Genomic DNA, 115,343 nt, shown 5'->3' on the forward strand with positions numbered 1-115,343 from the left:
ACCAATTGTTGATAATAATATTATTACAGGCATTATTCATATTCATGATTTGCTTCGTATCGGAGTTAACTAAAATCTATGTCCTCTTCTTATAAACGGCGAAAAGAATTTTGGAAATCTGTCTATCTTTTAATAATACTTGGAATTTTGTATATAGGATATATACTAATTAAAAGCGGTTATATTAATGCAGAAAACAATATTAATATTACAAAAAAAAGTGTAAAAGATAATAAGAATTTTGATTTAAAATATAATATTATATTGCAAGATTCAACTTTTAAGGGAGTAAATAAAAATTTAAATGCGTATACGATTAAAACTGAGCGAGCTATAAAAGAGTTGGATAAAAAATATAAATTAGATATAATAAATGCTATTTATAATGTAAATAAAGACCAACATCTTATTATACATGCGCAAGAAGGCGTTTTAGACGAAGAATCAAACATATTAGATTTAAAAAACAATGTACAACTTTTTTTTGATAAGATTATATTTAACACTAACAATGCAAGGATTGATTTAGTAAATAAGAATATAACCAGTAATGCCCCTGCTAAGCTATTTTACAAAAACTCTTCAATTACTTCAGATAGTTTTAATACGAGCGATGAAAATAATATTATAGTTTTTAAAGGAAATGTCTCTACAATCATCGATTTATCAGATTATTAAACTTGTAGTATTTATATTTATTACTGTTAATATATCTTATGCTAGTGATAAAGATATTTCAAATTTACATATTACATCTGATACTTTAATTATTGATAGAACCAGACAAATGGCAGAATATCTTGGAAATGTCATTGTTTACTACGATAATGTAATACTTAGAACGGAAGAATTATATATTTTTTATAAAACAATAGATAAAAGGCAAACTATTGATCATATAGTTGTTCCTACTAAATTAACCGTAGAAAGAAAAATGAATAATGAATTATTACTTGCAAATTCAGCTAAATATTTTTTTGATAATAAACAATTAATTCTCATTGGTAATGTAATATTACAGCGTGATGATAATGTTTTAAAAACTAATACACTAATCTATTATATAGACATTGTTAATAAATAGCATTGGCCTTGTTTATACCGTGACCACTCCCATGGTATCCAGAAAAACAACTTAAAATACTAATAATTTAAATTATAAATTAGACCTAGTGATCAAATCATGTGATGACATTAGTGGAATTGATAGATGCAACGAAACGCAAATAAAAAAGATGTACAACTTAAAAGTTAACAATATATCAAAGTCCTATATAAAAAGGAATATATTAAGTGATGTGTCTCTTAATATAAAACAAGGGGAAATAGTCGGGTTATTCGGTCCTAACGGAGCCGGCAAAACAACTTGCTTTAATATTATTATCGGCTTAATGAAGACGGATTCCGGACAATTACTTTTAAATGATATAAATATTACTAACTTGCCTATTTATTTACGAGCAAGGCTTGGAATTGGTTATCTTCTTCAAGAACCCTCAATATTTCGTGGATTATCGGTTGAAGATAATATTAAAGCTATAATTGAAATATCTGAAAATAATCAGGAAGTAATTGAACAAAAAACCCATAATTTATTAGAGAAATTTTCTATAGTGCACTTAAAAGATCTGCCTGCAGCCAGCTTATCGGGTGGTGAAAGGCGTAGACTTGAGATTGCACGCTCACTTGCAATAGAACCTAAATTTATTATGCTCGATGAGCCACTTGCCGGTATTGATCCGCTTGCTATTGCCGATATCAAAAACCTAATTACTTATTTAAGTGAACTCAATATAGGTATTTTAATTACTGATCATAACGTACGTGACACTTTAGATATTATTGACCGTGCTTATGTTATTTTTGAAGGCAAAGTATTATTAGAAGGAAACGCTAAGGAAATAGCAAATAGCAAGAAAGTTAAGGAGGTGTATTTAGGTGAGAGTTTTAGCTTTTAGGCTGTGTATAATCGATGAATGTCAAAAATTGACTACGCTGTTCTCACGTATTAAGTACGCTTCGTTCCTCATCTTGTGAACTCCTTGCTTTTTATTGAAGTTGATATTCGTATTATAACTATTCTTTATTGTTTAATTACTAGCTTCCTGCTTTTGTAGGAATTGATATAAAAGGTTTTCTATGCAAATTAACAAAGAAATTTTTAGGGCTTATGATATAAGAGGCAATAGCCTTAAGGATTTAACTGAAGCAGTAGCTTATAAGATAGGATATTGTTTTACCAAAATGAGTATAAGCAATAATAATAACAAAATTTGTGTTGGTGTAGATGGTCGGCTTAGCTCTCCTACCCTGTGTAAAGCCTTAGAACTAGGATTAACTGATGCAGGAGCTAAGGTCATAAATATTGGTGTAGTTCCAACTCCTGTATTATATTTTGCTGACAAAGAATTCAAGCCTAGCGGTAGTATTATGATTACGGGATCGCATAACCCTCGTGACGATAACGGCTTTAAAATGCTGCAAAATGGCAAATCTTTTTTTGGAACTCAAATACAGGATTTATTAGCAAAGATTTTGGATAGTAATGTCATTCTCGACTCCAATCATGCTATGCCTGCGAATGCGGGAATCCAGGAAATAATAAAAAGTAATGTGGATCCCAGTTTACACAGGCATGAAATAGAGTACAGAAGTACCATAGCATCTAAATATCTAAAAAATATTTTAGAGGGAATAAATATTAATCCAAAATTAAAAGTAGCTTGGGATTGTGGTAATGGAGCAACAGGTAATATCATTAAAGAGTTAAAAAGCCATTTAGCTATAGTTAATTCAGTTGGATTCGGGTATAAAGAGTTAGGAGCAAAGCCTATAACTAATAGGAAAACGATGAGTGATATAGCAGGGGAATCCAAATCAATTGACTATAATGAAAACATAATCCTAAATAGTATAATTGATGGGAATTTTCCAAGCCATCATCCTGACCCTACTAACCCTGCTAATTTACAAGAATTAATTAAAACGGTTAAAGAACAAAATTGCGATCTAGGTATCGCTTTTGACGGTGACGGTGATAGAATCGGTATTGTAAGCTCAAGCGGTAAAATATTATTTGGTGACCAAATTTTATGCATATTTGCTGAGGATATTTTAAAGGCAAATCCAAATGCTACTATAATAGTTGATGTAAAAACTAGTCAGTTAATAGTTGATAAAATAAAATCATACGGCGGAAATCCTATAATATGGCGCACCGGTCATCCCTTTATTAAAAGTAAAATGCTTGAGACCAAGGCGTTACTTGCTGGTGAAATGAGCGGTCATATATTCTTTGCCGATAAATATTTAGGCTTCGATGATGCAATTTATGCAGCTCTCAGATTTTTAGATTTACTTAGCAGATCAAGTAAAACTCTCGATGAGATAATAGATAAATTACCAAAAAGCTATAGTACACCGGAAATTAAAATATTTGTTCCTTCAGAATTAAAGCTAGAAATTATAGAAGAAGTAAAACAAAAACTACTTGATGCTAAAATAGCATTTAACGATATAGACGGTATACGAGTAAATACTGAACATGGATGGTGGCTGCTGCGTAGTTCTAATACCGAATCTATTATAGTTGTAAGGGCTGAATCTACAAGTAATGAAGGATTGATAAAATTAAAAGTTATAATCAATGATTTATTAAGTAAATACGGACTAACAATAGATAGGTGAAAAAAAAGGAAATAATTATATTATGCGGCCCTACTGCTAGTGGAAAGTCTTATTTAGGTCATAAATTTGCCAAAGCTTATAACGGCGAAATCATTAATATCGATTCAATGCAGGTTTATAAGGAGACTCCTATTATTACTGCTTCTCCGTCTCAAATTTATAAAACTGAAATCCCGTATCATTTATATAATTTTCTATCAATTACGGAAGATTTCTCGGTAATAAAATATATAAAACTTGCTGCCGAAAAAATAAAAGAAATAACGAGTAGAGATAAACTACCTATATTGATAGGAGGAACAGGATTATATATTAATTCTTTAGTTTTTGGTTATAATAATATTCCTGATATAACAGAGGATTTACAAAAACAAGCTAGAGAGCTTCATAGTAAAATAGGTAATATAGAGTTATGGAATAAATTAGAGAAACTTGACCCACTTGCTGCGTCTAAAATAAACCAAAATGATACTCAGCGTTTAATTAGAGCTTATGAAGTTTTTAAGCAAGCCGGTAAATCGATTTTTTTCTTTCAAACTTTACCAAAAGAACAAATCTTATCTGAATTCAATTTTCAAATTATATTCTTAAATCCTGAGCGAAAATTTTTATATAAAACATGTGAGCAACGTTTACAAAAAATATTTAAAGAAGGTAGTATAGATGAGATTGCTTTAATAAAAAAACAATTCACACCGCAAGATTGTTTAAATTTAAAAGCAGTAGGAGTAAAAGAAATTTTAGCTTATTTAGATGGCAATCTAACTTTAGACGACGCTTTAAGTGCAGCTCAAATAAGAACACGCCGGTATGCTAAAAGACAAGTTACTTGGTTTAAAAATCAGATACAAGATAAAATCACATTAGAATATTCTAACCAAGAAGAATTTATTCAAATATTAGACATCTTTCTACACTCGCACTCGCTTATAGAGAGGAATTTAAAAGGAGACACGAAATGCAGCACTGTAGCGTAGCGTAACACCGTGAGGACGCGAGTATCAGAAAATCACTTAATAGAAGTACAGTTTTGAAATGTGTCTTTAAGAAATTTTTTTACTAATTAATACATTTATCCTATATATTTCTTCTTTCTTTTTATTATTGGAAATATGAGTAATGGAAAGTAAATTGATCATAAATTTGCGATGATATCTTGTGCTTCTTTTATATACAGAAGGTAGAACTGTACTTTTTAATTCTATGGTTTTATTAAAATTCTTTAATGTATTATCTTTAATAGAATTTGTTATTTATTGCCATAAAAATAATGAGATATATTTAATTATATAAACATAAAATTATCTCATAATTGATTCAAAGAAATAAATTAAGCATTACTTAAATTATGATGATTAATAAATTAATTTAATCTAAGGTTTATAGAGTTATTTGTGTGTGTTTTTTACTTTTTATTGGTAATGATTTATAAGTGTACGATTTATTGTGATTATCTTTACTATCTAAATTTGAAGCTATACGTTTTACTTGTTTAAAAATATTTGATACATTAATTTTTTTAAACTCATTTTTAAAGTTATCTCTTAACTGCTCATTGAAGATTTCTTTTGGTAGGTAAATTCCACCGGTAATAGTGCCTGCCCAAGTATATTTGGATTTAGAATTTAAAGTAGATGCAATATTACTTGCTAACTTTTTTAGATTTTTCGGCTCTAAAAAATTATTTATACTACCAGGATTTTCTTTAGAATATTCAGAAACGATAGGTTTGAGCATCTTATTAATCATATAAAAATCTTCCCCTCTATTATCACCCTTATCAAAAAGTTTTTGTGATATTTGTTCACTTAAAATATTTGTCAATAAATTACTTTTAATATCTTGTTTATTTGCAATATTTTCATACAAAGGGTTCAATACTTGTAATGGAGAATTTATATGATTTGTAATATGTTGATATTGATTTGTTTTAGGAGTAGCTAGATCAGTAACCATATTCATAGGTAATGAATTTAACTTTTCTATAAAATAGTCTTTAACTGTTTGATTTTCTTCATATAATATTTTTACCTGTTGAACAAATTCTTTTTTACTAAGTAAATTTCCTTTGCCATCGGCTTGTATTTGTAAAAATACTTTATCAATTGCCTTATTAATTAACTGAGCTTGTTGTTCTTTAATTAGTTCAGGTGCTAAAGCAGGGATAGTCTTATCAAGATTATAAGTGTCAGTAAATAGCATTAAATTATCAGGTAATTTAGCACCTGCTAAATTAGTATTTTTAAAATTACAATCTTTCAAAGAGGTTACTTTAGTTAAATCTGCATTTTTTAATGACACGCCTGAGAAATCAATGTTAGATAAATTACCTACTAATATAGCTCCCTCTAAGTTGAATTTTCCATTTTGGATTTTATTTAAATTCTTTTTAAGAGTAATCGCATCTATAGTTTTATCTTGAAAATCTTGCGATGCACTAAATGCATCTTTTACTTTTTCAGTAGCATAGCTAAAACCTGCTTTTATAATATTCAGTAATTGCCCTTCAAAATAATTTGTTTTTTGAGCTAGATTATATATTGCACTAGCAGCCCCGTGATAATTACTTTTTTCAACTTCTTCTATAACGCTCACTAATTCATCAGGATGGTTTAACATTGATGGAAGTATATTATATAATTCTTTCTTATCAAAGTTATTTATACCTGGTATATCTACTAAAGTTTTATCTAGAATACTCGCAAATATTTCTCTATTATTGTTTAAATATTTTTTGATTTCAGGATTGTCTTTAGTTAACGTTATTAACTCTTTTGCCATGCCCGTATAATTACCTTTAACAAAATCTTGAAAAACCTTTTTTAATGCTTCAGGTTTATCAAGTAATATAGGCATTACACTAGTTAGTTTTGTAATATCTCTCGCTTCTAGATTATAATTTATAAGTTGTTGTTTTATATTTTGGTTGCCTTTTTCATCGTGTTCTAAAATCCCTGTAATTAAATTATTAAATAAGCCTTTTTTACTTTGTTCTACTAATATATCTTTTAATTTAAATGAAGGATTATTAAGGGCAGAGATTATATTACTGGTTACACTCATATAATCGCCTTTATTTAAGTCTGTAATAATAGCATAAGCAATTTCTGGTTTTGACATCACTTCGCCTACTATACTAAGCATTTGTTTATCAAAATAATATTCTTTTGTTATGCTTTGTACGCTAGGAGTATTTTCAATAATACCTAAAGCAATATTTGGTAAGATTTTTTTATTGTTAGCAAAAAAACTTTTTAATTTATCATCACCCGCTAACCTTTCTAAGGATTTCTCAAGAGCTACCATTACACCTTGATTTGGAGCATTAAGAGTATCAAAAATCTCTTTTGTTTCAGGAATTTTATTTAATAAGGTAGGAATAATATCTAAAATTTTAAGATCAATTTTGTAGCTTTCAAAATATTCTGTTAAAAAAGGTTTAGCTTGTTCTTGTGCTTCTGCTAAGAAATTTTCAATAATTATTTGTGTTTCAGGAGATAACTTGTTAAATCTTTTTAGAGAATTAATATTATTTATATTTTCAGCTAGTTCTTGCTTAAAATCAGGATGTTCATTAAATATTCTTATAACTTGCCGATATATATCATCACTTTGAGGTTTTTGTAATATATCATCAAAAGTTTTGACATAATCACTTGGAAGTATTTCAGTTGCTCCGATACGTATGTAATGTGTAATATCTTCACTCTTTTCATTAAAAAATTTTTTGAAATTTTTATCGGTAACCAGCATATCCAAACTGCTTGAAGTCACTTTATGCCAGTCCGGTCGTTCTTGCTTTATTTCAATTGCAATTTCTCGAAGTTTTCTAAGTACTTTGTCATTTTTAAAACATTCTTTTAGTATTTCTAGTCCCTTTTGATCTAGAACACTCTTATCTTGAAATTCTCTAAAGCCTGCTTTTGCTAAGATTTGACCTATTTTAGGCAAATCATCTGAATGTTTTTTTAGAAATTCCCATATGGAAGATTTTTCTAGAAGTGATTTTTGAAATTCCGGATCAAGATATATATTAGAAGATTTAGCAAGCTTAATAAGATGATAAGTGTTTACAGGATTAGTTAAAACAAACCTTGCTCCGAGTAACATCGTTTTTAAACTTATATTTTTTGAAGATGATAAATCCTTAATTGCACTCTTGAGCACTTTATTAGTGCTAGAAGAAGATAAAATGTTTTCTACAACTTTTTGATAATTTTTCTTGTTTATAACAGTCATAAAATTACTCGAAATTTCTAAGTCTATTTTAAAAAATTTTTAAGAAAATAGATCAAGTATAATATATTATTTATTATCCATTTCAGCAAATACTTCTTCCCATGAACCAGTAGTCGCCGCTTTAGAATATTCAGTTGCTCTATTTTCAAAAAAATTCGTATGTTCAACCCCGTTTAGCATTTCATCAAGCCAAGGAAGTGGGTTATGATTTACCAAATATACATCTTTGAGTCCTAGCTGCATTAAACGACGATCGGCAATATAACGAATATATTGTCTTACTTCATATGCCGTTAATCCCTCAATACCGCCTACTTCAAAAGCAAGTTCAATAAAGGCATCTTCAAAATGCACTATAGTCGTACAAGCTTCATAAATACGTTTACGTAACGTTTCTGTCCAAACTTCAGGGTTTTCTCTTACAAAAGTCTTAAATAGAGTAATAATTGAGTTAGTATGGAGTGTTTCATCACGCACTGACCAAGTAATAATCTGTCCCATACCTTTCATTTTATTAAAACGAGGGAAATTAAGCATAATCGCAAAAGAAGCAAATAGCTGTAATCCTTCCGTAAAAGCTCCAAATACTGCTAAAGTAGTTGCTATATCTTCTTTAGAATCTACCACAAATTGCTGCATATAATCATACTTGTCTTTCATTTCTTTATATTTAAGAAATGCTGAATATTCGACTTCCGGCATACCTACTGTATCAAGTAAATGCGAATATGCTGCAATATGTATTGTTTCCATATTAGAAAATGCCGATAGCATCATCAATATTTCAGTCGGTTTAAATACGCGTGAATAATGCTTCATATAGCAATTATTCACTTCTATATCTGCCTGAGTAAAAAAGCGAAATATTTGTGTTAGTAAATGCTTTTCACCTGGAGTTAAGTTATATTTCCAATCTTTCACATCATCGGCAAGCGGTACTTCTTCCGGTAGCCAATGAATTTTTTGTTGAGTATGCCAAGCTTCATATGCCCATGGATATGAAAACGGTTTATAAATTGGGGTTGCATCAAGTAGTGACATAACTTTTTCTTATTTATTTTTTAATTTCTTATTAATAACGCATCTTATCATCTATCTCACTTGTAGGCATTGTTGCATGACTACTAGTATTTTTCCGTCATTGCGCAGAAAAGCATAAGTTTTGACACAGCGCAATCCAGAAATCTTTAATGTAATACTGGTATCTTAGGACACAATTCGTTATACAAAATAACATATAATTTACTGACAAGCTAAGCATTCTTCATAGTCACCAGTTTCTACTATCTTATCATTTTGTTTCTCTAAGTCTTTAAAATCTGCCTTTAGTACATCATGCGAGACCTTATCGGCTCGCTGTATTGATGTCGATCTACAGTAATATAAACTTTTTACACCTTTTTTCCATGCTTTAAAATGAATATTATTTAAATATTTCTTACTAACATTACCTGGTAAAAAGATATTTAATGATTGTGCTTGAGTAATATAAGGAGTACGATCACTTGCTAGTTCAATTAACCAATTCTGATCAATTTCATAGGCAGTTTTAAAAACCTGCTTTTCTTCTTCGGATAAAAATGTTAAATGTTGCACCGATCCTTCATGTGTTGCAATTGAAGACCAAACTTGATCATTATTAAATCCTTTCTCTTGTAATAACTTTTCTAAATGTTTGTTACGTACGTTAAAAGAACCTGTTAAAGTTTTCTGTACAAAGCTATTAGCGGCAAACGGTTCTATTCCTGGCGAGGCATTACCTGCTATTACCGAAATTGAAGCGGTAGGTGCTATTGCAGTTTTATTACTAAACCGCTCATTACTTCCAGCATCTAGAGAGTCAGGACATGCTCCTTTTTCTTTACCAATTTCTATTGATGCTTTATCGGCTTCAGCAGATATATATTCAAATATCTTTTTATTCCAAACTTTTGCCATAACCGATTCTATCGGTACTTTTTTCATTTGCAAAAATGAGTGAAATCCCATTACACCAAGCCCAACGCTTCGCTCACGCAAAGCTGCATATTTAGCTCTTGCCATGGTATCTGGTGCTTTATTAATGAAGTCTTCTAAAACGTTATCAAGGAACAACATAATAGAATGGATAAATTCTTTATCGTCTTTCCACTCTTCAAAATACTCTAAATTCAAAGAAGAAAGGCAGCAAACTGCAGTTCTTGATTTTCCTAAATGATCAGTTCCAGTAGGCAATGTAATTTCGCTACAAAGATTGGACATTTTAACTTGAAGTCCTAGTTTTTTATGATGCTCCGGGATAGATTTATTAACGCTATCGATAAATAACAGATACGGCTCACCTGTTTCTATTCTAGTAGTTAATAATTTGACCCATAAGTCTCTTGCTCTGACTTTGTTTGTAACTTTTTTGGTAGCAGGACTCACAAGGTCAAAATCTGTATTATTTTCAACAGCGTGCATAAACTCATCGGTAATAGCTATACCGTGATGAATATTAAGAGATTTTCTATTGACATCCCCCCCTATTGGACGTCTTATATCGATAAATTCTTCAATTTCAGGGTGGTTAATAGGCAAATATACAGCTGATGAACCTCGTCTAATAGAACCTTGCGAAATAGCAAGAGTCATAGAATCCATTACTTTAATAAACGGTATAATACCGGATGAATGGCCTTTATTATGAATTTCTTCGTTAATAGACCGTACATTTCCCCAATAGCTACCAATACCCCCTCCTCTTGAAGCTAGCCAAACATTTTCCGTCCATAAATTTACTATATCGTCTAAGCTATCATTTGTCTCATTCAAGAAGCATGATATAGGTAACCCTCTATCAGTTCCGCCGTTACTTAAAATCGGCGTTGCCGGCATAAACCACATTTTACTCATATATTCATATAGCTTTTGAGCATGCTGTTTATTTTCAGCATAATAACTAGAAACTCTTGCAAATAAATCTTGAAAATCCTCACCTTTTATAAGATATCGATCCTGCAGAATAGCTTTACCAAAAGGAGTAAGTAAATTGTTGTTATGGTTATTTATATTTATTTGAAATTTGTTTTTTTTAAGCGTGTTCATTATAGATAATATAGGGTTATAGGCGTTATTTATAATGCTTATTTTGAAAAAATAATACTATATTCAGTGTGTAGAATCTTCACCTAAGTAGACACGAGAATAATAATTTATTCAATATAAATATTTATTTTTTTTTAGATTTTTGACTTGACAATAAAACATTGGTAATCAAATAGTTGAGTAAATTGAATACCAGCAAATCTAGTTGAATTAGACCAAGAAGATGCTTTTACTATTCCTACTCGCCAATTTTAGTCATTGTATTTACATACTCATATGTCCCGTTTTCAGTGCAATAATTGAGTTCCTCTAGTAGTGCTAAACAATTAGCATTTGGGCTGAGAGTTAGTTCATTAGGACAATGGACCTAATCTCTAATCCTCATGTACGTTTTTTGTGTACGCTATGGTTTGCAGGAAGTGTCTCCAAGAGATTCAGAAATAGCTCCATCTACAAAGCTTAGCGGATAAATAAAATTATCCCTATAAAACCTACTATTATTCTATTTAAAAACTACATAGCTTATTTATTTACAGTTAATTTGTTATTGATGTTACTTTGATATTTGTTATAGAGGTATAATATATTAAACGACAAGATTTACTGTAGAACTAAAAAGATTCTGTAGCTTTTAGCTTTACTTCACAGCAATTCATTCACCAAGATTTTATAGTCTTTTTCTCTAGTAGAAAAATTCTGTGTATTTTTTAAAGTTATTCGTATAAATTGCATTTTACTGCCTTGTAAACAATTGGAAATTAAGGAAGTTGCAACTAAATCTTTAGTTTCTTTAAATTCCTTCTATACCATCTTCGTATATACCTTTAATAAAGACTAATTGAAACTTTTAAGGTGTATAATCATTATTTTGCATTGTCATAGTTGCTATTTTATTACTTTTGTGTATCTCTCTATGTTGACAGGTACAGATAGTAGCACTAGCAAACAAATTAAAAATAAATAATATAAATAGCATAGATAGAAATCTTGAAAAATTTTTTCATAATATTAATTAGTTAAGTTATAAGTCGCAGAATGCATATTTGTCCCTGAAGGTATCTTGCCTATACTGTGAGTATTTGAGGTAATCCTGTATCTGTTCCTACTACCAAGTCACTTGATTTGCTCTCGCAATTTTAAGTTCTTGCCACATTTGCATAAAAGATTATAGGGTAAACCACTAGTAGTATTAGTAAGACCGATCATTTTTCGAGTAGTTGTAGTAATGGTCAGAACTTGATCAGCATTTAATGAAACAGTATAAGGAGTACGTACCTATAATGAAGTTATAGTGAGGGTATTTGTTTGTAAGGAATAGGCAGTTGGAATATAAGTGTCGAAAGCTAAAGGAGTAACAAGAAAAAAGCATTGATAGGTAAAGACAAATTGAGGAAATAAGATCAAGGAATATTCTAATAAAATTAGAACTAAATTTTATGATTTGTTATCTACATAGGCGAGGAATTGACTTAATAATAAAATAAATTAATTTTTTCAATTAATCTTGAATATATCATTAACGCTACTATTTCATAGCATCTTATTCATAATTTTAATAAAAATAACAATTAAGTCTCATTGTCTTGAAATAATAGAAAAATTACAAACACCGGTAGGAATCTATAATTACTAAAAGTCAAATATTACCTATAAATACTATGACATCTCATTATTTTGTACGCTAAAAAATAAGGCTGAGATAAAAACTGATCTGATATAAATAGAATGTAGAACAATCTTGAAATTCATCTTGTCTAGATCCATCGCAATTATATTCTACTGTTTTATTTCTATAAATAGACTCATAATAATAATAATTGATTATTTTCTCAAAATCCAATAAAATCCTTTTTAAAATTTAAATATTTAAAGTAATGTATAATACTGATGTTGTAATAATAGGTGCTGGTCCAGTTGGATTGTTTGCAGTTTTTCAGGCAGGAATGTTTGGTATGAAATGTCATGTTATTGACGCACAAAAGGCTGTTGGTGGTCAGTGTATTACACTATACCCTGAGAAGCCTATTTATGATATACCAGCATATCCTAAGATTACAGCAGAAGAGCTCATAAAACAGTTAGAGCGTCAAGCAGCTCCTTTTAAGCCTGTATATCATTTAAATCAACAAGCTATAGAGTTAAATAAGCAAGATGATTTTTTTGAAATTAAAACGTCAAAAAATATTCTTATTAAAAGCAAAATTATTATTATTGCAGCAGGAGGAGGTTCATTCGGTCCCAACAAACCTCCTCTTGTAAATATTGAAGATTTTGAAGGTAAATCAGTTTTCTATTTTATTAATGATAAAAATAAATTCACAGGTAAAAATATAGTTATAGCTGGCGGTGGAGATTCAGCTGTTGACTGGGCTATTTCTCTTTCGGAGATTGCAAATAAAATATATTTAGTTCATAGACGTGATAAATTTACGGCTAGTCCTGAAAGTGTAAGGCAGTTAAGAAATCTTGCAGAAACCGGTAAGATTGAATTAGTAATCGGTTATCAGTTAAATGCTTTAGATGGTAACAATGGTGAACTGCAATCAGTTATAGTGAGAGATCTACAAAATAATACCCATAAATTAGAGGCCAATATATTACTACCGTTTTTTGGTTTAAAACAAGATTTAGGTAGCTTAGCAAATTGGGGTTTAAATGTTAAGCTTCATCATATTGAAGTAGACAGTTCCTACTATCAAACTAATATGGAAGGTATATATGCCATTGGTGATATTGCTCATTACGCTGGTAAACTTAAACTTATTCTTACAGGTTTTGCCGAAGCAGCAAGTAGCATTCATCACGCTTATAGTAGAGTATTTGATGGCAAAGCCTTACATTTTGAGTATTCTACCACAAAATATGAGGAAAAGAAGTAAGGTAAAATCCATAGTACCATACGATTTTTCTTTATGTTATTCCAACAAAAACATTATTGCATGGCTTTATATAGCAATTTTTATGTCATTCCGGCCTACGCGGGAGTGGTATAGGTAATCTTTATAAAAATCGTAAGATATTATGGGTAAAAATATATTAAATAATATAATTGACTGTAAAGCATTAGCAAATGAGATATTGACAGATTTAAAGCTAGAAATTCAAGAGCTTAAAAATAAAACTAAAGCTTCACCAAAGCTTGCTATAGTATTAGTATGTGACAATCCGGCAAGTATTATTTATGTAACAAATAAAATAAAAAATGCTCACAAAATAGGAATCGATACTGTATTATTAAACCTATCGACATCTATTCGTACAGATGATTTGATATCGAAAATCAATGAGTTAAACCTCAATAATGAGATTTCTGGAATTATAGTTCAACTGCCTTTACCAACATCCATAGATAAAAATAAAATTTTATCGACTGTATTACCCTCTAAAGATATTGACGGTTTTCATCCTTTAAATGTCGGTTATTTACATAGTGGTATTAGTCAAGGCTTTATACCATGCACTGCCCTTGGTTGTCTTGCAGTTATAAAAAAATATGAACCGAATTTAAGTGGTAAAAATGTTGTAATTATTGGACGCTCAAATATAGTAGGTAAACCTTTAAGTGCTTTACTATTAAAAGAAGATTGTAGTGTTAATATCTGCCATTCTAAATCACAAAATTTAAGTCAGATTACCTCTAAAGCAGATATCGTTATTGCTGCAATAGGGATTCCTTTAAAATTAACTGCAGAATATTTTAATCCTGAATCTATAGTAATTGATGTAGGTATTAATAGAATTAACGATAATAAAATTATCGGTGATGTTGATTTTGAAAATGTGAAGTCTAAAGTAAAATATATTACACCCGTTCCTGGTGGTATCGGACCTATGACTATTGCATTTTTACTTAACAATACAGTAAAAGCCTTTAAAGATTCTTATAGTACTATAATGTCATTCCCGCAAAAGCACGTATGACATCAAGGTTATATGATAACACCTATACTGCAACTGTTATAAATATTAGAAAGTTCTATATAAGTTTTTATATTATCTTGCATATATTCTAACTCTTGATCAGTTAAATATCTAACAAATTTTGCAGGGCAGCCCATCCATAATTCCTTAGATTTAATTATTTTCTTTGTAGGGATAAGACTTCCTGCAACAATAAAAGCATATTCTTCTATTACTGCATAATCCATTATCGTACGCATACCGATAATGCATTATTATGTATTGTGCAAGCATGAATAAGATACAGATGACCGATAGTTATTATCTCCTATTTCTACCGATCCATTAAATCTTGAAGTATGAATTACACTACTGTCTTGTACGTTATTATTATTGCCTATCTTTATTGATGCAACATCACCTAGTAGAACCGTATAAAACCAAATGCTTGAATTACTCCCTATTTTAACGTCTCCTATTAAAGAGCTATTTTCGGCAATATATGCACTTTTATCAATTTGTGGTGTAATTCCTTTATAAGGGATAATATACATATTATTTAATTATAATCTACCCAAGAAATATTACCGTCTTTACGGTAATAAACTATATTCATACGATCATTATTGATATTTTTAAATACTACCGCAGGTAAATCTTCTAAATCCATTTTCATTACTGCCTCTTTTACTGATAATTTTAATATTTCCACAGGCTTCTCAGCAATAATTGTTGGATTATCATTATCTTCGGATTTAGATGGTTCACTATCAGGCTGCGAACTAATAATATATTTAGTACCTTCGTGAGAAATTTCAGATATTTTTACTTTACCTGTATGATGATTTTTGAATTTTGATTTATATTTTCTAAGCTGTTTTTCTAGTTTTGACATAGCTTTATCAAAAGCTACATATATATCGCTACAACTATCATTACTTTTGACTATATTATGTTTGCCTGAACCATATTTTACTATAATGTCACATTTAAAGTTAATGCCCTCTTTTGAAAAATGTATATCTATATTTATTATATTGTTAAAATATTTTTTAACGACTTGCGTAGCTCTCTCTTTTGAATATTCTTGTAAGCTATTACCGATCGAAATATGTTGAGCTGAAACTGAAATAATCATAAATAACCTTTATAATTTTAAATAAATTAATTGTATAGGTGTTACTTAGTAACACCTATACAATTAATTTATATTTAGAGTCATTTCAAGTTTTATTACAAATTAATTTAGTTTTAATTTTAGTCCTAGAGCTTAGGAGGGTTATCTTTAATACCTAATTTATTTTGTTGTAATTTCATGAGTGTTTTAGCATTATTTTTTACACAACTAGGCTCAATACTGATTTTTCAACAAGTTGAATTATAATCTGCTTTTGTTATTACTCTCTTTGTAGAAGTATTAGTTGCATCTATTATCGCTGCATAATAATAGCACTTTTAATAACAATAAAAGTTTAATACGCTCAAAGAAGTAGTTAATTTAATGACATATGGTTTTAAAATCTTTAATAACTACTTAACGTAATAAGATTTTGTGAATATAGGTGCAAATAATCGGTTTTTAACAAAAATTTAAAAAGTAAAATGATTTATTACTAATAGTAATTAATTATGGATTATAGAGATATCTATTAATTATAATATTTGTCGTTCAGAGGTTTAGGTTCTATGTATTTTTTGATAAAATAAGAAATTTTACTCTTGCAGAAATGGAAGAATTGTTATATGTATTGTTGTTATCTCTTATGTAATAAGGGGGTGTAGCTCAGTTGGTTAGAGCGTCTGCCTGTCACGCAGAAGGTCGCGGGTTCAAGTCCCGTCACTCTCGCCAATCTTCCAGGGTTTTAGGATTTTCATCCGTTTTCTAAAAAGTCCATATGCTCCAAATTATCCAATATTTGATCTATGTTTTGCTTTAAAAATATGCTGTACCTTATCCCCATTAATGAGTTGTGTAAAATAATTAACTTTATAAGACTACAAGTCATTTTTATTATAGAGAAAAATTTTAACTCAATTAAATACAATGGAGCACTAAGAATGATTGAACGCAATCATTCTAAAAGTGACTTTTATCAATTATAAGTATAATTTTGACAAGGCCATGTGTATAAAAATAAAACACTAATTAGTTGTATATTAGGCATATGAATTGTTAATACTTCTTCTTAGCTAAAAAATAAATTCTACAGTTAACGTTCTACCTATCCCGTTTGGATAAACTGTGTTTAATAAAGCTCGATCTTTAATGAGAATATATAAATATGATTCTTGCTGCTATAGTTTTTTTTGTACATAACATTTACAATTGAATTTAAATAATTCAAATTTGACTACCAAGAATCCTAGTGAAAACAATGACTATTGGGAGTTAGAAACACCATCAATAAGAATAGCTAGATAGTTTTTAGGTGTACTATAAGCTAAAACACACTTCGTCTTTAAATATATGTTAGTATCTAACATTGGGATAATATGTTTACAGAGAGTTTTAACCATACATTAGACATGGTAGTTCTACATTTATTTGGTGGATTCTTTGCACAAGGCTTTACTGTTCACCCAAATAAATCCTATATTGTCAGTGACGACAGTGAGCATAAGTTATTTATACCAAATTCTATAGGAAGTATTACACCTTTTAAAAATACAATTAGCCGATAGCGGTAATATTGTTGTTAACATGCATATCCAAACTCTCGATGTATAGCTTTCCTTAACCAAAGCAATTACTGAGATGATATGGCAAGACAAATATCAAGAAGTAATGTTAATATGAATTATCGAATACAGTTATAACAATATAGGCTAATATAAGTAGTATTATTACAGGAAATGTTGGAGAACATTTTTCAGAAAAAATAAATTGTGGCAGCTAGTAAAGAAAGAATAGTATTGTCGAGCGGTAAAGACCTGTATAATACCTATGGAAAAATTAAAGTGAATAAAAATGATTGAAAATAAATTAGATCTATAAGAAGCTAACAGGTATTATTATACTTTATACCACCACCATGTATATAGTAAGTATAAATTAATTCTTCTTTTACTATTTTACCATATATTAATAATAATTAAATTTACATTATACATTATTTTTAGTCAGTAGCTTTATTAAAAAACTAACAAATCTTTTCTAAGATGATGATGTTAAAAACCACCAATAAAAGCGGATAGTTCAGTTAAAATCTATAAATGTATTAACAAAGAATAGCTTATAAAGCCCCATATTTGCTGATAGGCGTAAAGGAACAAAGACTATAAATAAGAGAAAGTTCAAATCAATTGACTATAAATCAGAATAGTAAGAAAATAGCATTTTTGATTGAAAAGAAAAAGAATTATATAGTTTGCATTAACTTAATATATGTATTTTGACTATTTTCTGATCCACATAATAGAGTCAAGGAATGTGTACAATAATAAATCTCTATTCATTTATAGGCATTTCTACCAAAGCATGCTTCAATACTTGATCAATATTTGATACGGATATAATTTCTAGGCGTTCTTTTATATTGGGCGGTATATCTTTTAAATCTTTGACATTCTCCTCTGGAATCAACACAGTTTTAATCCCTCCCCTACTTGCAGCTAATAACTTCTCTTTAAGACCACCGATAGGCAAGACATTTCCTCTCAAAGTAATTTCGCCTGTCATTGCTACAGTGCGGTGTACGGGTATTTTAGTCATTAACGAAACAATAGTTGTAAACAAAGCACAACCGGCAGAAGGACCATCCTTTGGGATAGCACCTGCCGGTACGTGAATGTGAATATCAAAATCTTTATAATTTTCATATTTTAATCCAAAATTTGTTGCTCTACTTCTAAAGCAGCTATAGGCAGCCATTGCCGATTCTTTCATAACATCACCAAGTTTTCCAGTAGTCTTGATTTCACCTTTTCCTGGGAATGCTAAAGCCTCTATAGTTAAAAGATCTCCGTCTACTTCAGTATACGCAAGTCCTGTAGTACTCCCTATTTGATCTTCTTTCTCAGCAAGTCCGAAGTTATATTTTTTAACCCCTAAAAATTCTTCAAGATTATTACTATCTATGGCAATATGCTTAACTGTTTTATTTGCTAAAATTTGCTTTAGTGCTTTTCTAGTTAACGCACCTATTTCACGCTCTAAAGCTCTTACGCCTGATTCCTTGGTGTAATATCTAATTAAATCTAAAATTGCTGTCTCAGATATAGTAATTTCATCTTTTTTAATTTTATGCATTTTAAATTGTTTCGGAACTAAATAACTTTTGGCAATTTGAAGCTTTTCTTCCTCTACATAACCGGAAATATATATTTTTTCCATTCTATCACTTAAAGCTCTAGGTAAATTATGAGAGTTAGCAGTAGCAATAAATATTACATTTGATAGATCATATTCTACTTCTAGATAATGATCCACAAAATGACTGTTCTGCTCCGGGTCTAATACCTCAAGCAAAGCAGATGCCGGATCACCTCTAAAATCAGAACTCATTTTATCGATTTCATCAAGTAGCATTACAGGGTTACTAGTCTTCACTTTCTTAAGTTGACCTAGAATTTTACCGGGCATTGATCCAAGGTAAGTTTTTCTGTGCCCTCTGATTTCTGCTTCATCTCTAACACCTCCGAGAGCAAATTTAGTGTATTTTCTACCCATTCCTTCGGCAATGGATTTTACAAGTGAAGTCTTACCAACTCCGGGAGGACCAATTAAACATAATATAGGTCCTCTAATTTTACTTGAACGCTGTAATACTGCTAAATATTCTATAATTCGTTCTTTAGCTTTTTCAAGGCCAAAATGATCACGATTTAAAATTTTTTCAGCTTGGTTAATATCTACTTTGCTATAATCATATTTACCCCAAGGCAGGCTAAGTAATGTCTCAAGATAGTTACGCGTTACTCCCGACTCCGCCGACATTTGGTTCATGGTACGGAGTTTTTTAAGTTCAGCTTCAGCCTTCTCTTTTGCTTCTTTTGATAATTTTAAACATTTAATTTTTTTCTCGATATCAACAAGTTCTGATTTATCTTCATCAAGTTCCTTTTGAATAGCTTTCATCTGTTCGTGCAGATAATAATCACGCTGTGTTTTTTCGATTTGCTTTCTTACTCTTTGCTGCAACACTTGCTCGGTCTCTGAATTTACTATATTGGAAGTAAGCGTACTAATCACTGTAGTGATACGCCTAAAAGGACTAGTTTCTTCTAATAAATACTGCTTTGCCTCAAGTGAAGTTATCAAATGTACAGCTAATATATTTATTATATTTATAAAATTAGTTCTATTACTTATTTCTTTATTAATAGTTTCAATAATTTCTGCATTAACTTTTTTATCATTAATAGCATATTTACTAAATAGTTGTACTGCATGATCCACTAATGAACGCATGTTATTAATATCAAATATTTCTTCATCTGGAATAATTTCGTAATTCGCTTCAAAAGCTTCTTCACCTTTAATGTTACTCAACTTTACTCTTGCTACTGCTTCTATTAAGATTTTTGCTGTATTATTAGGTAGCTTCACTATTTGGATAATCTTGGCAAGTATACCTGTGTTATAAAGCTCATGTTTATTAGGGTTTTCTTGATCAAATTTTTTCTGTAAAGTTACTAAGATATATTTACTATTATCTTCCTTGGAGATAGTAGTATGAGAGAGTGCTTGCAGTGATTGTTGCCTACCTACAAAAATAGGCGCAATTACCCCGGGGAATACTACCATATCTCGTAACACCATAAGCGGTAGGGATTTTTTATTCATCCATTAAAACCTTTTAAAATTTCTAATTGTTAACTATATAATATAGTATAAATACGATTTCAAGCCATCTTTATTAATTATATTTATGAATTTATTACTACAATCTCCTCAAAAGGTAGCGGTCGCACATAATAGAATAAAACAATATCTACATTTAACTCCAATCATTCACTCTGAAAGCTTAAATGAGATGTTTGGTCACGAGATTTTTTTTAAAGTTGAATCATTACAAAAAACCGGAGCCTTTAAAGTTAGGGGAGTATTAAATCATTTATTAGAATTAAAAGAACAAGGAAAGTTACCTGATAAAATAGTCGGTTATAGTACAGGTAACCATGGAATCGGTCTTGCTTATGCAAGTAAATTATTCAGTATTAAAACAAGAATCTATTTGCCGTTAAATACTTCAAAAGTAAAGCAACAAGCAGCTCTTTATTACGGTGGTGAAGTTATATATACAAATACGCGGCAAGAAGCAGAAGAAAGAGCAAAAGATGATATAGAGCAGGGATTTTACTACATGCATCCTTCTAATAGTGATGCTACGATAGCAGGTGCCGGCACATTATGCTATGAAGCATTAAAGCAGCTAGGCTTTAGTCCTGATGCTATTTTTGCCTCTTGCGGCGGCGGCGGTTTGATTTCCGGATCATATCTTGCTAAGGAATTAATATCACCGACAAGCTTATTAATAGGTTCAGAACCTCTCATGGCTAATGATGCTTATTTATCAATTAAAAATAATAAGATATATAGATTTGATAATGCACCTACTACCATAGCAGACGGTCTTAAAACCTTAAGTGTATCAGCTCGTACATTTGAATACCTGAAAAAGCTTGATCATTTTTATTTAGCAGAAGAACATGAAATATATTACTGGACAGCGTGGCTTACTCATTTACTAAAAGTAATATGTGAACCATCAAGTAGCATAAATATGGTTTCGGTAATAAATTTTTTGAAAATGCAACACCAACCTCAAAAGTTACTAGTACTAATCTCAGGAGGTAATATCGATCCTATTCTTTATAATGAGCTATGGAAAGAAGAGTATTTAACCGTTCCACCTAATATTAAAACTTAACCTTTACTTCTTACTACTCCTTGTCTTTTAGTAAGAGAATTAGGAGTATTATGTGGTGGTTTTATATTAGTGCTTCTCAGTTTTATTAAATCTTCAAACATAGTTTTATCAAATGCTATTGGATTGATTTTTCTTAATTCTGCTAAATTAAAATTATTAACTTGTTGCGGTTGAACTACAATAGGCCCACTCGTAGTAGGAATTAAATTTTTAAATTCAGGATTAGTTGCTACTTTAGCCTTATTTATATTCAAAAATTTTGCTAAACCTTCAGCAATTTCAGGATTTGTTAAAGCATTTGAAAAGATTTGATCATTAATTGTTTTCGCTACATATTTATCATTTAGAGTAATATATTTATCTACAACTTTTTCTAATCTTTCTTCCAAATAATTTTTACCTGTAAATATCTGTTTAAATTTTTCCCATAAAGAAGTACCTCTATCATGAATACCCTTTAATTCAGTGGCTATTTTAGTACTATTTTCAGCTAGATAAGTAGAATCTAACTTGTTTAATTTCTGTATTATTACTTTAGGATTCTTTATGCCGGATGATTTAGTAAGTATAATAGTTTGTTCTAATTGTTTACTAATTATATTATTTTTTTCTAATCTATTATTAATCTGCTGTACCGTATTAGTGGCTGCCTTTTGTAATTCCTTAAATTCTACTGGAGATAATTGATTTACTCTTGGAATAAACTGCTTACTATCTTTATCAAATTTCTGATTTTTATCCCCTTGAATAATAAATTGTTCATATTTTTCAAGTTTTTCCGAAGAATTTTTAGGATCTTGTTTTAAAATTTCTATAGCTTTATCTTTTATAGCTTGTGCATATTGTTCTTTAGGTATAGCTTTGCCACTTACAGCTATTAATGCTTCTTTAGTTGCTCTTATAGGATTGGCAAAGACCTCTTCTTTATCTTCTATACCCATTAATGATAATGCATCAAAAGGCCCTCCTTTATTTAGAGGAAGTACAAAACCCTTAAGTGCTGCCTCAGCCCTCGCAACATCAAACTTTAGCTTATCTGCTGCACTAGGTATTAATTTTATATCTTGTTCTAAATTAATATGCAGGTTATCTACTAATTTTTGTAGATCTTTATTTTCTACAACTTCACTAATAATGCTACTAGCAAGAACTTCAAGCGTACTAATAATATATTCTTCAGATTGTAAATGTTGTTGAATAGGGTCTAGAGTAACAATATTTTTATTTAAAGTCTCTAATCTACTATCCACGTTTTTTATATCAGCTATTTTTCCTTTTACTGTAGCCGATATCTCAGGTACTTTATCATTTTTTTTAATTGAATCATCTCTATTAATTACAACTTCTGCCATATATTTGCATTATTAATAATAATTTAGTATAAAAAGTATATTATACCGCAATTTTGTAATTTGCAAGCTATAATTGTGTAAAACCCTGTTTTTTCTGAGTGAGCTTTAGAAGTGATATATGTTTTAAAGCCTTACACTTTTTGTTGAACTTATCCTCTGCTCTTTTCTTTATGACTAGGTACGTTTTTTGCCGATTCTATCACTATTGTTGCTTTGAGGACAGTAACAAGTACAGGATGACTACTATCAAGTAAGGTAGCAAAATCCTTAACAATTTTGCTACCTTACTCTGTCATTTTTTTAAACGATAGTTTACTTATTGTTGGTAGTACTAATGGTGTGATTATTTAAGGCTTTTTTATTTCTTGCTTATAAATATATGATAAAGCTTTTGCCTCTTTTGCATTTGTTAAACAGTAAATAGGAGTAGTCTTTTTAGTAAGAAATTCTCTATCAATTATTTAATGTTGTTTATAAAACATTTTCTTGAAGGTTATCTAATGTTGTATACTATTATCTCTATATTATTCTTTAGATATCTTTTGGTTAGCTAATTCTAACATAGCCTTTTTTAATATCCATCACTTCATCTTGGCGCAAGCCATTACATTTTTGGTCATCCATCTGCTCTACTTGAACCTCACTTAAATCTATGGCAAAACCTTTTAACTTAGCTTCATTTTTAGCATTTAAAAATATATTTTCTTTTTTCTTCTCCTAGCGAAATTAATTTAATTACTTCATTATAAATGAAAATTAATTAAAGCTTATAAAAAGAATTATATTTTTTCATAGAAGAGGTCCTAATTGTAACTTCGTCAGGAATTTCGGTTATGAATCTTGAGGGATAAGAGCGGACTATTTCATAAAATATTTTACGGCTTTCTGCATGGGTAATGTATAGGTCTTGTTTAGCTCTAGTAATGCCAACATAAGCAATACGACGTTCTTCTTCTAAACCTTTTTCGCCATCTTCATCTAGGGATTTCTGAGACGGGAATACCCCCTCTTCCCAACCAGGTAAAAACACTACGTCAAACTCAAGACCTTTAGCAGCGTGCAGGGTCATTATAGTTACGGAACCGCCGTAATGAGTTTCTAAACTCTCATTTTCCATAACTAAGCTTGCATGTTCAATAAAATCATGAATATCATTAAACTCGGCAATAGCTCTAAGCATTTCATTAATATTCTCGATTCTACCGAATGCCTCTTCAGTTTTCTCCTCCTTAAGCATTTCAAGATAACCGGAATCATCAAGTATTGTTTTAGCCACATTTATCGGGATATCGTTATTAAATCTTTTATGCCAATTATCGATTTTAGTAACAAAATCTTTTAGAGTTTCATATGCTTTTGCTTTGATTTTATCTTTTTCTAGCATTTCCTTAATAGCTACAAAATTAGGAATACTCTGCTCAATAGCATATGCTTTAATTTTACTCAAAGTAGTTGCACCTATTGCCCTTTTGGGTACATTTATAATACGTTCAAGTGCTAAATTATCATTTTGATTTAAAGATATACGGATATAAGCAAGAACATCTCTAATTTCCATTCGTTCATAGAATCGTAAGCCCCCTATAATTTTATAAGGCATAGCACTATTGATAAAAGCTTCCTCAAAACTTCTAGTTTGAAAACCTGCCCGTACTAATATAGCGATATTACCTGCATTATATTGGTTTGCCCTTACTAACCTATCTATTTCGCCGGCTATATATCTTGCCTCTTCTTTATCACTCCAACAAGAGATGATTTTTATCTTTTCACCGTTTTCCCTATCTGTCCATAATGTTTTACTGTGACGATTTTTATTATTATTGATCACATTGGAAGCGGCAGTAAGTATTGGTAGAGTTGATCTATAATTTTGCTCTAATTTAATAATTGTTGCACCTAAAAAATCTTTTTCAAAACGTAATATATTACCAACTTCTGCTCCCCGCCAGCCGTAAATAGACTGATCATCATCTCCTACACAACAGATATTTTTATATAAACTTGCGAGCATTCTTGCCCATAAATACTGCACAATATTTGTATCTTGATACTCATCTATCAAAATATACTGATATTTATCTTGATAATATTTTAATATATCACGATTTTGAATAAACAACTCATTATTATAAAGTAACAAATCTCCAAAATCCAATGCATTAGAGATCAGAAGATTCTGTTGATATTCTTGATAAACAAGTTTTGCTACTCGTTGCACTGGTAGATTAGTATCTGAGGCCGATAATTTACTTGGTAATAATCCTTGATCTTTCCATCTAGAAATTATTATATGTATTAATTTAGGAGCATATTTTTTAGTATCAATATCTTTTAGCTTTATTATATCTTTAACTAGTTTTAATTGATCATCTTGACTAATAATAGTAAATCTATTATTTAATCCAAGATTTAAATGCTCTATATGTTCCCGTAATATCCTCGCTGCCATTGAGTGGAAAGTACCGATATTAAGATCGTAGCAATTAATTAAACTATGTACCCTTTCAGCCATCTCTTTAGCTGCTTTATTAGTAAAAGTAACAGCTAAAATATTTTGAGGCGAGGCTAAATTTTGATGAATAATATTAGCTATTCTTGAGGTAAGTACCTTTGTTTTACCTGTCCCTGCACCTGCAAGCAATAAAAGTGGTCCTTCAGTGTGAAGAACTGCTTTTTGCTGTTGTGGATTTAATATATTTAGAAAATCTTGGTTTTGCATTATACCTGTTTATACCCTGCACGAAATCCACGAACAAAACTTAAAAAGAATGGATGCCGTGAATCGAGTCACGGCATGACACTGTCCTAAAATAATATTCTTATTTTTGCTTATATCAATAAAAAAGATTACCTAATTCTTTTGAGGTTTTTAATAATATAAGAAAGAGTAATTATAGGGTTACAAATAATTATTTTAAATAACCTAAAATAAGAGTTTAAATTTCTATCTTCAATAAACCAATTATATAAATCATTTATAGGCTTAATCTCAGCAGGAATACTATACTTATCTTTAAATAATGCTTTTAAAGCTCTTTTTGCCCGTTTTGCTTCTACTGCATGCTCTATTGTTAAGCTTTGATCATGAACTCTATACAAATATAAAGATTCTGGTATATGAGCAAATTTTGTAACAAGCCCAAGACGAAGCCAATATTCATAATCGTCAATTAATTGCATATTTTCATTATATTCACCTACTTGCCTTGCTAAATCAGCTCTATACAAGAAACATGCACCTACACAATCTCTAATCGGTAAAAATTTAGGGGCTTCTTGATAGAGTCGTGCACCTATCCTACCCTGCTCATCGATTAAAGTATAATCAGTATATACAAGCCCTATATCAGGCGCATTATCAAGTTTCCTAACCATTTTCTCTAAAGCATTTTTATGAAAAAGATTATCATCGGAAGTCCAAGTAAAATACCTCCCCTTAGCATCTTTAAAAGCAATATTAAGACTCGCTGGCAATTTTTTATTAGTATCATTTACTATTACTTTAATACGTGAATCTTGCTCTGCATATTTCTTAGCCACAACAACACTATTATCTTTCGAGCAATCATCAATAATAATAAGCTCAAAATCTTTAAAACTTTGATTAAGGCAGCTTTCAATAGCAAAAGGCAATAGTTTCTCTCTATTGTAGACCGGAAGAACTATTGAGATTTTTGGAAGATTAATATGCATGTATTTCTAGAATATCAAGAGTATTTAAACTATAAGTTATATTTTCTATTAATTCTGGTTCTTCAGATTTGTACTGATCCTTAAAGATTAATAATATATTACTTAAAGCATTATTAAGCCTTTGGAGTATTATAATATTTTTCTCTTCAAACCTTTTAATTAGTTGAATTAAAGGGTAAGCATATTTATATTTAATTGATAACAACTCTTTATGCTGATCTAATAACCCGACAAGAAAATCAGATATTGCCCATAACCAAGAATAAATCCATTTTTATTATCTATTAAAGAAAACACCTCATTTTTATAGGAACCAGCATAATTTATTATATCTTGTAAGTTTATATATTATTTGAATATACATATCCTTGCAAGTCATATTCAGTATTATTAACACCCTCTATTACTTCATCTAAATTTTTAAATCTATAGCACGCAATCACGGGACCAAATAAATATTGCCGTTTTAACGATATCCATATTATCTAAACAATCAGTAATAATAGTCGGTTCAATAAAATTATGAACAGTTTTACCGCTGCGAATTAATTTACCTCCTTTATTTTGTGCATCTGCTAAAAGCTTTTATATTTTTTCTATAGCTGCTCCATTAATTATGAACCTATATCCGATATTTTATCGGATATATCACCGGCTTTTATTTTAGCAAATTTATAGAATTTCTATAAATTTTTTATGTATAGATTCTTCTATAAATATTCTGTTAGGAGAAGTACAAGACTGACTACTATTTCTAGTTTTAGCGATTATTAAATATATCCGAATTACCTGTAATGACGTTAAATACTCAGCAGGCCAACCAGCATCACTGACAAATTTCGTAAGTACTAAAGCTGATAGAGACGTAAGGATTGACAGTTTTAATATAATACTGTAACCAGCTACTATATTAATAAATGCTTATACAATTGTTTCTTTTTTTAGAAAATCTTATAGGATAGGTCTAGAAAAGGACTGGTTACACGACTTGAAAAAACACTGAATGAAATATAGAAAACTAATTATTTATTTAGAAACTTTTCAGCCTCAAGAGCTGCCATACAACCACTACCTGCAGCAGTTACTGCTTGTCTATAAATTTTATCCTGAACATCACCAGCAGCGAAAACACCTTCTACGCTAGTTTTAGTCGTGCCTGGCTTTGTTATGATATAATTATCGTAATCCATTGCAATTTGACCGGTAAATAAGCTTGTATTTGGTGCATGCCCAATAGCTACAAATACACCGCTACAATTTACTAAACTAATCTCTTTAGTGTGAACATTTCGAATTTTAATTCCGGTAACGGATTTTGGTTTATTATTACCGACAATCTCATCTACTACATGATCCCAAATTACCGATATTTTAGGATTTGTAAATAATCGATCCTGTAATATTTTCTCCGCTCTAAAACTATCTCTTCTATGCACTATAGTAACTTTGTGAGCATGATTGGTTAAATATAAAGCTTCTTCTACTGCACTATTCCCTCCCCCTACTACAACTATTTCTTGATTCTTAAAAAAGAAACCGTCACAAGTAGCACATGCTGAAACACCAAAACCCCGAAATTCTTGCTCTGAAGCTATACCAAGCCATTTTGCTTCTGCACCGGTACAAATGATTACACTTTCTGCTTCATATTCATTACCGGCTCCAGTAAATACTTTAAAAGGTCTTTTTGATAAATCGACTTTTTCTACGTAATCACTAACAATTTCTGTACCGACATTTTTAGCCTGCATATACATCTGATTCATAAGCCAAGGTCCTTGCACTGTCTTCGCAAACCCAGGGTAATTTTCAACATCGGTGGTAATTGTAAGTTGCCCACCAGGCTGCATACCATTGATCAATATTGGTTTTAAAGCAGCTCTAGCCGTATAAATAGCGGCACTTAAACCTGCGGGACCTGAACCTATTATTAGCACTTTAGCAGTAATTTTCATAATTATATTTATCTATTAATTTTCTGTTTTGTTTTCTAATTTCTCTAACCAAGATTTAACATAGTGAATTTCTTCAGGGTTCATTAAAGACGGTGTATGCCCTGCATATTTTATTTCATAAAGATCAAAGGTTTTTGTTTCTTTCATTTTGTTAACGGTAGATTCTGTTAAAATTTGAGATTTCATCCCATGAATTACTAATGTTTTACATTTTATTTTATTCCATACTGACCATAACTTAACATCTTCTTGGTTACCAGCATTTTGTATTCCTTTTGTTATGGCAGGATCATAATTCATTTTATATTTTCCACCAAATGTAGAAATAACACTATATTTTGTTAAATAATCCCAATCTTCTTCGTCTTTAATACCTGATTGCGCATAAATAAGCTTTAGATATTCTTTGGCGCCAGCTAAATCATCTAAGATAATCATTTTTTTAGCATAACCTCCAATTTTAATTAAAGGAGCAGCATCGATAAATGCCCCTATATCATTTAATATTAAGGCTTTAAAAATATTTTTATATTTACTGGCCAGTATCATACCTATAATACCGCCCATTGAAGTACCAAGCCAAATAGGCTTTTTAATATTTAGTCTTTTAAAAAAGAATAATGTATCTTTAATATAGGTAGTATAATTATAATGATTAGCCTTTTTAAAATTTTCGCTGTCACTACGACCAGGATAATTTATTGAAATTACTCTATAATTTTTACTCAATTCTTTAGCTATTTTATCAAAATCATGAGCATTTCTAGTTAAGCCGTGAGCACATATTATTATATTTATATTTTTAGGATCACCGAATTCCACATAAGAAATTTTATGTTTCGGGATATATTGAAGAGGTAAGAAATTAACATAAGGACCAATTGTTATTGAATTAATTTTCATATGAACCTATTAATACCAATTTAGAATAAGTTTAAAAAATCATTTTCATCATGTTATTAATTTAAGTCATTTAAAAAAATACTGACCATCGTCGGCGTATATATAACTACAAAAAGCAAAGATAAAAACACAGTAGCAGCAACTTTCTCAGGATAAAATTTCTGTAAATGTGCTATAACTATAGTATTTGCAGCAAGCGGTGCTGTGGAAAGTAACTTTAAGGCATTATAGTAATCATTATTATACCATTTTGTTACAAAATGATCAAATATGATAAATAACCCTACCCCCAGAGGATAGAATAAAAATTTAGCAGCAAAAGTAGCAAGAGTAAATTTTATATCGATTTCAAATTTTTGCAGAGATGAAAGAGCAAGACCTACCATAACCATACCAAGTATTGAAAAAGATCCTTTCATATTATATATAAAATCATATAAGAAATCTGGCAAAGTAAAACCGCAAAAACTAAACAAACATCCCAAGAAGAAAGCATTTAAAATTGGTAGTTTTACTACCTTTAATATACTATCGGTAGTATTAGCAAAGCTCCTCATACAAATATAAAACCCAACAGAACATTCATAAATATTAACTCCTATAACAGCCATCATGTAAATACTTAAAGTATAATCATCAAAAAGTGCTGCAGCTATAGGTAACATAAAATACCCACCATTTGCCGTACCTGCAGATAAAGCTATAATATTACGTGTATGATCCTGCCAAAATTTACCAAAAAAATAATAAGAAAAGAGTGATAAGAGTGTTGCGATTACAAATGTTACAACCGTAACACTTAATGCTGAAAGTGTTAATGTTGTACTAGCAGGTATAGTAAAAAATACTATAGGCGATATAAAATAGAATAGTAACGAAGAGATACTATCTCTTTCAACATTGGAATATTTACCTGCTAAAAATCCTATTACTACACTTAATAATACTGAAATGGTTTTAAAAAAAACTATACTAAAGATTATCATGTAATGAGCTAAAGATATAATTACTTATAATACATAAGATTTTATTTTTTTCACTAGATTTTATAAAGATTTTTATTCTATAAACTGTTTTAATTGACAAAGGAATTATGTTATTTAGAGCTTCTAATTTAATAGTAGAATATACTATTCATTATATTTTTTTATACTTAAATTCCTATTCTAATCCTATGTTGCTTGGTCTCGAATTAAATAAAACTACCACAATATCGATCTAACAGGTAAAGTGCAAAATTATCAATAGAGAACCTAATTATTGGTAAGGATAAAAGCTTTAGTGATATATAATGATTTTAATGTAATAGAAACCGTTATTCTAACTATAGATAAATTTGACGCATTTAATAGTATCTTAAAAAACAAATATAGTTTAGAGTAAGAAACTAATAAAGTTGCTACTGTTCTGAATTATTTTAAAATGGAACTGGTATCTATAACAAACAGTTTCTATAAAGAATTATTAAATAAACTAGAACAAGAACAGATGAAGAGATTATTTGTAATACTTGTCATACCATGGCTTGACCAAAGTATCCAACAATAACTTAAATATACATCGTTTTAACATTTTTAACTAGATCCTACGATCAAGTTGCAGGATGACAATCAAAAAACCGATTCACGCCAACACCTACGTCTACGTAGGAATAACATACGACGCCAATTTGGAAATTATAGGCATTTGTAAATTATATTTTTTTATCAAATCTAAAACTGATTTTAATGCTTCTCTTCCCTCTACTAGTTCTTGATATTCATGTAAAAATTTCTTTTTATTGCTACTAATTCCAAGTTCATAACCAAATTTTGTATTGCGTGAGCCTAAAGAGTAACAGGTAAGTACTAAATCACCTAATACTCCTGCTTCTAATAATATATCTAACCCTGCTTGCATACCGCCTAAAGCTTTAGATAAAATTGTAATTTCTTTTAAGGCAGATAGTATAAGTGTTGCTCTTGCATTTTCGCCCTGCTCTTTTGCTAAATCAATCCCACTTTTAATAGCAAAGATATTTTTCAATGCTCCTGCCACCTGTAATGTCACAATATCGCTTGTTACATTAGTAGTAAAAATTTTTGAACATATATTATTAGCTATTTTATTTGCTACATCTACATCTAAACTTGCAATACTTGCTGAAGCCGGTAAATTTTTAGCAAGTTCCTTTGCAAGATTAGGACCGGATAGAAATGCTATAGAGTTATACGGCAATAGGGTTTTGAGTCTATCGGAAAATAACTCGGTAGGATTACGGACAAAACCTTTTGTTGCAATTAGAAGAGTATTTTCTGTGGAAATGCCGTGAGTTTTTAATAATTTTATCGAATCATTGAAAGCATAAGATGGTACTGCAATAATAATAAGTTCAAAATCCTTAATTATATCTAAGTTTGTAGTAGCCTGTAAATGAGAGGGTAGTTTAATATCACCTAAATATTTTACGTTAGTTCTGTTATGTAAAATTTCTTTCACTATTTTCTCATCACGTAAAAATAAAGTAACATTATTACAGTTTCGAGCTGCTAAAGAGGCTAGACTAGTACCAAAACTCCCTCCTCCATAAACTGCAATATTTTTAAACTTACTCACTGATAACTTTCTCAATATTTACTATTATAGCGGGTGATTTATTTATTTCTTGTTTTAAGATTTTACGGATTGTCCCTTTTATTGCCTCAGTCACTTGCTCATCTGATAATAGTTTTTTAGCTTGTTTATTTTGAATGGTAACAAGCTCTTTAATATTGTTCTTAATTAGATTAACTAACGCAACATCCTCCTTTGGATCAAGTAGTCCAGGCATAGACAGCATTGGGTTTGCAGCAAGCAAACCTTTTTTATTTATTACTATGGATACTATCACAATACCTGACTCACGCATACGTCTTCTAGCTTTAAAAATCGGCGATTCTACAGGAAGTAAATAGTTACCATCTACGGCTAAATAACCGCTTTCAACCTTTGAAATTATTTTTGCATTATTATATTCAAGCAATACTACACTACCATTTTCAACCTCTACTGCCTGTTTTATGCCGTTTTTCTTAGCAAGCTTAACATGTTCATGAATATGCACAGGCTCACCGTGAACAGGAATACAAATATTCGGTCTAATTAAAGAATACATTTTTTTTAGTTCGTCAATAGATGGATGTCCTGACACATGGACAAAATGGTCTCTCTCTGTAATAACTTCTACACCGGCTTTAACAAAAATATTAAATAATCTAAATATTTTCTTTTCATTACCGGGAATAATTTTTGAAGAAAAAATCATTGTATCCTTAGGCGCAAGCTTTATAGATGGGTGAGAATTATTAGCCAGTTTTGCGGTGGACGCCATAGGCTCACCTTGACAACCGGTAGCAATTACTAATAATTCTTCTCTTCTAAATCTACTAACATCATGTTCACTAATTAGACGAGTAATATCTTTAAAATAGCCACTTTCTTGAGCAGTAAGCATCATACGATGCAAGCTTCTACCGGTTAAGACCACTTTTCTACCTACAAGCCCTGCAGCATGAATTATTGTATCAAGTCGTGCTAAATTAGAAGCAAAGGTTGAAACTACTACCATTTGAGGGCAACCAGCTATAATATCTACTAAACTTTTTCTAACATCACCTTCAGAACCTGAGCTGCCTTTATTAAACACGTTAGTTGAATCACAAACAAGTGCAAGAACCCCTTCATCTCCATAAGATTTTAAAAGTTCTTCATCAGCTTTTTTACCAAGTATCGGATCATTATCAAATTTCCAATCTCCCGTATGTAAAATATTACCCACCTCTGTACGGATCATAATTGCTTGCATTTCAGGAGCTGAGTGAGTCAACGGCACCATTTCTAAGGAAAAAGGATCTAGATTTATTTTACTACCCGATTGTACTTCATAAATTTTTATATTTTTAGCAAAATCATATTCATTTAAACGAATCTTTAAAAAGTTTGCCGTAAAAGTAGTAGTATAAATAGGACATTTAAGACTATTCCATAAATATTGTACACCGCCTAAATGATCTTCATGAGCATGAGTTAAAATTAGACCTACTATATCTTTTTTATATTTTTCAATAAAGCTACTATCGGCAATGATCATATCAACACCTGGTAAATAATCATAGGCAAAACCGCTACCGCAATCAATCATGAGCCATTTTCCTTTATAATGATAAAGATTAAGATTCATACCTATTTCATTAGAGCCTCCTAGCGGTACAAATAATAAATCATTTTTATGGTTTTTCATGTTGAATGATGACATAATTTAACTTAATATTTATTTTATTACTTTATTCTTATAACTTATTATTAGTTAAGCGTCTATTATTAAAACAGAAATTCATATAATGAATATAAATAAAATAGCATTGATTTATAATAAAGATTATAAATCTTTAGCAATTATAAAAGAAATAAAAAAACTATATAATTATTGTGAGATAGAGGAAGCAGAAGTAATTATAGTAGTAGGAGGTGATGGAGAATTACTACATAATATTCACTGCTATATGCATCTTAACATACCTTTTTACGGAGTAAATTTAGGAAGCCTCGGCTTTTTAATGAATACTTTAGATACTAAGAACTTATTACAAAATATATATGAAAGTACGGTTACTATACTCAATCCTCTTCTCATGCAAGCCGAAGATACAAGTGGTCAAATATATACGGCACTTGCTATTAACGAAGTATCGATATTTCGCAAAACTAACCAAGCTGCTAAATTTAGAATAGACGTAAACGGAATAGAGAGAATGAGTGAATTAGTAGCAGATGGAGCTTTAGTTGCAACACCTGCTGGAAGCAGTGCTTATAATTTATCTGCCGGCGGTCCTATTTTACCACTTGAATCAAACATGTTATGCCTAACCCCTATCTGCGCGTTTAGACCACGTAGATGGCATGGCGCTTTATTGCTTTCATCTACTACGATTAAATTTGAAATATTTAATACAAACAAAAGACCGGTAAATGCTACTGCCGACTTTCAGGAGTTTAATAATATCATACAGGTTACTGTTAGCTCTACTAAAAACAAACCGATCAAATTGCTCTTTAATAAAAATTATACGTTGGAAGATCGAATTATTAAAGAGCAATTCGGTGGGTAATTATTAAGCAATATACATAATTTTTTGACTAAGAATTAAATTAATGTATAATGCCTTGTTAAAATAACTAGGTATTATATATGATCGCATAAAAGTCCTCTCTACTAACTTTTCTACCATATTTTAGTTAACACTTAAAACTCACAATATTACCTTAAATACAGGCTATTGAATAGTACTCAACAAATATTTAAAGATTTTGAGATAAAAAAAAGATTTTTGAAGAACTATTGAAGAAATAAAAACCTTAAATTAGCTTTAGCATTTGCTAATTTAGTAATTAATAGGATATGGAATGTGTATTAAAAATTACAGTTATGAAGTACTTGAAAATCATGAGTTATTTTAAGATTATGAGATTAGTAAATATAATTCTTTAATTAATAAAAATTCTAAAATAGAAATATTTTTCATTTAGCTGCAGTAGAAACGAATAGTTTATTAATGTAACAAGTAGCTAAAAATATATTTAAATCAGCACCTATAGTTTTAAATTTACTTAAAACTCAAGGACAATGATATCAATATATCTAAATATTATTACAGAAATTTTACTATTGGCAAAACCTAAATTTCAACCGAATATTATTAGAAGATTGTGCTATTCTAAGCTCTTTTTGTGAAATATTGCTTACTGCCAAAAAAAATGCAAAGCTAATAAACAGTGAACAGAAACAGAAAATAAATGTATCTACTTTGGCCACTATAATATATCAATAATATACAGGAAGGTTATCATTAGCTGAAGAACAATTAGTACACCTTATGAAATGATCGACCAAATGATAAAAATTCGATCTATAGTTTATTTACTCAATAAAAGGTTGAGACAGAAGCAAAAAATTTAATAAAGAATGCCCCAAAAGATATAAAAGCTTTGACAGAAATAAGTTTTAATTTAGCTGAAATTTCTGCAGCTAAATTAAATATACTGAATCAAAATAACTTATCTCAGGATACTAGATAACAGTTTTAACGTTTTCAGTACATTACCAAATACATATGCTTCTGAGACAATTTTGAATAAAGAAAACCTAAAGTATGAGTTAATCAAATTAGTTGACTCTATTGTTAGTTGTATATTATTTTCAGGAAATAAAATTTTTATTAAATCTTGAAGAAGATATAACCTAATTTAGGCAATATGAAGATATTAAAAAATTTATAAATATAATCCATCAATAACAATGTACATTTGCTTAATACTATACAACAAATTATTCACAGTTATAGCAATTGAAAAATTAGGTAAAAATTACAAGTAATTAGATAGATATACAAGACTTGAATGTTATAGAAAAATTTAGATAAGATAACATCAGCTTATCCTTGAGTAGGTATCAATAAATGTTTGTGTATATACTTTACCTATACCTTTGAAAGTTTCTGCATAGTAAGTATCTTGAGAACTAAGATAATCTGGGTGTTATATCTCCCATGTATCTCTTTATTATTCTTACGTTTCTCTAAAGTTTGTATCTGTGCTTCAGTTAGAATGATATTGAGCCATTTGAGTTATAAGCCTTAAATTGTTACATTTCTAAGCCATATTGATCTTACTCCTCCTGGTAATACTAATATTCCCTTCTTCTTTAACTCATTTGATACCCTTAATTAACTATAAGTTGAACAATCTATTGTTAGACCATACACTGCTTTCTCTATAGCAAGATCTACTCTATTAGCTATTATTGGTTTCTTGCAATTAATCTCATATGATGTGTCTTCTTCACCTGTTTCATATGGTTCTTTAAATCTATAATAGCTATCTCTAAAATATATCCCATGCTTTGCATGCTGATTATATACTACCAAGGCTCTTGGCCAATTCTAGTAACCCTAATTTTAGTTTTATTATTTTTTAATTTAGATTCATTTCATACTCCATTTTATATTTGTATATTTTTCAAATGCCATATTAAATCTCAATTACTTCAATTAAATTTGATAACTACCTTGCTACTATATTTGCATTAGTTGTAGGAGTATTGCGTTAACTCTTCCCTATTTACATTGAATATTTTTACCATTATAATCTTTTATACGTTCCTCTTTTGTAAGATTATGAGGTATACCGGTAGTTTCTATTAATTTAATTTTGGGTTGTGCTTATTTAATTTATTTTCTTTGCGTTTAAAGCAGAAAAGGCAATTTATTGTACCTAAATTTGTAGATGCGCCTTTACTGCCTATATTTATATCAGCATTCTCAACTTTCAAGCCTTCTTGTCATAGCCTTTCTGCAATACTACTCTAATTCCCAGTGCATTACTGTTGCCACCCATATATTGAGAACTAAGCATTGCTACAAGTAAAATTGTCTCATATAACTCCTCGATTAAATTAAATATTATTTTTGTTCTAATTCACTCAACATCATTTTAGCAGCTTTTATGCCTGCTGCTTTTGAAGTTTTTATATTGGTAGTCTCAGTATGGAAAGTTATTTTACTGCCATCAAGATTACCAAGCATGAAATCAGTTTTTATATTATCTTTATCTAAATATGTAGAGTAAGCAGCAATTGGCGTGCGACAATCGGCATCTAGATATTCTAAAAATGCTCTTTCAGGCTTTATTAATTCAAAGGTAGTAAGATAATTAATTTTGTTGCATATCTCAAGCATAGCATTATCGTCTTTTCTAATCTCAACTGCAATGACTCCCTGCCCTATACACGGCAACATCTGCGAATACTCTATCACATGACAATATTGAGGATTAAATGCATTAAGTCTTTTCAGTCCTGCATATGCTAAAATCGTTGCATCAACTTCACCATTCATTAGCTTTTTTATTCTTGAATCAACATTCCCTCTAAAAACTGTTACATTTAAATCAGATCTTATTTTTTGGATAAATGCTTTTCTTCGTACTGCCGAGCTACCTATTACAGCATTTTGCGGCAACTCTTCTATAGATTTATATTTTAGACAAACAAAAGCATCTCTGGGATCTTCACGCTCTAAAACGGCAGCAATGATTAAAGATTCAGGAATCCTTCCAGGCACATCCTTTAAAGAATGAACAGCTAAGTCAATCTTTTTATCAAGTAAAGCTTGCTCTATTTCCTTTAAAAATAAGGCTTTACCACCAATATCGTATAAGGGTTTATTTTGGATTAAATCACCACTAGTAGTAATTGGTACTATTTCACAATTAATATTAGGAACAAATTGTTTGATTTGCTGAATAACTAAATTAGTTTGCACTAAAGCAAGTGGGCTGTTTCTTGTACCTATTCTGATAGAATGCATCATTCGTTTTCTATTATTTCAAAAGGACTAGTAAAACTTAAAACACTATAACTTATCATTACTTCATGATTTATAATAATTGGATGATTTATCTCACCATAACCCTTTCCTTCATATATTATATAAAAATACGAATTTTACGTACGCCTCCCCTATTATTATTCCGCTACTGGATAAGCTACCCAAAAAATTCTCAAAACAAGGAGCTATAAAGTAACTAATTAATAACCAACTATCTACACACTACTGAATATACTAGATAATAAATAAAACAAGCTGTCTGTATATATTCTTGAATTATCAATTAAAAAAGTACTAGTACCGATCCAAGCAATAATAAGAGTTGCAACTATCGTATCTGTGGAAAAATTTCTTTTCCCTATCGCATATTCATAAATATTGTTTATATTTTTGATATTGAGAAGTCCAACTCGCAAATTAATCACTAATGATATCTATGATTTGATATAGCATTAAGTTATCAGATAGCAATAAAGAATTTTCTATGCAAATGATAATAAAGATAAAAAAAGAAACAAACAATATTTTTGTAAAGTTAAAGAATATAGACTTTATTGCATGGCCCATGTTATGCAATTCCCGCGTAGACCGGGAAGCAAGAAAAACATATAAAAAACTTGTTTTTTATATGTTTATTTTGTCAAATAATGTAATTTTCCAATATTTAATGTTATTTTTCTGGATCCAACCTATGTAGGACATAGAAAGTCATGACTAGTGCACTATAAATAGAATATTTTCTATTAAAAAGATTCAACTCTTCTACCCCGCCTGACCATAATGATGTTACAGTCAAGTTTCATCAAGTATTTATGATAATCATCATAAATACTATAGCTGTTTTTCTTCTAATACATCTGCAGTAGTTTTATTCACCACTTGATACTTCGATCGAACAACAGTTTATTTTCTTTATTAAAAAAACTGTAACGAACAGACATCACTTTAAAGCTCATATACCACTTGTACAGTTAGTTTACCAGCTATAGTAAATGTTATTTTATACTTCTCACTACTTGCAGAATTTACATTAACACCATTTAATACTAAAATTTCTACAACTTTATTGTCATAATAATCACTATCCCCTGCAGTACAGTCCTGCCAGTTTTATCTTTAAGACTTAAATCAATCTTTGTTTACATATTTTTTTATGCATTTTTCCACATCTTCTAATTTACCAAGCCATGCTACTGGATTGGAACCAAAATTAATATCGTCCTTATAATGTTAGGATTAAACTTGTCTTGTTTAACTATTTTGCTATTATAGGCTCAAATACAGTTAATAATTCTTGTGATTGATAGGTAAAATTTTATTCATAAACATATTTTACAATAAAATACCATGAAACATGCTTTTTTGATTTATGCTTTTAAAATATGTAAAAAATTACTAAATATTAATAAATAGATACAGCTAAAAATATTTATAAAGTGTCAAATCTTGTTAAGAGGTCTAGACTTAGCTCTGACTGTTGCATAATTACGCAGTCTATCAAATAACTGCATTAATAATAACTCATCCTTTCTTCTGTGCATATATAATATTTTTTCCACAGATTAATCTTATTATGATCTTTCTTAATTCTTGTTAAATCTTCAACAGAATAAGCTATCTTATTATTAAATGCTTCTGCTATCATTTCTCTAGTCAATATTTTAATACCAAGGTGCTAATGATAGCTCTATGCTAATCCCTTTAACGGTAATACCAGAGTCTTTAAAGGCAAGATATTTTTCTTCTCTAATTAAAGCGATTGCTTTATTGTAGTAACTTGAGCATATTACGCCGATTTCATAGTTATCTGCTAGTATTGCTTCATCTTTAACTAATGAAGATAAATCTTCATCTGCTATAACTGTATATATCCTTCGTCTTATAACCCCTTGATATTTAGTTCTTGAAATGACTTCTTGTCCTACATAACAACCTTTATCGTAGCTAATCCCATTTAATTCTTCACCACCGTATAAAATCGGGATAGATTTATTGAAAGATAAATCTTCTACACCGTCTATTATTGCAAAATTATATTTATCTTCTAGATATATTGAGTTCCCGTCTTCTCGGGAATGACATAAAGGTTCAAGAGTATCTTTTAATGTTCCAGTTACTATTGAACGCAAACCAAGCTTAGTATAACGAGGATCACGAGATGTAACTAGCGTGTCTATATCTAATTTTTGATGTGAGTAGATAACTTTATATTCATCACTACAATCTATTAATTGTATTTTAGAACGCAATTTATAGAAATTTAAATGATCTATTAAAACAGTTTTACTACTTTTATCAATATCAAGGTAAATTTCCTCAAAATTATGAATATACACAAAAAAATCAAATAGGTACCTTCCTTGATTGTTAAGTAAATAAGTATAACAGTATTTACTTTTATTTATATCGTTAGTAATAAGATTTTGTAAAAATTTTACTGAATCTAAACCTATTATTTTAACAACCTCTCTATCATTTAATATTTCATACATAATTATAATATTATTGACTTTATACGTTCCTAGCTACTATACTTTGAACTTATATAAATTTAAACTTAATAATCATGAGATGTTCATCTTACTGTACTGCTACCGAATATAAAATGAGTGATCTAGTGACCAATTTAAAAAAAATTGGTCTTGAACCTCAACATTTTGATGATGTTTTATATATTCGGAAAGAGGTAAATAAAGATTCTGATTTTATAGAGATATTTTTCTTTCCATTTGGTTGCATAACTATCTGGGGCGGTGATGAAATTCAAGAAAAAATAGTTTTAAGCGATACTGATTTAGTAACAGTAAATAAACTTAAAGAACAAGAACCGGTATCAGATTATATTTATTTTGAATATAATACGGAAGTCAAGAAAACCTTTATTGATGAAGAAAAAAATAAAATAATCTTAGCTGATAAATCGGTTTTTGTTAAACTCTCTATTTCTCATGCTCTTGCACAATCAGTAAAACTTAGTGTTCTCGAGCAATCTGTTAGTAACTTGATTGTTCAGACAACTCCTATACAGCAGGAACTAGCTAGAACCGGTAGCGTATCACTTTCTAAAAAGGAAATATTACAGCAAATAGGTATATTATTTAACGAACGTTATTCAATTAGTCTGCATAGCGATATATTCGATACTCCAGAGTTCTTTTGGCGTCGCCCAAGCTATGAGCCACTATATCTCATGACGGCAGAGTTTCAAGACATAGAAATACGGCAAAATATAATGAATCATCGTCTTAATATGATTCATGAACTTTTAGACATTCTTTCAAACGATCTTAATTATAAACATTCTACAAAACTTGAGTGGATTATTATTATTTTAATTGGTCTTGAAGTTGTTTTATCTTTATCTCATACTAATCTTTTCTTAAAAATTATCGGAGCTTTATAGAATCGCTTCTATGCAAATTATCGATAATCAAAAAACATTAGAAGAAGTTTGTAAACAGTTAGCAAGTAAGACATGCTTAAGCATAGATACGGAATTTGAGCGTCGCTATACTTATTATGCTCAGCTTAGTATAATTCAAGTTAAAGCAGAAAATTATTGCGGAATAATTGATGCATTAAGCAATTTGGATCTAAATATCTTTAATAAGCTGCTTGCAGACAATAATATTACCAAGATATTTCATGCTCCTCGTGAAGATTTAGAGATTTTCTATAATTTGTTTAAAACACTACCTTCTAATGTTTTTGATATACAAATTGCAGCAAATATTTGTGGATTCGGTAAACAACTAAGCTATGATGATCTTTGTTACAAACTATTCGGTATTGCTATTGATAAAACTCATCAAAAATCTAACTGGCTAAAACGTCCTATCACTAGTGATATGTTAAATTATGCTATGTTAGACGTGGAGTATTTATATAAGATACATAAAGAGTTAAATAATATAATTATTAGGAATAATTTAGTTACTAAATATCAAACAACTCTTAGTTCTTTATTAGATGTTAGAAATTATAAGGTTGAGCCAAAAGATGCTTGGAAAAAAATAAAGCATAGAAGTAATGATGAGAGCTTTAACCGTAAAATTCAAATACTTGCAGCTTATCGTGAATATAACGCACAAACTATAAATATTCCTCGTAAGCATTTTATTTTAGATGAAGATTTAATAAAGCTTTGTAAATATCTGCCAATAACAAATAAAGATTTTAAGCATCTCAATTTAAAAAGCAAATATTTACATAAACAAAAATATAAAGATGAAATAATAAGTTTGTGTAATAACTTTTTGGTCATGTTATAATTATTATAGGCCTTATCGCAGTACTTCTATGGCACCCCCGCTTTTGCAGGCATGCCATAAATAGCATTTTTTAAGCCATACAAGAATATTATAAATCATACCGAGATCACAAATTTAAGCTTACGATCATGAGATTCAACTGAGAAATTATCGATTAATTGTTCTTTTAAACAAACTCCGGCAGTTAATATATTTTGGTTATTATTTAAATATTGATCAAAATATCCTTTACCGTATCCAAGTCTATAACCATCACTACTAAATGCAAGACCTGGGATAATAACTAAGTCAGGAATAAAAAAATCATTATTTATAGGTTCAAAAGTGTTAAAATCACCTAAAGCTAATGAGTCATTATAATGATACGGACAATATTTTATTTCATTTTTTATAATTTTCGGTAGGAAAAATTTTATTTCAGGATGTAAGTTTGTTATTTCAAGTAAATTAATTTCATATTTTAGAGGGTAATAGAGACCAACGGTTTGAATTCCTAACTCCCTTAATAAATGACTAATTTTAATTATTAAGTAGTGTCTGACTAAGCCGGAAGTAATTTTTTCTTGGTTTTTTATTAAAAGATCCTTGAAATAAAGACGCAGTTCTTGCTTGTTCATTATTACCGTCATTCCCATACGCTGCATTTTATATGTTTATTTTATTAAATATTGAATGTAATTTTTGTACTAATGTTAAGATTATTTTTTGGATTCCAACTTTCGCAGGAATTACATTGCAATATCACATATTGATCGTTCTTTTATCCACACTAAGAGCCGCTTCTTTTATAGCCTCACTTAATGTTGGGTGAGCGTGGCAGGTTCGTGCTATATCTTCTGCTGCTGCTCCAAATTCCATATAGGCGGTAAGCTCAGCAATTAATGTACCTGCATCAGCTCCTATAATATGCGCTCCTAAAACCTTATCGGTTTTACTATCGGCAAGAATTTTAACCATACCTTCTGTACTACCAATCACTCTTGCTCTACTATTTGCTAAAAACGGAAACTTACCTACTTTATAATTAATGCCTTTTTCTTTTAGCTGCTCTTCTGTTTCACCTACACTTGCTATTTCAGGATAAGTATATATCACGCTTGGAATCAAATTATAATTCACATACCCTGCTTGCCCTACCATTATTTCCACGGCAGCTATGGCCTCTTCTTCAGCTTTATGAGCAAGCATCACTCCTTTTACAACATCACCAACTGCGTAAATATTTGAAACGGCTGTTTGGAAATGATCATTAATCTCAATTCTACCTTGCTTATCCGTAATAATACCGACAGACTCAAGCCCCAAATTGTGCGTATAAGCCTTTCTGCCTACTGCCATTAATACCACATCGCTAGTTATTACCGCACTTTTACCACCCTCCTCTATTGTAAGATTTACTTTTCCTGATTTTACTTCTGCAGATACTACTGTAGTATTTAGTTTAAACTCTATACCCTGCTTTTGCTGTAACTTCATAAATTGCGCAGCAATTTCTTTATCAAGCATAGGTACAATACTTGGTGAATACTCAACAACTATTACTTTAGCTCCTAGGCGATGCCAAACTGAACCGAGTTCTAAACCTATATACCCTCCACCGACTACTATTAAATTTTCAGGTACTTTAGAAAGCTTCAAAGCACCGGTAGATGAAACAATAAATTCTTCATCAATTTTGATATTCGGTATTTCTATAACGCTAGAGCCTGTAGTAATTAAGATATTTTTAGCTTTAATTTGCTCATTATTTACTTCAACTATATTGTGAGAGACAATTTTAGCTTCTCCTTTTATCCTAGTAACCTTATTCTTAGCAAATAGGATTTCTATACCTTTTGTAAGATCACGAACTACCTTATCTTTATTAACAAGCATTTTTTGTAAGTCTAATTTTACATCTGTAGTAATACCAATACTTTCAAAACGCTTTAAAGCTTCTTCATATTTTTTAGAGGAATTAAGTAAAACTTTTGATGGTATACATCCTACATTTAAACAAGTACCACCAAGAGTATCGTTTTTCTCAATGCACGCCACTTTCATATCGAGCTGAGCAGCTCTAATACTACCTGTATAACCTGCTGGACCACTACCTATTACTACTAAATCAAATTCTTGCATATTTTTACCTATATATTTATAATGAATTTGTCATACTGTCACAGTATTTCAAAAAACTAGCGCAATCAAGTCGTGAGATGACAATAATGTATTTTCTAAGTCACACAGGAATGACATAAACCATACACCATCTATTATTCCTATAACAACCTTAATTTTATACTATTCTTATTTGGTGAAGCAATAAAGCTAATTAAATCAATATTATCTTTAAAAAAGTTTGTATAATTTTGTAGCAAAGAAAACATTTTTTTAGAAATAGTGTAATTATGACGAAGATTCATTGAATTTGACTCACCGATCTTTTTTATTTCTCTCATTAAAGCTAAAGGATTATCAAACTCAAGGCCAATATTTTCATAATCAACAATTACTTCAGCAAATCCTGCCTGTGAAAATAAAATCGGAACATGATCAAAACGAATAAAAGGAGAAATATGAGGAGAATGTTTAAAATTACTTGTTATTTCTGCCTCTATTAAAACTTTACGTAAGTTTTTTAGACTATTACCACCAACAAAATTACCAATAAAAATGCCTTCAGGTTTTAAAAATGTTCTAATATTAGATAGAAAGCGTTGTACATCATTTATCCAGTGTAATCCTAATGAATAAATAATTAAATCAAAAGAATTCGGAGGAAATTCTAAATCTTCATCATCAATTAATAACTTACGATCATGATTGAACGAATCAAGCAACAAAGGAGACATATCTATTGCGGTAATAGTTGCATTTCGATAAGTATCTTTTAGTAAACCTATAAGATAACCACACTTTGCAGATATTTCTAGAATATCAGAAAAGTCATTATTAATCAGCTTTAACCTATCAATTAGGTCACCCTCCGCATACTTGATAAATAAGCTGCTACTTATCCCCTCTACTGCATTATTTCGGTGATTTTTTAGTTTTGATCTGTTGAATATATAATACTCTCAATTTATCTTATATTTTGTCTCCTAGAGTCTTTGCCTCTTTTATCGACTGGTAACCAAACTGATCATTTTTTAGCAAATAATTTTCTCTGTCTTGCAGTGTGAATATTATCAACCTTTAACTTTATTTAGCTCTTTAAAATTATCCTGAACACCGATAAATACAGGCCTCGTATTTTGGTGATACCACTGATTTTTATCTAGAATATCAAATTGATTATATTCTTTTAATTGTTTTTTCTTAATAAAAATTGAGAGTTTTTCTATATCAGAATTTGTATCACTTAAATTTTCTTGAACATTAACGGAATTACGTTTTCTTTCTTTTTCTACATTGTTGAGTCCCCTAGAGCTTTATAACTACTTTAATACACAACAATACTAATATAAATTGCTTTAACATAACCCTATAATATTATATTTAATATAAATTAAATAATATATAAATCAAGCATTGAAATAAAATTAATTATTTATAAAGATATTATCTTTATATTTCTTTCTATAATGTATTTTATAATTCTCATGCTTCATACCATTAAACCACTGCTCTTGTTGTTTTTTAATATGATAATTTAAGGAATGATATTTGCTATTATGATTTTGGAAATTACCTGCACAAAATTTTAAGAAACCTGAAATTAACGTTTCTACTCTATTAATATCAGATTTTTTCTCAAGAAACTTCATAGAAAAATTAGCAGGATGATTATGTATTAAATAAAATTGTTTATATTTCTCATGAATTTTATTTTCTTTTTTTATTTGTTGTTCTGAAAAAGATAATTTTTTTTCTAATAATTTATGAATTTCAGTACAATCGCTCCAAGGTAATTTTATTATTACCTGCTCTACTTGATATTCAAAATTTTCCTGAATATTGTTGAAATCAGCATGTGCTTTTACCATACTTAATAATATTAAAAAACATGCTATTAACTTCAAAAATTTTAAATAATCTACTCTAACTCTTTTTAGCTGCAAATTATAAGATTTTTTTGAAATAGGAATAATTCCTACAAAAATCTTATTAATTCTCACATAAAAATACCTTAAAATATAAATATTTAAATTTTTGTTCATAAAACCTAATATTCATAAAATTTAATTAATTTTAGCAGGAATCGGTATCATAATACTACTTCTATATCTTTTATTACTATTAAAAAGTGACTTTTTTTGAACTTTGTTATTATTTACCGCAACTTTATCTTCTAAAGCCCTTTCATTATTATTTATATAACCATGTAAGGATGCTTTATAAAGCGCCATGTTACTTGCTATTTTAACTACATCTTGCTTATATTTAAACCCTAAAGCATGGGTAGCTGAGTGGTAATGTGCTATCGCTTTGTGCCAACTCCCTAGTTGATCATATTTTGAACGCAAGAATTTTGCACCGTAACGAATGTTATTATTTGGATCAAATGCCTGTTCAAGAGAATCAAAAGCCTCTAAATGATGTCTTAAATTAATCTGCATGCATCCAATGTCAATACTCTCTCGTCCTTTTATAAGCTCTATTCTAACAAAACCCACGGCTTGTCTTTTACTGTTAAAATAATAGCTTTTCCCTTCAACATTTACGGTCCAAGGCCATACTATTCTAATTTTACGGGTTGTATGTTTTTTACCTGATTCTTTTAAAGCTATTGAATGTAGTGTATTAGAGGGGATATTAAATTTTTGTTCAAAATAAGGAAAAAGCTTAGAACATTTAAAGGATTCAGCTATTTCAGGATCAGCAATAGCCGGCTTAGAAAAGAAAATCAAGGAAAATACCAGGATTAGTATGGTTATTATGACATTCACCCATTTTCCTATGTTTTTCCCACGAAAGCGGAAATCCAAAAAAAAAAAATTTATAATATATTTTGCTTCAATATTTTTGCTGGATCCTATAGCCCCACCACGGGATGACATATTGTTTTTCCACATCATATCGGCAACGCTAAAATAACTTAAGTTACAGTAAAATAAATTAGCGTATCATAACTTATCTTATGAGGCAAGAAAAGTTATGATATTTAAGATGTAAAGACTTAATCTCAATCTGAACTAAAATCTTCAAAAAATTATTCCAGCCTCTACAACCTTGATTTATGGGTTAACTATAACTGGAGCAGGATTTACTTCTAAATAAAAGTTTTCTTTATACCATTATTATATATGGTTGTTACTGCTTTTTATAGATTTAATTGTTCTCCACCAAACAACATAGAGCCCCTAATACTTATTATAATAAATATTGACTTATAACATACAGAAAAGCATAATGACTACCAAATAATTTCATAAGATTTTCTACTATTTATGAGCAGTTCTTGTTTAATAAAATTAGACTTACTTAACGCTTGATCTATTGTCTCTACACTCCGGTTTCTATGACACTATGTTATATATTCTTCACTGATTACTATTTTATAATTTTTTGTTAATTTATTAATTTTATTTAAATGTATATTAAACTCTATTCTACTAAAGTTAGCAGTACTCAAACTAGTGGAAGGTTATTTACCTAATGCTTTATTACTTATATTAAGCCGACATTATTTAGCCATACTTGTAAGTTCTTTGATGTTGAAGTAGCTTTATCAGCAAGGTGCATTGATTAATTAAATAAAACAGCAAGTTGCTCAGGATTATTAAGGTCTACATATTCTCCTTTATTTATTTGCTTCTTATAGATTAAATATTTCTGATTTGAGTTAATGTAATATTTTTTTATTGTCTGTAAATTTTACTCTAGAAGTTTTTAGTATCTAAATCACCTTATGATGCACCTTTATTATTTTCCCAACCTCTCTGTGAAACTAAAAATAACATATAATGACGTCTAATACAACTGTTATAGCTTTACATTAATTATTATTAGCTTTTTCATAGTAGTTTACGTTGCCCTGAACTTATCATTTTATTTGTACCTTGTTACTTATCTTTTAATAGCATTCATACATGTTTATGTGGATAAACTACTTTTGTAAGTATTTCAGATAGATAAAATTTTTGAATTAATTTTAATAATTCAACAAGAAATTCATTATAACTATGACATATCTAAACTCCATTCACTTCCATTTTGTTTGATTTCATTTAGTTTCTTGACTTAAAGTTATATAATATTAATTCATACTTTGACCATTTTGCAATTATTGGTTGAATCTATATTCAAGAACCACGAAATGTGATATTTTTTAAATCCTTAAATTGGTAATTGACTGAATAAATAAAAATGTTTATTATCAGTCCAAATTAAATGTAATAAGTATATTTTATGAAAGTCGTTAGCTCATTAAAGTCATTAAAAACACGTGATAAAGATTGTCAGATTATTAAAAGAAAAGGTAAAATTTTTGTAATAAATAAAAAGAATAAAAGATTTAAAGCAAAACAGGGTTAATATTATGTATATTTTAAGAATTATTGTTTCATTTTATCAGGAGTTCATGTACTCGTTAAGGTGGTGTACGCTCCATGTAATCACCAACCAATATAAAATCTAATTCTTAAAAAAATATACACGATATAATAATAACAAAATGGCCGGACACTCAAAGTTCAAAAATATTCAGCATCGTAAAGGGGCTCAAGATAAAAAAAGAGCAAAAGTTTTCACTAAATTAATTCGCGAAATAGTTACTGCAGCTAAAACCGGTCCTTCTAATAACCCTGAAAATAATCCACGTCTTAGAAATGCTTTAACTGCCGCACGCAGTCAAAATCTCCCAAAAGAAAGAATCGACAAGGCTATTAATAGTGCTAATGATTCTTCTAACACCGAGAATTATACAGAAATTAGATATGAAGGTTACGCACCTGGCGGTATTGCTATAATAGTTGAAGCTTTAACCGATAATAAAAACCGTACTGCTGCTGAGATACGCTCTAGCTTTACTAAATATGGTGGGAGTTTAGGCGAAATTGGTAGTGTTAATTATTTATTTAAACATTGCGGCGTTATTCAATATCTAAGCAACATAGCATCAAGTGAAAATATTCTAGAAGTGGTGATAGAAGCAGATGTAGACGATATTATATCTGATGATACCACCCATACAATCTATACGGATATTGAAAATTTTTCCAAGGCTCTAGAATTTTTAACTGACAAATACGGCATACCTGAAGACTCTTATATAGGCTGGATTCCATTAAATACAATAATTATAGATGATAAGGAAAAAGCTGAAAAATTACTAAAGCTTTTGGAAGTTTTAGAAGATAGCGACGATGTGCAAAGAGTTTTCAGTAATTATAAGCTGTCTGATGATGTTTATAAAATAATACAAGGAGAATAATGACTTATAACGGCGCAAATTATCAAATAATTATTTTAGCAGCTGGTAAAGGAACTAGAATGGAATCCAATTTACCGAAAGTAATGCATAAAGTTGGTGGAGTTCCAATGCTTGAAACGGTATTAAAGAATTCGCTTGAAGTAACAAATGATGTAGTTATAGTTTATTCAGAGAAACTTAAAAGATATTTAATGCCCTATGAGCATATGTGTCGCTTCGTACTACAAAAAGAACCTAAGGGTACAGCTCATGCTACTTATACAGCAATAGATTTAATTGACGAAAATAAAATAATATTAGTTTTATACGGCGATCATCCTCTTATTACTCCAAAACTGATTCATGAATTAATAGATTATTTAAGCCTTACTAATTCTGCATTAGTGACTTTAAGTTTTGAGAGAGAAAATCCTACTTGGTACGGTAGAATAGCTACTGATAAAAACGGTGATCTTTTAGAAATAATCGAGTATAAAAATGCAAGCGAAGAAGAGAAAAAAATAAAGCTTTGTAATTCGGGTATTATGGCGTTCAGTATAGGCATGTTAAATAAATACTTACCTTTATTTGCTACTAATATTACTGGTAATAAGGAAGTTTATTTAACTGAAATAGTAAAAATATGTAAAAATCACGGCGAAAAAGTTTCATATTTATTATCTACTGATCATGATTTAATTATTGGTGTTAATAATAAACATGAGCTAGAGGAAGCCAATAATATTTTTTCTAAGAATAATTATTAAGTCTTAGCATTGTTACATGGCTCTAAAAAAAGTATTCTATATCACTCCTGCAAAAGCAGTAATCTGAAATTTATTTTGTCATCCCGTGGACTACAAAAATCTTGCATCACAGGTGTTTCCTGAGATAACGTAATCAAGTTTGAATTGGATTCTCACAAAAGCGGAAACGGCATATTAAGTCATGCAACAACACCAAAAATCTTGGAGAGATGGCCGAGTGGTTTAAGGCGCACGTCTGGAAAGCGTGTTCACGGCAACGTGTCGGGGGTTCGAATCCCCCTCTCTCCGCCAACTCTAGAAAGCCTGTCATTTCTTACAGTTTATCAAAATGAAAAGCCAAGGAGTAATCAAAATTTCAGCTTCTCTTTTTTCATTAGTTGCCAAACCTTTAAGGGTTTCATACACATTTGTTGTTACATTTATCAAATCTAAAAGCTTCTTAGAAAAGTGGATTTATACCATCATAATATTAATTAATTCACTTAACTCATATTAACTATCTTTTAGCTCTGTTCTGACTTTAGCTTTAACATAAAAGTATCTCCTAATACTTTAGTTAGTTTATTTCCACTTACACATAATAAATATATTTTGTAACAAAATACAAATTTATAGTTACTAAGCTCAAGAGCAGAACTTATAAATATAATAGTGAAACTAGTTTTGATCTATTTTATCCATAATACGCTCATAAAGATAACTTTAGTTACGCATGTGATAATTGCAAGAAAGCTATAAAACTAAAGAAGAAAATAACAGAAATAATGGTCTTGTATTAATTAGTCCTTTAACCCTCTTGATTCCTTTAAGTTTTATGAAAAATAAGAACTACAAATATTCTATAGCAAAAATAGTATGGTAAGCTTTATAGTCCATGAATATTAAGGAAAAGTAACAATATTTAGATGATCGTAAAAAAATCTTATTAAAGGTCAGTGGTCTTTATCATATCATAGAAAACAGTATTGCTTTGATGTAGCAACAAATTACTAACTATAAATGTATAGAATATTTTAAACATTATATATAAAGAGATTTTACTTTGTAATAAGACTATAGGAGAAAAAAACTATGAATACTTTTATAAATTTATTAAAAAATTTTTTGGTAGGACAAATATTTATATTATTATGGCAGGCAGTTAGCAATATGAATGATATTATATTTCTGCAGAAAGAATAAATGACCCGCATGGAAAAATATGTTTATCAGTAACATGTATAGTAATTTGTGTGATTTATAGATATACAACTAGATTGTTTGTTTAATGCGTAACTAATGATACACGATTATATCTTTGTATTTTTAACAATACTTTAAGGGATTATAATTTTTCTCAATTTCTTGTAATAAGGAATGCAAGATTCTAGATCTTTATATTTTGCCCAAGGAGCGTTTCCAACAAGAGAGTCAGCCCCTATTATGATTATAATAATGCTCCCAATTTTATAATTGCTTTTGTAGTGTAAAATTCAACTAAATTAGTCCTTTGTGACCTTTCTACTTTACCATAGATAGGGTGATAATGGTTTGATCGGACAGAATTTAAGTTTGTATTCTTTTTAGATAATATTGTACAATATAAGCAAAAAATTCTTGTCCTATATCAGCTTTCAATGATTATGTAGAAATTTTTTCTTGCCCTAGTATATTTCAAGCCAATATCGGTGGCTCTCCTAATCCTAATAGCATGCTACCTATACTACTATTTCCTAATTGATCTGGCAGAATATGACTCATGTAAGCTAAGATATGATCCATATCACCACTTGCACTAATATTTATATCAACATTATTTGGTAAATTACTTGTATTTAACTCTACTCTTTTTTCTACTATATCTTGTTGTGTGTTTATACCATATTTATGGACTAATAATATTTGTTGTAGTTGTTGTTGCCAAACACTGTTATTAGTTAAGTCCATGATACCTATTATTAGATCAGTGGTATAATTTACTAGTATTGTTATCTCCTCTATTTGGTTTTGAGTTACTGTTTTTTGTTGTTGCAACTTAACAGTGAGTTGATATAATTCATCTTTTGTATCTTGTATACTATCGTGGTAACTCTTTAAAAATTTATATTTTTTTTGCCATCTAGCATCTAACTCTCCTAATTTAGTCTCGATGTCGTTTAATAATCTGCTGTCACCTTCACCTTGTAGTGCACTTTCAACGTAATTTAATAATTTATGCTTTGGTGTAATATTCTCTTTTGCACTAACACATTGGGCCAAGACAGAACTCATCTGAGATTTTATCCATTGTGTCCTCATTTCTATTAATATGCCTTCAAGCTTGTTTAGCAAGTTTGTACATGAGCAGATTTGTCTGCAGAACTGCTCTGCATCATGATCAGGCCTTGTATCTTGATGATAATAATACCAACTGCTTAACTGGTTTTCACATTGTCTAATAAGATGCTTTATTGTTCCCATCACTCCATATTTTTTTATGGTAGGTACTAATTGTGAATGGTGCACAACATATTGTATAAGTGGTAGTTGCTGTTGTACATAATTATATTGAACAGCAATACTGTTATTAGAATTAATGGTAGTATTTTTCCACTCCTTGTTTTCGTTGATATCACAATTTCCTGTAATATACATATTTAGACTTTCATTAATAGGGTCGGCATTAGCTACTGGTAAAATATTGATGTTACTTATCATATTCCAGAATACATATACCTTCTCTTTAAACCAATTTGTAGTACTTATTATCAAATTCTCATAGTCATTGAAGCTAAGATGATGACGTTGATGATCAGTTTCATCACTATTATTGCCTAAAATATTTTGGATTCTATTAATACTTTCTATTATTCTACTATAATTAAATATCTGACTTATATTATTATATATTTGGGATGCTTCTATATAGTTATATCCAAACAATATCAACCTATACCATGCTGCACATGCTAATATATTGTTACTCATATTTGGTGTTGGTAATACTGCATAATTACAACCAACACAATGTTGATACTCAATAGTTGTATTTATAGATACTTTTAATTGTGATAATATATCTTTTGTAAATTTACAATTATCAATAAAAGTAACTTGTTCTTCTGGTAAATTAAATCCTAATGCCTTATAGGATATGATTATACTATTTTTACTACTAATCGCAAGTATACATTTCAAATGGTGGTATAATATATCATAATTAGGTGATAATAGAGCCTGCATACAAACTCTGAGATTATCAGTCATCCATTCAGCCATACTAATCTTATTTTGCATTACAACTAGTGTAGTATTACCTTTGGTCGTATTTATATTCTGATTCCATGCATTAATTCTTATATAATCTAATCCAAAATCAAACTCTATTGTAGAAATTGTATAATCATGGTTAATAAACCAATTTTTTACCCTAATAATATGTTGTTTATCACTATTAGTAATATGAACATTATTAATAACTAAATCATCAATAAATCTCATAACTTTTATCTCCCGCGGCTTAATATCTTTAAATATAATAATACCTATCCTTTGTTCATCTAATGGTATGGGAAATAACTTACCATTGTCCATTCTATGGTTATGTGTTATATTAAATGATTTGCTAAAGTCTATTTCATATTCTTGGATCGCAACATTATATGATTCCTGGACTAACTGTGTATAAGCCTTAGCCCTATTGGCACCTCCAACAAAATCTAAGGGCTGTTCATTATAATTGTTAAGCATCTTGTATCGATGTATGCTTATATACCATTCAGATAGTGGTATATAAAATTGTGGCATAGTTATTTTCTGAATAGAATAATGACTACTTGTATCTTTTGCTAATAACAACAAATCATTTCCATCTATTGCAAAGTTTACAGCATTATTGCAATGCTGAAACATCTTATCTTTATGAATCACAGTAAAACGTAATATAATATGAACTCCTTCATTCATAATACAAATAACTCGCAATGGTTGTATCTTAGATGCAGCTGATAACATAAAATCGTGGAATTTTATAGCAATAGGATTATTACCCAAGTGTTCCTTTAATACAAAAGTACCCTTTTCAATGTGCATATTAAAGTTAGTACTTATACTAGAATTGGCGCTATCACTCTTGAGATAATCATTAAGACTAATGCCTTCAAGTAGCATTATGCTATTATGACTAATATATTGATATATTTTAGTATAATTATACTTAACTTGATTATCAAAAAATTGTTTAGCAATAATTACAGGACTATCACTACTCCTGCTATGCAATATTAGATCTTCTTGTATTCTATAGTATACTATATTATCTAATGTACAATCAATCACAACTGTCGTATTTGCCGTAATTACACTAAAAAAACTACTTATATTACAGCTACAAAAAGACACAAGCCTCAAATTATTATCAACTCCTTGGAATGGTATATAAGCGTCTCCTTTTTCATCAACGAATATAAGATGTTTATAACTAACATCTTTAAAATAATTATATATTATAACATTATCTACCTTCTCCACATCATCTTTTTTTTTGTGAATCAGTACGTTAAGATCATTACCTGCAGTTTCTAACCAAACATTATCTATTGATAATAGCAACAATATATCAAATTTCATATCATGTGAGCTATTATCAATTATTATTGTACCTACATCTATATTATTAGTTACAATATATATATCACTTTCTTCACAACCTTTAGCAAAGGCAATTTGCTTGTCAAAAATAATAATGTCTGCACTCTCAGAGCCAAAATGATAATAGTGTTCTTTATATTTTACAACACCATATAGTTCATAATCTGTATTCTTCGCTGAAACCTTGTCATAATATTTTTTAACTTCTTCAACTAAATAATAGCTATTCTGACTACTATGCTCTTTTGTTATATGCAATTCAAATCTACTAATACTAGTTGTACTTTCTTCTATTTTAGGAATAACATTACCATAATTTTTATCTATTAAATTAAAGTTATGAGTTATATTATCATTGCCTAAATAATTTTTTATACTTAATGTATAAAAAATATTTGCACCCAATTTAATTTGTAATGACAGAGTATTATTTATTTTAGAATAAGTTATGCTCTCACAATCTGTTAATAAATTGGTGCCTAGGAAGACAATGGTTCCTTTCCCTTTGATGTCAATTAATGAATTTGAATTTTTTTTCTTAATATCTCTTGTTCTTATATAAAAATAATAAATACCTTCTGTACCTTTTACTTCTGTATATGGCCAAATTACTACTTTCCTACAACCTTTAATGATATCTGGTTTATCATTGCTATATCCCCCATCACCATCTATCAAATCAACTTTTACAAAGGGATGACGATCATTTAACTTGCAGTCAACATGATCTACATTATTTCTTCTCCCTTGATATGCAATTTTTATTACATCACAGAAATATGTATAAAAAAGATTTATTTTTCTATCATTAATAAATATATTAACTCTACTCCCAGAAATCCAATCTATATGTTCTATGCTTTGAATACTAAATTTTACAATACTATAGTCTAATATTGCTGTATTAAATGTATTAAAAGAATAAGGTGACCGAATATGATTTAGGCTTACTATACCAAGATTGATAGAACCTAAAAATTTATTATTAAGAAAGATAAATTGATTATTACGACTTAAAACGTCTATTTTAATAGAACTTTCACCCAGCATAAAAATACTAGATAGTGTATTATGTGTTATTATTTCTCCAGCACTGATCAATTTAGTATTAAAAATTATATACTTGTTATCATGAACTTGATTCCGTCTCACATTGTGTTCGACAATAAAACTATTAGCACATGGATATATTACATTCGGATCTGACCTTGCAGTACCACTTACCTCATAGATTGCGCTAGCCTGCTGAGGCAAACAAGTCATTGTAGCACCCTGAATATAATTAGGTACAACACGTGATAAATAATGATAATTATTATGTAACATATCAATCTTAGCATAACTTGGTTTAACAGTACTGCTAATATACTTTTTACATTCTGTTACATATATTTGTCCTCCACCACCATATGGCGTTCGTATGAATTTTAATTTGCTTGTACATTCTTCCCAGTGTCTTATTACTACCTTACCAAATCCACCAGCATAAGCCACTACATCATTAGGCATAGATTGTAAATAATCCCATGTTGTACTCAATATATTATTTACAGATTCTATTCTTGCTGCTAAATGTTGTACATCCTCTGGTGGGTATTTGTTAGTAACAGTATGCCAGAATATTCGCCAATTCTCATTATGGGTGGTATCATATCTTGCTTCATACTCTACAATATCACTAATACCACTATATATTGCATAAGCAGCAATCGATAATAACCCTGCCCCTACACCAAGTCCAGCATTAGTACTAGCAACTACCAAAGCAACACCAGACACAAATGAAACTCCAGAAAAAACTATAGATGCTGTATAATCCCTTATTTCCTTATCACTACATGCATTATCAGTATCTGCCATATCATTACATTTCTTAAGTGCTTGGGCTACCAACCCTATATCCACAATATCAAATACCCCAGATACACCACCTGCCGTACCTTTTAAAAAATTAACCCCATATTTTGCTGATAGAATCTTGAAAATAAATTTTGTATTATGACCTAGTATTTTTGGTGTTACTTGACTAACACTGTTTAATAATCTTATCCCCCACTTAGATTTTTGCCTTACTATAATATTTTCAATTGGTTCTGATGCAAAAGAGTAAGTTACCCCCCCAACATTTATTAAACAATCTCGCCCCCCTGTATCATTATCTTTACTTTCTTGACATTGTACAATAGCTCCATATATACCTCTTATTAACTGAAGCTTACCTACAGCACTAATTAGTTTACTTTTTAATTTACTATTTATTTTTATAGAATTATCCTGAGCAACATTATATATAATTCTTTCAAGACGTTCATTTTGACGGTAATTATTATAACCTCCATCTTCTATTACCCGGTCTAATAGATATTTATAATGGCCTATGATGTTATTACTATCCTCAATTTGTCTGATTTTTGCTAATTCCAACAATTGACTATTTTTTCCTTGATCATTACTATGTATTAAATATTCTAAGAACTTTTTACTATCGATTTGTAATTCATCTATATTGCTCATTTTCTTTCTTATGCTAAACTCAGCTAAGTCCTCTTCACTAAACTTACAAAAACTAATTTCTCTCTTCTTTTTACCACCTAAACAAGAAGAAAAATGTAATTTTAATTTTTTTTGTCTAGGATTAAGCGTAGAACCACTATCTGAATTATATCCATGCTTCTCTTGTTGTAGTCCTGATGAACCTGGTTGTGGGTTATTTAAATCTTGCAGATTAGGTCTAGATCGTAATGGAGATTGCTTAACAGGACTGTCATCTGAACTGATATGATAAACCTTATCAATAACACCTTTCGCTACTATTATCGAATCTGCAATAGTTGTATCTTTATTAAAACATAATACAACCCCTTTAATTTGCACTGCATCAGTAATAACCTTAAGGTATCTTATATAGTCCTTTAATTGTGTCTCCTTAGCTCGTATTTGCGTTAAAGTGCCAAGTCCTAATTCTAAGGCAAGTGGCACTCTATCTTGGAACACTAACACTAAATCTGCTCTGCCATGCCCTAAACTTACCTCTGTAAGTACCGTTATATCGTTCCCATTAAATTTTTTATGTAAAAACAAACCATGTATTATAGATTTAAAATCTTTTTCTAGGACAATAAACTTCTTCAACTTTAATAATTCTTCTTTAAGTTTAGTTAATTCTCTAGACTGAGCCTCGATATTTTCATTATCACCATGTGGTGGACTTGACATATTATCTAAATCCAAATTCTGTAATGCTGGTATTAGATTATTTAGATCAATATTTGATACAACATTATATTCTGTGATAAATTGTGATATATAGGATTGTTGTACTTGTGGAGCAGTCGATTCTAAATCGTTTACTCGTATGTTTAAACAGTAAAAATCCACATTTCTTATACTCTCAAAGACTTTCCCTTTAGGATTAATGGTTATATCAATTCTTTTACCAGCATTGATATTTAGCTCTTTTTGAGTATATAAAATTGCAGCTTGTACCTCCTCTTCTATAGTGACTTGTTTACTATCTATATTACTTCTTATAGTTGGTTTAGATTTATCTTTTATAAACGTTCTCTCGTATCCAAATGAATTTAAATGTTCTTGCTCGATGATAGTTAATATTATTGTACTTTTATATTGATTACTAAATACAAATATACTAACCCGTTGATTACTAGGAAGATCCTTAATAACAAATATCTTTTTCTCTACATTAGTTGACAACAACTCTCCTAGTATTACCACACCTAATGATTCATCACTACGTGTTGAGTAGTATATTGTTTTTAATGCCTTCGTTATTGTATCGTGATCTAATATTATTTGTCTTCTATTAATCAGCGTTGATATAAAACCTTCTTTTTGAGTAATAAATGCTTTCTGTGCGTATACTTTTTGTATTATAGCACCAAAATCAACCCCTACTATTATAACTTCTTTATTGTATGTAGTTCTGCCTACTAACTGATATGCATAAGCCATATCTTCTATTTGCTTTACTGCATCTACAACAGATATAATACTGTTGCCAACATCTTGCTGCCCCCCCTTAAATTCAACAATTATTTTAACAGCATCTGATATATGATTATCTTTTCCATCTTTACGTAATAAAAAATATAAGTCTAAAAATCCCCTCCCAGCACTTTGCTCAACATAGGTATCTATCCCATACTTATTTTTATAGTTTAATACTAGTGCTCCATAAGTAAACCCATGGTAAGCTACTTCCGACTTTATAAGCACTCCTCCCTTATTATTATTGTATAGTTCTATTAACTTATTAAAAAAACTTTCTACATTATCTTTTATAACATTTTTTGAATTAGCAATTAAATCTAAAACATCATCTAATTTTACCCCTTGTAAAGGTTTAACTTGAACGATATTAACACTTGATCCATAAATTCCTAGAGCATTATTAAATTGTAGATTAATTGTACTAGTCTTAATATTTAAATGTAATGTTTTAGAATCAATATTTGCTAAATTAATAGTATTGGCATCTGCCCCAAAAAATTGATTATTTATTATTTTTAGCTCATTGTCTGCATATTTTACCCTGTTAGGAATAGTATTATTTTCAGTAATAGATATAGATCGTAGTATAACTTTATCTTGCCCATTATCATTAACTTTAAAAGCTAGTTTTATAATTCGAGCTTTACTAAATGAACCAATACTAAAGCAAATATCTCTAATATGCATAGCATCTTTACTATTTTGAATAGTTATACCAGAGCCAAGAAAAAAGTGGGCCCAAAAATCAATTTTTCCAGGAGCTCGTTCATGAGGAGTTCTATCTAGTACTCTTTGAAATTGTATTTTAAACTTATCAATATTGTATAGAAAATTATATGCTATCTCATTCTTCATTTGTTATTGTCCAATTTTGAGAGAAAAACCCTATTACTTGCAGTGCATTGTTTCAACATAAATTTATATCACTTAATCTATAAAAGATAATACATGATTTAACACTTTAAAAATATATTCTTTTTTTTATTGTGCTATTTTTTGTTATTCTTCATTTATAGTATCAAAATTTAATCTTCTGTAACCACCCCTATCAAACTTGTTGTTAAATTATCATTGTGATTAATAATATTGCTTTCTACCTCTAGCAGCATATTATTTAAATTATTTTCTATATCCCGTAGATTATGGTCCTGTTCTTGAAAAGAGTTATCTAATATGGGAAGAATATCTTTAAACCACCCAGAATTTATAAACTTTTCTTTGAATTGTGTAATTATTTCTATAGATGGCTTAAACCATTTAATAATTTCTATTAATATTTTATTATCATGGTGGTTTTCTTCAAAAAGATAGTCTATATAATCACAAACCATTAATTCACTTTTAAACTTATTGATCTTTATTTGTGATGAATTACAACACCAAGTAGTAAACTCATGAGCTAACTTAAATTTGTCTTTACATAGTAACTCTATGCATACACCTACTGTATTTTTAGCAGGGTGTAATATCCATTCTTTAAATTGCTTTATTTCTTCTTCATTAGTAAAACACCAATGAGTAAACTCCTCTAATGATTGTAATTGGTTATCTTTGATGACTAAATTTATTACTAATTCTACTATTTCAAAATTGTCATGATACTGATAAAAGTGCTGTTTAAATTGATCAATTTGTTGTTGACTATTGGCAAAACTCCAATTTAAAATCTGTTCTAACAATTGATATTTACCTTCCTCGATTAACTTACAAATTATTTCTCTGAAATACAATTTAGGAATTCCTAATTTAAAATTATTTATTATGTTTTGACTATCTGGAACACACCATTTAAAATAATGTTCTAGTGCTACAAAATCTGCTTTATTATTTGTAACAATACTTTCTAGTGCATTTTTACAAATTTTACTATATACTAAACCTTGCTTAAATTCCCTTATTGCATCAGCAGATTTGAAAGCCCATTCCAAGAACTGAACTACTTTGCTCCATTCATTATTTTGTATAAAATGTACAGCTATATCATGTCCTTTTAATTTAACAAACTTCTGCTTAAATGTATTGATATCTTCCTCAGACACAAGAGCACTACTGATGAACATCTCTAGTACCTCTAATTGCTCACTTATAACAAGCTGGTGACATTTATTATTAATACTATGAAATGAAAATATCATGCTCTTTTTTTGTATATTATTAATATCTGGCAACATCAACTTAATCAAATCTATATTTCTTGTATGCAGTAACCTAAAGAATATATTGATGCCACAAGAACCATCTTGAAATTCAAACACAAATTCTTTTAAATGTTTAGGAGCAAATTGCCACAATTCCTTACAGAGCATTTTATACTGATTATATTTTTCAATATCTTCATAATGTTGTTCCATACGATACAATACAATATTTTCTAATACACTAAGATAATCTAATTCAGAAATTGAATTCCATATATGATGTATTGTAGGTAAAAAATAATCTTTCCATAACCAATCATCTAAAAGAGATAATAATATATCACGAGAACCAGTCTTAAATACTTCTTGTTGTTGTTCTTCATTCATTTGTGATAGAAAAAAACATTTAAGATCAGTATTACTTATATTTTGTAATGCTGTTATTATGTTTCGTGACTTTTCATCATCACTGAATTTATACCATATGTATTTTATGACTACTTGGTTTTTGTACAATAATTTATTATAACCATAAAGACCTACTAATACTTGAAATAAATACTCATTTACACTGCTATGAACACCAGCTTCTTGTTTTAATTTTGCATCTAGTATTGCAAGGTATTGTGCTATCTCATCAACACTACTATAATTACCGCGATATTTTATATTATAGGTATCAATTGATTTTTTAATTTCTTCTTTTAATTCTACAAAATTTTTTATTATGTAATTAATCCAAAAATATGACATCGGTTGCATTGTGATAGACCCTAAATGTAAGGTTGGCAGGACTTGTGGAACAATAATTTTTATTTTATCTTCAAGACAATAATTACAAGCAAGATTATATTTATAATTATTTGATAATTCTTTCTTAAGAAATAAAATTCTAGCTGTTTCCTGATAATCTATTATTCCTCTTGATGACCAAACCAAGCTACCTATGTAATTTACTGCTATGTGATGCATAGCTTGATACTGATCATTACAAAAGATACTTCTATCTTGGTATTCCATCCAATCAAATATTTCCTGCCCTATAGGATTTACAACATCTGATAAAATTTTCCTTATAGACTTGAACCTAGATAATTCTAATATCCTATCGAAGATTTTACTTTTAACTTCTTGACATAATTTATTCATATCTTCAGAGTAGGTATATCTTTGAGATACATGAGATAATTTTATTATTTCATTCTGAATATCTGCTTGACTCCATAATGTAATAATTATTTTAACAGCTGACATATGTTTAAGAGATGGCATTAAGCAATATCTTATTACATTCTCTTGCAAAGATTCTTCTACATTAACCTTTTGTATTTTAGAAGAATTACTTCCACCTATTTCATTGTCAGCTAATTGTCTTTTCATTTTACTACCCTCGTGATTCTTTTATATTTTACCACGACTTTGTATAAGAAAATCACCGCATAAGTTGTGGCATTAAAGTATTTTAGAATTTTACTACAAAAATATTACTATACTGAATATAGATTATGATAGATTATTTTGTTTTGTCGATGATTTTTGTAAAGGATTTTAGCAATGGTATAAAAAATCTCTAATTACTGCTGGTATGAACAAGCGAAACAGAAAATGTAAATTGAATTTACCTGTAATGACAATATTAATATCTGTTCATTGATCAGGTATATCATGCTTTAAATATTTTTATCTTAAACTTATTAGAAATCATAGGCACTTGTTCAACTACTCAGTACACTAAAAAATAGATCTATTAAAATATCCTCTATCCTTAGATTTTATGCAACAAGAAAACTATAAACAGCTTCATACCACATTGATTTAGCAACTGAAAATATAGTTCTTTAATCTCTTTAAGTGACGAGTAGTGTTATAAAAAGTACCTAATTTGGAGTAATAATGAAATTTGACCAGGTCAAGGAGTTATAGAGCGAAAAATGCCATTGGTGCACAAGAGTAAAAAGCGAAATTCTCAAAGATGGTGAATATCTTGAGGTAAGCTAATAGCCTTAAGAAATCAACCACTTTCATCTTAGAGACGAAAGTTGAGTTATAGCTAAAAGTTGCATATCTGAAGTGATTGAGATTTAATCTGACATTTAAAAAATAAACAAGTATAAAATGAAGTATAAACAGATTTAACAATACCTAAAGTTGTTAAAAAGTTGGAAGAACATTTCTTAAATGTAATCTTCAATTATAAAATCCTACAGAATAGCACTAAACAAAATGCAATGTATTATGTAATTATATAATTAATAAGCTATCAACAAACCTTAAGGTGTAGCGTTTACAATTATTCTGTGTTAAATATGTTATAGTTAGTTAAAGAGCCATAACCAGAACATTAATGGTATAGTGGAAAACATCCCGTATAATAGTAGTTTTGGAGCTGTTGATAACATTGATGGCATATATTATTTATGATACATATTCGCGTTTGATCAACAATAATTTGCAAACTATTGTTCCTAACTATTTTATCCACTCTTAATAAGGAAGTATCTCCATATTATAACAATCTAAGACATAGGATATCCATAAAACCTAAAATGATGAACAACTATCAGATTAAAACTGTTCTGATCAAAATAAATACCAAAAAGCACCAAAGAGAAAAACTAAGTAATAAAGAAGAAAGACTAAACGTAAAAAAGCCGCAAAAACTAAGTGATTCAGATAATGGATATACAGATATACTGTATTCTTCTTTAATTGATGCTGATTATGACTGAATTCAGTCAACTAGGCAAAACCAGAAACAACAATTAAGATCACAATATAAATTTAGATAAAAAGTATCATGTTCCCTCCAGCAAAATATAATATTAACGAGTTTAAAACACGATTTGAGCATATGTTCTCAAATTATAATAATATATAGAAAGTAAGACAAGATCTTTATCCTCTAAAATTAAAGCGTAAACACTATAAATACTAATGCACCTAAAGAACTTATACAAGCATTACATAGAAGAATATATAGAATGAAGTTAGAGCAGACATACATAACACTCCTAGAAAACAAGATAAGGTACATAACAAATGCAAGAATATAATAATGATAGTATAATTAGTTACACGTTCTGGAGAAAAAGTAAGGCTTAAATTTATTGACACTATTATCAAATATATTTTGCAAAGCAAGATATATTAATATAGATTAAGTATGAAAAAAAATTAATGAGTAAAATGCTGAAAAATCAGAATTTAGACATAGAAAGAAAACAAGAGCATATTGAAATTAATCTGACAAAAAACGTTGAATCTACACTTAAAAGTGGCTTTGAATCTATTCAATTTATTCACAACGCATTACCGGAAATTAACTATGATAACATAGATACGACTACTACTTTCCTTGGCAAATCTTTACAAGCACCTATTCTAATTTCTAGTATGACCGGAGGAACTGCTAGAGCCAAAGATATTAACTATCGACTTGCAGAAACAGCCCAAAAAGCTGGTATTGCTATGGGTCTTGGCTCTATGAGGGTTCTGTTAACAGCAGTAGATACGATCAAGACATTTGCGGTAAGGCATATCGCTCCTGATATCCCTTTATTAGCCAATATCGGGGCAGTACAGCTTAATTACGGAGTAACACCGAAGGAATGTCAGTATTTAGTTAATGTCACCAAAGCCGATGCCTTAATCCTGCATCTAAACGTATTACAGGAGCTAACTCAACCCGAAGGTAATAGAAATTGGGAAAATCTTTTACCTAAAATAAGAGAAGTTATTAATTACCTCTCTGTCCCTGTAATTGTTAAAGAAGTAGGATACGGTTTATCTCAACAAGTTGCTAAAAACCTTATTGATGTAGGAGTTAAAGTTCTTGACATTGCAGGGAGTGGAGGAACATCCTGGAGCCAAGTTGAGGCTTATCGTACTAAAAATTCATTACAAAACCGCATTGCTAGTAGCTTTATTAACTGGGGAATCCCAACTTGCGATTCTCTCAAGATGGTACGGGAAGTTTCAAAAAATGTTTCAATTATTGCTAGCGGTGGATTAAAATCAGGTATTGATGGTGCAAAAGCAATTCGTATGGGAGCTAATATTTTTGGACTTGCCGGTCAATTATTAAAAGCAGCAGATACTTCGGAGCACTTGGTTTCCGAAGAGATACAATTAATAATTAAACAGCTTAAGATTACCATGTTATGCACTGGATCACGTACTTTAAAAGACCTCACAAAAGCAGAGATCAGATTGTATTAGTTTATTCATGATATATAGGTAATGAACTTTGTGATTTATAGACATAGTTACAATAATAATGTAAGACTAGAAGTGATCTAGTTATAAAAATTCCAGTATTGATTGGACCCCTAAGATTAAATTACGTTTAAATCAGGTTAATTTATATAAGGAGATAGGTAATACAGGGAAAGTTGTGGCTACTATGGTATTTCAAGATTAACTTTACACACACAAATGGTATAAAGGCGTAGATGGATTAAATAATTTAAGTGTCATATTTTTCAGCAATTTTATTTGATATTGATTATACACTACTCCAAGAAAGTAACAAAAGCTTAGTAATTCATAAGCAGTATAAGAATCAAAAACACTGACGATTTTATGTTTTAGCTTAGCTTGTTTGCTAGTATCAATACTACCTTCTATCTTATCTAAGTATCGTCCTTTAAGTTTGTTTACATATGCTAGAGTTAAACTGAAATTTAGCATGATCAATTAGCTGTATTAGCTTCTCGCAGTTCATGAGCAAAAGAGCCGTAGCAAGCAAAACGCAAAGGGTTGTATTGAACCTGTATTACATCTACTTCGATAGCTCGTAAAAGCACTGTAAATTAAAGGATGGCTGGGGCGGGAGGATTCGAACCTCCGGATGACGATACCAAAAACCGTTGCCTTACCACTTGGCGACGCCCCAAAGTAATAATATTAACTAATCTCCCCATGGCTTGACCAAACCGCAGTATGACATGCACTTTGCATAAGACTTTATACCAAAATAGTATAAACGTCAATTACAATAATGATTCTAAAAATAAATTTATTTCATTATTAAGCCAATTCCTCGCCTGCGTAGATAACAAATCATAAATTTTAGCTCTAATTTTATTATAATATTCCTTGATATAGCTTATTTCATCAATATTAAGTAGTTTCACATCAATTAATTTACTAGCATAAGGCACTAAGCTTAAGGTCTCAAATTCAAGCCATCCACTATTTTCTTTTATATACATTAAATTTTCGATTCTAATTCCATATTTTCCAGGAATATAAAAACCTGGTTCATTAGATATAATCATACCTGCTTTAAGTACAGTTTTATTACAAAGAGTTATGCTTTGCGGTCCTTCATGAACACTCAAGAAGCTTCCTACCCCATGCCCTGTACCGTGCGGATAATCTAGCATTTCTTGCCATAAATATTGCCGAGCGAGTATATCAAGATTAGATCCCATAACAATATTTTGCGGGAATTTTACTCTTGCTAAAGCAATATGTCCTTTAAGTACTTGCGTATAACGCTTTTTCTGCTCATCGGTCGGTGTACCTATCACGATCGTTCTAGTTATATCGGTGGTAGCTCCTCTATATTGACCACCGGAATCTATAAGTAATATCCCGTGCTCTATAATTTTTTTAGCAGTTTTTGGATTAGCTCTATAATGAATAATCGCACTATTTTCCTGAAACCCGCAAATAGGGGGAAAACTATCTGAAACATAACCCTCTTGTTTAGCTCGATACTCTGTAAGCTTTAACCCGAGGGTGTATTCTGTTATTGCATCATTCCCGTTTCCCCATATGTTATTACCATGACAGCGGGAATCCATACTGTACTTTTCTGGATCCCCGTTTTCACATGGATAACATTGAGAAAAATCTGCAAAAAATTCACACAAAGCTACTGCATCTTTAATATGAAAATCAATTGCATGCTTAATTTCGATCTCATTTTTACAGGCTTTTGGTATTAGGCATGGATCAGTAATTTTTTGTACTTGTTTATCAGTTATTAAGTCCATTATATAGACAGACGCTATACTAGCATCAATAAAAATATTCTCGCTATCTCTTAAAATATTTTCAAATTCTTTTTCAGGTAAAATCGTTATTTCAGGACGCGCATTAATAATTTCAGTATCAATTCTTGATGGAGCAATAAATAGATATAATTTTGTAGAAGTGAGTATAACTTTAGCAAACATTAAAGGTGTATAAGCAACGTCACTAGCGCGCAAATTTAGTAACCAGCATATAGAAGAGCTATCGAGAATGACCAAAGCTGATACAGTGTCATTCCAACCCTCTTTATTGTCATTCACACAAAAGCAGGAATCCAAAAAAGTTTTACGGCACTGATTTATCTTCTCTAGATGACTAATACCGGCAAATTCAATATCATACAAATCTACCTTAGAATATTGCTCTAGAGGCTGATTATACCAAATCTTATCAACTAAATTACCGTTAATTCTCTGAAAGTTGAACTTTAAATTTGATATAGTAGGATAAGTAAATAATTCAGAATCATAACCTACAACATAATTCAGAAAGCTTGATATAAGCAAATTTTTTAGATCTCGGCTTTCACATATTAACATACGCTCTGCAGGCACACCTTTAAATTCATCTTGTCTGAACCTTTCTAAATTATACTGTATTTTCGTATCTTTATTTAATATAGATATATCTTTTAAATCAAAAATCTTAAAAAGCTCTAAATCAAGTTCTTGGTTCGCTTGCTCTAAATAACGACCGTCCGTAAAAAATAATGCTACATCCTTAAATATAATAACCATACCGTTTGAGCCGGTAAAACCTGTAATATATTCAAGTCTTTTAGCATAATCCGGTACACATACACTCATATATTTATCGTTAGATGGAATTATATAACCGTCTATATTATATTCTGTGAATAAGCTTCTAAGTAGATTAACTCTCTCTTTTATCATATTCTCTATCATAACGCAGCTTGTGACCACGGTATCCATAAAAATAACTTGATGATGGACCATCTCACTTGATGACACCAAGGACTTTGCAATGGACTATTTACTACTTCTATACCACATGTAATATACAGGAATACCAAGTATAGTAAAGGAGCTAGCTATAATTAGAGTTTTAATAGGTGTTGCATAAATAACCCAACTACAAAAAATAATAGATATTATAGCTATAAGTAAATAATAATAAGAAAAATTTTCTTTTGAACTAAGAATTACTTTTAAAAATGCTAAGCTACAAATTAAGTAAACAAATAAAAATGCTATGACCGAAAAATCTATTATTTGTGTTAGCTGCTTGGCAAAATTATCATTTGCTGTAAAGACTAATAACGGCACAATACCAAGGCAGCTTACAATAATTCCGTAAGTTGGGGCATTATTACTGTTTTTCTTAGCAAAAAATTTCGGCAATAATCCATCTTCGGCAAGCCCAAGAGCAATCTGTCCACTAGCTAGCACCCAAGCATTGAGTGTACCTATACATATAATCGAGGCTATAACTGCAATGACGCTTGACCATTTACCACCAAATAATAATGCGGCAGCATCCGCATAAGGAGCTTTAGCACTAATAAGTTCAGCAGCAGGGATTAATCCCATTATACCTATACTATTTATAATATATAACACCGCTACACAGAAAGTGCCAAACATTATGGCTCTTGGAATGGTCTTTGCCGGATCTTTTACCGCCCCTGCCGTAGTAGTTGCGCACTCAACCCCAATAAATCCCCAAAAAGTAAGAAGTGCAACTCTTCCCATTACAGTTGGAATACGTAAATTCTCTACTTCTTTATCTATAACAATATTATCTATATCAAAATGAGATAATGCAGCTAAACCTACTACAAGCAGTGGAACAAATTTTAAGAGAGTTAAATAAAACTCTGCTTTTCCTGCTACTTCAGGACCTTTTAAATTTAAAACCGCAATAGCACTTAATAATATTATCTGTAATATTAAATCCAAAATAACTTGTGATTTAAAAAAAGGTGTCAGGTAACCTATTGCTGAGATAACAACTATACTTGTACTGACAAAGGATATAACCCAGTAAGTCCAACCCGTGAAGAAGGCTATTTTATCCCCGAAACTTTCCTGTACATAAACGTGAGGACCACCCGTTTTAGGAAATTTTGCACATAAGTACGAGAATACAAGCGCTATACTCATAGCACCAAATAGTGACAACACCCAACCATAAATACTATATATACCGAAGGGCGCTAAACTTAACGGCAATATAAAAATGCTAGTACCGATTTGACTTCCGGTCACTAAGGCAAAAACCGCCCAGAAACCTAATTTTTGCGACATATATTTTGTTTTGATTGTTTATATAAATGGTTGTAATATAGCTATACAAACGATTTTATGCAACTTAATTTTAGAAAAAATATATTGACACTTTTGAAATTACGGATGTACTGTAATTGCTAAAGCAATATTAGCTTTTTTGCTACATAATGCCAAAACATTCTACAAGCAGCAGAAGTAGTATCTTCTCTGTTTTCCTTTAATAGATTTATATTAATAGGATGACACAAGGATTTGCTTTTAAATATGCTAATATGTTTTTACTAGTTTTAAACATTTTTCTAATCCTTTATTATTTTCAAATTCTTTCAAATCTTTACTAGCTTAAATAGTAAAAAGACTTTTAAAAGCCACTAAATATTTACTAAAATCTTCTATAAATTTAACTTGTCCTCTAGCAGTATTTTTAATACCGTTATTTAATTGTGTTAAAGCCTTTTTGTTATTAAATATCTAACTTCTTTTTAAAGTATTTAAGATGGTTCTAAAATAATTTGTCCTTTTTACTATTAACAATAACGTAAAAAACTACTTAACCACTTTAGCTAATTACCAAGTGTTATTCTGCCTTTCGTATCTAGTTTTAATATACATTTCTTGTGTCATATAAATTACTTTTTATATCATAACTTATAGAATAATACATAGTGGGTAATGAATCAAGTGGGATTATCACACACTAAAAGATTTGCCACAGCCGCAATTAGCTTTTTCATTGGGATTTGTGAAAGTGAATTGAGATTTGAATTTAGTCTCTACATAGTCCATTTCAGAACCTAAAATATATATTAACGCTTTTGGATCGATTAGTATCCGCACGCCTTTTTCTTCAACTAATTCATCAAATTGATTTTTACTATCTGCATATTCAACGTAATAAACTTGGCCTGCACAACCTCCTGACTTAACCCCTACCCTAATACCAAAAGTAGGCTTGTCTCGTTTTTCTATTAGCAATTTTACTTGCTTTGCAGCAGAATCGGTTAGTGAAATAACATTTTTCATGTTTTAAGAGTCTTTTTTGCTTTCTTTTTTCTGTTTATAATTGGCTATAGCTGCTTTTATTGCATCTTCCGCAAGTAGTGAACAATGTAATTTTACCGGCGGCAGCAATAATTCTTTTGCTATTTCGGTATTTTTAATAGATTCAGCATCATTTATGGATCTGCCTTTAACCAACTCCGTTACTAAAGAACTTGAAGCAATAGCCGAACCGCAACCGAATGTTTTAAATTTAGCATCTATAATAATACCGTTATCGTCAACTTCAATTTGTAACTTCATAACGTCACCACAAGCAGGAGCTCCAACCAGTCCCGTACCGACATTTTTACTATCTTTATTAAGTGACCCAACATTACGAGGATTTTCATAATGATCTATCACTTTTTTGCTATAAGCCATTGTTATTTCTCTAAAATTTAATTTTTAATGTGTTATTCCTAGCTAGAAGCAGGAATAACATCAAGGATTTTAATGAGATGCCCATTTGATCTTCTTTAAATCAACACCCTCTTGCATCATTTCCCAAAGAGGACTTAGTTCTCTTAGTTTATCAATTTTTGAACATATTAAATCTACTGCGTAATCAATTTCCTGCTCGGTAGTAAATCTACCTATGCCAAACCTAATCGAAGTATGAGCAAGATCTTCACTGATTCCCATGGAACGTAAAACATATGATGGTTCAAGTGAGGCAGAAGTACAAGCAGAACCGGAAGAAACGGCTAAATCTTTAATGGCAAGAATAAGTGACTCCCCCTCTACTCCAGCAAAACTTAAATTTAAATTACCTTTATATCTTTGATCTTTATCACCGTTTAAATAAACTGCTGAAATTCTTTGTTTTATATTGTTTAAAAATCTGTCAAATAAGTAATTTACATGCTTAGTATCTTTGCTCATCTCATTATACGCTATTTCAGCAGCTATGCCAAGCCCTACTATTAAAGGAGTCGGAAGCGTACCTGAACGCATACCACGTTCTTGACCACCACCGTTTATGAGCGGCGTAACACGTATACGCGGCTTTTTCCTTACATATAATGCACCTACTCCTTTTGGACCATAAATTTTATGTCCTGAGATACTGGCAAGGTCAATATTAAACTCGTTAACATCAATTGGAATTTTACCAAAACCCTGAGCAATATCAGAATGCAAGAAAACACCTCTTTCACGACACATTTTCCCGATTTCTTTCAAAGGCTGGATCACGCCTATTTCATTATGAACCGCCATAACTGAGACTAACATAGTTCGATCGGTAATAGATGCTTTCAATATTTCTAAATCGATTATTCCATTTTGGTTAATCGGTAAATATGTGATTTTTATACCTTCTTGCTCTAAATGCCTACAAGAGTCAAGCAAACATTTATGTTCACTGACTACGGTAATAATATGATTCTTTTTATTGCTGTAAAATTTTGCTATTCCCTTTATTGCAAGGTTATTAGACTCGGTTGCACCGGAGGTAAAAATAATTTCTTTAGCATCTGCTCCTATTAACTTCGCTACTCTACTTCTTGCCTCTTCAACGGCGTTTGCTGCATCCCAACCAAAAGAATGGCTGCGTGAATGCGGATTACCGAATTTAGTAGTGAAATACGGCAACATTGCTTCCATGACCCTTGGATCTAGCGGCGTTGTTGCTTGATAATCCATATATATCGGCAAAATGAGGTTGTGTAATTGTGTGTTCATATAGTTAATTCTCTTACAACTGTATCATACCGTGGCTCGGCCACGGTATCCAGTCTTTTGTAATTTTTTTTTGAACCCTGTAGTCAGCCATGGGGTAACATTTAATGTTACTATTACAGGCAATGATATCGTCAGTCATATATCTCTTCAAAAGCTTTTATAAAAGCTTCTATATCCTCAATTGTATTGTTATGGCTTAAAGATACCCTAATCGAAGACTTTGCCTCTTCGTCCTCTATACCCATATTGGTTAATACGTGCGATTTAGATATTTTTCCTGATGAACAAGCAGAGCCAGAACTTACACAAATATTACGTAAATCAAAACCTATCAATTTTACCTGTGCATCCGTACCAAGCACAGTAAACAAGCTAGTATTAGGTAATCTTGAAACATTTTCACTAATAATATTTACGTTTGGATATTCTTTTAGCTTTTTCTCCAAGGCACATTTTAAGCTTTTGATTTTTATATATTTTTCTGAGATATCTTTTGTTATTAATTCAGTAGCTAGACCAAGCCCTGCAATGGCTAAAACATTTTCTGTACCTGATCTTAACCCTTTTTCTTGTCCTCCCCCTATAATCATTGGAGTAACTTGAAAGTCAGAGTTAGAAATTAAAGTAGAACTACCATGCCCTGCTCCTATTTTATGCCCTGAAATTGTAGCAAAATCTAACCCTAACTCTTTAATATTTATAGGTATTTTTCCTAATGATTGGATTAAATCGCTATGAAATTTTGCCTCATATTTTTTAGTTATTTTACTTATCTCAGCTATATCTTGTATAACTCCGCTTTCATTATTAGCCATCATTATGGAAACTAGTTTTTTCGCAGTACTACTTTGCGATAATAATTCTTCTAGATGTTTTAAATCAACTAAACCTTGATTATCAACTTTTATAATTTTAATATTTGGAGCATGTTTTATATGGTTATAGATCGATAAATGTTCAATAGCTGAAATAAAAATATCACCATCATAAAAATTTTTCATTATTAAATTATTACTTTCAGTGCCTGATGATGTAAAAGTAATATCATATTCTCTAGATGATAACTTTATACCAAGAGCCGTTGCTATTTGCGAGCGCGCTATTTCTATTATATTCTTAGCAAATCTACCTGAGCTATGTGCTGATGAAGGGTTAAGCTCCATGTCCATTAAACTTATCATGAATTCCTTAACTCTAAGGTCAATAACAGTAGTAGCATTATGATCTAAATATATCATATATTTAAATTTAAGATATCTTTAATGGATATATTTTCAAAATAATCTCTAATATGCTTTTCCCAAAACCTTTCCATAATTTATGTGAATTACATTTTATTTTATCAGGTACGCAAGTGTTCACTGATTTCTTATAGCATGTAGTCATTATAAAATTTTCATTAACAGCGTCCATAATATCGGAAATTTTTATTTCTTCTAGGTTACGTATAAAATATAGCCCCTTCAATCCTTCTCTAATCACCTTGACTAAATCAGCTTTTTTAAGTTTAGAAAAAATTTGCTCTAAATAGTTAAGCGATATATTTTGTTTTTCGGAAATTTCATTTAAAGTGACCAACTCAGCACTTGATTTTGAAGCCATTTCAAGTATTGCCATTACAACATATCTTCCCTTCATCATCAGCATCATACGACCCACCTATAAATTGTAGAAATCAGGGTTTGAAATAGTTCTTCACCACAACCTTAAAATTATATTTTATCTTAAAAACTGTTAAGTTTTTTAATAAACAAAGATATAATTAATTTATATAAAAGGCGAAGATACCATTTACCTTTATTCAACATTGCTAAACGAATAGCGGATTAATAATTCGCTATTCGTGTTATTAAATCTAAATTTTTTAAGTCTACAATACTCAACTAATTTAGTCAATTATATAATTATATTATTTAAATTAGCTTGTTAATATTAAATAAAAAACCTAGTAGAAATGGAACAACATTATAAATAATTCTAGCATTGCTGAAGAAGAATTACTTGTATAACATAGTTTAACGCTTCGATGCTATTCCGGCTAAAAGCTAAAAAATTCATAAAAGCACTTATGAAATAAAATAAGCTATTTTATTATACATGACCTTGATGCTTTAATTACCAACTGATACTGTCAATATCCGCAATTTGAAGAGCTCTATTTTTATCAACAAATTTTCTCATTTCTTTAGGATTATTAAAAATTGACTGTTATCCTTTAATATTCCTTGTATATAGCCGGCAGTAAGTAAATTTTTCTTTAATTATTTTGTATCTTTTATAAGACCTATTGCAGCAAAATTTGTTAAAAGAAATTTATATTTTGCTTTACTTCAACCTTTTTTACTCCAGTAGCTTGTCTTTCATGAATTACTAATTGATTCAGATCTAAGTAATCGCCTTTATCATAAATATTAATTACTCTTCCTTTTATAAGGTTTACTTCTGTTGCGTCTTAATTTTGCAAAAATTCTTTAACTTGAAACCACCCTGCAAACCTGATTTTCTTCTTGTTCTTTACCCATTTGAATTCACGAAATTTATATACTAATAATTTTTAGGTCTAATTTTTACAATAAACACTTTTACTGTTTTAGTAATTTGTTAATAACAGGCTGTCTTCAGTAAATTGAGGATTTAAAATCATAATAATACGTACTGATTTTGCTTTTATATATAACTTGATAAATTCTTGTCAATTTGCCAAATAGCAATAAATACTAAACAAGTTGTAAACATTTGTAGTAACTGTAATAATATACTTAATTCCGGTATTAATATAATAATCGGTTGTAATATTATCGGAACCCCGCTGGAAAACATCACTAACCTTATAGAAGTTTGTATTGAGGTTTTATGAGTAAGTAAATTAGCTAAGCTATACACTAACAAAACTATAATACTTCTATCTAATAAGAATGTTACAAACCAAAATAATATAATAACCGGCATACCAAAATAAATAAATAAACTTGGTACATATAATAAATTATCAGCAAAATATTTTTTTATTATTTCAGGAGTTAAAATTACTTCATTTTGTTTGAATATCTCAGAATAGTTAACAGTACTTGGAAAATTTTTCTTAGTATTGGCCACAATTAAATTTATCCTAAGCTTATTCTCTTCAAGTACAAACGGTATCTTGCTTTTTTCTTTGTTAGAAACTTGATTTTTTGTATCAATGACGACTATTTTATTGTTATTTTTACTAAATAAATATATAGGCTCTACTTCTTCAACTGAAATTTTTGAATTATTATATTTAATTACTGGTAATTGATTGATAATATATTCAATATTATCTGTAACTTTTGAGGATTGTATTCCGTTAAAATAATCTTTTAAAGTTATTATGTAATTTAATATAAAAATACAATAAATTATTGACGGAATAAAAGATATGGTCAATAAATATCTTATTCCGTATCCTTGATAGTTTTTATATACATTTTTATAAAACTCTATAGAGCTAACGGATAGCCATAATTGACGGAATAATGTAGTTACGCCTTCTAATATAAATGATAATAAATACATGTATAAGTAATTTATTTAAGTTTTTCAACCTCTTCCTTATTTCATCAGATGTGAGGTAACTATTAAGTCAGTTTTTAAACTAGCATTGATTTAAATTTTGCTACAATAATCTTTTTGTCTTTTAATTTCACCTATATGTTGTTCGATACCTTACTGGTCCAAGTAATATGCTTATACTTCACATATCATGTTTCAGTATTTAAATTGTAATTTAAGTATTTAAACTATTTGTATTATATCATTTTGACTAGCTGTGGTCAAAGTGTAGAATAAAATATAACGCTATATAATTAATCCCTATATTAATTTCAGCAAATACAGGAAAAAGATCGGCTATTTCTTATTATTTTTTATCAATTCTCGTTTTATGAATATGCTTCATAAAAAATTGTAAAATTCTGAATTATGCACTTTCTTTTAATTTATCATCAAAAATTTCATCAACATTAATCAGCTGATAATCACTAATCCAAATAGCTTTTACTAATTCACTATTTTCAAATAATACCAATAAATTTAAAGGAACATTATATTTTTGCCATTATATAAATACTAAAGGATATATGAAAGAACATTTTTTATTACTGTCATCTCATATTCATCAATATTTTAACATATACTTAAGTAAACAAAAAGCCATATACACAATCATGGGTTTACTTTGATATCATAACAATAAAAATAAATAGCCGACTTCACCATCAAATTTAGCAGTAATATATCCAATATAAATTTCTTAAGATTAGGCCCTATAAAACTATCCTTTTCCATTTTAAGAATTTCTATAGAAAATAAAGCTTTTATATGCGGCGGTAAATACATTTCAAAAAACTCTTTAGCAACTATAGAGTTTTTCAAATGCACTACGTACTATCTCATCATTTTACGTTTTTAAACTATTAGTATATATATAAAGAGGTAATTTTAATTAGAGGGAGTTTTGAAGTTCAATATTATATATAAGTTTGTTGATAAAAAATGATTTATTTACTAATATCTATATTTCCATAAATAATATTAGTTTCATATGCTACTGCTACTTCCCGAAATAACTTTAATTATAATAGCACTTTTAGGACAGTTTTTTGCCATAATAATACCAAATAAACATAGAATTATTTCTAATATCATTATTTTCTTATGCATATTATCACTTTTTCTTACCTTTCAGTATTCAAGCTATGAAGGAGTATGGCACTCATTTGCTACTGGAATAAACATCGGTATTAGTCAAAGCATAGTATTACTATTCACTATTGTATCCATAATTATATACCGTGATTACTCTGTGCTTGCCGGCGAAAAATTAAAGTGTGAATTTATTACTTTGATATTATTATCAGCTATAGGTATTTTTGTTGCAATTTCATCACAGAACTTTCTATTATTATTCTGCGGTATGGAGCTTACTGCTTTAACTTCATATACACTTGCAGGATTCAAATTAAATGATATTAAATCATCGGAAGGTGCTTTAAAATATTTTATCTTGGGTAGTTTAGTGAGCTGTTTATCATTATTTGGGATTTCATTTATATATGGCTTTGGTGGAAGCTTACAATTTGAAGACATTTTATATAAGCTAAATAATTCTTCTTCAACAAACCTTGGTTTAATAATTGGTATTGTATTATTTTTAAGCAGCATTTTCTTTAAACTCTCAAGCGTTCCACTTCATTTTTGGGCACCTGACGTATATGAAGGATCCCCAATAGCGTCAGTTACTTATTTTACTGCTGCTTCTAAAATCGGTATGGTTACCGTTTTATTAAATATTAGCAAGTTCATTATAGGTGATTATCATCCTATTAATTATAACTTAATAAAGATCATTGCTATATTATCTATGCTGTTTGGATCTTTTGGGGGTATTCGCCAAACTTCTTTAAAAAGATTAATGGCCTATAGCACTATTCTAAATATCGGTTATATACTAATTGGCGTTCTTCTGCATAATCAAGCAGGATATAAAGCAGCTCTACTATATATTCTAATATATGCGGTAGGAAGTATAGGATTTTTTACTTGCTTAATTATGTTACTTGGTAAAGATGCAGATAAAGCTAGTTTTAAAACCATACGAGGAATTGCAAAGAACCATAAAGCTATAGCTGCCGTAATTAGCATAGTTATGTTTTCAATGATTGGAATCCCTCCTCTGACAGGATTTTTTGGTAAGTATTACCTTTTTTACCAAGCAATTAATCAAGAAGAATTTGCATTAGCTTATTGTGGTATTTTTACCAGTGTAGTTGCTGCTTTGTATTATCTTAAAGTAGTAAAAGCCATGTATTTTTCTAAAAAGATTGAACTACTTAAGCTACCAACACAATATGGACTTTTACTGATTAATTACTTAGTTGTAGGATTCTTGTTGCTTGGTTCGTTTATTATCTCACTTTAGCTTTGCTTTCTTTAGATTTAAGAGGTTTGGTGTTAACATTAATCAAAGTAGTTTTTGTCGGGTTCATAACCTTTTCTTTTAGATTATTTATATGTTTTAGATCTTCTTCATCTAATTTTAATAAATCTTGATCCTTCTTTTTCACTTTTTTAGCTAGACCTAATTGACTTGGATTAACACTAACAATATAATCTGCTCCAACTTCTTGCCTGAATTTTGCTAGAACATCTACATATTCTCTGTTTGCATCTACATTTATCCTTACTGATTTTTGTTCTGGTTCTTTTTTTATTTTTACTGTATCAGAAAAATCAGTTAATTTTCTTTCATATTTAATATCTTCATTTAAACTTTTTATTGTCTTTATTAAATGTTTTTTTGCACTATCCCTAACACCGAGTATTTCTAAAATTCTTGCAAAATCAGTAGTAACTTTATTTCTTAATTTAATTTTTTCTTTTTTTCTTGTTTCATAATTAAGAATTTTCTTAAAATAATCAGGATATTCTTTCATTAATGCTTTTAATGCTTGCTCTTTCACTTCGTAATAAGGAAAACTATATTTTTTAGAGATTAAACTATTTATTTTAATTTCTAAGCCGTATTCCTTTAAGGACTCTTGCCTTTTTTTCATTATATCTATTAAACTAGCCTTAATTTCTTCAGGCGTTATTTCTTGAGATCTTTTATTATTAAATTTCTTTGGCATCGCTTGTTTTGCAAATTCTGCAATTGCTTCATTACTATAATATTTAGTTAATTCATCAAAACTTTTATTAATAGTTTTGCTTAAATCAATTTTAGAGACTGCAAGTAAGCTATCAGCAAATTGAGTATTTTTGTTTCTTAAACTAGAGGGAAATTCTCTAAAATGGTTAGTAGGACCAAATCCCGGCAAATGTCTAGCTCTTGAATTCGGGTAGATATTATTTGTTAAATTATCAAAACTACCAGCAAAATCAATTCTTACTAATTTAGGTAAAGTATTTGGATTTTCTTGGTCTCTGATCACTCCTATATTTCCAACATGTACATCAAAATCACCGATCAATAAACTTGCCGACATAATTTTTTCAAAGTTCTGATACTTAATTTCCTTAAAAGCATTTTCGAAGGTTCTAAATAATTTATTTCGAGTCCCCATAAAAAGTGGTCTACCACTGTCTTTTCTAAACCAAGCACTTGGCTTAGTTTTAGCAGACATATGTTTATCCATGTCCACATACATATCGCTAATATAGTTCTCAATAAACTCAGATTTGACATATATTTGCGAATCAATAGCTTTAGATTTATTTAAATTATCAGGACTAATTAAATTAACCTTTGCTCCATTTCCAGGAGTTATAACTTTAAAAATTTGGGACCCTAAAAACTCGGCTATATTTTTTGAGATTGAATCCTCTTTTTTTATCATCGCCGTAATTTTACCATCCGAGCTTTGATATACGCCACCATACTCTCCTGCCTCATTAGCTCCACCTCCTTTAGGCCTTAACAAATTCCAACCTTTAAATACTGATTTCGTATTTTGCCTCATCATGGACTCTTTAATGATTTAAATAAAATTGATAATTTTGATATAATTTAAAATATATAATTCATTTTATATCAAGGGCAGATGCCGTTTTTCTAATTAATTTTACTGTTCTTTAATATTTCAGCTACTTCAAGAGCTGCGTAGGTAAATATAGCAATTGCTCCTGCTCGTTTAAAACTAGTTAATGATTCAATTATGGCTCTCTCCCAGTCAATCGCCCCTGCTTCAGCTGCAAATTTTAACATTGCATATTCTCCGCTAACCTGATATGCTAAAATCCTAGCGTTAAAATTATTTGCTGCTTCATGAATAACATCTAAAAACGGCATACCTGGTTTAACCATTACCATGTCAGCTCCTTCAGCTATATCGTGTTCAATTTCAAGCATTGCTTCCTTAATATTACGCACATCCATTTGATAGCTTGATTTATCTAAATAACGCTTTTTGTTACTCCTAACTGCATCGCGAAACGGACCATAAAAGCTTGAAGCATATTTAGCAGCATAAGCAAGAATTCCAACATTTATAAAACCCTCTTTGTCAAGATATTCCCTTATAGCTCCAATTCTTCCATCCATCATATCGGAAGGTGCAACAATATCTGCCCCTGCTTTTGCAAGCACTAGTGCTTGATTACACAATGCCTTTACTGATTTCTCATTATCAACTTCCCCATTATGCACAATACCGTCATGACAATGTGTGGTATAAGGATCAAGTGCTACATCGCATATTATACCAATATCAATATTGGCGTTTTTGATGCTTCTAATAGTTCTACATATTAAATTATCTAAATTATAAGCCTCATCGGCATTTTCACTTTTTAGACTTTGATCAATACTAGAAAATAATGCAATAGCATTAATACCAATCTCTGCTGCTCTTTTAGTCGTCTCTACTATTTGATCAATCGATAAACGATATATACCAGGCATAGTCTTAATTTCTTGTTTTGCATTATGCCCATCAATGACAAATAAAGGTAGTACTAAATCATTGATTGATAAATTACTTTCAGCTATTAACTCCCTAAGCCAAAATGCTTTTCTATTTCTTCTAAGTCTAACAAGAGGGTACATAAAATCCATATCTCATTTTAATTAATAGCTCTATATCTTATAGTAAAAATGTTGCAATACAAAAAGAAATTTTGCTTATAAGCTATAAAATAGAAGCAAAATAATGAAAATAAAAACATGGGTTAAATTATATAAATAAATATATGAGTTTAACATGGCACAAGATAATATTCTAAAATCAGTAACATATTAAAGAGTGGAAAAAATAACTATGTCAAGTAATCCACTAGAAAATAAAAACCAGCTGTTCCTACAAAACCTACTTCTGAACAAATAAAAGCATGGGATAAAGCACATAAAAAATAGACTGATTTAACTGCACATTCCAAAGCACCTACACTTAAATATAGTTTGTCGATATCCTATCATAAGCAAGTTGAAAACCAAAAGCTATAAAGGCTATTACTCTTTCAAAACCGTTTCCAGAAGAAACTCATAAAAAACAATCTAATTTAACCGTACAAGAAAAAATAGAGAAATTTTTAAAGATCATCATACTGATACCAAAGATGGTTTTATTCTGGAATTTAGCCGATAAGGATTAAGCAGTTTTAGGCAGGAAAACGTCTTAACGTTACTGTTAAAGCTTATTAACAACCATTAGGATGACTAATAAAACCAATTAGGAGTACCTAAAAAAGAGGTTATTTCTTTTATAGAAGTGATATAATAAAAAAATCACCCACATAAAGATTTAACCAATCCACATTATAAAGCACCTACAGCACATAAATTATCTGATATAATTGATAACCTTAGAGAATTAATAATGATTATATAATCGCTAATTTAAAACAAAGTAGAAAATACATTGAATTTAAAGAAAAAATAAATAAGATTTAATAATAAATACAATTCAGCTACTATAGCTAAAGTTAAAATAGAATTGAAAGAAGTATGTAAATGGTGTAAAGAAACTACAAAAATGAGTAATACTATTATTTGACCAAATATTGGTAATTTTATACAAAATTCTTTTACGTGAGATATAAGCTAAAACTGCTTTTTATAAAAATTCTACTCAAAAATCTCTTACCTAATACTGCTTATGATGCATCTCATGTGCCACCATCGAATAATAATAAAGGAGCAAAATATAGAAGCTAGGTTCGTGAACACAATTTAATAAAAGTTCTTAGGATCAATATCTATTTTGATCTGACAAAAAGATGGAATCTTTATAAGACTTAGCCAAAATTTTAAATATTTCTGCAAATTAAATTTCTTATCTACTATAATAAGTATTCGGTAGCGATATTTACCGGCAAGCTTTGACATTAATGAGCTTGCCGGTCCTAAAATTTTCACGTTTGCTTTTGGTGCAATTCTGACCATATTCTTAGCAATTTCTAAAATTTTATGTTCACTGGAACCTGATAAAATTACCGATGCCATTTTAGAAAATGGCGGCATATCTGCTGATTTTCTTATTTCAAGTTCATTTGCAAAAAAACTATCTTCATAACCAACTTTAACATAACTAAAAATTATATTATCAGGATAATAACTTTGTAAATATACCACACCTTTACTATCACCCCTCCCCGCTCTGCCACCTACTTGATGTAGTAACTGGAAAGTTCGCTCAGATGCTCTAAGATCGGCATTATTACTACCAAGGTCAGCATCTATTACTCCCACTAAAGTAAGATTTGGGAAGTGATAACCTTTCGTTATCATTTGTGTCCCTATTAATATATCAATTTCTAAATTTGCCATTTGATACAAAAGCTGTGCTATTTTTTCAGAATTTTTAGCATGATCTTTACTTACAACGGCAATTTGACTCTCAGGAAAAAGTACTTTTGCTTCCTCTTCGATTCTCTCTATACCAGGACCACAAATAGTTAATGTTTCATCTTCTAGACATTCAGGACAAGAACTAAAAATTTTACTTTGATAACCACAATGGTGACATTCAAGTTTTTTAGTCGCTTTATGTACTACCATCCAGCTAGAACAATATTTGCAGGTAAATCTATAACCACAAACTTTGCAGAGCATTAGTGGAGCATAACCCCTCCTATTAAGGAATAATAATGTTTGCTTTTTATTAGCTAAATTAGCTTTTATAGCTTCTATAAGAACCTTAGATAAATAGGAATTCTTAGGTAGCTTCTCTTTAGTCATGTCGATCATTTCTATAGTCGGTAAATCAGCATTTTTATATCTATTAATTAAAGTAATTAAATGATATTTCCCTAAATCCACATTATACATCGTTTCAATAGACGGCGTTGCCGAACATAAAACAATTTGTGCTTTATCAAATATACCTCTGACGATAGCAGCATCCCTAGCATTATATAATATTCCATCATCTTGTTTATAAGATTCATCATGTTCTTCATCAATTACTATTAGACCCAAATTTTTAAAAGGTAGAAATACACTACTTCTAGCCCCAATTACTACTTTAACTTTATCGCTTAATATGCCCCTTAAAATCATTTTCTTTTGAGCTTTCGTAACGCTAGAATTCCATATTATAGGTTCAAATCCAAAACGCTCTATAAAACGATTAATAATTTGTGTACTAAGTGCAATTTCAGGCAGCATAATAAGCACTTGTTTACCTTTTGCTAAGTAATCTGCTATTAAATGAAAATATATTTCCGTTTTACCAGAGCCAGTAACACCTTTAATAACTACCGGCTTATTACTTTCATTTAAGACTGCTACTGCTTGTTTCTGTTCTACCGATAAATTAGGTAATATAAAATCGTTATTTACTTTTTGTTCTTTAATTTTTATAGGTTTTGCAGCAATATCTATAGGTAATACTAACTTGGCTATACTACCAAGCTCTGACATATAGTATACACTCATCCATTTAATTAATTCTAAAACTGCTGAATTAATATTTAAGTTTAGAGATACTTTCGTATGAATAGTTTTTAATTTTTGTATTTCAGAATCTGATGTAAGCCCCCATACTATACCAGTTAATTCCTTATTTCTAAAAGGCACTATGACAAGATCACCTATATTTAGAGATAAATCTTTAGGAATTAAATAATCTAACGGAAATAATTTTGCTACCGGTAACAATATTTTTGCTATTTGCATATATTAATGTATTGTATAATTTTTTTATTATATACTAAACTTATAAATTATAAAAACTTAGATGAATAAAGAAAAAAAGATCATTATAGCAATTTCTGGAGCCTCAGGAGCAATATACGGTATTCGTTTACTTGAAATACTAAAGTATCAAAATATTGAAACTCATTTAGTTATTTCAGAGGGAGCAGCTCTTACTATAAAAGCTGAAACCACATATTCTATAGAAGTAATAAAAAATTTAGCAAATTATTATTATGATAATCAAGATTTAGGAGCTACTATCTCTAGCGGCTCTTTTAAAACTGCAGGCACTATAATAGCACCCTGTAGTATGAAGACCTTAGCAAGTATTGCTCACTCAATGGAGGATACTTTAATTAGTAGAGTAGCAGGTGTTGTACTTAAAGACAAAAGAAAACTTATTTTAATGACTCGTGAAACTCCACTGCATATAGGACATTTAGAAAATATGCTAAAAGTAGCGAGTTACGGAGGAATTATAGCACCACCCATGCCGGCTTTTTATAATAACCCTACAAGTATAGATGATATAGTAAATCATTCCGTTACTAGAGTTTTAGATTTTTTTGATATTGAAACTAACTTAATTAAACGCTGGGGTAGCATTTAATGCAAATTAGTGAATAAAATAACAATAGTACTAATTAGTATAGTACGTGTAGTATATAGTTATATGTTATTTTATGATTAGGTATATATGATAAAGTGCTAAAATAACTAAAAATGGCAAAATTTCTCTTCCAACAATTATCTTTAAAAAAAGGTGGTAAGGTAATATTTGCTGCTCTCTTGACTCTAATTAAAAATAAAACTGTGAATATAAAATTGGAAAAACTCTTAGGAAATGGTATATATGTCTTCTGTTAATGTATCCGAAATAACAGGAATCTTTCTAAAATCTGAAATGTCACTTCACGCATGTAAAGATAAAGATTCTATAGAACCGTTAATTAATTACGTTATTAACTTCAATCAAGCACAATATGTCTTGCTGCTTATATTAAAAGCAGATCAGCCACTTAGGTTTATCACTTGAAGATCGAGTTTGTGTTAGGTTTGGTTTAACTACAGACTATCCTATATACTATATATACTGCAGATAAAGCTTCTGCTAATGTGCAATAAGATTTTAAAATTATACTTATTCGTTAATTATATAAATCAACCAAAATGGAACATAATAAAATAAACAACGATAAAAATATAGATACTAATGAAGAAACAGATATTCCCATCCCAAGGGTTTTACCTTCAAATATTCAAGCAGAGCAAATGCTACTTGGAGCAATTATAACCAATAATGAATTACTAAATTACGTGTCAGAATTTTTACGTTTAGAGCATTTCTTTGAACCTATTCATCAAAAAATTTATAATGCAATTAACGCAATTACTGAGAAAGGACTGATAGCTACACCTATTACTTTACGTAGTATGTTAACTCAAGATGAACTATTTCAAAAAATAGAAGGATCAGAGTATTTAGCAAAATTGATAACCATGTCAATGATGGTAATAAATCCAATTGATTATGGTAAAATAATATATGATTTAGCAATAAAGCGTAATTTAATAAATATCGGTGAAGAAGTAGTAAATAATGCCTATAATTCTTCATTAGAAGTTGAAGCAAAGGAACAGATTGAACATGCCGAAGCTAAACTTTATGATTTAGCTAGCCAAAGCTTAAACGAAAAGAGTTTTACTAAAATCGGTATTTCTATTTCAGAATCACTAGCTAGCATCAATAGAGCTATGAAAAATAATGATCATGTAATCGGTATATCTACCGGTTTGATTGATCTAGATAATAAATTATTCGGCTTTCATAATTCTGATCTTATAATTCTTGCAGGACGTCCGTCAATGGGTAAAACAGCATTTGCTATAAATCTTGCACTGAATGCATGTAATAATATGCGTCTTAAGAATATTCGCGATAATCAAGAAATTCAGTCGGTAGGTTTTTTCTCGTTAGAAATGTCCTCAGAACAACTAACCATGCGTCTACTTTCAATGTGCACAGAAATTGATTCGACTTCTCTTCGCACAGGAATTCTAAGTGAAGAAAAATATAACCGTCTTCGTAAGGAAGCAAATACTTTATCAGAATTACATTTTTTTATCGATGATACCCCTGCTCTATCTATTTCCGCTATAAGAACAAGAGCTAGAAGAATGAAACGCAAGCATAATCTCGGTATATTATTTATAGATTATTTACAATTAATTAGAGGAGTAAGTAAATCTGAAAACAGAGTTAGCGAAATTGCAGAAATAACCCAAGGTTTAAAAGCAATAGCAAAAGAGTTAAATATTCCAGTTATTGCATTATCTCAACTTTCAAGAGCAGTAGAACTGCGTGAGGACAAAAAACCTATGCTATCCGATCTTCGAGAATCAGGAACTATAGAACAAGATGCAGATATAGTAATGTTTATTTACCGTGAAGAATATTATTTAACTAGAAAAGAACCGGCAGCAGGCGATGCGAAACATGCAGAATGGTTAGATAAGCTCAACAAAGTATATAATATTGCCGATATAATTGTTGCAAAACATCGTAACGGACCAGTGGGAAATGTTTCGCTTTACTATGATAGTCAATATTCTAAATTTAGTAATTTAGAGCAAAGGACTTTTAACGCTGTTTAAATTATTTCATTAAAATTTTTGTGTCTTTTATTTTTTCTACCCATCTTATTGCTTTATCAAGTAGCTTATTATTATTTTTACTATAAATCCACATCGCATTATCAGACACGAATCTGCCGCCAGACTCTATATGTTATAGCAACACCATTTAAGGTTTAAATTTTAATCTGTTTTTATGCATATTTCTTTCCTAGAAATATTGGCTAGTTATTTCCCAATTGTTTAATTGTTTTGTATTATTTGCTACTATCAATAATATTTAATAGAAGTTACTATATTAATAAATTCATAGCCCATTAATAAGTATTCTGACAATTACACATATAATAATTAGAGTTTTTGCAACTTAGAATAATAAAATTTTTTTTATCTTTGCTTTTACAACAGCTCAGCCAGTAATAAAATTGCAATTACATACTGGCCAGATCCTAAAAGGGTAATAAAAGCATTCGGTACTACTACTGCTACAATAATAAGCTGGCAATATTACTAGTAATAATAGAAACGGTCATGTTACGGAATTACCACATTCGGTATCACATTCATAAATATAGTTTTAAGGGAATCGCATAGACCTACCACTACTCCCAAATACTGATGTAGCAATAGCAAGAGTTAAAATTATCTAAACTAATAATTATACGGACTGCCATTTTGCTATATTACTTAATTAATTCTCTGACTTCTACATTACTTGCAATCATTTATTGATAAAATGTTGGATTATTATGATTGATGTAATACAATTATAATTATAATACTACTACAGGAAGTAAGCTTCCAAATAAAATACCTTCTTTAACATTTTTGTTACAATAACTAGTTAAGAGGTATGGAAGATTAATTGAAATCCAAATGCAGTAAAAACTACCCTAAGTTACTACACAACCCACCCATATAGATATTGCTTTTGGTGAGAATAACGGTGAGATAATACCAATTAATCATGGCAACAAGTCCAATAACTAAAATTGCAATTATGATAAGTAATCAGATAAATAGCACAGGATTTATATAATTTACTCACTTTATAGGATGCTAATAATAACTATACCATGCTCCTCTATATTAAGTTATTTGTATTTAAAAGCTAACCACCTCTGTAATATTGAAGGACCTCTGTATAAATACTGCAAGTAAAGCATATGAAAGGAGCTTAAGGCTTACCAAATTGTCCTAAACAATATTTTCCCAGTATTCCAAGTGTTTCATGCCTTTATCAGCTTGAATATTAAACTCTAAATTAATTAAAGAAGTTATTATCAATTTCAATATTATAACTAATACTATAGGCAGTGCTATACAAACCTGATATGAACAGGATTGAACCAATAAGTTTTTACATAATTTAATGAAATTTAGATTAAAGCAAAAAGACTAAATTTCTGCTAAAAAGAAAATCAGAATTTTAAAGAATAAAAAGTTTTTAATCAATAAAATTAACATTTTATATAATTTTGTTAAAAATATGTAATTTATATTAATAATTAAGGTCAAATTATTAATATTGCTTTTTAATAGCATTTTTATATATTTTTATTGAAATTTATCTATATTTAAAAATGCAGAGATTAGCAAAAGTAATTAGTAATTCAGGAGTTTGTTCTAGACGTGATGCTGAAAAGCTGATAGCTGAAGGACAAGTAAAAGTAAACGGCATTACAATTTTAGCACCGGCTACAAATGTTGATATTAGTAATCAAATTGAAGTATCAGGCATATTAATCAATCAATTACAAAAACCACGGCTTTGGATCTATTACAAGCCTGTCGGTTTAATTACTACTCATAAAGACCCTTTATCTCGTAAAACTGTGTTTGAGAACTTAACTGGTTTACCTCGTGTAATTTCAGTAGGTAGATTAGATTTAAATAGTGAAGGTTTGTTATTACTAACTAATAGCGGTGATTTAGCAAGACAGTTTGAATTACCGTCAAATAAGCTAAAGCGAATATATCATGTCAGGGCATACGGACAGCATGATTTTCTACTAAAAAATGATTATAAAAATTTAGAAATTAATGGGATATTTTATAATCCCTATTCAATAAAATTACTTAGGGGAAATAATACTAACTCCTGGTTTGAAATAGTTTTATTTGAAGGCAAAAATCGTGAAATTAGAAGAATATTCGAGTATTTTGGACTAAAAGTTAATAAATTAATTAGGGTTCAATATGGTAATTTTACAATAGGTAATCTAAAACCTGGAGATTATAAAGAAATAACTAAAAAATACTGGAGCAATAATTAGTAATATGTTATATTAATGCATTTTAACTAATCATATAAAAACATATGACAAATTTTAATATATATATATGTGCAGAAAAAGACTTAAATGATTACCTTGAGTATATAAAAGATAATACTAATGTTTCACTAAATGATTTTATCAAAAATACCCATTTCTCTAATGAGAAGGACAAAATTGTTATTGCTAGTTTAGCAGATCAAGAGATCAATGATAGAGATTTAACGAATGCTAATTTGCAAGGTACAATACTAACAGACACCGTATTTAGTAATTGTAATTTAACAAATACCATATTATGTGATTCAGATTTAACAAATGTAAAATTTAATGATTGTAAATTTATCGGTACTGACTTTAGAGGGGCAAATCTTCATTATACAGATTTTAATTATAAAGATTATGATTATAATAACTATAAAATCCCTAACCTAAAAGATAAAATACGAGATATAAAACTATCTTTTTCAGATCTTGCAAGATTAAATAAATACATAGATAAAGATTTAGAAAAAGAACGTATTAAAGAAATAATTATAGACGAAGTTACAAACAAAAAAAAATATATTTTAGCTGGGGAAGATGAAAAAACTTTATTGGAAGTTAAATCAAAAGAGCTAAAAACTACACAAGCAGAGTTAGAAAATTTAAAGAAAAACTTAGATAATCCTGGGATTGTTACCAATCTTTTAAATACTTTGTGGAATAGTGCAGAAACTATTGCTCAAAACCAACAAAATGAACTAGCTAAAATTAATCTATTACAGCAGAAAGTAAATAAATTAGAAACTGAGATACATTCTTTAGATAATCTTAGAATGTTCTGTGGTAAGGGTCTAGATGGTATTTTAGAACAACTAAAAGATGAAAAAATAGAAGTAACACTAGATCCGTCATATATTATAGGTTCGACTGCCAAAGAACGAGATATATCGAAAAAATATATAAAATTAACTTCTCAAGAATTTGATCTATATTTAGCTGAAGCAACAAAACAATCTGATACCAAATTATCGCTTACCGAATTTGTTAGAAAGCAAAAACACCTTTCAGAAGATATACATATAATCCCTGATCTTTCAGAAATTGATTTATCAGATAAAACTCTCACTAATCTTAACCTGAAGAATACATTATTTGCTTCAGCTAACTTAGAGAATATTAAAATCTTAAATTGTAACCTAGATTTTACTAATTTTGAAGGAGCTAATTTACAAAATGCTGTTTTTCAAAATGTTACAGCTCGTAACGCAGGATTTCTTTTTGCTAATCTTAAAAAGAGCAAAATTGAAAATAGTGATATGTCGAGAAGCTATATGCCTAAAATAGATTTATCTGAAGCAGAGGTAACAAATAGCAAATTTAATGCGGTTATGATGGTTAATGCCGATGCTGAAAAGTTTGTTATTACAGATTCAGAATGGAACAATTCTAATCTTACCGGTATATCGCTTGCTTATGCAGATATGCAAAGAGTTCAAATGCAGGGAGTAGTTTTAAATAATGCACTTCTAGATCAAGCAAATATCGTTTCTACTAATCTTGAAAATGCTTTTATGAATAACGCACATGTGTTAGCAGCAAAATTCAAAGAGGAATGTAAAATGAAAAGCATCACTGCAAGAAATACCTATTTTAGTGATACTGAATTTGAAAATATATTATCTTTAGAAGAAGCAGATTTAAGAAATGCTATTATGGAAAGAGTTAATCTTGTTAATGCTAATATGAGCAGGGCCTTACTTGATAAAGCAAATCTTGAATATGCTAACCTTACCAACGCTATACTTACTGATGCAAGTGCACAATTTGCTAAGTTAAGTAATGCTACTTTAGAAAAAGCTGAAGCTGAAGGATTAAATATGTCGGATGCTATTGCTAAAAATATTAATGCTAAGGAAGCTAATTTTAAAAATGCAATAATGAAGCGAGCTGACCTTACAAAAGCTAATTTAGAAAAAGCGACACTTGAAAATGCTGATATGCAAGCAGCAGCAGCACTTGATGCTATATTTAAAGAAGCCACTTTAAAACAAGCAAATCTAAAAGCAGCAAATCTAGCTAGAATAAATAAAGAAGGTGCAGATTTTGATCAAGCAAAGAGTGACAATGCTACAAAGATGCATGATACTAAAGGTAAAGCTAAAGGGAATTTAGAGCATTATGATAAAGACGATAAAAGAACATCTGTAAATGTTAACAAACATGCTAAATTACAAGATAAAATTCATGCAAGAGAAAAAAGCAGTTGGTTCCTGAAAACAAAAATGGGACAGCTTTGTGCAAAAATTGCAAGAAGTACTATATCAGGAATCAGCAGCATAACAAATTTTTTAGCAAGTAAAAATTTTTTAGTAGGGGTGGCAATAGTAGTGGGAATTGCATTAGCAGCCGCACCTTTCATAACAATGCCTGGGTTATTAGTCACTGGCACGACACTAACTACTAAAGCTGTCATTCTAGGAGCCAGTATTTTGGCCAGTGGAGCAATTGCTACTGGAATATATAAATTGACCCAAAAACCTTTACGCAATATTCACAAATCATGTGAAAATTTGACTAGCAGTATAGATAAATATATCCCACAGCATTATGAAAATATTGATAAGTTAGTAACAGAAAAGCAACAATCTAGACAAAAAGCCGAAACAGAAAAAGTTAAAGCGAGAGAAAAAAATTTAAATAATGTAAATAATAATATTGATAAAGCTAAAGAACAAGATGTTTTAAAACAGATACAAAATAACTTAAACCAAGTAATACCAAAAGTAGAAATAGCAAAGCAAGATAACACGGTAGAAAGACAACAAATAAAATCTAGTACATTCGCAGCAAAATTTAAGCCTAACAATAAGCACAAAGGATTCGCTGCAACAATAAAAGATGAACAAAAAAATCAAGATCAAAAAAGGAACATATTAATAACTCAATAAGTGTTAAAAATAATATCTGGTAAATATAGAAACAAAATTATACCTACCGCTAAAAATATCAAATATCGACCTTCCACCGGTAAGCTCAAAGAGGCAATGTTTAGTATATTAACCTCCGGCGAGTTTACCGATAATAAATTATTTAATGCAAATACTCACATACTTGATTTATTTGCTGGTAGCGGAAACCTTGCTTTTGAGAGTCTATCAAGAGGGGCCGGTCTTGCCACATTAATTGACATTGATCCGTATTCATTAAAAATAGCAGAAGACTTTGCTAAATCTCTAAATATTGAAAATGAAATTCATTTTGTTCATCTTAATGCCTTAAATCTACCGAAAGCAAATAAAGCTTTTGATCTTGTATTTATCGATCCTCCTTATCATAAGGATATAGTACCTAAAGTAATGAAGTTATTGATAAAAAATAACTGGCTTAAAGACGGTACTATCATAGTTATTGAGATGGCTAAACTAGATGAATATGTTTTAAATGAAAATATTGAAATTATACGTAAAAAACTATATGGTAAGAGTAAATTATTGATTTTAAGATATACAAAATGAAAGGTTGGTAGACAAAAATCAACTGGGGTAAGAGGGCAAGGAGTTCACAGATAACGAGCAGAGCTTATACTTCTTAAATAAGTAAGCACCATAGCACGACGTAGCCAGTTTTGAAGTTCTATTCTGAGTACACAATGACCAAAGACAAAAAGCATTATATATGTTCTAATTGTGGAAACATTAATCCTAAATGGTCAGGGCAATGCTTTGATTGCGGTGTATGGGGCAGTATTGTTGAAGAGCTAGTCAGTTCAAATAAAACAATTGTTAAAATAGGTAGCAAACAAGATTTCGATAAGCTGTCCGGTAATGTAGCCAAGCAGTTACACATCCCTACCCCTATAGGCGAATTAAATAGTGTACTTGGTGGAGGTTTAGTGCTGGGCTCTGCTATATTAATAGGAGGTGACCCTGGTATAGGTAAATCTACTTTATTACTGCAGTTAGTAGCAAGTAACTTTGCATCAAAGATGAATTGCTTATATATCACGGGTGAAGAATCATTAGATCAAATAAAATTAAGAGCTATAAGACTCAATCTAACCAATTATAACACAAATATTTTAGCAGATACTAATTTGGAAGATATTATTACAAGTATAGAAGCTAATAAAAATAATATTGATTTAGTAGTGATTGATTCTATTCAAACAATTACGACAAGAGAATTATCTTCACCTCCAGGTACTGTTTCGCAAATTCGTACATGTGCAAATGCACTAGTTAATTATGCTAAGCAAAATAATATAATTATCCTGTTAAGCTGTCATGTAACTAAAGACGGGCAGCTAGCAGGCCCTAAAATACTTGAGCATTTAGTTGATACTGTATTATATTTTGAGGGAGAGCATAATAACCATTTCCGTATTTTACGTTCATATAAAAATCGTTTTGGCGATGTGGGAGCAATAGGAGTATTTGAGATGAGCAGCAGTGGACTTATTGAAGTAACAAATCCGTCTAAACTATTTTTAATGAAGCGAGAGCAGAATGTTATAGGTACGTCTATTTTTGCAGGAATTGAAGGCTCAAGACCGTTACTTATGGAAGTACAAACCCTCATAGTACCCTCAAATATGGTAACTCCTAGACGCTCCGCAGTTGGGTGGGATGCTAACAGGTTATCAATGATACTTGCCGTACTTATTAGTAGGATAGGACTTAATCTTACTAATTATGAAGTATATTTAAGCATTGCGGGTGGCCTTAAAATTACCGATCCTGCTTCAGACCTTGCAGTAGCAGCGAGCTTAATATCTTCTGCAACAGGTAATCCTTTACCCGAGCAAAGTGTCTTCTTCGGCGAAATAAGCTTATCAGGTGAAATAAGAAAAACTGCAAAAACAGAAACAAGAATAAAAGAAGCTATAAAGCTTGGATTTAATAAAATTATCTGCTCTAAACTTGAAAATTTAACTTATGACTTTATATATTCTGTATCACATTTAAAGGACCTACAAGAGATAATTAAATGAGTATAGTTTATGAAATAAGCACTTTAGAAGAAGCACGTGATTTTTTATCTAGTGTAGAAGAAAAACTAATATTAACACATAATGCCTCTAGCGTAAAATATTACGGTATGCTAATAATTGATTATATGTTTAAAACTTTAAGTAGCGAATTTCCTGAAAAAGTGTTAGATCTTACTGTAGATGTAGGAGATGATCATGCCGCTTTATTTACTGCAATTAAACTAGGATATAAGAATATAATATATACAGGTAATTCAAATGCAGTTAGGACATTATTGCTTGAGTTGGAAAAGCGTCCACTGTCATATCATAGCTTGATCAAGTAGTATACGAATATCATTCCTTTGGAAGCGATGGGGGAATCTAGAAAAAAATAATAAAAAACAAAGAAAATTAAAACTTAGTATACAATTTGTTTTAAAACCTGGATTCCCGCCTACGTGGGAATAACCTAGAGAGCTGAAAAATAATATAAAAGAAAACTTAAAATATATAAAGTCAAGAAATATCTTATCTACTAAAAAACTATGAATATCAAAGATATAGGAGTAATAGTTGCTAAAAAACCTTTAAAAGAAAATATCTTTATTATTACAGTTTTTACTAAAAATTATGGTTTATATTCGGGAGTTATAAAAGAATCTTCTAAAAAAAGCAAATTTATATATCAAGAAGGTCATATTGTAGATTTTCTTTGGAAGGCAAGACTGCATGAACATATCGGCATAGCTAAATGTGAACTCATCAAATCTTACACTGGTTATTTTATTACAAATAAAGCTAAATTATATGCCTTTAATTCTGCTATATCTTTAATCAAAGTGGTATTTCATGAAAGAGAAGAAACTTCTAATTTTTTTTCATTTCTAATTAACTATTTAGATAATTTATCAAAAAAATTTTTTTTTCGTGATTATATTAATTTTGAGCTAGCTTTACTTGACATAGCAGGTTATAAACTCGACCTTAGCAAGTGTGCAGTTAGTAATGTAAAACAAGATTTATACTATGTATCACCTAAATCAGGTAGAGCATTATCCTATAAAATAGGAGCACCTTATAAAGATAAATTATTGATTTTACCAAAATTTTTACTTTCAGATAATAGCGAGATTACATTAGAAGAAAAAAGACAAGCTTTAACTCTAACAAACTATTTTTTTAATAGATATTTATTTCATAATAATATACACACTAAAGCACGTCAAACTTTTATGGAGCATATTCTTAATCAGGATCAAGCCGTGACTTGATCCTGGTATCCAAAAAATAACTTATAATATACATTTTAATGCTTTTATCAAATCACGGCATGACAAAAGAATAGTTTATGAAAATACTAGCATTTGACACGACAAATAATACTGCATCGGTAGCAATATCTGAAAATGAAAATATTCTTGCATATATAGAAGAATTACGCCCTTCTATGCAATCAGAAAGTCTAATGCCCATGATAGAAAATGCAATGAAAACAGCTAAATGTTCATATGATGATCTAGATTATTTAGCGGTAACTACCGGTCCTGGTAGCTTTACCGGTATTAGAATAGGTTTAGCTAGTGCTAAAGGTATATTATTTGCCAAGGGAAATATTAAAGCAGTATCAGTGAATAATTTTGAATATGCGTACTTTAGAGCCATAACTCAAGTTAAAAATTACGATAAGATATATGTCTTTTTAAATGCTTACCGCTCACAGCTTTATATGCAAGTTTTTCATAAATCAAAGAAAATAGAAGAGCCGTTATTGATAGATTGTGAGTATGCTATAAAGTTGCTTGCAAATGAGAAAGATAGCATAGTTTGCTGTGGTAATGGACTTAAATTTATACATAATCAAATTATGCATTTACCGAATATAATAACCTTGCCACGTTTTGCACAAGTTAAAGCATTTGTAATTTGTAGATATATTGCTAGTAAGGAGCGATACGGTGGTATAAAGTTAAATCACTCTATCGAACCGCTTTATATACGCCCTCCTGATTCTAAAATAGTTAAAAAAGGATAAGATTTAATCTTAATCCCTAATTAATTTTATCTTCTAAGTCATAGTAAAATTAACATTATACGGCTAGGTTATTATTTTTCCAATTATGATAATCCGAATCAATAATATCAACGATTCTTCTAGACTGTCATCTGAAGCGTGATAAATTATTGTGGCTAGCTATAGCATTTGCAATATTACTCATGATTCTTGCTAAATTCTCATTTGGAAAACGCTTTTGCAAGTTGTCCTGCTCCATAATGATATTTTCAAGCTGTGCATCATATATATTCTCATGTGATATTTTTTAGTTTCTGCTTGACAAGTTCATTTAAAGAAAAAATGGTTTGATATATATATTTAATTTATCTAATGGAATAAATTGTCATTGATTTTGCAAAATGCCAAAGTATAATATTATTAACTAATTTTTGTGATTGTTCATTGGAAATATCATTAATTAATTCTGTCAAATTTTCATATGTCATCTTGCCAAAAAGTTGCGTCTAATTTATTCTCAGGTGTATTTCAAATTTCTTCTACCTGATCATTGGAAGTTTTTTAAAATGATTAATGAAATTTAAACCCAAATCATAAACTGTATAAAATATAAGCTGTATTGATTCTTTAATAGAATGATGAACTGAAAAAACCGTTGCTTTATGTGCATTAGTTACTTTTGCACTATAATCAAGCTTATCTAAAAGATCTGTCAAACTGATTTGAAAGATACTTAGAGAGTTATCGTACCTTTTACTGCTTCTTGAGAGTCTATTTTAGAATTTAAAAAAGATATTTAGCTTGCACGTCTATTATGTTGCATTTTACACTTTCTTCGTCATATTGCTTAATCGAATTATCTAACACTGCTTAAAAATTCAGCAGCTTGTTCTCTTTATCATTAGTTTTCTTTGGATAAGTTATAAACTTCAACTCATCGTTAGCAAGATAGGAGTCTGGTTTTGGAGAAATATTATGTATTATTAAATTTTGTCACTTATTAACAAGTTATGAAAAATAAATCTAAAAAACAAGTGTTTTATAGGTTATACTGGATTCCCGCAATGACATAAAAAATATGACCAATCCATGTAACAACGCTGAGCTTGTAGCAAAACCAGTTTGCAATACTAAAATTATTACTACTATAAATTATATTGTAGATATCCGTGATCAAACTAATTGGTGATAATATTACGAGCAATTATTAATCACTATAATTGCCTCTGTTCTTGCATTAGCTCAAAAACTTCAACTATGTCATTTTCTCTAATATCTTCGTAATTTTCAAATGCTATACCGCACTCATATCCTTCTCTAACTTCTTTAACTTCATCTTTAAAGCGTTTTAATGTTCTGAGTTTTCCTTCATGAATGACTATATTATCACGTAATAGGCGTACGCCCGCTCCTTTCTTAATAACCCCTTTAGTTACATAGCTACCAGCAATTTTTCCAACTTTAGTAATATTAAACACTTGTCTAATTTCTACGCTTCCGATATATTGCTCTCGGACAAGCGGAGCAAGCATACCACTCATAATGGTTTTTATGTCATCAATTAAATTATATATAATACTATAATATCTAATATCAACTTTTTCTTTTACTGCAGCAGTTAAGGCATTTGCCCCTGCTCTAACATTAAAGCCAACAATAATAGCTGAAGAAGCATGTGCAAGAGATATATCAGATTCCGTTATCGGCCCTACACCACTATGAAGTATACAGATTCTTATCTCATCACTCGGTAATTTTAATAAACTACTCAAAATAGCTTCAACTGAACCATGAACATCACCTTTAATAATTAAAGGTAAATCCTTAATTTTACTATTACCAGAAGCTTTCAAAAATAAATCTTCTAAGCTTGAACGCGGGACAATAGATATTTTCTTTTCTTTAGCAAGGCGCATTCTATATTCAGCTATATCTTTTGCTTGTTTCTCATTTTGTACTACATTAAATTTAACACCGGCAAAAGGTACTTCGTTTAAACCTTGAATTTCTACAGGAACAGATGGAGTTGCTTCCGATATTTCTACACCCCTATCATTAGTCATCTTTTTAACTTTACCGTAAGAAGTACCGGCTATTATAATATCACCATTTTTTAAAGTACCTCGCTGAACTAATATAGTGGTTAGCGCTCCTCTTCCTTTTTCAATTTTTGACTCTATAACAACACCAACAGCTGAACCGAAAGGGCTTGATTTTAAATCCTGCATTTCTGCAATTAATAAAATTGCTTCCTCAAGTTTATCTAAGTTAATTTTCTTTAGTGCCGAGATAGGAATAACCATAACGTCACCCCCTGCTTCTTCACTAATAATTCCATAAATATATAACTCGTTTTTTATACGCTCAATATCAATATCAGGCTTATCAATCTTATTAATAGCAACAATTATAGGAACACCAGCTGCTTTCGCATGATTAATTGCTTCAACCGTTTGTGTTTTGATTCCATCATCTGCCGCGACTACTATAATAACTATATCTGTGACTTTAGCACCTCTTGACCTCATTTCCGAAAAAGCTTCATGCCCAGGAGTATCAATAAAAGTAATTGCTCTACCGTCTGCGAGCGTTACTCTATAAGCACCAATATGTTGAGTAATTCCTCCTAGCTCACCTGCAGCAATATCTGTAGATTTAAGAGCATCAAGTAATGAGGTTTTACCGTGATCTACATGTCCCATTACCGTTACAACCGGCGCACGTGTTCTTAAATCTTCAACCTTATCATCACTAATTAAAACATTTTCAACATCTGATTCTTGGACTCTTTTTACCGTATGCCCTAAATTTGTTGCAACTAGTTCTGCTGTATCGGCATCTATTGCTTGACTAGCATTAGCAAGAATACCAAGCTTCATTAACTCTTTAATTACATCCGCCACTCTTTCAGACATAGCATTTGCAAGATCACCGACTCCGATCACTTCCGGGATCATCACTTCTCTATATACTTTCTCAGGTACTTGCGATAATAATTTACGTTTTTCTTTTTCTCTTGCTCTTTTTATAGAAGCAAGACTTCTAGTCCTACCACTAACACTTTCATCATCACTAAGCATATTGAAAAGATCAATTTTTTTGAATTTTTTCGGCTCTTCTAACTTAATCTTTGGTGCAACTACTTTACTCTCTAATGTTTTATCTAAATCTTTCTCTGATTCTATACCATAACGTGTTCGCATCCCTACTAAATGAGACTTTACAAAAGTTTCTTCTTTCTTTTTAGATATTTGTAACGGTATATCTGCATCACCTTGAATGATTTTAGCACTAACTTCTACTTTATTTTTTTCAGTATTTTGCTGTGTTTGTTTAAGTTCTTTATCAGTTTCTAGCACTTCTACTTTTGAGTTAGACTGGTTAATACTTGCAAGTTTACTTAAAGTGCTTATTTGTGAAGAGTCATTTAATTTAGATTGCTCAGCAGCTTTTTTCAGAATAGATAAACGTCTGTTAAATTCTTCCTTATTAGCATCAATAATAGTTTGATCTAAGCTATTTCTCTCTTTATTTAATGAAAGGGTAGTAGTACTGGTAGAGCTTTTTCTAACTTCTACTAACGTTTTAGATTTAGCATTAACAAAGCTTTGAGCTCCTGTAAGAGAGTCAAAAGACTTATTAAGCGATAATTTTGAATTGCCAAGTGTCAACTTTTTAGGTTTGATTTCCTGGTTATCCGTCATATTTAAAACCTTTGTGTTTCTTGTTTTTCCCGTCTATTACAAAGAAAAGCTAATTGTCTAATTCTGTACTAATGTTATTTCTACGGAAACGGGAATCTATAATAAAATATTCTAATAATAAAAGAATATACTTAATAAAACAAACCTATAGTAAAAAGCAAGTTTTTATAGGTTCGTTCTCACTTCCTGCTGTTGTAGGAATGACATACACCCTACACCCAATTCTCTAATTACCTTTTAACTCACTATGCTGTTTAGCAGTTTTAATCAGCAATTTAACATTTTCGTCGGTTATATTAGAATTTGGAGCTAAATTTTTAAATTCATTTATGCTCATCTCTCCTAAATCCTCTATAGTCTTTATACCATATTCGGCAAATTTTAATACTAATTCAAGTGGTAATTCTAATATATCTATTAATTCTTGCTCAACCCCCAGTTCCTCTAACTTTTTGATAACCTTTTCATTTTTAAGGTCAACGTAATTAATAGCTCGATTTTTGATCTCTACAGCAAGTTCTTCCTCAAAACCTTCAATTCTTGTTAAAGTACTAATCTCACTACTTGCAATTTGTTCTACCGAATTAAATCCCGTTACTGATAAAAGCTGACCTATAACTTCTTCAACATCCAAAGCTTCCATAAATAATTCTGTAGAAGTTAAGAATTCTTCATTTCTTCTTTTTGATTCTTGCTCTTCAGTCATTATGTCAATATTCCAACCAGTAAGTTTAGAAGCTAAGCGGACATTCTGCCCTCTTCTACCTACTGCAATACTTTGATTTTCTTGCGAGACTACTACTTCTACCTTATGCCTATCCTCATCAATCAAAATTTTTGTGATTTCATTAGCTGCAAGCGGAGCAAGAGCATTAACTATAAACTGTGCAAGATCATTACTCCATAATACTATATCAATTTTCTCTCCATTTAACTCATTTGTTACGGCTTTTACTCTATTACCTCTAATACCTACGCATGAGCCTACAGGATCTATACTACTATCTGAAGCAAATACCGCTATTTTTGCTTTTGAACCAGGATCACGTGCTACCGATTTTATTTGAATAATATCTTCAAGAATTTCAGGTACTTCTAGCTTAAATAGCTTAACCAGCATTTGGTTATCTACTCTAGACAAGAAAATTTGAGGTCCTTTTGTTTCTTGCCTTACATCCTGTACATATGCTTTTATACGATCACTAGGTTTAAAGTTCTCACCCTTAATTAATTGATCTTTTTTTATTATTGCTTCAGCACGACCTAGATCGACTATGATATCACCATATTCTATTCTTTTAACTATCCCGTTTATAATTTCACCTTTTCTATCTTTAAAGTCATGATATTGTTTTTCACGTTCAGCTTCTATAACACGTTGAGTTATAACTTGTTTTGCAGCTTGAGCCGATATTCTAGCATGATCAATCGGTGGTAAATATTCATATATCTCATCACCAATTTTAGCTTCCGGATTGTCTATTACAGCTTCTTTAAATGAGATTTGCGTTAAGTAATCTTCTACATTTTCTACTATTTTTAAGATCCTTAAAAGATTTATCTCACCAGTCTTCCTATTGATCTGAGCTTTAATATTATATTCATTACCGTATTTTTTGCGTCCTGCTACTTGTACCGCTTGTTCAACCGTTGAAATTAAAATTTCTTTTGATATGCCTTTCTCGCGTGCTACAGAATCTATAATTTGTAAAATTTCCACATTACCTATATTAGACATAAATTATCTCTTACTGCTTTAGCAATTTTTGAAATACTTCTTCTGTTAAAACTAGATTAGCATTTTTAATTAAATTATAATCAATTAGTACTTCTTGTTCTTCACATTTTAAATATATTTTATTATTTTCGGCTTTAATTATTTTACCCTGATAACAGATTTTGTCGTTCAATGATTCTTTAAGTTTGATTTTAACTTCTCTTCCCAAAAATCTATTATAATTTTCAAACTTTACTAACGGACGTTCAAGACCACTTGATACTACTTCTAAAGAATATGCATCTTCTATTAAATTTTCAACATCTAGAATAGCAGAAATAGTCCTACTTACTTTTGTACAATCTTCCACAGATACTTTTTCACCGTTTAAGCTATCAATCAATATCTCAACTACTTTAGAGTTAACACCTTTAAACTTAACAAGGACTAACTCAAAACCCATATTCATCAAGGATTCTTCTATTACATTTGTTATTTGTTGTTCAATAGCTTGCATATTCGATGTTTATAACAAAAAAGGTGGGATAAACCCACCTATCTATAATTTTTATAATGCTTATCCATAGCAAAGGATACACTAATTAAAATATATAAGCAATATTTAACTTCATCTTTTTCATACTTTATTGTTATGCCTACAGAAGCAAGAATCCAGAAAAACATATAAAAAATTTGTTTTTTACATGTTTATTTTATCAGATATGTATCTAATATTAATATTTTTCTAGATTCCTACCTTCACGGTCAAGCGTTGTTATAGACTACCAATGTCATTCCTAGCTAAAAGCAGCTTTATTGCATAACTCGAAAAAACTCCTCTGTGTTATATATTCAATGGGTAAATACTCGATAATACCTCTTACCCGCTTAGAATTTCCTCCTGATAAGCAAAATTCTTCTACATAAATCAAGTATTCACAAACCACATTTTCTCTTCTAATAAACGCTGTACATTAATTGTTACAAGAGTTAGGACCACAAATTTCACAAGTGTTAACTTTTAAAGGCCTAATAACAATTCTTTAGTTATTCTAGCGATATTAGAAATGTATCCCCCATATAATATGATTATATGGTATCTTGAGCATACAATTTATCATAGTGCACATTAGTATCACATATTACTCCTGTTAATTTTTACAGCTGAATCTAATGGGAATGCATCACTGTTTTTATTGCTAATAGAGTGACTAATGTGTAGATCACGGCGGGAATCTTAACATTTGCTTCATTTGTTATATTATTAATCCTAGAAATGGGATGACTTTGCCTTGACCACCGATGATAAGAATAAGATCTTGATTGATTTTTATATCCTTTTACTAGCTGATTTTCAGAATCAAGCAGATACTTTGTGACAATTCTATTAGGATTTTTCTTTAGACATTCATAATACTAACCTTCTTAATCATGACCGGTTTTTATAACTGTAAATTCACTGTTCTTAATGTAACAGCAGTATATTTGCTCTTGTTTGCATGGTATTACTTGCTTGTGCATTTCGATTTTTATTTTATGAAATTTAAAAACTCTCTATAGTTATATTTTTCTTTTAATTCATCGTATTGTTTCTTTGCAGTACTTACAAAATGCTCTCCTAATATTATTTGTTGTTACTAACGTGTTACCCTCTTCTACACTTGATATACGTTCTGTAGCAAAAGGAATATTACGTCCTACATGTACATGTATACAAACAATTTTTGATAACACCTTTTTAAATTTACACTCTTTCCCTAACACTGATCGGATCACTTCTGAAAGATCTACTTCATCTGTTTCACTATATGCCCTAAAACCTTTAGAATACTACTGCCGTAAGATTTAAAAAATTTTTCATTACGTTTGACTGTATTCCTTTCTCAGGTTTTTCAGTATTAAAAAAATTCATTTACTACTGCTTCATATTTAGCTACTAAATTTTTATGAAAATTTAAAGCTTTAGTAAAAGCTAAATTAAATCCTTAAATAACTCAGCAGCTTTTTTATTTTTTCACTATAAGTTGTTCTAGACATGATGATTCCTTTTTTAATAATATAACTCGTACTATAATATAAATATTATTGTGTATTTTAAATACAAATTACCTTATTATAGACATTTTTTAACAAGTTTTACCGACTACGAGTTATGTAACCTTATGTATTTGCAGTATATAAAGATATATCAGAGCACTATAATATTTCCCTTAATCATTTGGTAAAAGTGGTCCATAGATCAGCATAATTAGAATATATTATAAGTAGTAAAGGAAAGGGAGTAGGAATTAAGCTAGCAATTTAGTCCTTCTTCTATGAAGTTGGGAGCTATAATAGCAAAATAAGAACCTAATATGGATATAGTAGAATGTTCCAATAAAAACACTAATAGCTGTAGAATTACAAATTCATGCCAATTTTATATAAAGAAGCAAGTGAAGCATTTATAAAAACATTGGATAATTATACACTAGAAGATACAATAATTACTAAAATAATTCAAATTAAAGATAAGTTATAGAAAATAGCCATTTTTTCTTTTTCCACATATCAAGAATTCTTTATTCCCCTTAGCACCTAGTATAGGGCTTTCTATTATACCGCATATTTTAAAATTATGCTCTTTCTCAAGCCAATCTTTGATTTTATCGCATACTTTTTGATGTAGAATAGGATTTTTTATGATACCACCTTTTTCAACCTCATGCTTTTTAACTTCAAATTGTGGTTTTATTAAAGCAATAAGTATACAATCTTCTTTAGCTAAATTTAGTGAAGTCGGTAATATAGTAGTTAAACTAATAAAGCTGGCATCACACACAATTAAATCAGGCTTCATTGTTATTTGTTTATCGGTTAAGTATCGTGCATTAGTCTTCTCAAGCACTTTAATTTGCAAATTGTCGCGTAATTTAGGATGAAGCTCACCATAACCAACATCTACAGCAAAAATGAATTTTGCCTTACGCTCAAGTAACACTTGGGTAAAACCACCGGTACTACTACCAATATCAATACAAACTAAATTTTCAGTAGTAATTTTAAAATAATCTAAAGCGGCAATTAACTTGAATGCACCCCTTGAAACATAATTATGTTTGAATAGCTTTACCTTAATATCAGTGTCATTTATATTAACCTGTATCCCGGGCTTAATTAACTGCTCATACTTATTATGTACTTTACCTTGAATAATCAAGCTTTGCGCTATGGTAATATCTGTTACAAAACCTTTTTGCAGCAAATACTTATCAAGCCTTATTTTCTTTGCTTTAATCATTTTCATATTTGATTGATCTGATCTAATAGAATTAAAATTAGTATTTAAAAAATACTAACGTTTTGCTCTCCATTATCAACTAAATAATTTTTAATATTAGGATCAAGTTTAGAAACATAGGTTAGATTCTTAATAAAATCTGCCTATAGAGTCGAATTTAATTTAATTTCTAACACTTTGATCTTACAATCGACAATATAAAATCTATTTCACCGAAAATAAAAATCTGTTGGTAATCCTAAATTTAATCTATCTTTAAAAAGTTCTAATATAACTAAATTTTCATATAATACCTCTTTAAGGTAATAACTTTATAAGTGTTTATCTTGTTCAAAGTCCTAACAAATTTCAAGCAATAACGGTATAATAAAAATACAATTTCAGCATTATAAATAAATTATTTGTTAAAATTTTTATAAAATGGCTGAAGAAAAAATAATATAGCTCGCTGTTAAGCCACCGCCTAACTGGAAATCTGCAACCTTGGGCAAGAGATAAAAAATTCACAATCTTGCCTATTCTACACCTGCACATAATTTTAAAAAAATTATTAAATTGATTTACCGATATTTTTTAGTTGCCGCACATCTCGTTCAATATTTAAGTCTAAATATAGTTTAGATAAAAAGCAATGGAATATTTAGATTATGCAAAGAAGAAGGATAGCTGCCATTAAGTATAGAGGTTAAAGGATTTTCTACTTTTTTTAGCAAGACTAAGAGTTAATAAAGTGACCATCCCTATACGCCCCACAAGGGATTATGTTATATTATGATCAAGGGCGAATTTTGAGAACTGGTCATTACATATCTTCCTTTTTGAGGTGAGCCATCTACTATCCATTATAAATTAAGATAACAACTTAGGCATATATTGTATTTCATCAAAAATAGATCTATTAATAAAGATAAAAAGGCACACATATCTTCTTTTGCGTGCAGTATAAATATCTAAATTTTCTAACAATACATAAGATTAAGTGAGCAAATAACATTTTAACTATAGTAGTTTTTCCTGAATGCCTAGAACCGATGCCAAATACTAGAAAAACTTAGAATATTTCTCTACTACTTTGTGTGATTTACAGACATAATTACAATAATAATGTAAGATTAGCAGTGATCTAGTTATAAAAATGCCAGTATTGATCCTAAGATTACATTTAAATTAGGTTAATTTATATAAAGAGGTAGGTAATACAGGGAAAGTTGTGACTACAAATGTTATAAAGGTGTAATCTTTTTAGATCAAGTATTAGTAGAAGCCTATGCCATTTCCAATATAACGCACATTCAAACTGATATAGGACAAGAATTTTTTGCTTATATTGTACAATATTATCTAAAAAGAATACAAACTTAAATTCTGTCCGATCAAACCATTATCACCCTATCTATGGTAAAGTAGAAAGGTCACAAAGGACTAATTTAGTTGAATTTTACACTACAAAAGCAATTATAAAATTGGGAGCATTATTATAATCATAATAGGGGCTGACTCTCTTGTTGGAAACGCTCCTTGGGGAAAATATAAAGATATAATCGTGTATCATTAGTTACGAATTAAACAAACAATCTAGTTGTATATCTATAAATCACACCACTAATTCTTTTATAAAACGCTAAAACACGTCTATATTAATTCAATTAAATTTTATAGTTTTAATTTAGCATCACTTAATTTTACAGATTATTCTTCTCCAATCCTAACCAATATATGTCTTTTTTTACCGGCAGAGAGTTTTATAACATTTTGATCAAGTAAGAAATTAGTATTAATTATCATATTCTCATCTTCTATTAACGTATCATTTATCTTAGCTCCTTTCCCTCTTATAAGTTTGCGTGCTTCTGATTTAGAGTTAGCAAGACATACTTTATAAAATAACTTATATGCACTAATACCTGATTGTAATATTTCTGGTTCTAAAACAACCGTATGCAGGTTTTCATCGATTTCTCCTTGTTCAAATATCTTTACCGCAGTTTCTAGAGCTGATTTGGCCGCTTGATCCGAATGACAAAGCTTCGTTAACTCATAAGCAAGCTGTTTTTTAGCTGCATTAATATCTTCAGCTACTAAATTCTCAAATTTTGTAAATTCTTCATTGTTTAACTCACTATATAATTTGGCAAATCTAATTACATCAGCATCCTCACAATTACGCCAATATTGGTAATAATCATACGGACTCAATAAATCTTCATTAAGCCACACGGCACCTGTAGCAGTCTTGCCCATCTTAGCACCTGAGCTAGTCGTAAGTAGCGGCGTCGTCATACCGAATACTTCCTTGCTACTTATTTTACGAATTAAATCCACTCCCATTACAATATTGCCCCATTGATCACTACCACCAAGCTGTAAACTACAATTATAATACTTATTTAAATAGTAAAAATCATACGCTTGCAGCAACATATAGTTAAATTCTAAGAAGCTTAAATGTTGCTCTCGCTCAAGTCTTAGTCTTACCGAATCCATAGTTAGCATGCGGTTTACCGAAAAATAGCTACCGAAATCACGTAGGAAATCTAAGTAATTAAGCGAGTCTAGCCACTCTGAATTATCTAGCATGATAGCATCACTGCTCTCCTCACCAAATTTGATAAATTTGGACAGTGATTTCTTTATACCCTCAGCATTTTTAGCTATATCTTCTTTACTTAAAATTTTACGTGCTGCATCTTTCCAAGTAGGATCACCGATTTTACTCGTACCTTCGCCGATAATCACAATAGGTTTATGCCCATACTGCTGAAGCAATCTCAGGATCATTATCTGCATTAAACTACCGATGTGAAGTGACGTAGCAGTACAATCAAAACCTATATAAGCAGCTATTTGTGTTTCTTTCGTTATACTAGTTAACCGATCCAAATCGGTACATTGATGCAAATATCCTTTGTTTATAAATTCCTTAATAAAGGTCATAGTAATATTTTTTATCCTTTTAAAAATTCTTTTTTTGCTTTTCGTTAGTCACTTTCACTATAGACATTTTTACTCACATATATTTTTGCAGACTTTTGAAATAAAGCTATGTCATTTTAATTATTAAACTTTTGCTGCTTTTAATAGTTATTTTCAATATATGGTTAAAAATCTAATTTTATCTTCTATATTCTACATCCGGTTTATTATAAAGGATACAAAGACTTTGTCTATATTTGATATATTTTTCACTCTTATAAAATAAGACATTATTGATTTTAAGAATTATTTGATACTTCTCCTTGACATGTGATGACATATTACAGTGTATAATGCACCTAAGACAAAAACTATCAACAACGCATTATAATATTTATAGCTAGAATGTTAATTATTATTTTTTTAACTAAATATTAAAGACTAAATTAATAATTAAATCAGAGTAACCGTTTCTAAAGAAACAGCCTCTAATGCTACAGATCATTTTTCTAATGCCAATAAAACTTGGACACACTGTGGAATGGAATATAAAATGCTACTGCAACTACATACGATGCTCAAATAGCAATGCAAGGTTTTCTTGGGCTTTGTACTTACAAAGAATTTGCTGACAAAGTGATGATTGGTTATGCTTTTGGACTTACTATGCAAAAAATTGTAAGCAGAAAATATTAGCAGGTGTAATTTATAATCATCCTACAGCTGTTATTGCAACTTTTGTTATAACAGTTAGTTGTGGTTTCTCTGCATAATGCTATAGAATGTGCTAAAAGTGCAGTTTCTACTGGGATAGAAGCAACAAATTTCACTTACAAAAATACAACAGGTATATAGTAAAACAGAGTAACTCTTATTTATTATAATTTACCGAGTTATAGTGAAATTGGTAGATCTAGCAGGAACACAAAAATAATTTCATGGATCAATGCTATAGTATCAATATTCAAGTTTCTAACGTATAACTCAAAACATTTCAGTCTTTATTATTTGTGTTGGGATACCATGATTAAACCATAGTATTATACAGAATTATTGATCCACACAACAATAATACCTAAAATATGCCCTCAAAAACTTATCTATAAAAAATCTTAACTGACGCTTTTTAAGTAAAAATTAAACTGAATTTAAATTAAACTTGTTTTATGGAGTTATAGTTTAATAGACTTAATAAATGTAGTTAGGGGCGTTATTATATTGAAAGACAACCAACCAACTAAATCACATATTACTGAGATACAAATTAAAGAAATTACTAGTGGTACAAGCAATATAAGGGATTATCGAAGGTTATGTTCTAGGGCAGTTAAAAAATCAAACAATAGCAGATAAAAAACCTAAATATTAATAAAACATTTGAGGCTAATCCTAATAAAACTTCTAAAATATAAATAAATGAAAAAGTTTCCTACTGAATTTCTAGAGACCTTTACTTCTAATGAAATAAAGAAATAATTTTATAAAAAATTGTTTTAAAGAAGAAGTTATAAATGAAACTGTACCTTTCGAATGAATTAATAGATGGTCAAATGAATATGGAAGAGAAAAAGAAACTGGTTATTAACAATATATAAAATATAGATACTCAACAAATTATATGAAGATAGTTATAAATAGAAATAATGGACTCAAATAAAAAAAGCTTTTGGTAACCCACCAATTACTCTTAAAACCGAGTATTACAAACCTTATGAAGTAATAGCTTTAGATAATACTAAACTCGAGAATCCTGCAAATATAAAAAATTTTCATGACACAATTAATAATAAGATTAATGAATTTAAGACAGAGCGTATGGAAAGTACGTACAGGCGAATGCAGCAATATTCAATTGTATTGAAATATCACATATCAAGCTTTATGCATGATGTTATCTATACAAGCTCACTTTGAAATTTAATACAAATACCTTACTAATTTTTATTACGTGGTTTTTAAATGCATCTTTTTTATGCCTAAAACCCTTTTTCAAAGAGTTACAGGAAAAATTAATATTACCAGCTTGAGCTGTATCCGGTTCTTCATTTTTATCTGTTCTATATCCTTACTAATTGCACTACAACAGCAATATACCCTGCTCTTTGTGGATTAGCATCTTTATATACGGATATAACAAAATACCCTTAATTAACAAACTTTTATGTTTGAATAAAACTATCATTACAATTTCTGCTTTAACATAATTCCATCCGTTTCTTATTCAGTCTATTTCAAGCCACTCCGCATACTTATTTGTAAAGTAGGTAATCGCTTTCAGGATGAGGAAGAGAGACTAGTTTGGAAGACCTAAGAAGGTTTGCGCAGCATACGTAAAACAAATAAAATTAGTTAAATACTTTAACTTAGAAGTGTTATCTTTTTCTGTTGCTGTTGATTCTAATAAATCCTCTCCTGACTTACAATGTATTACAATTACCTTTCTGCCATTTTTGGCCTTAACATTTAAAGAGTTACTTATCTCTAAATTTTTTAGGTTTCAGCCTATATTGTCTGCTTGTGCAGTCATATATTAATACAAAAATAAGTAAATTATACTTATTTTATTCATTTTTTACGTTAATTTATGAACCTCTAATATATATTATTTAGGAAATATAAGAACCCTTTATGTTTCTTGACAAATTATATGCTTTTATATATGCTTCTTCACATATTAGCAATAAGAAATAAGACTTAGAATTAAGCACTAAATTTACTTAAAGCTTTAGCACCCGTAGCTCAATTGGATAGAGTATATGACTACGGATCATAAGGTTAGGGGTTCGACTCCTCTCGGGTGCACCAGTTATTTTAAAATTTTTAAGACATAGAACTTATCCTAAACGTTGCATTAATAATAACTTTACTGAAACGAGCCTAAGCTATTCTATCAATATTCATAAAAATTTTCTTTAACCAAGTCTCTAATACCAATGACACAATTTGCAAATAAATTATATTTTTATTATATTAAAAAATGATTGCAACGAATGATTAGAAATTATTGACTTGTTTTAATTACCTCTATAGATTATTTCTCTTAGGTGCTAATTAAGCTCTATCATTCATATATAAGTTAATTTTAAAGAGTTAAAATATGGAAAATAAAGAAGAACAAATTTTAACCTCTGAATCTTATATTGATGAAGAGGAAGAAAAGCATTTAAACGCTGCAGAGTCAAGGCAAAGCCTTAAGTTAATATTAGTAACATGTATTATTATACTTACTAGTTTTTTAACGTTTTGTTATTTCTTTTTTAACTATATGGAAGAGAAAGCAGCAGAGTATAAATTACAGAAGGAGCAAAAAGCTAAAGCAACTAATAAAATAGAATGACAGGGTTAAAAATACTAAAGGCTTAAAAAGCTATTTAATTACAATTTTTAAATTTCTAATGTAATTAGAATTATTAACAAATATAATGGAAGATATAATCTCTTGGAAAGAAAAGTTTGAAGTTTGTGTTTACGCTAAAAAGCTACTCGATAAACTCGAATCTTTAAACGCTAAAGTAAAAAACCCTGTTGATATAGAGGAAATTACAAAAGGTATTTATTACACCCGTAAATATCACGGTTCTCAAATGCGTCAATCAGGCGAACCTTATTACTCTCATCCAATTGAAGTTGCAATTATGTTTGCAGAGTTTGTAGCAGATGAAGCCCCTAAGCTTTTTACTTCTAACATGATAAATGCTGCTCTACTGCACGATACTATTGAGGATACAGAACTTACTGAAGATATGATCACCGAAATTTTTAAAATAGAAGTAGCAAGACATGTAGAGGGTTTAACTAGGATTAAATCCTATGGGGAAATTAGTGCTGAAGAAAGCCTGAATTTACTAGTTAAACAAAAAAGATACGATACCGCTCTTATAAAATTCTTTGATAGAATTCATAATGTACAAACTTTAGGAGTCAAATCACCTGAGAAAATTAGAAAGATTATTGAAGAAACTTTAAAAGGATTTCTAATTTTAAGTATGTATCTAGGAATATCGCAAATAAAGAATAAATTAATAGAACTATGTTTAAATATAGCTTACCCTGATATGCCTAAGCAAATTGTTTTTTCTAAAAATAGTTCTCACGATTCTTTTCTAACTGCTCAAAATGCTGTATCCCGAATCCATAGCTTATACTTAAAGGAATTGAGATAACTAATATTCCCCAGTGTCCAAAATAGCTTACTAAATATACTATACCAAACGAAGTAATTAAATATATTAAAGCACGAGATAAAGCGTATAAAAAACTTGAATAAGTAAATCTTTTAAAAACAGGAAAATGTTTAAAAAAAATTGGTACTGCTGGTGCATCCCCTAAGCCGGTAATTACCATAATTGATTGGATAATAAGTAATTCTGTTGGAGTATTAAGGTTATTTAATAAATAAGGAAAAATTAAGATAAATAGTGAAAATATAGATAAAAATCCTTTAAGAATTTTTAAAGGATTTATTATACCACTTAAATAAGCTCTAAAAATTAAGCTGCCAAAAAACTGTATTATCGATACAACAAAATTGTGAGTTATAATTTCTTCAGGAGTATAATTAAAAGAGCTTTTTAAAATATTACTACAATATATGTAGGTAATATAAAATGTAACAGGCCAAGTACATTGAATTAAAAAATAATATAAAGAAGTTTTCCAATGAACTTTTTCTTTCCAAATTGGATCATTGTCTAGTATTTTTATATTTACACTAGCTTTATTAAAAATATTCTTAACTTGTTGTTTCGCGTCTATAAAATCACGAGTTTCACGTAAACGAGTCCTAGCACTACTTCCTGTTATAGCAATAAATGTTCCTATAAAAAAAGCTATTCGCCAACTAAAACCATAATGAGAAATTATAGTTGCTAAACCTAGAGCAGCAACACTTCCAAGAACAGCAAAAGAAGGAATTAATGATACAATGGGGTATTGTTTAGGAGGGTTTATTGTTTCTGTAAGATAAAGTTCTGCCCCAATTATCTCACCTAGAGATAACATACCTTGAACAATACGGCATATAGTCACTATCCAAGTAGCCGTCATACCTATTTGTGCATAAGTAGGTAATCCTGCCATAACAGCACAAGAACAAGCCATAAAAATAGTAGTTATAACCACAGTAGATTTACGTCCATACTTATCGCCTATCCAACCAAAAAGTAGAGCCCCAAAGGGTCTAAAAACAAATGTTGAACAAAAAGCAGCAGCTGAATACATAGCGGTAGTCTTAGTATCAGCTTTTGGAAACAATAACTCGTTCAGAAGTACTGCCATATGTACATAAATCATTAAATCAAAATACTCAAGAAAAGTACCTATAGACAGTAAACCTATTGCTTCTTTTTGTTCTCTATTTAAACTTGTTTGTGCTTTTTCATAACCTAGCATAAATTCTTTATAAGAAATTAAATTGCAGAAACTTATACTGTCTTATAAATAAAAGTCAATAGGAAATTTCACCTTACACGATAAATAAGACAATGAGGTGCAACTTAACACACTCCATATACTAGCGTTGATAGTACGTGAATATGACATAATCTTACTGATAGTGGAAAACTAAAGCCTATTAGGAACCAAGTTAAATAAAACTGATATCCTAAATATTGATTAAATATATAATTAATATATTCAGTCAAAGCTATTAAGATGACAATTATAACTAAGTTGAAGAAATAATGTAATTTTGATTGAGAGCTCCAAATATTTATAAAATAACCACCAAGAAATAGTAAAACCGAATAATCCCCAAAATACCGTCCATACCCATGCAAAACAATACACGTCAATAATTTGAAGATAAGCTACCATAGGCACGGTTGACATCCATATCAACGCTCCAAGCATAAAAGGATATTTGTGAATAATCTCCTCTCTAATTAAACTATATACAAAAGCAATAACCATTATTCCAATTGTTACAGACGCAATAATATCAACTGGATAATGATAACCCTTATAAATCAGCAAAAATCCAATACCAGTTAAAATCACTACTATTATTATTCTTAACAAGGCATGTCTAATATTCGCAAAAAACCAACAGTAAAATACTACACCACTACTCATATGACCGCCAGGGAAAGTAAAACCTTTAACATTTAGAGTAGGATAAAGGTATTTCAAATGTATATTTGAGCAATATATTTAAAATTATAGTGAAAAGTAATACACAAATAGCTTGTGCAAATAATTGCCTACTAAATATAGTAAATCCGAGTATTATGGCTATATTCCTGACCAAATGATAAAAAAATTTTTGTTAAATAATGAAAAAATACCTTTATATTTAACTAATGAAAATTCTGTTAACTGGTAAGAATTCGTTAAATATTGATTTTTGCGATTCTAGAATTAAAGAGTGGTGTACAAAATTGCAAAGAGGACCAGGGTTTTTCTTAACGGAAAAAGAATGAATAATTACATATCTATTTCACCTGATATTAAAGGAGAATGGAGGTTTGGGTGGTATAATATAAGTTTTACTCCAGACAGCAATTTCGCAGCTCATCAAACTTATAAGGTCACTAATTGAAGATAATGTATTTCCTGATTTTATCGGTTTAAACATTAACAACATAAGTTTCACAACTTTACCTCTGCTTCCTATTATTAAAGAAATGAATTATCTGCAGGATAATATCGATATTTCCAAAAAATTTTTTCACACTAAAATAGCATTTAACTATCCTATCGATCCTAAGATATTAAGTCGTGGTATGAAATCTTATCGCTTTCCCATTGCATAATTTATAATGAAACTCTTAATAGGTTTAAAGTTATTTATCACCTTAAACCCTATTTGTCTTATACATCTTAAATTTTTTGAATAATGTGAAAAAATATTATTCAACTCATCAGTCAACTTATACATAATAAAATTATCGTCTTGCCTTAGCTTTTGATATTCTTGTAACGTACCATTATTACTAATTACCATGCTTAAAGTCTCTATATCCTTTATACCTTGATTAAGACCTTGCCCAGCGAGTGGATGCACAATGTGTGCAGTGTCGGCAATAAGCACCATCTTATTATGAAAATATCTATTTGCCATACAAGCTTTCAATGGGAAGCTACTTATCGTACTATTAATAGTAATTTTACCTAGGGAATTACCTACATTCCTTTGAGTTAAAAATCTCACTTCTTCTACAGGCAAATTCATAATTAAAGCAGCTTGATCAGAAGAAGTGGACCATATTACGGAAGAAGCATATTGATCTTTTAAAGGCAACAAAGCAAAAGGACCAAGCGGTAGGAAATGCTCCATAGCACTATTTTCATGCGGCTTTTCATGCTTAATATTAAATGTAAGCGCGGTTTGATAAGATTTTTCAATGTTATTAGCAAAATAATGAAACCTCACTTTTGAATTTGCTCCATCACATATAATTAATAAATCACATTTAATTTGTTCATTATCAAATTTTATAATCGAATAGTTATGGTAACTTATAACTTCTTGATATTTATAATTATCAATTAATGTTACTAGAGGATTATTAGTTATTTTTGACAATAATATTTTTTTTAAATCACTATTTTTTACTACATACCCCAGCAAGTTATTATAGTCATTTCGTAAATCTAATATCTCTGATGCTTTATTATCTACTACATATACATCTTGCATTCCTGCGGTAAACTCTTCAAGCTCTTTCCATATATCAATAGAGGATAAGAAATTTTTAGAATGCGGCGTTAAAGCAGTTGTTCTTATATCTTTAAAAAATTCCGGATTTTTTACTGACTTACTCTCGAATATAGTAGTTTCAATTCCTTTTTTTGCAAAAGAAAGAGCTGTGAGCATACCACTCAGACCACATCCTAAAATTACTATATTAGTCATCTTTCCAATCTCTACTTCTAGAGGTAAATTGTGTGTGTCGATCCAACACTTGCATCCTCACATACACTTATATACTCTACAGCACTACATTTCGTGTTCCTTACAAATTCTTCTCTACAAGC

At 29.8% G+C, this 115,343-nt stretch carries 71 protein-coding genes, 4 tRNA genes and 13 pseudogenes (2 of these 88 running past the window's edge); 36 read left to right on the forward strand and 52 right to left on the reverse strand.

Annotated elements, in window-relative coordinates:
* The 7 genes and pseudogenes from AAGW17_RS04490 to miaA form a co-directional block, all read left to right on the forward strand.
* On the forward strand, positions 1 to 73 hold the 3' end of the coding sequence (locus AAGW17_RS04490) for a KpsF/GutQ family sugar-phosphate isomerase (RefSeq protein ID WP_347938817.1). The gene continues 887 nt to the left of window position 1, outside the view; the window shows 73 of its 960 coding nt (coding positions 888-960); its start codon lies off the left edge, out of view; it ends in the stop codon at positions 71 to 73.
* Between the two features lie 5 nt (positions 74 to 78).
* Complete coding sequence (gene lptC / locus AAGW17_RS04495; protein ID WP_347938818.1) at positions 79 to 678, forward strand: LPS export ABC transporter periplasmic protein LptC; 600 nt, start codon at positions 79 to 81, stop codon at positions 676 to 678.
* Positions 644 to 1,084 carry an LptA/OstA family protein gene (locus tag AAGW17_RS04500; RefSeq protein WP_347938819.1) on the forward strand — a complete coding sequence of 147 codons (441 nt, stop codon included), beginning with the start codon at positions 644 to 646 and terminating at the stop codon, positions 1,082 to 1,084. The genes lptC and AAGW17_RS04500 overlap by 35 nt, the downstream gene beginning before the upstream one ends.
* Positions 1,085 to 1,235: 151 nt before the next feature.
* Positions 1,236 to 1,958: an LPS export ABC transporter ATP-binding protein gene (gene lptB / locus AAGW17_RS04505; RefSeq protein WP_347938820.1), complete on the forward strand. Its 723-nt coding sequence runs from the start codon at positions 1,236 to 1,238 to the stop codon at positions 1,956 to 1,958.
* Positions 1,959 to 2,139: 181 nt separating this feature from the next.
* Positions 2,140 to 2,466 (forward strand): annotated as a pseudogene (locus AAGW17_RS05280) (phosphomannomutase/phosphoglucomutase); the annotation flags it as partial.
* A gap of 204 nt (positions 2,467 to 2,670) precedes the next feature.
* A pseudogene (locus tag AAGW17_RS04510) lies at positions 2,671 to 3,687 on the forward strand (phosphomannomutase/phosphoglucomutase); the annotation flags it as partial.
* Positions 3,684 to 4,664 carry a tRNA (adenosine(37)-N6)-dimethylallyltransferase MiaA gene (miaA, locus tag AAGW17_RS04515; RefSeq protein ID WP_347938822.1) on the forward strand — a complete coding sequence of 327 codons (981 nt, stop codon included), beginning with the start codon at positions 3,684 to 3,686 and terminating at the stop codon, positions 4,662 to 4,664. The pseudogene AAGW17_RS04510 and the gene miaA, both read left to right, overlap by 4 nt.
* Before the next feature lie 403 nt (positions 4,665 to 5,067).
* On the opposite strand, the gene AAGW17_RS04520 is transcribed toward miaA, so the two are convergent.
* The 3 genes from AAGW17_RS04520 to AAGW17_RS04530 form a co-directional block, all read right to left on the reverse strand.
* A complete protein-coding gene (locus AAGW17_RS04520; protein WP_347938823.1) occupies positions 5,068 to 7,926 on the reverse strand; it encodes a pentapeptide repeat-containing protein in 2,859 nt (952 codons plus the stop codon).
* Between the two features lie 66 nt (positions 7,927 to 7,992).
* Positions 7,993 to 8,967: a ribonucleotide-diphosphate reductase subunit beta gene (locus AAGW17_RS04525; protein ID WP_347938824.1), complete on the reverse strand. Its 975-nt coding sequence runs from the start codon at positions 8,965 to 8,967 to the stop codon at positions 7,993 to 7,995.
* A 201-nt stretch (positions 8,968 to 9,168) separates the two neighbouring features.
* Positions 9,169 to 10,992, reverse strand: a complete 1,824-nt coding sequence (locus AAGW17_RS04530; RefSeq protein WP_347938825.1) for a ribonucleoside-diphosphate reductase subunit alpha — start codon at positions 10,990 to 10,992, stop codon at positions 9,169 to 9,171.
* Between the two features lie 1,874 nt (positions 10,993 to 12,866).
* On the opposite strand from AAGW17_RS04530, the gene AAGW17_RS04535 reads away from it, so the two are divergent.
* Positions 12,867 to 13,871, forward strand: coding sequence for an NAD(P)/FAD-dependent oxidoreductase (locus AAGW17_RS04535; protein ID WP_347938826.1), 1,005 nt, complete (start codon positions 12,867 to 12,869; stop codon positions 13,869 to 13,871).
* A gap of 142 nt (positions 13,872 to 14,013) precedes the next feature.
* A complete protein-coding gene (gene folD, locus AAGW17_RS04540; protein ID WP_347938827.1) occupies positions 14,014 to 14,913 on the forward strand; it encodes a bifunctional methylenetetrahydrofolate dehydrogenase/methenyltetrahydrofolate cyclohydrolase FolD in 900 nt (299 codons plus the stop codon).
* 8 nt (positions 14,914 to 14,921) lie between these two features.
* Here folD and AAGW17_RS04545 read toward each other — a convergent pair.
* Positions 14,922 to 15,446, reverse strand: a pseudogene (locus AAGW17_RS04545) (gamma carbonic anhydrase family protein).
* A gap of 5 nt (positions 15,447 to 15,451) precedes the next feature.
* On the reverse strand, positions 15,452 to 16,030 hold the full coding sequence (hpf, locus tag AAGW17_RS04550) for a ribosome hibernation-promoting factor, HPF/YfiA family (RefSeq protein WP_347938828.1): 579 nt from the start codon (positions 16,028 to 16,030) through the stop codon (positions 15,452 to 15,454).
* Positions 16,031 to 16,664: 634 nt separating this feature from the next.
* Between hpf and AAGW17_RS04555 the strand changes: the two genes are divergently transcribed.
* A tRNA-Asp gene (locus AAGW17_RS04555) sits at positions 16,665 to 16,741 on the forward strand.
* 1,599 nt (positions 16,742 to 18,340) lie between these two features.
* Here AAGW17_RS04555 and lon read toward each other — a convergent pair.
* Positions 18,341 to 20,677 (reverse strand): endopeptidase La, encoded by a 2,337-nt coding sequence (gene lon, locus AAGW17_RS04560; protein ID WP_347938829.1) that lies wholly within the window; start codon positions 20,675 to 20,677, stop codon positions 18,341 to 18,343.
* Between the two features lie 85 nt (positions 20,678 to 20,762).
* Here lon and AAGW17_RS04565 point away from each other — a divergent pair, with 85 nt between their 5' ends.
* Positions 20,763 to 21,764: a serine/threonine dehydratase gene (locus tag AAGW17_RS04565; protein WP_347938830.1), complete on the forward strand. Its 1,002-nt coding sequence runs from the start codon at positions 20,763 to 20,765 to the stop codon at positions 21,762 to 21,764.
* On the opposite strand, the gene AAGW17_RS04570 is transcribed toward AAGW17_RS04565, so the two are convergent.
* The 10 genes and pseudogenes from AAGW17_RS04570 to AAGW17_RS04615 all read right to left on the reverse strand — a co-directional run bounded on the left by AAGW17_RS04570 (position 21,761) and on the right by AAGW17_RS04615 (position 33,943).
* Positions 21,761 to 23,116 (reverse strand): hypothetical protein, encoded by a 1,356-nt coding sequence (locus tag AAGW17_RS04570; protein ID WP_347938831.1) that lies wholly within the window; start codon positions 23,114 to 23,116, stop codon positions 21,761 to 21,763. The two genes, AAGW17_RS04565 and AAGW17_RS04570, sit on opposite strands and share 4 nt — an antisense overlap.
* Positions 23,117 to 23,876: 760 nt before the next feature.
* Positions 23,877 to 25,838, reverse strand: coding sequence for a DNA helicase PcrA (pcrA, locus tag AAGW17_RS04575; RefSeq protein ID WP_347938832.1), 1,962 nt, complete (start codon positions 25,836 to 25,838; stop codon positions 23,877 to 23,879).
* A gap of 128 nt (positions 25,839 to 25,966) precedes the next feature.
* On the reverse strand, positions 25,967 to 26,812 hold the full coding sequence (locus AAGW17_RS04580; protein ID WP_347938833.1) for a glycosyltransferase: 846 nt from the start codon (positions 26,810 to 26,812) through the stop codon (positions 25,967 to 25,969).
* Positions 26,802 to 27,017, reverse strand: a complete 216-nt coding sequence (locus AAGW17_RS04585) for a hypothetical protein (protein WP_347938834.1) — start codon at positions 27,015 to 27,017, stop codon at positions 26,802 to 26,804. The genes AAGW17_RS04580 and AAGW17_RS04585 overlap by 11 nt, the downstream gene beginning before the upstream one ends.
* Before the next feature lie 139 nt (positions 27,018 to 27,156).
* Positions 27,157 to 27,721: pseudogene (locus tag AAGW17_RS04590) on the reverse strand (aldehyde dehydrogenase family protein); the annotation flags it as partial.
* 113 nt (positions 27,722 to 27,834) lie between these two features.
* Entirely contained in the window at positions 27,835 to 28,767 is a 933-nt protein-coding gene (gene trxB / locus AAGW17_RS04595) for a thioredoxin-disulfide reductase (protein ID WP_347938835.1), read from the reverse strand.
* 15 nt (positions 28,768 to 28,782) lie between these two features.
* Positions 28,783 to 29,670, reverse strand: coding sequence for an alpha/beta fold hydrolase (locus tag AAGW17_RS04600; protein ID WP_347938836.1), 888 nt, complete (start codon positions 29,668 to 29,670; stop codon positions 28,783 to 28,785).
* A gap of 56 nt (positions 29,671 to 29,726) precedes the next feature.
* A complete protein-coding gene (locus AAGW17_RS04605) occupies positions 29,727 to 30,656 on the reverse strand; it encodes an AEC family transporter (protein WP_347938837.1) in 930 nt (309 codons plus the stop codon).
* Positions 30,657 to 31,311: 655 nt separating this feature from the next.
* Positions 31,312 to 32,265 carry an NAD(P)H-dependent glycerol-3-phosphate dehydrogenase gene (locus AAGW17_RS04610; protein ID WP_347939421.1) on the reverse strand — a complete coding sequence of 318 codons (954 nt, stop codon included), beginning with the start codon at positions 32,263 to 32,265 and terminating at the stop codon, positions 31,312 to 31,314.
* Positions 32,258 to 33,943: a ribonuclease J gene (locus tag AAGW17_RS04615; protein ID WP_347938838.1), complete on the reverse strand. Its 1,686-nt coding sequence runs from the start codon at positions 33,941 to 33,943 to the stop codon at positions 32,258 to 32,260. Before AAGW17_RS04615 ends, AAGW17_RS04610 begins: the two co-directional genes overlap by 8 nt.
* An 85-nt stretch (positions 33,944 to 34,028) precedes the next feature.
* Between AAGW17_RS04615 and AAGW17_RS04620 the strand changes: the two genes are divergently transcribed.
* Positions 34,029 to 34,796, forward strand: a complete 768-nt coding sequence (locus AAGW17_RS04620) for an NAD kinase (protein WP_347938839.1) — start codon at positions 34,029 to 34,031, stop codon at positions 34,794 to 34,796.
* Positions 34,797 to 36,117: 1,321 nt separating this feature from the next.
* On the opposite strand, the pseudogene AAGW17_RS04625 reads toward AAGW17_RS04620, so the two are convergent.
* The 6 genes and pseudogenes from AAGW17_RS04625 to AAGW17_RS05290 all read right to left on the reverse strand — a co-directional run.
* A pseudogene (locus AAGW17_RS04625) lies at positions 36,118 to 36,654 on the reverse strand (IS481 family transposase); the annotation flags it as partial.
* A gap of 491 nt (positions 36,655 to 37,145) precedes the next feature.
* Entirely contained in the window at positions 37,146 to 38,054 is a 909-nt protein-coding gene (gene hemC / locus AAGW17_RS04630) for a hydroxymethylbilane synthase (protein WP_347938840.1), read from the reverse strand.
* A pseudogene (locus tag AAGW17_RS04635) lies at positions 38,051 to 38,161 on the reverse strand (microcin C7 resistance protein); the annotation flags it as partial. The pseudogene AAGW17_RS04635 and the gene hemC, both read right to left, overlap by 4 nt.
* A 31-nt stretch (positions 38,162 to 38,192) precedes the next feature.
* A pseudogene (locus tag AAGW17_RS04640) lies at positions 38,193 to 38,506 on the reverse strand (sodium:solute symporter family transporter); the annotation flags it as partial.
* 1,227 nt (positions 38,507 to 39,733) lie between these two features.
* Positions 39,734 to 40,144 (reverse strand): annotated as a pseudogene (locus AAGW17_RS05285) (tRNA-modifying protein YgfZ); the annotation flags it as partial.
* Positions 40,145 to 40,192: 48 nt separating this feature from the next.
* Positions 40,193 to 40,564: pseudogene (locus AAGW17_RS05290) on the reverse strand (YgfZ/GcvT domain-containing protein); the annotation flags it as partial.
* A gap of 113 nt (positions 40,565 to 40,677) precedes the next feature.
* Here AAGW17_RS05290 and AAGW17_RS04650 point away from each other — a divergent pair.
* Entirely contained in the window at positions 40,678 to 41,475 is a 798-nt protein-coding gene (locus AAGW17_RS04650) for an RMD1 family protein (protein ID WP_347938842.1), read from the forward strand.
* Positions 41,476 to 41,485: 10 nt separating this feature from the next.
* On the forward strand, positions 41,486 to 42,343 hold the full coding sequence (locus AAGW17_RS04655; protein ID WP_347938843.1) for a ribonuclease D: 858 nt from the start codon (positions 41,486 to 41,488) through the stop codon (positions 42,341 to 42,343).
* A 95-nt stretch (positions 42,344 to 42,438) separates the two neighbouring features.
* Here the strand turns inward: AAGW17_RS04655 and AAGW17_RS04660 are convergent, their stop codons facing one another.
* The 5 genes from AAGW17_RS04660 to AAGW17_RS04680 form a co-directional block, all read right to left on the reverse strand.
* Positions 42,439 to 42,960 carry a 5-formyltetrahydrofolate cyclo-ligase gene (locus AAGW17_RS04660; protein WP_347939422.1) on the reverse strand — a complete coding sequence of 174 codons (522 nt, stop codon included), beginning with the start codon at positions 42,958 to 42,960 and terminating at the stop codon, positions 42,439 to 42,441.
* A 124-nt stretch (positions 42,961 to 43,084) separates the two neighbouring features.
* Positions 43,085 to 44,464 (reverse strand): dihydrolipoyl dehydrogenase, encoded by a 1,380-nt coding sequence (gene lpdA / locus AAGW17_RS04665; RefSeq protein ID WP_347938844.1) that lies wholly within the window; start codon positions 44,462 to 44,464, stop codon positions 43,085 to 43,087.
* 140 nt (positions 44,465 to 44,604) lie between these two features.
* The gene (locus AAGW17_RS04670; protein ID WP_347939423.1) at positions 44,605 to 45,300 is read right to left on the reverse strand and encodes a methyltransferase domain-containing protein; all 696 of its coding nucleotides are present in this window, start codon (positions 45,298 to 45,300) and stop codon (positions 44,605 to 44,607) included.
* A gap of 567 nt (positions 45,301 to 45,867) precedes the next feature.
* Positions 45,868 to 46,347, reverse strand: coding sequence for a DUF2532 domain-containing protein (locus tag AAGW17_RS04675; RefSeq protein ID WP_347939424.1), 480 nt, complete (start codon positions 46,345 to 46,347; stop codon positions 45,868 to 45,870).
* A gap of 159 nt (positions 46,348 to 46,506) precedes the next feature.
* Complete coding sequence (locus AAGW17_RS04680; RefSeq protein WP_347938845.1) at positions 46,507 to 47,343, reverse strand: lytic transglycosylase domain-containing protein; 837 nt, start codon at positions 47,341 to 47,343, stop codon at positions 46,507 to 46,509.
* Positions 47,344 to 48,676: 1,333 nt separating this feature from the next.
* Between AAGW17_RS04680 and ykgO the strand changes: the two genes are divergently transcribed.
* The 4 genes from ykgO (at position 48,677) to AAGW17_RS04700 (ending at position 50,737) form a co-directional block, all read left to right on the forward strand.
* Entirely contained in the window at positions 48,677 to 48,802 is a 126-nt protein-coding gene (ykgO, locus tag AAGW17_RS04685) for a type B 50S ribosomal protein L36 (RefSeq protein ID WP_347938846.1), read from the forward strand.
* Positions 48,803 to 48,941: 139 nt separating this feature from the next.
* Positions 48,942 to 49,700 (forward strand): YebC/PmpR family DNA-binding transcriptional regulator, encoded by a 759-nt coding sequence (locus AAGW17_RS04690; RefSeq protein WP_347938847.1) that lies wholly within the window; start codon positions 48,942 to 48,944, stop codon positions 49,698 to 49,700.
* Positions 49,700 to 50,446 (forward strand): sugar phosphate nucleotidyltransferase, encoded by a 747-nt coding sequence (locus tag AAGW17_RS04695; protein WP_347938848.1) that lies wholly within the window; start codon positions 49,700 to 49,702, stop codon positions 50,444 to 50,446. The genes AAGW17_RS04690 and AAGW17_RS04695 overlap by 1 nt, the downstream gene beginning before the upstream one ends.
* 203 nt (positions 50,447 to 50,649) lie before the next feature.
* Positions 50,650 to 50,737 (forward strand) — tRNA-Ser (locus AAGW17_RS04700).
* A gap of 1,362 nt (positions 50,738 to 52,099) precedes the next feature.
* Here the strand turns inward: AAGW17_RS04700 and AAGW17_RS04705 are convergent.
* Together AAGW17_RS04705 and AAGW17_RS04710 are read right to left on the reverse strand one after the other, a co-directional pair.
* Positions 52,100 to 59,920: a hypothetical protein gene (locus AAGW17_RS04705; RefSeq protein ID WP_347938849.1), complete on the reverse strand. Its 7,821-nt coding sequence runs from the start codon at positions 59,918 to 59,920 to the stop codon at positions 52,100 to 52,102.
* Positions 59,921 to 60,090: 170 nt separating this feature from the next.
* The gene (locus AAGW17_RS04710; RefSeq protein WP_347938850.1) at positions 60,091 to 62,583 is read right to left on the reverse strand and encodes a hypothetical protein; all 2,493 of its coding nucleotides are present in this window, start codon (positions 62,581 to 62,583) and stop codon (positions 60,091 to 60,093) included.
* A 1,166-nt stretch (positions 62,584 to 63,749) separates the two neighbouring features.
* On the opposite strand from AAGW17_RS04710, the gene AAGW17_RS04715 reads away from it, so the two are divergent.
* Positions 63,750 to 63,932: a hypothetical protein gene (locus AAGW17_RS04715; protein WP_347938851.1), complete on the forward strand. Its 183-nt coding sequence runs from the start codon at positions 63,750 to 63,752 to the stop codon at positions 63,930 to 63,932.
* 457 nt (positions 63,933 to 64,389) lie between these two features.
* Positions 64,390 to 65,421, forward strand: a complete 1,032-nt coding sequence (gene fni / locus AAGW17_RS04720; RefSeq protein ID WP_347939426.1) for a type 2 isopentenyl-diphosphate Delta-isomerase — start codon at positions 64,390 to 64,392, stop codon at positions 65,419 to 65,421.
* Between the two features lie 204 nt (positions 65,422 to 65,625).
* Here the strand turns inward: fni and AAGW17_RS04725 are convergent, their stop codons facing one another.
* The 11 genes and pseudogenes from AAGW17_RS04725 to AAGW17_RS04775 form a co-directional block, all read right to left on the reverse strand.
* Positions 65,626 to 65,892: a hypothetical protein gene (locus tag AAGW17_RS04725; protein ID WP_347938852.1), complete on the reverse strand. Its 267-nt coding sequence runs from the start codon at positions 65,890 to 65,892 to the stop codon at positions 65,626 to 65,628.
* Between the two features lie 130 nt (positions 65,893 to 66,022).
* Positions 66,023 to 66,097: transfer RNA gene (locus AAGW17_RS04730), tRNA-Gln, on the reverse strand.
* 97 nt (positions 66,098 to 66,194) lie between these two features.
* Positions 66,195 to 68,138 carry a M24 family metallopeptidase gene (locus AAGW17_RS04735; RefSeq protein ID WP_347939427.1) on the reverse strand — a complete coding sequence of 648 codons (1,944 nt, stop codon included), beginning with the start codon at positions 68,136 to 68,138 and terminating at the stop codon, positions 66,195 to 66,197.
* Between the two features lie 96 nt (positions 68,139 to 68,234).
* Positions 68,235 to 69,512 (reverse strand): APC family permease, encoded by a 1,278-nt coding sequence (locus AAGW17_RS04740; protein ID WP_347938853.1) that lies wholly within the window; start codon positions 69,510 to 69,512, stop codon positions 68,235 to 68,237.
* 672 nt (positions 69,513 to 70,184) lie between these two features.
* Positions 70,185 to 70,517: an iron-sulfur cluster assembly accessory protein gene (locus tag AAGW17_RS04745; protein ID WP_347938854.1), complete on the reverse strand. Its 333-nt coding sequence runs from the start codon at positions 70,515 to 70,517 to the stop codon at positions 70,185 to 70,187.
* A 3-nt stretch (positions 70,518 to 70,520) separates the two neighbouring features.
* Positions 70,521 to 70,916: a Fe-S cluster assembly scaffold IscU gene (gene iscU, locus AAGW17_RS04750; protein ID WP_347938855.1), complete on the reverse strand. Its 396-nt coding sequence runs from the start codon at positions 70,914 to 70,916 to the stop codon at positions 70,521 to 70,523.
* A 69-nt stretch (positions 70,917 to 70,985) separates the two neighbouring features.
* Entirely contained in the window at positions 70,986 to 72,218 is a 1,233-nt protein-coding gene (locus AAGW17_RS04755) for an IscS subfamily cysteine desulfurase (protein ID WP_347938856.1), read from the reverse strand.
* 131 nt (positions 72,219 to 72,349) lie between these two features.
* The gene (locus AAGW17_RS04760) at positions 72,350 to 73,456 is read right to left on the reverse strand and encodes a cysteine desulfurase family protein (protein WP_347938858.1); all 1,107 of its coding nucleotides are present in this window, start codon (positions 73,454 to 73,456) and stop codon (positions 72,350 to 72,352) included.
* Positions 73,453 to 73,868: pseudogene (locus tag AAGW17_RS04765) on the reverse strand (Rrf2 family transcriptional regulator). The gene AAGW17_RS04760 and the pseudogene AAGW17_RS04765 overlap by 4 nt, the downstream one beginning before the upstream one ends.
* A 1,017-nt stretch (positions 73,869 to 74,885) precedes the next feature.
* A complete protein-coding gene (locus tag AAGW17_RS04770; RefSeq protein WP_347938859.1) occupies positions 74,886 to 75,755 on the reverse strand; it encodes a DUF1189 family protein in 870 nt (289 codons plus the stop codon).
* Positions 75,756 to 76,403: 648 nt separating this feature from the next.
* Complete coding sequence (locus AAGW17_RS04775; protein WP_347938860.1) at positions 76,404 to 76,613, reverse strand: Rpn family recombination-promoting nuclease/putative transposase; 210 nt, start codon at positions 76,611 to 76,613, stop codon at positions 76,404 to 76,406.
* A gap of 169 nt (positions 76,614 to 76,782) precedes the next feature.
* Between AAGW17_RS04775 and nuoN the strand changes: the two genes are divergently transcribed.
* Entirely contained in the window at positions 76,783 to 78,159 is a 1,377-nt protein-coding gene (nuoN, locus tag AAGW17_RS04780; RefSeq protein WP_347938861.1) for an NADH-quinone oxidoreductase subunit NuoN, read from the forward strand.
* Here nuoN and AAGW17_RS04785 read toward each other — a convergent pair.
* The 3 genes from AAGW17_RS04785 to AAGW17_RS04795 form a co-directional block, all read right to left on the reverse strand.
* A complete protein-coding gene (locus AAGW17_RS04785) occupies positions 78,146 to 79,699 on the reverse strand; it encodes a hypothetical protein (protein ID WP_347939428.1) in 1,554 nt (517 codons plus the stop codon). The genes nuoN and AAGW17_RS04785 overlap by 14 nt on opposite strands.
* A 92-nt stretch (positions 79,700 to 79,791) precedes the next feature.
* A complete protein-coding gene (gene hemB, locus AAGW17_RS04790) occupies positions 79,792 to 80,784 on the reverse strand; it encodes a porphobilinogen synthase (RefSeq protein ID WP_347939429.1) in 993 nt (330 codons plus the stop codon).
* A gap of 1,122 nt (positions 80,785 to 81,906) precedes the next feature.
* A complete protein-coding gene (locus AAGW17_RS04795) occupies positions 81,907 to 83,853 on the reverse strand; it encodes a primosomal protein N' (RefSeq protein WP_347938862.1) in 1,947 nt (648 codons plus the stop codon).
* Between the two features lie 61 nt (positions 83,854 to 83,914).
* Here AAGW17_RS04795 and AAGW17_RS04800 point away from each other — a divergent pair, with 61 nt between their 5' ends.
* The 10 genes from AAGW17_RS04800 to tsaB all read left to right on the forward strand — a co-directional run bounded on the left by AAGW17_RS04800 (position 83,915) and on the right by tsaB (position 95,773).
* Positions 83,915 to 84,484, forward strand: coding sequence for a UbiX family flavin prenyltransferase (locus tag AAGW17_RS04800; protein ID WP_347938863.1), 570 nt, complete (start codon positions 83,915 to 83,917; stop codon positions 84,482 to 84,484).
* A gap of 243 nt (positions 84,485 to 84,727) precedes the next feature.
* Entirely contained in the window at positions 84,728 to 84,910 is a 183-nt protein-coding gene (locus AAGW17_RS04805; RefSeq protein ID WP_347938864.1) for a hypothetical protein, read from the forward strand.
* A gap of 134 nt (positions 84,911 to 85,044) precedes the next feature.
* Complete coding sequence (locus tag AAGW17_RS04810) at positions 85,045 to 86,529, forward strand: replicative DNA helicase (RefSeq protein WP_347938865.1); 1,485 nt, start codon at positions 85,045 to 85,047, stop codon at positions 86,527 to 86,529.
* Between the two features lie 1,562 nt (positions 86,530 to 88,091).
* On the forward strand, positions 88,092 to 88,784 hold the full coding sequence (locus AAGW17_RS04815) for a pseudouridine synthase (protein ID WP_347938866.1): 693 nt from the start codon (positions 88,092 to 88,094) through the stop codon (positions 88,782 to 88,784).
* Between the two features lie 44 nt (positions 88,785 to 88,828).
* A complete protein-coding gene (locus AAGW17_RS04820; RefSeq protein WP_347938867.1) occupies positions 88,829 to 91,717 on the forward strand; it encodes a pentapeptide repeat-containing protein in 2,889 nt (962 codons plus the stop codon).
* Entirely contained in the window at positions 91,718 to 92,284 is a 567-nt protein-coding gene (gene rsmD / locus AAGW17_RS04825; protein WP_347938868.1) for a 16S rRNA (guanine(966)-N(2))-methyltransferase RsmD, read from the forward strand.
* A gap of 134 nt (positions 92,285 to 92,418) precedes the next feature.
* Positions 92,419 to 93,759 (forward strand): DNA repair protein RadA, encoded by a 1,341-nt coding sequence (gene radA / locus AAGW17_RS04830; RefSeq protein ID WP_347938869.1) that lies wholly within the window; start codon positions 92,419 to 92,421, stop codon positions 93,757 to 93,759.
* Complete coding sequence (locus AAGW17_RS04835; protein WP_347938870.1) at positions 93,756 to 94,085, forward strand: hypothetical protein; 330 nt, start codon at positions 93,756 to 93,758, stop codon at positions 94,083 to 94,085. Before radA ends, AAGW17_RS04835 begins: the two co-directional genes overlap by 4 nt.
* 201 nt (positions 94,086 to 94,286) lie before the next feature.
* Positions 94,287 to 95,012 carry a DNA repair protein RecO gene (gene recO / locus AAGW17_RS04840; RefSeq protein WP_347938871.1) on the forward strand — a complete coding sequence of 242 codons (726 nt, stop codon included), beginning with the start codon at positions 94,287 to 94,289 and terminating at the stop codon, positions 95,010 to 95,012.
* A gap of 77 nt (positions 95,013 to 95,089) precedes the next feature.
* Complete coding sequence (gene tsaB / locus AAGW17_RS04845; RefSeq protein WP_347938872.1) at positions 95,090 to 95,773, forward strand: tRNA (adenosine(37)-N6)-threonylcarbamoyltransferase complex dimerization subunit type 1 TsaB; 684 nt, start codon at positions 95,090 to 95,092, stop codon at positions 95,771 to 95,773.
* 518 nt (positions 95,774 to 96,291) lie between these two features.
* Here tsaB and AAGW17_RS04850 read toward each other — a convergent pair.
* The 4 genes from AAGW17_RS04850 to rimP form a co-directional block, all read right to left on the reverse strand.
* Entirely contained in the window at positions 96,292 to 96,468 is a 177-nt protein-coding gene (locus AAGW17_RS04850) for a hypothetical protein (RefSeq protein WP_347938873.1), read from the reverse strand.
* 498 nt (positions 96,469 to 96,966) lie between these two features.
* Entirely contained in the window at positions 96,967 to 99,456 is a 2,490-nt protein-coding gene (gene infB / locus AAGW17_RS04855) for a translation initiation factor IF-2 (protein WP_347938874.1), read from the reverse strand.
* 226 nt (positions 99,457 to 99,682) lie between these two features.
* Entirely contained in the window at positions 99,683 to 101,194 is a 1,512-nt protein-coding gene (gene nusA / locus AAGW17_RS04860) for a transcription termination factor NusA (RefSeq protein WP_347938875.1), read from the reverse strand.
* 10 nt (positions 101,195 to 101,204) lie between these two features.
* Positions 101,205 to 101,690 carry a ribosome maturation factor RimP gene (gene rimP, locus AAGW17_RS04865; RefSeq protein ID WP_347938876.1) on the reverse strand — a complete coding sequence of 162 codons (486 nt, stop codon included), beginning with the start codon at positions 101,688 to 101,690 and terminating at the stop codon, positions 101,205 to 101,207.
* Positions 101,691 to 103,335: 1,645 nt separating this feature from the next.
* On the opposite strand from rimP, the pseudogene AAGW17_RS04870 reads away from it, so the two are divergent.
* Positions 103,336 to 103,694: pseudogene (locus AAGW17_RS04870) on the forward strand (RrF2 family transcriptional regulator).
* Here AAGW17_RS04870 and AAGW17_RS04875 read toward each other — a convergent pair.
* Positions 103,689 to 104,453, reverse strand: a complete 765-nt coding sequence (locus AAGW17_RS04875) for a TlyA family RNA methyltransferase (protein WP_347939430.1) — start codon at positions 104,451 to 104,453, stop codon at positions 103,689 to 103,691. The pseudogene AAGW17_RS04870 and the gene AAGW17_RS04875 sit on opposite strands and share 6 nt — an antisense overlap.
* Before the next feature lie 1,689 nt (positions 104,454 to 106,142).
* Positions 106,143 to 107,387 carry a tyrosine--tRNA ligase gene (gene tyrS / locus AAGW17_RS04880; RefSeq protein WP_347938877.1) on the reverse strand — a complete coding sequence of 415 codons (1,245 nt, stop codon included), beginning with the start codon at positions 107,385 to 107,387 and terminating at the stop codon, positions 106,143 to 106,145.
* 2,707 nt (positions 107,388 to 110,094) lie between these two features.
* On the opposite strand from tyrS, the gene AAGW17_RS04885 reads away from it, so the two are divergent.
* From AAGW17_RS04885 to AAGW17_RS04895, 3 genes are all read left to right on the forward strand, one after another.
* Positions 110,095 to 110,171: transfer RNA gene (locus AAGW17_RS04885), tRNA-Arg, on the forward strand.
* A gap of 292 nt (positions 110,172 to 110,463) precedes the next feature.
* The gene (locus tag AAGW17_RS04890) at positions 110,464 to 110,703 is read left to right on the forward strand and encodes an RC1041 family protein (protein WP_347938878.1); all 240 of its coding nucleotides are present in this window, start codon (positions 110,464 to 110,466) and stop codon (positions 110,701 to 110,703) included.
* Positions 110,704 to 110,788: 85 nt separating this feature from the next.
* The gene (locus AAGW17_RS04895) at positions 110,789 to 111,529 is read left to right on the forward strand and encodes an HD domain-containing protein (RefSeq protein WP_347938879.1); all 741 of its coding nucleotides are present in this window, start codon (positions 110,789 to 110,791) and stop codon (positions 111,527 to 111,529) included.
* Here AAGW17_RS04895 and AAGW17_RS04900 read toward each other — a convergent pair.
* Positions 111,444 to 112,757 (reverse strand): MFS transporter, encoded by a 1,314-nt coding sequence (locus AAGW17_RS04900; RefSeq protein WP_347938880.1) that lies wholly within the window; start codon positions 112,755 to 112,757, stop codon positions 111,444 to 111,446. The two genes, AAGW17_RS04895 and AAGW17_RS04900, sit on opposite strands and share 86 nt — an antisense overlap.
* A gap of 243 nt (positions 112,758 to 113,000) precedes the next feature.
* A complete protein-coding gene (locus tag AAGW17_RS04905) occupies positions 113,001 to 113,495 on the reverse strand; it encodes a phosphatase PAP2 family protein (protein WP_347938881.1) in 495 nt (164 codons plus the stop codon).
* A gap of 118 nt (positions 113,496 to 113,613) precedes the next feature.
* Between AAGW17_RS04905 and AAGW17_RS04910 the strand changes: the two are divergent.
* Positions 113,614 to 114,079: pseudogene (locus AAGW17_RS04910) on the forward strand (hypothetical protein); the annotation flags it as partial.
* A 17-nt stretch (positions 114,080 to 114,096) separates the two neighbouring features.
* On the opposite strand, the pseudogene ubiH reads toward AAGW17_RS04910, so the two are convergent.
* Positions 114,097 to 115,343: pseudogene (ubiH, locus tag AAGW17_RS04915) on the reverse strand (2-octaprenyl-6-methoxyphenyl hydroxylase) (it continues 39 nt past the right edge of the window).

Source organism: Rickettsia sp. Oklahoma-10 (assembly GCF_039954865.1).
Lineage (GTDB): Bacteria > Pseudomonadota > Alphaproteobacteria > Rickettsiales > Rickettsiaceae > Rickettsia > Rickettsia oklahomensis.

What these genes read in the sequence shown, in the direction of transcription:
- lptC (WP_347938818.1), top strand. Translation starts at nt 79, where the DNA reads ATGTCCTCTTCTTATAAACGGCGAAAAGAATTTTGGAAATCTGTCTAT.
- AAGW17_RS04500 (WP_347938819.1), top strand. Translation starts at nt 644, where the DNA reads ATGTCTCTACAATCATCGATTTATCAGATTATTAAACTTGTAGTATTT.
- lptB (WP_347938820.1), top strand. Translation starts at nt 1,236, where the DNA reads ATGTACAACTTAAAAGTTAACAATATATCAAAGTCCTATATAAAAAGG.
- AAGW17_RS04520 (WP_347938823.1), bottom strand. Translation starts at nt 7,926, where the DNA reads ATGACTGTTATAAACAAGAAAAATTATCAAAAAGTTGTAGAAAACATT.
- AAGW17_RS04525 (WP_347938824.1), bottom strand. Translation starts at nt 8,967, where the DNA reads ATGTCACTACTTGATGCAACCCCAATTTATAAACCGTTTTCATATCCA.
- AAGW17_RS04530 (WP_347938825.1), bottom strand. Translation starts at nt 10,992, where the DNA reads ATGAACACGCTTAAAAAAAACAAATTTCAAATAAATATAAATAACCAT.
- AAGW17_RS04535 (WP_347938826.1), top strand. Translation starts at nt 12,867, where the DNA reads ATGTATAATACTGATGTTGTAATAATAGGTGCTGGTCCAGTTGGATTG.
- folD (WP_347938827.1), top strand. Translation starts at nt 14,014, where the DNA reads ATGGGTAAAAATATATTAAATAATATAATTGACTGTAAAGCATTAGCA.
- hpf (WP_347938828.1), bottom strand. Translation starts at nt 16,030, where the DNA reads ATGATTATTTCAGTTTCAGCTCAACATATTTCGATCGGTAATAGCTTA.
- lon (WP_347938829.1), bottom strand. Translation starts at nt 20,677, where the DNA reads ATGAATAAAAAATCCCTACCGCTTATGGTGTTACGAGATATGGTAGTA.
- AAGW17_RS04565 (WP_347938830.1), top strand. Translation starts at nt 20,763, where the DNA reads ATGAATTTATTACTACAATCTCCTCAAAAGGTAGCGGTCGCACATAAT.
- AAGW17_RS04570 (WP_347938831.1), bottom strand. Translation starts at nt 23,116, where the DNA reads ATGGCAGAAGTTGTAATTAATAGAGATGATTCAATTAAAAAAAATGAT.
- pcrA (WP_347938832.1), bottom strand. Translation starts at nt 25,838, where the DNA reads ATGCAAAACCAAGATTTTCTAAATATATTAAATCCACAACAGCAAAAA.
- AAGW17_RS04580 (WP_347938833.1), bottom strand. Translation starts at nt 26,812, where the DNA reads ATGCATATTAATCTTCCAAAAATCTCAATAGTTCTTCCGGTCTACAAT.
- trxB (WP_347938835.1), bottom strand. Translation starts at nt 28,767, where the DNA reads ATGAAAATTACTGCTAAAGTGCTAATAATAGGTTCAGGTCCCGCAGGT.
- AAGW17_RS04600 (WP_347938836.1), bottom strand. Translation starts at nt 29,670, where the DNA reads ATGAAAATTAATTCAATAACAATTGGTCCTTATGTTAATTTCTTACCT.
- AAGW17_RS04605 (WP_347938837.1), bottom strand. Translation starts at nt 30,656, where the DNA reads ATGATAATCTTTAGTATAGTTTTTTTTAAAACCATTTCAGTATTATTA.
- AAGW17_RS04615 (WP_347938838.1), bottom strand. Translation starts at nt 33,943, where the DNA reads ATGTCATCATTCAACATGAAAAACCATAAAAATGATTTATTATTTGTA.
- AAGW17_RS04620 (WP_347938839.1), top strand. Translation starts at nt 34,029, where the DNA reads ATGAATATAAATAAAATAGCATTGATTTATAATAAAGATTATAAATCT.
- hemC (WP_347938840.1), bottom strand. Translation starts at nt 38,054, where the DNA reads ATGATGCATTCTATCAGAATAGGTACAAGAAACAGCCCACTTGCTTTA.
- AAGW17_RS04650 (WP_347938842.1), top strand. Translation starts at nt 40,678, where the DNA reads ATGAGTGATCTAGTGACCAATTTAAAAAAAATTGGTCTTGAACCTCAA.
- AAGW17_RS04655 (WP_347938843.1), top strand. Translation starts at nt 41,486, where the DNA reads ATGCAAATTATCGATAATCAAAAAACATTAGAAGAAGTTTGTAAACAG.
- AAGW17_RS04660 (WP_347939422.1), bottom strand. Translation starts at nt 42,960, where the DNA reads ATGAACAAGCAAGAACTGCGTCTTTATTTCAAGGATCTTTTAATAAAA.
- lpdA (WP_347938844.1), bottom strand. Translation starts at nt 44,464, where the DNA reads ATGCAAGAATTTGATTTAGTAGTAATAGGTAGTGGTCCAGCAGGTTAT.
- AAGW17_RS04680 (WP_347938845.1), bottom strand. Translation starts at nt 47,343, where the DNA reads ATGATGTGGAAAAACAATATGTCATCCCGTGGTGGGGCTATAGGATCC.
- ykgO (WP_347938846.1), top strand. Translation starts at nt 48,677, where the DNA reads ATGAAAGTCGTTAGCTCATTAAAGTCATTAAAAACACGTGATAAAGAT.
- AAGW17_RS04690 (WP_347938847.1), top strand. Translation starts at nt 48,942, where the DNA reads ATGGCCGGACACTCAAAGTTCAAAAATATTCAGCATCGTAAAGGGGCT.
- AAGW17_RS04695 (WP_347938848.1), top strand. Translation starts at nt 49,700, where the DNA reads ATGACTTATAACGGCGCAAATTATCAAATAATTATTTTAGCAGCTGGT.
- AAGW17_RS04705 (WP_347938849.1), bottom strand. Translation starts at nt 59,920, where the DNA reads ATGAAGAATGAGATAGCATATAATTTTCTATACAATATTGATAAGTTT.
- AAGW17_RS04710 (WP_347938850.1), bottom strand. Translation starts at nt 62,583, where the DNA reads ATGAAAAGACAATTAGCTGACAATGAAATAGGTGGAAGTAATTCTTCT.
- AAGW17_RS04715 (WP_347938851.1), top strand. Translation starts at nt 63,750, where the DNA reads ATGATGAACAACTATCAGATTAAAACTGTTCTGATCAAAATAAATACC.
- fni (WP_347939426.1), top strand. Translation starts at nt 64,390, where the DNA reads ATGCTGAAAAATCAGAATTTAGACATAGAAAGAAAACAAGAGCATATT.
- AAGW17_RS04725 (WP_347938852.1), bottom strand. Translation starts at nt 65,892, where the DNA reads ATGCTAAATTTCAGTTTAACTCTAGCATATGTAAACAAACTTAAAGGA.
- AAGW17_RS04735 (WP_347939427.1), bottom strand. Translation starts at nt 68,138, where the DNA reads ATGATAAAAGAGAGAGTTAATCTACTTAGAAGCTTATTCACAGAATAT.
- AAGW17_RS04740 (WP_347938853.1), bottom strand. Translation starts at nt 69,512, where the DNA reads ATGTCGCAAAAATTAGGTTTCTGGGCGGTTTTTGCCTTAGTGACCGGA.
- AAGW17_RS04745 (WP_347938854.1), bottom strand. Translation starts at nt 70,517, where the DNA reads ATGAAAAATGTTATTTCACTAACCGATTCTGCTGCAAAGCAAGTAAAA.
- iscU (WP_347938855.1), bottom strand. Translation starts at nt 70,916, where the DNA reads ATGGCTTATAGCAAAAAAGTGATAGATCATTATGAAAATCCTCGTAAT.
- AAGW17_RS04755 (WP_347938856.1), bottom strand. Translation starts at nt 72,218, where the DNA reads ATGAACACACAATTACACAACCTCATTTTGCCGATATATATGGATTAT.
- AAGW17_RS04760 (WP_347938858.1), bottom strand. Translation starts at nt 73,456, where the DNA reads ATGATATATTTAGATCATAATGCTACTACTGTTATTGACCTTAGAGTT.
- AAGW17_RS04770 (WP_347938859.1), bottom strand. Translation starts at nt 75,755, where the DNA reads ATGTATTTATTATCATTTATATTAGAAGGCGTAACTACATTATTCCGT.
- nuoN (WP_347938861.1), top strand. Translation starts at nt 76,783, where the DNA reads ATGCTACTGCTACTTCCCGAAATAACTTTAATTATAATAGCACTTTTA.
- AAGW17_RS04785 (WP_347939428.1), bottom strand. Translation starts at nt 79,699, where the DNA reads ATGAGGCAAAATACGAAATCAGTATTTAAAGGTTGGAATTTGTTAAGG.
- hemB (WP_347939429.1), bottom strand. Translation starts at nt 80,784, where the DNA reads ATGTACCCTCTTGTTAGACTTAGAAGAAATAGAAAAGCATTTTGGCTT.
- AAGW17_RS04795 (WP_347938862.1), bottom strand. Translation starts at nt 83,853, where the DNA reads ATGCAAATAGCAAAAATATTGTTACCGGTAGCAAAATTATTTCCGTTA.
- AAGW17_RS04800 (WP_347938863.1), top strand. Translation starts at nt 83,915, where the DNA reads ATGAATAAAGAAAAAAAGATCATTATAGCAATTTCTGGAGCCTCAGGA.
- AAGW17_RS04805 (WP_347938864.1), top strand. Translation starts at nt 84,728, where the DNA reads ATGTCTTCTGTTAATGTATCCGAAATAACAGGAATCTTTCTAAAATCT.
- AAGW17_RS04810 (WP_347938865.1), top strand. Translation starts at nt 85,045, where the DNA reads ATGGAACATAATAAAATAAACAACGATAAAAATATAGATACTAATGAA.
- AAGW17_RS04815 (WP_347938866.1), top strand. Translation starts at nt 88,092, where the DNA reads ATGCAGAGATTAGCAAAAGTAATTAGTAATTCAGGAGTTTGTTCTAGA.
- AAGW17_RS04820 (WP_347938867.1), top strand. Translation starts at nt 88,829, where the DNA reads ATGACAAATTTTAATATATATATATGTGCAGAAAAAGACTTAAATGAT.
- radA (WP_347938869.1), top strand. Translation starts at nt 92,419, where the DNA reads ATGACCAAAGACAAAAAGCATTATATATGTTCTAATTGTGGAAACATT.
- AAGW17_RS04835 (WP_347938870.1), top strand. Translation starts at nt 93,756, where the DNA reads ATGAGTATAGTTTATGAAATAAGCACTTTAGAAGAAGCACGTGATTTT.
- recO (WP_347938871.1), top strand. Translation starts at nt 94,287, where the DNA reads ATGAATATCAAAGATATAGGAGTAATAGTTGCTAAAAAACCTTTAAAA.
- tsaB (WP_347938872.1), top strand. Translation starts at nt 95,090, where the DNA reads ATGAAAATACTAGCATTTGACACGACAAATAATACTGCATCGGTAGCA.
- infB (WP_347938874.1), bottom strand. Translation starts at nt 99,456, where the DNA reads ATGACGGATAACCAGGAAATCAAACCTAAAAAGTTGACACTTGGCAAT.
- nusA (WP_347938875.1), bottom strand. Translation starts at nt 101,194, where the DNA reads ATGTCTAATATAGGTAATGTGGAAATTTTACAAATTATAGATTCTGTA.
- rimP (WP_347938876.1), bottom strand. Translation starts at nt 101,690, where the DNA reads ATGCAAGCTATTGAACAACAAATAACAAATGTAATAGAAGAATCCTTG.
- AAGW17_RS04875 (WP_347939430.1), bottom strand. Translation starts at nt 104,453, where the DNA reads ATGATTAAAGCAAAGAAAATAAGGCTTGATAAGTATTTGCTGCAAAAA.
- tyrS (WP_347938877.1), bottom strand. Translation starts at nt 107,387, where the DNA reads ATGACCTTTATTAAGGAATTTATAAACAAAGGATATTTGCATCAATGT.
- AAGW17_RS04890 (WP_347938878.1), top strand. Translation starts at nt 110,464, where the DNA reads ATGGAAAATAAAGAAGAACAAATTTTAACCTCTGAATCTTATATTGAT.
- AAGW17_RS04895 (WP_347938879.1), top strand. Translation starts at nt 110,789, where the DNA reads ATGGAAGATATAATCTCTTGGAAAGAAAAGTTTGAAGTTTGTGTTTAC.
- AAGW17_RS04900 (WP_347938880.1), bottom strand. Translation starts at nt 112,757, where the DNA reads ATGCTAGGTTATGAAAAAGCACAAACAAGTTTAAATAGAGAACAAAAA.